The organism is Marinicella meishanensis (genome assembly GCF_019931145.1).
Lineage (GTDB): Bacteria > Pseudomonadota > Gammaproteobacteria > Xanthomonadales > Marinicellaceae > Marinicella > Marinicella meishanensis.
The window spans coordinates 171,660-286,139 of sequence record NZ_JAIOUV010000004.1 but is presented as its reverse complement, the minus strand read 5'-3'; the positions used below and the strand labels follow the sequence as shown (position 1 = coordinate 286,139).

Below are 114,480 nucleotides of genomic sequence, written 5' to 3'. Positions count from 1 at the left end.
CAGCCACCCAACCTTAAACCACAGGCCCAATCCCATGAGCAAACCACCCAACCCAACCCAGTCCTCAGGCACACCATGGCGCATCAGACAATGGGCGGTGTTGTTGATCTGTCAGTGGCTGGCTGGTTCTGCCGCTGCCCAATGGCTGGAATCCGAGCCGTCCAACCAACAGCACCCCCAACAGGATCCGACATTCAACTTGGCGTCTTTGTTGGTTGATGGAGCACAGCTGCACCCAACATTGATCAACCACCCACCTGACACCATCAAGAACTTACCTGCCGGCATTGATTTTTCGATCAACCCGCAGTTGTCGAGTGATCCCAAAGTTGTCAACGCCACGGCCCGCGGCGGCTCGCAAGGGCGCTTGGCTGGGACCGACATGCAAGCGGCTTTGTACGCGCGGTACACCGACGGGGTCAGCGACATTGGCTTTTATGGCTTGACGGCTGCCAATGCATCGGTGGCCGATCAACGGGAACAGGCTCTGCGGGAGATTTGGGCCCACAACAACCGGCTGGACCGCACCCATGTGTACCGCCGGGGCTTGGTGTTGTTGGTGGTGTGGATTTGGAGCCCAGGTGAATTGCCACCGGCGTGGCAGGCGGTGAATGATTGGGTGGCACAACAGATGTCTGTGGGGCATTGACCATGGCGTCAAACCCAACTTGGCACACCGAAGCCTTGGCGCAGGGCATTGATTTCATCGTGGTGTTGTATGGCAAAGCCGAAGGCCTGGTGTTTTGTCCCAGCAACCTCGAAAAACCCTTTCGCATCTGCGGTGACTACGACGGCAGTTGGCCGACCGACGCCGCCGGTGCATTGCAGCATTACCACGGGTATTTCAACCCAGCTTTCCGTGAACAAGTGGCCTGGTTCATCCCATTCATTGAAAAAGTTAACAACAAGAAGGATTTTTCCTTGGCTGCATTATCAATCGACACGCGGCAGTTGCGGGTGATTCAAGGTCGCTGGCCCTGGTGATCGCCATGCAAATGATGGATTGTTTATAATCGAATCACACACAGCAATAACCAGAGGAGCTCATCATGTATTATGTGGATGGTTTTGTGGCCGCCGTGCCCAATAAAAACAAAGACCGGTATCTCAAACATGCGACCATCGCGGCCGAGGTGTTCAAAGACCACGGGGCGCTGCAGATCGTTGAAACCTGGGGCGACGACGTGCCCGATGGTGAAGTGACTTCGCTGCCGATGGCGGTGAAATGCCAAGCCGATGAAACGGTGGTGTTTTCCTGGGTCACCTGGCCATCCAAACAAGCGCGGCAAGCCGGTTGGGAAAAGATCATGGCCGATCCGCGCATGCAAGGTGAGGAAAACCCCATGCCATTTGATGGCAAGCGGTTGATTTATGGTGGTTTTCAAGCCATTTTGGAATGTTGATGAGCAAATGCCATCAGCGTAAGGAGGTATGAATCAGGTGAGAATATTGAGGCGAAAAACATTCGGTTGGACCTATCCATGGGTGATTTTGGCGGTCTTGGTAAGTGGGGTCTTGGCTTCGGCATCTGAGACTGAAATAAACTCCCAAAAAATTGATGCATTATTCAGCCACCTTAGCACATCGGTCTCACCCGGTTATTCCATTGGCTGGATGATCGGTGATCAAGTGGTGCATGCCGAGGGTTACGGTATGGCGGATTTGTCCAACGGCACACCAATCACACCCGATTCGGCCTTTAATTTGGCTTCTTTGTCAAAACAATTCACCGCGGCCACTGTGGCTATTTTAATACAGCGGGGGGTGATTGAATTGGATGATCCGCTCAGCAAGCATTGGCCGGGACTGCCAGAATTCATGCACCCCATTAAAATCTCTCATTTGGTCTACATGACGAGTGGTTTACCAGAGTACTACACATTGGAATCACCTAAGGGTGGTTGGTCTGCCAGTGATGGGTTCACGGTTGATGATGCCATCCAGACCGTGATTCAAGCGGGTGAATTGGAGTTTTTGCCAGGCACTCGATGGTCTTATTCCAACATCAATTATCAATTTTTGGCTCAGCTGGTGGCACTCAAGTCAGGCCAGTCTTTTTCCGAGTTCAGTCAGCGGAACATTTTCCAACCCCTGGCAATGAACAGCAGTTGGATCGACGCGCCGATAGATACAAGTCGTGCAAATCGGGTGACATCATATGTGCGTAACGACACCGATTCGGCTTGGCAGGAGGCTCTTCGTTTGTCACCGCATTATGGGGGCAGTGGCATGTATTCCAGCCTCAATGATTTGATTCGATGGCACAATGCATTGTTTATAGATCATGCCTTGGGTACGGAATTCAGCACCATCATGTTGGCGACCCAATCGTTTAATCACCCGAAAAACAATGATGCATTTGGCTTGGTGCACGGCACATTTCAAGGTGAGCCAACAATCTGGTATGAAGGAGGAGATTACGGTGTTTCCACTTACCTGATCAGATTGCCTGATCGAAATCAGGCATTTGTGTGCTTGTCTAATTTTGGATCTGGCGCTTGCCAGAGCAAAACCAAGGCCATCATGAAAATTGTACTCGATGGCAAGTGAGCGGCACCCCTGCATGTTGAATATGAAATGTGATGATACACGCAAATTCTAACAGTAACCCAAAATTCATCTGGAGGCGTATTCAATTGTGAATCATGAGCAAAAAACCACTGCCCATTATCGGCATGGCCACCTTTTGGCGGCCATAGAGCAAGCGCTGGCTGAAATGGGTCTGACCCCGGCAACCGTTGCCATTGAAGATTTGGCCCCGGTGGATGAGTTCCACATCGGTGGTCGAGAGGCCACCCAGCATTTGTTCAATAATTTGCGCATGACCGCAGAGCAAAGGATTCTGGATGTGGGCTGTGGTTTGGGTGGCGCCGCCCGCTTTGCCGCTCAGCAGTTCAATGTCCAAGTCACCGGCATCGATCTGTGCGAGGAATATGTCCAGGTCGGTTCGGCCTTGAACCACTGGGTGGGTTTGAACCAACAGGTTGATTTGATTCAAGGCAGTGCCACCGACATGCCTTTTGAGGATGCCACTTATTCAGGGGCCTATCAGTTACATGTGGGGATGAACATTGAGCATAAAGTTGCCTTGTTCCAAGAAGTGAGTCGGGTGCTCAAATCAGGTGCTAGTTTTGGGGTCTATGACATCATGCGTTGTGATGCCGGCGAGTTGACTTATCCCGTGCCCTGGGCCTCGACGGCAGAGACCAGTCATTTGGCTTCAGCAGAAACATACAAACAAGCCTTGGAAGCGGCCGGGTTGCGGGTCATCCGAGAAGAAAATCGCCGGGCATTTGCACTGGACTTTTTCGCCCGGGTACAAGCCCAGCATGACACTCAGGGTGGGCCGCCACCATTGGGTTTGCATGTATTGATGCAACAAACCACGCCGATAAAAATTGGCAACATGGTGAACAACCTCAAAGCCGGATTCATCGCCCCGGTGCAACTGGTGGCCATCAAACAATGAGCCATTGAGTGCCAAGTAAACGCTTGGTCAGGCTTGGTTGTTTGCTTTGGATCGCCTGTCCAGCAACACCGCCCCCGTTTGGGCCTGACCCAATTCATCCTCTGGGTTGTATAAAGGGCAAGCTTTCAGTGACAAGCAGCCGCAGCCGATGCAGTGGGTCAAGTTATCCCGCAAAGCCGTCAGTGCACGGATTTTTTGTTCCAGGGCCTGGTGCCATTGTTTCGACAACTTTTCCCAATCTTGTTTTCTGGGGGCGTGACTGATCGGCAAAAAGGCCATGGCTTGCTGAACTTCCTTGAGGCTGATGCCGACTTTCTGGGCGGCTTTGATCACTGAGATGCGGCGCAGCACATCCCGGTGGTAGCGGCGCTGGTTGCCGGCGTTGCGCACCGAGTGAATCAGGTTTTTGCTTTCATAAAAATGCAAGGTAGAAACCTTGACCCCGCTTCTGTTGGCCACTTCGCCAACCGCCATGTTGGCCGGTCTGATTTTGCTGCGCCCTGGATTTTTTGGGTTGTTTTTGTGCATCGTACTTGACCTCAAGTTAACTTGAGGTTTTATCATAGCGGCCATCATCACAACCGTCAAACAGGAGACCGCCATGATACGCATTGAACACATCAACATCGTCGGTAAAGACATCGACCAGAGTTTGCATTTTTACCGCGCCGCTTTTCCCCATTGGTCCATACGGGCTGAAGGCACGGGTGAATGGTATGGCAAACCCCGTCGCTGGATCCATTTTGGCGATGATTACCAATATTTGGCAATCAGTGATTTTGGTGAAGGTGAGAACCGCGATCTGACCGGGCACCAGGTGGGTTTGGCCCATTTTGCTTTTGCGGTGGACAACCTCGATGCCATGATCAAGCGCTTGACTGCAGCCGGCTATCCGGTGTTCAAACCCGGCGCCGATTCACCGTTCCGGAAAAACATTTACTTTGAGGATCCCGATGGTTTTGAAGTGGAGTTCACCGAATACCTGACCGACATCCCAGCCGAACGCAATGCCTAGGAGGGTACCCGCATGAATTTGAATCAAATCACCATCCTGTCGCCCGATGTCAACCGGGCCATGGCTTTCTACCAAATGTTGGGTTTGCAGTTAATTGTGGATGCCAGCCCCCGCTATGTGCGCTTGGCCTGCCCCAGCGGCGACAGCACCTTTTCCATCAGCCACAGCGAAGCGGCCCAAGCCGGGTGTGAGGCTGCCGGCACGGTGTTGTACTTTGAGGTGGCCGATGTGGACCGCACCCATCGGCGGCTGGTGGATCACGGCATCCCCTTTTTGATCCAGCCCCAAGACCAACCCTGGCTGTGGCGTGAATCGTTGTTGCAGGATCCCGATGGTCATCCGATCAAAATCTACAGCGCTGGCCACCACCGCAAGAATCCGCCATGGCGGGTGTCCCAAAATCATAACCAGGCCAAAGGACCCGATAAAAAGTGGTATCATCACATCAGCGACAGTCCTTATAACTTGATGAAATGAGATCCCGATGAAAAAATGTTTGGTATGGCTTGGTTTGCTGCTGAGCCATTTGAGCCTGGCCGAGTCTTTTGATTTGTTGCAACATGTCAATGCGGCCCGGGCCAGTGGTGATGCCGTGAAGTTCAAATGCATCGAAGCCGATGGTTCCTATGATTTCTTCCAATTTTATGGCCACGATGAAATGCGTTGGGCGCGGTATGAAAAAAACGCAGTGGTGATGTCCACTTGGGCCAAGCCACGCATCACATCGACCGGTTTTACCTTGCACTTGGAAGAAGCGTTCGCCGGTGCCCAGCAGCGGTCGTATCAATGGGTGGCCACCGAGGGCAACGCCATGACCTGGCAAATGGGTGGTGAGAAAACTTGTCAAACCACGGCCTTTTGATCACAATGATTGGCATTGATTGAAGCTGGCGTGCCATGTCCCCGATGATGATTCTATTTCTTGCCCTGTTGTTGGGTGGTTCAGACCCCTTGGACGAATCCACCGAAGTGGCTTATCACCCATACAGTGTGGCCATTGACTTGACCGGCAAAGACACCTTGACCCTCACCGGCAGCAACAAGACGCAGGTGGGTGAATTGTTCATGCCATTGCTTGATCAAGCGCAAATGGCCCGCCAGAAAATCAGCAACCAACAACTGAGGGCGATGACCGGGGAAATGGCCGATGAGGTGCACCATTTTCCCCATGCCCAACTGGGCACTAAATTCCATGATGCCACTTTGTTGTTCAAGGACGGGCGTTTGCTGCAATTAAAGTGGTCCTTCCGCAAGAAAAAGCAATGACCAAGATCGGGCCATGAAAATCATGGTTACAGGTACAGCCGGTCGGGTCGGGCGGGCCATCCACATCAAGTTGATGCAACAACATGAGGTGGTGGGGGTGGATCGCACGCCGTGTTCCACAGCCCAATACGTGGGAGACATCCGTGATCAAAGCATGATGCAACAGGCATTGGCCGGGGTCGATGTGATCATCCACACCGCCGCCTTGCATGCCCCGCATGTGGGATTGGTGCCAGATGCTGAATTTGACTCGATCAATGTGCAAGCCACCGAACAGCTGGCCCAAATGGGCTTGGCCATGGGGGTGAAACATTTTATTTTCACCAGCACCACGGCTTTGTATGGCCATGCGTCAACACCCGATGGGATCGCCGGTTGGGTTGATGAGTCGGTGTTACCACAACCGAAAACGATCTATCACCGCAGTAAAATTCAAGCCGAGCAGCTGCTGGAAGCACTGGCGCTGGCCCACCAGTGGCCAGTGACGGTGTTGCAAATGTCGCGCTGTTTTCCCGAACCGGCAGACTTGATGGCGGTGTACCGTTTGCATCGAGGGGTCGATGCGCGGGATGTGGCCAGTGCCCATACCGCAGCGGTACATGTGCGGCCGCCTGGATTCAAGCGCTGCATCGTCTCGGGTGCCAGCCCATTCACCCCATCCATGTGCCAAGGTTTGTGGGATGATGCCCCGACGGTGTTGGCAGCGGTGGCGCCTGATTTGGTGCAGGCTTTTGCTCAACGCGGTTGGTCATTGCCCGCAAGCCTGGATCGGGTGTATGACTCAAGCCAAGCCCAAGCGGTGTTGCATTGGCAGCCGCAACATGGGTTTCACAGCGTCCTGGACATGCTCGATGCCGAGGTGGCCGAAGTGTTGCCAGTCAAATCTTCAGCCATGGGGTGAGTTTGGCCGGATTTTGTTGTAGAATGCTGGCTGAACCAATTGGGCCATGCAGCCCAAGGCCAAGCCTGAGGCCCAACCAAAACCCAGGCCATGATAAAAAGGAGTGTCATCATGAAATCCAAATACGCAGACCCAGCGAGCTTTCGAAGTCACCAGCAAACGGCGCCGGGGATATCCCTCTGAAACTCAGGTCAAAAAAGGACACCGGGTGGTCCATGGTGACAAAGAGCTGCTGGAAAAACTGGGCCGCCAAGACCCGTGCCCTTGTGGTTCAGGTCGACGGTTCAAGAATTGCTGCCTGCAATCTGGCTGCTTTTGACGGCAGCAACCGACACCATTACAGCCGATGATGGAAGCACCCCAGCCCCAAACAACCGACCAAGTCCTGTTGGGGCATTGGGCACACCCGAGGCGTGAATCATGAAAGTCTTGTGGTTTGTTCTGATTGTGGCGGCAATACTGTGGTTGTTAAAATGGCAAGGCTCGCCTGCTTATCAACGGGTGCCATTTGAGCCGCCTGGCCCGGTGGTGAACAATGCAGGTCAATGGTATGAGCGCACCCAGATCCGCGATGTGATCGAACAGCATGTCGTGGTGCGGAATTTCAGCCGCTTGCAAGCGATGGTGGCTGAAGTGCGGATTGACAAACCCCAGTTCACCACCACCGTGCCGGTGTTGCAAGATCTGTACAACGGCATGGCCTTCGCTTTACCGGACTTTCCCGCCATCCATGCCTTCATCAATGAATGGCGGGCTCATGATCCGGCCAGCAACGTCCCAGACATTTTGGCCGCCCGCGCACACCTGGCCCAGGCCTGGGAAATCCGCGGCCATGGCTACCGTTCCTATGTCAGTGATGAACAGTTCGAAGGTTTTGAGGAATACTTGCAAAAAGCCTGGGAAGCGGCCGAACAGGCCACCAACAAAGGCCCACTGGATGCCGAATTGTGCACGGTAAGAACCGAATTGATGTTTGTTTTGTTCAAGAGCAAATCCAGGGCCAAAGCCCAGTTCCACCAGTGTCAGACCATTGATCCCGGCTACATCCCTTTGTATGCCAAAATGCGGGTTTATTTGCAGCGCATTTGGTTGGGATCTGATTTCGAGTTGAAACGCTTCATTGAACAGGCGGGTGCAGACACCCAAGCGATTTATGGTGACGGCATGTATGCCATGTTGGTCTCAAACCACACCTTTTTCACCGGGCAGGTGTTCAAGCCGGCCGGTGGCTCATACTCTTGGCCAAGGGTCAAAGCCGGGTTCGAAGATTTGTTCAAAATATTTGGACATTCCAGGCATGTCTTGCACCTGTATGGGTATTGTGCCATGCTGGCCGAGGATTACCCGACCTTTGCCTGGATTTTGCAACAACTGGGCACCGCATGGGATGAGGAAAAAGAAATTTACTTCAAGAAAAAATCTTGGTATCAATACCATTTAAAACGCACCCGGGAGTACTTATGAGTATGACCACCAGCCAACGAGTCACGCCATGAAATGTTCTGTGTTCATCGCCAGCAGTTTGGACGGCTTCATTGCCACCGAAGATGGGGCGGTCGACTGGTTGTACCAAGTGGGTCAACAAGACGCCGATTTGGGGGCTGAAGCCGACATGGGCTTTGAGGACTACATCCAATCGGTGGACTGCATGATCATGGGACGCGGTTGTATGGAGGTGTTGGCCGGCATGCAACTGAGCGCCGAACAATGGCCCTATGGACATTTGAAGGTGGTGGTGTTGAGTCAATCGGTCACCACCCCACCAGCGACCTTGCCTGGACCGGTCACGATCCATGCCGGTGACATCAGCAATTTGCTTGAGTCGTTGGCCCAGGCGGGACATCGGCATGCTTACATCGATGGTGGTGCCACCATCACTTCTTTCTTGCGCTTGGGCATGATTGATGAAATGACCATCACCCGTGCCCCGGTGTTGTTGGGCCGTGGCATCCGCTTATTCGGCGAGTTGACCGAGCCCATCGAATTGCAGCAGACCCAGGCCAAAGTGTTTGCCAATGACTTTTTGCAGGAACGATACCGGGTGAAAGCCAAATAGGCGTTTGGCAACAGTAAGCAAATGATTCAGTTTAAAATGTCTTGCTTGGCGGTGCACAAGATAAGTCAGTCGCCACAACCTGTACCGCGGTCATCATGGCAGCTGGGACCCAGCAAGCTTTCAATTCCCTGTCTTGATCTCTTATACTTGACCGCATGATTTGGTCGTGGCCTTTGTTGATGGTGCTGTTATTGGTTTTGCCCCTGTTGGGTTGGGCCAGTTGGCGCCAAAGTCTAAAACCCACATCGCAAGCCGCTGTCTTGCCGAGTCCATCGGCAATGATGGGGCAAATCTGGGTGCTGCAAAGTGTGGTGGCGCTGTTGGGCTTGCTTGCTTGGCTGGGTACGAATTTCACTTTGTCCTGGGGCAGTCATTTTGGCCTGAACGCTTGGTTGCTTGCCGCACTGGCAGTTGGGGTGTTTTTGTTGTTGGCATGGTGGGAAGCCAGCAGACCAGTGCCTGCAGACCAACAATGGCGCTTGGCACTCAGAAAAATCACCGCCAAGAATCCATGGTGGGTTGGCACCACATTGTATGCGGGTTTGGTTGAAGAGTTCGTTTATCGGGGATTGCTCACCGGCTTGTTGATGATTCATCTGGAATGGTGGGCCGCGGCATTGATCAGTGCCATGGCATTTGGCTTGGCGCACCTCAGTGGAGGTCGACGAGCGGCCGCTTCGGGCGTTTTGTTTGCCCTTTCGATGCAAGGGCTGGTTTGGTTCAGTGGGGGCTTGGCCATGGCGATGATGGCCCATGTGGTTTATGACCTGATGGCGGCTTGGTTGGGTCACCGCCAGTCGCAAAGGGCTTGAGTCGTGTCACTGGCCCTGTTCAATCAGTTGGAGTCTTTGTTGTGGTTTGCTTTGGCCCTCATCTTGAGCGTGCAAGCTTGGCGCCAGGGTCGAAACAACCGATTCTTTAAAGTCACCGTGGTGACGGCCTTGGCATTTTTGTTGTTTGGTGTGTCGGATCTGATTGAAGCACAAACCGGTGCCTGGTGGCATCCGGTCGAATTGTTGCTGCTGAAAGTTGCTTGTGTGCTGACCTTGGTGGCTTGTTATGTGTGGTATCGGCTGTTGCTCAAATCGCAGCAGTCTAAATAGATGACTTCAGTCGACGACATGGCCAGGCATGAGCCGCAGCCATCATGATAAACAAGCCACGTCATTCCCGACCCCGATCGGTAATCCAAGTTGATCATCTACACCTATACATTGTGAATTTTCTTTAGAGATTTAAACCAACCCCACGCCGACTGAAGTCGGCGCCACTGATTGTGATCTTAATAAACAAGATGGCTGAGCCTGTCGAAGCATCTCCAAGTATTTATGTCACTTCGATAAGCTCAGTGAGCTTTATGTATTAATTGATTACACAGGTTGCATTGGAGCATCGACTTCAGTCGATGGCATGGCCAGGCATGAGCCGCAGCCATCTCACGCTGGTATGGTGTTCAGGTGATGGTTTGGAACGCTGAATGGCTGTCATCTTATCTGTATTTATACCAACCCCACGCCGACTGAAGTCGGCGCCACTGATTGTGATCTTAATAAACAAGATGGCTGAGCCTGTCGAAGCATCTCCAAGTATTTAAGTCACTTCGACAAGCTCAGTGAGCTTAATGTATTAATTGATCACACAGATTGCATTGGAGCATCGACTTCAGTCGATGGCATGGCCAGGCATGAGCCGCAGCCATCATATACCGGCGGGTGTTCAGTGGGTGAATGCGGCCAATCGGTGCTGCGGGAAAGTAAACACCCAAGAAAGTTCGAACTTTGTTGGGTCAGCGGGTTCTGAATTTGAACAATCACAATCACTACCAAGGAGACAAAGTATGGAAAAATTCAAAATGATGTTAGCGGCCACCACCCTGATGATGGGTGCATCGGCCATGGCCGGTACGGTTAAACTGGAATCACCCAAATTGGAGCACATCTGTCAAGTTCAGGTCACCACCGGGCAAAATCGCCCCAATCAATTGGTGCACACGTACACCAATGTGAGCAAAGGCTTTACCGTCAGTGGTGAAGACCGCTTGTGCTACCGTCGATCAGCCAAACCGGCTCAGTGTGACGCCAATTACACCGAATGGACCTGCATGCAGCGGAAAGGTTCAGGCACTTCGGTGTTGAAACTCAGCTGAAATCACCAACCCCATTTCCGAGGCGGCTCAGGCCGCCTTATTTGTGCCTCACTGTCCGCGGGCTTCGGCTTCCACTAGATCCAGAAACGCCGGTTTGATGCCGGTCATTTCCCAGGTGCCCAAAGCAATGGGTATGGCGCCGATGGCATTGAGCTGATCAAAAAAGTCTTTGAGTTTGAATTCGCGCCCCGGCGCTTCGTCTTGTTTGGCTTTGAGCGCCATGGCGTGATCCAGCAGGGCTTTGCCAGTCACATAGCTGGTGCCGTATCCGGGTTGGCGCAGGTACAGGTGTTGTTCAAAAATTAGCAGCTCTTCCTCGGTTTTCATCCAACCACGTGGGGTGTAGTCCATGTGGATTTCACCGGCTTTTTCCATGGTCATTTCATTGGCATGGGCATACAGGGAACCCAGGCCCCTGGCCGCCCGTTGGGCCAACATGATGTAAACAATTTCCCGGCCCCTGGGATTGTGGTCATACAGGCCGGCGTGCATGAACGTTTCTTCCACTGCTGTGGCGGTGCCTTCATTGCGGCTGTCAAAGATGTTGTACAACAAGGCGTCTTGGCGGATCAGTCGGGGGTTGGGATCGTGTTCCATGATGGCCAACTCAAACCAATGGTAAAAGTGGGAGAACAGCGGAGTGGGGTCCAGGTGTGAACCGATGTAAAAGAAATGGCGGGTGGCCTCAGGCACAAACTGGCCCTTGTGCCGTTCCAAAGCGGGCTTGAAGTAATCGGCCACGGTGACCACCTCTTGTTCATCCAACCAGCCCAAGAAATGCGCCGCTGAACGGTTGGCCAATGCCTCGTATTCGGCCTGGTTTTTAACCGCGACCAATTCGGGTAAACCGCGGTTGCGGTGTTCTTCCAATTTCAAGGCCGCCCAGGCGCGGTCCAACTCCCGCCGCAACAAGCGCTCTTCATCGGCCCAGTCCAGCGGCACCAGGTGAACGTGTTGTTGGTACCAGCTGTACGGGTCTTTACCGAGGCCGGAAGGTCCGGTTTTGTTCGCGCTTTGCTCGGTCAGCCAGTCGGCAAATGCGGCGGTTGATGTGGTGGCCTGGGCCAAAGTTTCGATCAATGCTGGGTGCCTGGTTGCAGCCACGGCATCCTGCAAACCCAGCAAAACCTGGTGCTGGCGTTTGATGTCGCGGATGCCGGCCACCCACAGCTCTTTGGCATTGCCGGTGAGGTTTTCGCGGGCTTGTTGTTGGAATGGGGCAATGCGTGACAAATCACTGTTCAGCCGATCTTGCTCGGATTCACTCAATGGAAACTCATAGGTCCACAGTTCGGTCACAAAATGGGGTGTGGGTCCTTCATGGTCCGGCACATCGCTTTGGTAGGTCCAGACCTGTTTGTAAAACGCCGGATCGCGCTGCCAGGGCTGCAATACCCGCTCGTTGAAATCATAGCCATTGAGCTCGGCCAACACCACAAACCAGTCAATCTGCTCCGGGATGCTCCAGTCGCTGCGGTCAAAGGCCAACAATCGACTCTTGAATTCAGCCCATTGGGGTCGGCGTTGTTTGAAAGTCGCCGCCCGGTAATCCGGCGCGCCTTGGTGCAGGGGCGGCACCTCAAAGGCCCGCCATTCCTGGAACAGTTGTTCCAATTGGGCAAAATCGGTGTTGGCTTTGACGCCGGTAGAGAGCAGCAGGGTAAAGAGGAGGGCTTTTGGTGACATGTTGGGTCCCATAATGAGGTGCACATAATATAGCAGATTTGGTGGGCTCGGGCAGCTCAGGCGGTGGTTCAGAAGATCCTTTGGCGCGTCGACTGCAGTTGACGGCATGGCCAGGCGAAAAGCCGCAGCCTTCATGTGCAGGATCACTTTGACAGGCTCAGTGAGCTTTTAATAATAGGTTGGAGCGTCGACTTCAGTCGACGACATGGCCAGGCTTGAAGCCGCAGCCATCATGGGCTGGTTGGGTGCTCAGGTGATGGATGGTGACCGTTGGTGTTTTTGATTCGTAAAGCCAAAGATCACCACCAGCGCCGACTGAAGTCGGCGCTCCAAGGGATGGGTGTGGACTTCGGTCCAAGTTGGGTGCAGAATCATTTATAATGCCTCCATTCCAACAAACACATGAACCATGGCGATCCAATCCATCACCATCACCCAACCCGATGACTGGCATGTGCACCTGCGCGACGGTGCCATGTTGCAACAAGTGGCTGGGTACACCGCCCGTCAGTTTGGCCGGGCCATCATCATGCCGAATTTGACCCCACCAGTGACCACTGCCGCCATGGCCGCGGCTTATCGCGACCGGATCAAGGCAGCGACGGCTGATTACCCGGACTTTGAGCCGCTGATGACGGCTTATTTGACCGATGACATGGATCCCGAAGAAATCGTGCGGGGCCATGCTGATGGCGTGTTCACCGCGGCCAAATTGTATCCGGCCAATGCCACCACCAATTCGGCGGCCGGGGTCACCGATGTGAAGAAAATCTATGCGGTGCTGGAAGCCATGCAGCGCATGGGCATGCCCTTGTTGGTGCATGGCGAGGTGGTCAATGATGCCATCGATGTGTTTGACCGCGAAGCGGCTTTCATTGATCAAGTGATGCAGCCCTTGCTCAAAGACTTGCCGGAATTGAAAGTGGTGTTTGAACACATCACCACCCAAGACGCGGCCGATTTCGTGACCGCCGGTGATGAGCACTTGGCCGCCACCATCACCGTGCACCACCTGCAAATCAACCGCAATGACATGCTGGTCGGTGGCATCAAACCCCACCTGTATTGCTTGCCCATTGCCAAGCGTGAGCTGCACCGCCAAGCACTCAGACGCGCCGCCACTTCAGGCTCCGGCAAATTCTTCCTCGGCACCGACACCGCGCCGCATGCCATCGGCGACAAAGAAAGCGCCTGTGGCTGTGCCGGCATTTTCAGTGCCCCACAAGCCTTGGAAAACTACCTGCAGGTGTTTGAAGAAGAGGGGGCGTTGGACCGCTTCGAAGGGTTTGCCTCTTTATACGGCCCTGCCTTCTATGGCTTACCGGTGAATGACAAAAAAGTCACTTTGAGCAAAGCCAAGCAGGTGGTGCCCGAACGCATGGGCCAAGGGCCATTGACGGTGGTGCCGTACCGATCAGGTCAAACGCTGGTCTGGCAACTGCAAGGAGAGTGAATCCCATGCACGCCGGAGTGGCCAATCTCATTGACGGCTATCCCACAGCAGCCCGGCAACGGTTTTTGCAGCTGCGGGAAATGCTCCACCAAACCGCCTGCGACATCACAGAAATCCAGGAATCCTTGAAGTGGGGCGAACCCAGTTACCAAAGCCCCAAAGGCAGCCCCATCAGATTCGCTTGGAAAGCCGCCAATCCAGATGAGCTGGGCGTTTACTTCAATTGCAACACCCGCCTGGTCAGCACTTTTCGTGAGCTGTTGCCCGAATTGTCTTACCACGGCAATCGTGCCATCAAGCTGTCGCTGACGGGAGCATTGCCTGTGGCAGACTTGCGTTTGTGTTTTGACTTGGCCTTGCTTTACCACCAACTCAAACACCTGCCGCTGTTGGGGGTCAATTTTTCAGAGACACAACGGGTGAACTGATCATGGGCATCCAATCAAATAATCATTCAGTTCTTTTGATCGGTGGAGCAACAAATCGTCATGCTTGACCACCGCTCACGTTTGATTAATGAGCTGATTCGGTTACCAGATGTGGATGTTGAAGCACCTCCCACCGTGCCTTTGGATTGGTTTTTTCAAGGCAATGCTGAAGAGCAGTCCATCGCCCCCAACCTATGGGGTTATGGCCGCCCATCGTTAAAAACCATGTATCAACAACTCAAAGCCATTGAAAACCGACCTGAAGTGAATTGTGTGTTGGTGGGGATGCATACCTGTTGGGATGAGGCTTTGGATCAACCCACTTGGTGGCCAGGAGGAGAGAACATTCACATCATCACATCAGCCAGCCAGTCAGAAGTTGAGCAGTGGAGCGCAGGCTTACAAGTTGACGCGGTGTTGTTGGGTTGGCCGTATGGAGAACACCCCATGTCACCAAAACCGCCGGCTAACTGTGTGGTATATTCATTGTCTTGGGATTGAGTCATGAGTCGAAATAAGCGCCCACATACGGTTTTTTTCTACGGTTTGTTTATGGACCCTGATTTGTTGCGCCAACAGGGTTTACACCCGAGCAACCCACGCCTGGCCAGTTTACCCGGCCACCAATTGGTGATCGGCCAACGGGCCAGTTTGCGACCGCAAGCGGAGGCCGAGGTCTGGGGCTTGGTGATGGAGCTGCCCGCAACCGAGTTGAAACAACTGTACAGCGAGCCCAGCGTCCGCGAATATGTACCGCAATGGTCGGTGGTCAACTTGGCAGCCGGTGGCCAAACTGATGCTGTGGTTTATGTGTTGCCGGAACAACTGATGGCTGGCAGCAACCCCGCTTATGCCAAGCAACTGACCCAAGTGGCGACCCGTCTGGGCTTGCCTGCAGTCTACGTGAAGTCAATCATGCCATGAGGTGCCCATTGATTCACTTGATCTTGGCAGCACAACCACAGGTTTGCGGTTGAAACAAGGTGTTCACAATCACCTCTGCCGCCTTTTCACTGCCAGCGCGGGAGGGATGAAAACCATCTGAGCCATAATAAGAGTAATCGCCGGTTGCTTCAATGTGGTCTTTCCACACCTGACCCACCGGGATCAAAATGGCGTTGTTGGCCTCAGCCCCGGCGGTGTAATTGCGGATCACCCCGGGGAAGGTGTGAAACCAGGCGATGGACGGCCACACCATGAAATAGGCCAGGCGGCAGCCGTTCTCTTGGCACAAGCGGGCGTAGTCGGCCCCGCCATTGACCAACATCTGATAACCATCCAGTTGTGATGACGGGCCTTGTTGGATCACCACAAAATCAAAGCGGGTGGAACGCACCAGTTGCTGCACCCGTCCCTCTGCCCAATGGTCGACAATGGCATAGCCACCCTTGGCCACCACCGCGGTGTTGACGGTGATGCCGCGGCGCGCCGCATCCTGTTTCACCAGCTTGGGCAGGTCGTTGCCCTGGGTCAGGCTGTTGCCGACAAACAGCACGTTGTAAGCTTGCTGTACTTTCGTATGGGGCTTGGTTGCCACGGCGGTGCCCAGCCAAGTCAAACAACAGGCCAGTACCCATAATCGCAGATTCATGTTCGGTTCTCCGGTTCATCAGTGTTCACCAAGATACCGAGGCCCATGAAAAAAAACCTTCGGTAAAGTTCTTTTTGTTCAATGGGGTGAATGGACGGTGGTTACGAAAATGGACTGAATTCGACGCGGAGAATTTACCTGGATTCACAGAACAAAGTTACGGATCGCCAGCGGCCCGCTGGCATTCTTTTTAAATAAATTCACAGTGGTGTGCCGGCGAGCCGCCAGCAGTCCGGACAATTCATTGGAGCGTCGACCTCAGTCGATGACATGGCCAGGCTTTGGCCGCAGCCATCATGGGCTGGTTGGGTGCTCAAGTGATGGATGGTGACCGTCAGTGTTAATGATACTTCATGCTATTAATCACGCCCAATGCCGACTGAAGTCGGCGCTCCAAGGGTGTGTGTAATTAGTGGTTGAAGATAGCGAAGTCCTTGGCAACTGTTGGGATCACTTCGACGGGCTCAGTGGGCTTTGAATTAAAGCTTGGAGCGTCGACCTCAGTCGACGACATGGCCAGGCTTTGGCCACATCCATCATGGGCTGGTTGGGTGCTCAAGTGATGGATGGTGACTGTCGGTGTTATTGATTCTTCATGCTGATAATCGCCTCAACGCCGACTGAAGCCGGCACTCCAAGGGTGTGTGTAATTAGTGGTTGAAGATTGCGAAGTCCTTGGCAACTGTTGGGATCACTTCGACGGGCTCAGTGGGCTTTGAATTAAAGCTTGGAGCGTCGACCTCAGTCGACGACATGGCCAGGCTTTGGCCGCAGCCATCACCCAACCCAAGGTGGCTGAGCCTGTCGAAGCCGGTCTTGAGATCGGACACACTTCGACGGGCTCAGTGGTCTATACCGTTTGCTTTGTCGCGGTATGACTGCCCACAAAAAAGGCCTGCCGAATGGCAAGCCTTGTGACTGTGCTTGATTGGATCAATCAGTGCGCGTGTTTGTGGGCTTTTTCTTCTTCGGTGGCTTGGCGCACGTCTTCGATGGATACCGAGAAATGCAGGCGTTGGCCAGCCAGGGCGTGGTTGCCGTCAACGGTGACCACGTCATCAACCACTTCGGTGATGGTCACAGGCACAGGACCTTGTTCGGTTTCGGCTTGGAATTGCATGCCGACTTTGATTGCATCAACGCCTTGAAAAGCCGAGCGGGGCACTTTTTGGATCATTTGTTCGTGGCGCACGCCATAGGCTTCTTCGGGTTCAATGGAAACTTCAAAAGAGTCGCCTTTGGCTTTGCCTTCCATCGCTTTTTCCAATCCGATGATGATGTTGTGCGCACCTTGCAAGAATTTCAGTGGATCACGGCCTTCCGATGAGTCCAAAACATTGCCTTCGTCGTCTTTCAGGGTGTAGTGCATGGCCACCACACAATCGTTTTTAATTTGCATGTTGATTCCTGTTTTGTTTGGGTTGTGCCGATCCGATCGAACCGATTTCATCGGCATGAAAATCGTATATGGGGACAAACCCAACGATTTAAACCGATTGCGCTGGACTTTTGTGCCACCTCAGACCCGTTGCATGGCATTTTCCATCAGCACGGTCTGCAGCCGCTGCAACAATTCATCGGCATGCGGCGTTTGAAAAGTGATCGGCGGTTTGATTTTGATCACATTGTGGTCGGGTCCATCGGTGCTGATCAAAATTCCCATGTCGCGCAGTCGATTGGCCAAATAGGTGGCCTGTTCGGGCAGTGGGTTCAAGGCGTCGTCACCCAATTCAAAACCCAAAAATAAGCCCTGGCCGCGGACATCTTTGATGATGGGATGGTCGGCCATTAAGGCCTGCAAATGTTGCTTCAGATGGGTGCCGGTGGTCAGTGCATTGTGTTGTAATTGGCGGTCTTTGATTTCACGCAACACCGCCAAGCCCACCGTGGCTGAAACGGGGTTGCCGCCAAAGGTGTTGAAATACTCCATGCCATTGGCGAAGCGGTCGGCCACTTCGCGGGTACAAACCACCACCGCCAAGGGGTGGCCATTGCCGATGGGTTTGCCAATGGTCAGGATATCGGGCACCACGCCGTGGGGTTCAAAAGCCCAAAAATGACTGCCAATGCGACCACAACCGACCTGCACTTCATCGGCGATGCACACACCGCCGGCGGCGCGGACCGCGGCATAGGCTTGGGCCAAATAGCCTGCAGGCAACTCGATTTGGCCACCACATGACACGATACTTTCGGCGATGAATGCCGAAATTTGTTGGCCAGCAGCTTGCAGTCGATCAAGCTGTTGTTGCACATAGGCCGCATAGACTGGCCCTGTGTCAGCCCCCCGGTGGCGACCGCGAAAGGCGTCTGGCAAAGGCACGATGTGGGTGTGCTTGGGCGCACCCTGACCACCTGAACCATCGAATTTGTAGGAACTGATGTCAATGGTGGCCTGGCTGTTGCCGTGGTAACCGGATTCCAAGGCAATCACATCGACCCCACCTGAATAAGCCCGGGCCATGCGCAGCGCCAATTCATTGGCTTCGGAACCGGAGTTGACCAAATGCACCACCGACAGTTCATCCGGCAAGGTGGCCAGCAAGGCAGCGGTGAACTCGTTGATCGCCGGGTGCAAGTAGCGGCTGTTGGTGTTGAGCACCGCCATTTGGGCTTGGCCAGCTGCCACCACCCGGGGGTTTTCGTGCCCCACATGGGCCACGTTGTTGCAGGTATCCAGGTATTTTTGACCCCATTGGTCGATCAGGTAAACGTCGTCACCGCGCAACATTTGGATGGGTTCAGAATAGGACAGGCTCAAAGATTTGCCCAAATGCTGGTGTCGGAACTGGATCAGGTCTTGGTTGTTGGCCGGTGGTTGTGGTTGGGCATCATCGGTTTGAAACAATGTCATGGGATCCGGACACAGATCGGCCATCACTGCTTGTTGCTTGGGCCGGCAAGCGCCTGGAAAATCGTGTTCATGGCCCAACATGTCGAGCATCAGCTGAAAATGCAGGTGGGGACTCCAGCCACCATTTTCATGGGGCTCACCGACCCAAGCCAACAAAGCCCCGGCCGCCACCTCATCACCCAATTGCAGGTGGTCCAAGGTGCACCGACTCAGGTGGCCATACAAGGAATAAAACACCCCGCCAGGAAAGTCGTGTTGCAGGATCACAGTGGGCCCGTAGTCTCGGCGTTGGTGGTTGTCGCGCAAACCGACCACCCGACCGGCCAAGGGCGCATGCACCGCGGTCATGGCCGGTAACCAAACGTCCAAACCCAAGTGTATGGTGCGGTATTCTTTGCCTTGATTGCCGGCAAAGCTGAAGGCATCGGCGGCATAAAAAGAGCGGGCTTCCAGATAGCCACCGGCCAAAAATGCCTCGGGATCGGCGGCTTGTGCTTGAGTCATTTTGAAGTGTTGCAAGGGGTGGTTTTCATAGTCACCGGCGCCGCCCAGCAGGGTGCTGGCCACCCCCAAGTCGACCACTTGTATGCGGGTTTTATTTGCATGCTCGGGAAACACTTGGGACAAAGGCATGCGCTGTGCTTGCAGGTGTAGTTTGAGTGCCTTGGATTGAGGGTGCGCGCTGTGGCCACACACCTGGCGAAAGGTGCTGTGGGCCAATTGTGCCGGCACCGCTTGCCAGGCATGTAACAAGGCCCAAGCCGGTTGTTCGCTGATGGTTTTGTAGGCATTGTCCGGGTCGGTCTGCCGGGCCAGGGCGGCCTGGGTGACACTGACCACCAGGCGCATGCCGATCAAATGATACAAATGAGCCAACTCTTGTTCGAGCAGCGGCAGGACTTGGTGGTAGCCACGCACGATGTGCGCGGCGGCGGTCAATGGGTCGGGTTTGTGCATCAAGGCGTAGGCACAAACAATCGCCAGCTCATGAATCAATTGGCTGAGGATGGCATCACCAAAATCAATGATGCCGGTGACTTGATCCTGGGCCACCAGCACGTTGTTGTCATTCAAGTCGTTGTGAATGATTTGTTGTCGCAATTGGGCATGGCTGGATTGGTTTTGTTCGAACAGTTCGATGAAATGTTGCCAGCAAGCGCGTTGTTCACCGCTGAACAACGCGCGGTGTTGTTTGACCCACAGGCACTGGGCCAAGTCCCAGCTGAATGTCCGTTGTGCTTGGGGGTGTTGCAAGTCTTGTAAGGCCTGGTTCAAGTGCGCGGCTTGTTGTCCCAAATGGTGCAGCATGGCCGGGCTGTGTGGCTGAAAGCCGGACATCAAATCACCGTGCACCCAAGTCAACAGCCGCATCACCAAGGCCCCCTCAGAACCTGGCTCCAACACCGTCAACCACTGGCCTTGTTGATCCAACACCGGTTGCGGCCAGGCCAGGTCGGTTTGTTGGTGGCTGGCCAGGTGGTGCATCAAGTCCGCTTCAAAGGCCAGATCATCCAGCGCTGCAAGCCGGCTGATTTTGACCGTGAAGGCCTGTTGTGGTGTGGTCAGTTTGAAGTTGGCATCGACATCGCCAACCAGGGTGGTCAGTTCACCACTGAGCTGGTGGTGTTGCTGCAGCCAGTGGGCCACTTGTGTGCTGCTGATGGGGGCGGCTTGTTTCATGCAATCTGTCCGGCAAAGCGGTGGATTTTTTGGTATTGTAGAGCAAGTCCAGAATCAGGCGGGAGCTTATATGAAAAAGTTATGTGTATTGATGATTTTTTGCGGAGGATTGGCCATGGCTACAGAACACAACATCGGCATCGTGATTCATGGGGGTGCCGGGACCATCAAACGGGATCAACTCAGTGCCGCACAGGAACAAAGCATCCGCACTGATTTACAAGCCGCCTTGGATGCCGGATATGCGGTGCTGGCAGCCGGCGGGGATTCCACCCAAGCGATCATCGCCGCCATCCAATTGATGGAAGATTCGCCGCACTTCAACGCCGGCAAAGGGGCGGTGTACACCAAACCCGGCAAACATGAGTTGGATGCCTCGATCATGCGCGGCAGTGACCTCGAGGCCGGTGCCGTGGCCGGGGTCTCGTTCACCAAGAACCCGATACTGGCGGCCGAACAAGTGATGTTGCATTCGCCCCATGTGATGCTGGCCGGGACCGGTGCCGACACCTTTTCCAAGGCCAAGGGACTGGCACAAGTGACCAATGATTATTTTGACACCGAAGCCCGGTTCAAAGCATGGCAAGAAGTGGATGCCAAGACCAAAGCCAAACAACAAGAACAAGCCGCTGCCAAAGACGTGTTGGATGCCGAATTCAAATTCGGCACGGTGGGCGCGGTGGCGGTCGATCAAAACGGCGATTTGGCGGCTGGCACTTCAACCGGGGGCATGACCTACAAGGCTTGGGGCCGCATTGGCGATTCGCCGGTGATTGGCGCCGGCACTTATGCCGACAACCGCAGTTGTGGCATCTCAGCCACCGGCCATGGGGAGTTTTTCATCCGCTATGCCGTGGCCCACGACATCTGTGCCCGGGTGCGGTATCAAAATGTATCACTGCAACAAGCGGCCGATGCGGTGATCATGGGTGAACTGAAAAAAGTCGGTGGCTCCGGTGGCATCATCGGCATGGACCCGGCCGGGCAACCGGTGATGGTGTTCAACACCCCGGGAATGTATCGTGGCTACAAAACCCCACAACAATCGGTGGTGGCGATCTACGACGACGAGGATTGAGGCACGGCTTAATGACTGATGCGGCCCACCAAAAAGGCTGCGTGTGAATCTCACAGCACAGCCTTCAACGAGGTAAAAAGGCGGGTTGGCTTACTTGACTTTGTAAACCACCGGTTGCCAATCATCGGTGTTGTTGCTGGAGGCATCATAAGCCACGTAATATGACTTTTCGGCTTCGACATTGATTTTCAGCGTGTTTTTGAGGCTTTCCAGGCCGCGTCGCTGTTTCAAGCCCATGATTTGTTTGGTGTAATTGCTGTTGATCTGGGTGCTGAAGCGCAGTTCATATTCACCCGGCTGCAACCACACAGCATCGCCGCGAACCGGCACGTTTTCACCGTTGACCATCAACAGTTTCACCGGAAACAGTTGTTTGGCGCTGTTGGAGTGGTTCATCACCACCTTGGCCGAGGGGTCGCTGGGCGAAGCAAATTTAAAAGCCAGCGCGCTGCCAGAGATGAGGATGCCAGTAAAGAGGATAATTAAGGGGATGGTGATTTTTTTCATGTGCTGCTCCTGATGGTTCAATTGTACAGTATTCATAGCCAGTCTTTGATATGTTACATCTACGAAACTGAATGTAGTGTGAACCAGACCCCAACAATTGATCTGACCCGCTGAAGTGTGACCGGCTTGTGACTGCTGGCTGGCTGGGTATACAATGGGGGCTTCTTCACATTAAAAGGATTTACCATGTCAGAACCCATTTCCATCGGTCGCATTTTCGAATTGACCAACAACACCTTCAAAGACCACTTTGGTTATTTGGCGGGACTGGCCGCGCTGTTCATTGGCTTGGCCTTTGTGGTGGGCTTGTTGGGGGGTTATTTGGCCTTGCTGTTTGGCCCCGCCCTGTTCTTTGTGATCATGGTGTTGATGCTGATCGTTTATGCCAAGTTGGCGATCATGGTGCATCGCTTGGTGTTGTTGGATGAAAAGGGCCTGGAGCACCTATTGCAATGGCGCCTGGTGGAGGTCCAATTCATTGGCTGGATTGTGGCGGTGTTGCTGTCATTGGCGGCGGTGATCTTTGTGTTGTTCAAAATCGCGCCGCCCATGGCGCCAGCAGCCGGCGTTGGGGGCGGCTCTGCGGTGTGGTTGTTTTTACTGGCACTGATCATCATGGGCATTGTGTTTTCACGACTGGCCATGGTGTTTCCGGCCACCGCAGCGGGTCACCGCCTGTCTTTGAGTGAGTCTTTCGAGATGACCCGCCACCACAAGTTTTTTGTGTTTTTCTTGGTGGTTTTGGTGCCATACATCACCAACCGCATCTTCCAACAAATCAACACCGAGTCGTTGGCCTTGATGCTGCTGGTGGAGTTGATCTCGGTGCTGGTGATCATTTTCGAAGTGGCCTTGTTGTCGCATGCCTATGAAGCATTGCGCGGCGGTGCCGATGATGAACCCCCAGGTGATCAGGCGGAAGCCGATGAGCCCAATGAATTGGTTGGCTGACTGGGGCCTGTTAACACCCACTGCAAGACCACTGTGCAGGCTGCAAAGGTCACAATCAAGGCGCGAATCGCGTGGTTTGGTCACTCCAATCGAGCGGTAAGCAACGCCGGGTGTGGCCTTTGCAGTCTGAACCCATGGGGCTGGGTCGTATTTTTCATCCCTCAGCGTTATTCACTCGCTCATGTGGAGTGGGCACACCTCACGACTGATGCCTTAATGGCTGAAAAATACGATCCAGCAGTCGCCTTTCAGTGGGTGTTAAGGCCGGGGCCTGTTAACACCCACTGAATGACCACTGTTCAGGTTACAAAGGTCACAATCAAGGCGCGAAAAGCGTGGTTTGGTCACTCCAATCGAGCGATGAGCAACGCCGGGTGTGGCCTTTGTAGGCTGAACCCATGGGGCTGGGTCGTATTTTTCATCCCTCAGCGTTATTCACTCGCTCATGTGGAGTGACCACACCTCACGACTGATGCCTTAATGGCTGAAAAATACGATCCAGCAGTCGCCTTTCAGTGGGTGTTAACAGGCCCTAAAATTCACTTGAACCAGGGCACGGGGTTGGTGGGGTCGGCGGCCTGACGGATCTCAAAATACACCCCGGCCGGATCGATGTTGCCGGAATTGCCGGCGGTGGCGATCACCTGGTCGGCTTGCACCCAGTCACCGACTTCGGCCAACAGGCTTTCGTTGTGCCCATACAAGGTCATGTAATCATCACCGTGGTCAATCACGATCAACAAGCCATAGCCGCGCAGCCAATCGGCAAAGGCCACCCGACCATAGGCGGTGGCGGTGACTTCGGTGCCTGCCTCATTGCCAATCACCACGCCATCCCAGCGGCTGTAGCCTGCCCGCAAGGAGCGGTATGAGCGGATGATGTTGCCGTCCAGTGGTTGTTGCAGCTGTCCTTTCAAACGCGCAAATGAGGTGTTTTCGCCGAGGTTTTCCGGCAGGTCGTCGAGGTATTGGGTGATTTGTAACAACAACTGATTGAGGCGCTGGCTGTCGGCCTCCAGGATTTGGTTTTCATCCTGATAGGCTTGGATGGTGTCGCGCAAGGAGGCCAGCACCAAAGCGCGTTGTTGTTTCTGGGCCACCATGGCGTCTTGTTCGGCATTGAGTTTTTGTTGCTCTTGTTCCAGAGCGGTTTTTTGGTCGGTGATTTGTTGTTGGTATTGTTCCAGCTGTTTGATTTGTACCGCGATGTTTTCGATCAACTCATACAGTTTGTGTTGCAGGTATTTGATTTGGTGTTGGGTGACCTCGGCGTGGCGCGTGCTGGGATTGAGCAGCATCATTTTTAAGATGCGGTCGTGGTTGATGAAGATGTGCAAGCGCAACAATTCGGCCATCTGCTGCTTTTGCTCACTGATGCTGTCGTTTTTCAATTGAATTTCTCGGCCCAACACCTCGATTTGTTGTTCGGCGGTGGTGATCTTGGCTTGGGTGTCTCTGATCTGGCGTCCTTGCTGGTTGATCATTTGATCCTGCGCTTCCAGCTCTTGCAGCAGCTTGGCTTCTTCGCCGGTGGCCTGGTTGAGTTGGTCTTTGAGGGTTTCCAGGCGTGTTTTGATGTCTTCCAGTTGAGCCGCAATGGCGGCTTCATCGGTGTCTTCTTGTGCCAGCAGTGGGGCGGTGCATGACACCAGCAGCAACAACAAGAACAGCAAACGCATGGGCAAACGGCAAATCATCGCAAGACAACAGCGGCTCATGTTATCAAACTCATTGCGCAGAAAAAACTGTTTTGCCGAAGATTCTGTTTGAAAGCTTGGCATATGCTGAGTTTTTGCGGGATTTGACTTGATTTTTTGTGGTGATACCTTATATTGTCCCTTTTCCATTTTTAGGCGGTCACGCAATGTCTCAATTGGTCGAATTTGTCGGCAACCATCCGTTCATGTCGTCACTTTTCATCATCGTGCTGATTCTGTATTTGCGCGCCCTGTATCAGGACAAAAGCAAAGCTTACCAGAGCGTTAATGTCGATCAACTGACCCGTTTGGTCAACCAGCAAAATGCCCAGGTGATTGATGTCAGACCGAAAGACGCGTTCGCCCAGGGACACATCGTGAATGCCATCAATGTGCCGTTGGAAGACATCAGTGCCGGCAAAATCAAGTTGGATAAATTAAAGAAAAAGCCCGTGGTGGTGTGTTGCCAAATGGGCCGCACTTCCATGACCGCCAGCCAGAAGTTGAGCGAAGCCGGTTTCGAACAGGTCTTCAACTTACAAGGCGGCATCAACGCCTGGATCTCGGACAAATTGCCTTTGAGCAAAGCCTGACCCCTCATTTTTTTAGACGAATCACTGGATTCGTGAAATTTTTAGGAAGCTATCATGACAGAAGAAAAACAAGCCGCAGCGAATGCTGAAAACCAAGGACCAACCATGTCTTTGCAAAAAATTTACACCAAAGACGTCTCATTCGAAGCACCCAATGCGCCCCACATTTTCAATGAGCAGGGTCAGCCTGAAATCAAATTGAACATGAACCAAAAAGTCACCAAGTTGGATGACAACACCTATGAAGTGGCTTTGACCGCCACCGTGACTTGTACCGTGGTGGAAAAAACCGCCTACTTGGTTGAAGTGTGCACCGCCGGCATTTTCAGCATGAGCAACTTCAGCGAACAAGCCTTGCACCAAACTTTGGGTGTGTACTGCCCGAACGTGTTGTTCCCGTATGTCAGACAACAAGTCAGTGACATGGTGATGGCCGGTGGCTTCCAGCCGCTGATGCTGCAACCGGTTAATTTTGAGCAAATGTATGCCCAACAAATGCAACAAGCTCAAGAGCAAGCAGCCTCCAGCACCAAGCAATAATGACCACGCCTGGCAGCACCGCTGACACCCAACTGCTGAAGTTTGCGGTATTGGGCGCCGGATCCTGGGGCACCGCCCTGGCCATGCAATTGGCACGCACCGGTGACACCATCCTCTGGGGTCGCAACCGCACCGCCATGCAAGCCATGCAGCAAAGCCGCAGCAATGAACAGTATTTGCCAGGCATCCAGTTTCCCGAGAAACTGATCATCGAACCCGATTTGGCCACTGCCATCGCCCAATGCGAGGCGGTGTTGGTGGTCTGTCCGTCACACGCCTTCAGTGACATCTTGCAACAAATCAAACCGTTGTTGGGTGAACGGCCATTGGCTTGGGCCAGCAAAGGCTTTGAACCCGGCACCGGCCGGTTTTTGCATCAGGTGGCCGAGGAAATCATTGGCACCCAGGTGCCCATGGCCCTGGTCACCGGTCCGTCATTTGCCAAAGACGTGGCCATGAATAAACCCACTTTGGTGACCGTGGCTTCCAACCACGCCGACTTTGCGATGCAGGTCAGCAAAGCCCTGCACACCGACAAATTCCGCGCCTACATTTCCACCGATGTGATCGGGGCCGAATTGGGTGGGGCGGTGAAAAACGTGCTGGCCCTGGCCACCGGTATTGCCGATGGCATGGCCTTGGGTGACAACACCCGGGCCGCCTTGATGACCCGGGGCATGGCCGAGATGATGCGTTTGGGCGAAGCCTTGGGCTGCAAACCCGAAACTTTGATGGGTTTGTCAGGTCTGGGCGATTTGGTGTTGACCTCCACCGGCGATTTGTCACGCAACCGCCGCATGGGTCTGGCGTTGGGCAAAGGCATTTCCATCGAACAAGCACAACAAACCATCGGCCAAGTGGTCGAAGGCATCGGCACCACCGATGAAGTGATGCGCTTGGCCCAAAAACACGGCGTCGACATGCCGATCACCGAGCATGTGTGGAAAGTGGTGCACGGCCAAATGACCACCATTGAGGCCTTGTCGGCCCTGATGGACCGAGACATTCGGCCCGAATTCAGTGATTGATCAGCGACCATCAATCACTCGCCAATAAAAAAAGGAAGACCGCGGTCTTCCTTTTTTTATGCCTGGTGAAGGTGGCTTATTTGATCGGTTGGTAGATGTGGGTTTCGATCTCTGATTCGGCCACCAAGGTGGGGTCATTGGCATACACGTCCCATTGCGCACCATTGGTTTCCAGTTCATGCTCGGCCAGGTAGGCATTCATCAACACCATCGAGGCATCACCTTGGTCATAAGGGCCTTTTTGGATGTATTTGACCACCTTGCCGCCATAGGTTTGTCCCAGCATGATGGTTTCCACTTCACCTTCCAAACTGTCGACGTTGACCGGAATGGCAGCGTCCATTTCCCACACACTGTTTTCATAATTGCGGGTGATGGCCAATGGCATGCCGGCCATTTCCAACCCATTGGCCTGCATGAATACCATGATCTGACCATACGCTTCGGCCAAAGCCGCCGCCACCGCACCGTCCTCATCGGTGTTGGCTGAGGTGGGGATGTACAAAACATTCTGAGGTGCCACATTTTCTATGCTGAAACCAGAGAAATCGTACACCGGTTGGGCTTCAACCAAGGCTTTGAGTTTGCTCAAGCCGGTTTCGTAATTGGGACCGAGCATGTCATCCATCATCAAGCCAAAGTAGCGGCCCAAGACATTGCCTTTGAAGTCGGCATCAAAAGTCCAAGACAATTCCGAGGAATCACCGAGGTCCTTGATTGCCAAGGTGGCCCATGCCGGGTCGTCGCCTTGGCCATCAAAATACAATTCGGTTTTGACCCTCGAATAAGGCTCTGATTCGATGATGGTTTGGCGCCCAGAACCGACTTCGTCATTGCCTTGCCAAGCCATCTTGGAACCCACGCCGGTGGCCGGTCCAGTGAATTGATACTGGGCATTGGGATCGGTGTCAGCCCAGGGTGACCAATCGTTGAATGTGTGCATGGAGTTGACCGCTTTGAACACCATTTTCGCCGGCCGATCGATGGTGATGGAACGGCTGACCTGCACTTTGTCTGGCAAAAAGAAAAAGCCATAAACAAAAAAGGCAATGATCAGAAACAACAACGCAAAAAACAGATACTTGAAAACTCTCATGTTAAATTCCCTGGGTTTTGTTGGGCTTAAATGATAGCATATTAATGCCTGGACACAGGGCATCGGTTGCAGAAAATTTTACCATCGCAACTGGGCTTTGAAGGCCACTGTATTCTGCTGAAAGAACACCCAAGGAGCCAAGTCATTTGATGAATAACCTGTTGCACACCGTCAGCCAAAACCCGCTGCCAAGCCTGTTGATCAGCGGCTTGCTGGGGGTGTTGTTGAGCGCCTTGGTGGCCTGGTTGTTGTGGCGTCGTGCCCAGCAAAAACTGTCGCTTGCTGCGGCCGAAAAACACCGCGGCATGGAACAACTGTTGCAACAGCAAGTGGACCAATTGAAAACCACCAATGCCGAGTTGTTGGCCGAACTGGAGCAACACGAAGCCGAGCTTTTGCGCTTGAATAAATTGGCGGTGCAATTGGATGAACAACTCAAACACAGCCGCCAGCAGGCCCATTTGGCCGAACAGTTGCGCAGTGAACTGGGTGAGGCCGAAATCAAATTGACCAAAATGCGCTCGGAAGTCGAGCACCAGCAACAACGCTTTCAACAACAACACGAATTCCTGGAGCAATCCAAGGCCTTGTTGGCCGATCATTTCAACACCCTGGGACAAAAGATTTTGGAAGAAAAGTCGGCCAAATTCAGTTCGCAAAACAAAGAACAAATGGACCAGGTGATCAAACCGTTGAACCAACAGTTGAAGGATTTCCAGGCCTTGGTGCACAACACCAGCACCCAAGGCCTGGCGCAGCAAAAATCCTTGAAAATGGAAATCGAGCGGGTCTATCAGTTGAACCAAGAGCTCAGCAAAAAAGCCGAAGACCTGACCAAAGCCCTGACCGCCGAGAGCAAAACCCAGGGCAACTGGGGCGAAATGGTGCTGCACCGCTTGCTGGAGGTGGCCGGTTTGGAACAGGGCCGGGAATATGACACCGAAGTCAGTTTCACCAATGCCGACCACAAACGCTTCCGCCCCGATGTGCTGATTCATTTGCCGCAACAAAAAGCCTTGATCGTGGACGCCAAGGTGTCCTTGAAAGCCTTTGAACAATACGTCAATGCCGAACAGGACAGTGAACGCCAGGCCCACCTGAAACAGCATGTGCAGTCGATGCAAACCCACATCAAGAATTTATCAGACAAGGCTTATCAAAACATCGAACAACTTGATTCGGTGGATTTTGTGTTGATGTTCGTGCCGGTGGAAGCGGCCTTTGTGGCCGCCATCAATGCCCAACCCGGCTTGTTGGAAGAAGCTTATAAGAAGAACGTATTGATTCTATCGGCCAGCAACCTGTTGGCCACCTTGCGCACGGTGATGATGCTGTGGCAGAACGAGAACCAAAACAAAAATGCCCAAGTCATAGCCGACAAGGCCGGCAAAATGTATGACAAGTTCGTCGGTTTTGTGGACAACCTGAATGACATCAAAATGCGCCTGGATCAGGCCGATGATGCCTGGCACGCGGCCGAGAACAAACTCAAAAGTGGTCGCGGCAACCTGGTGCGACAAGCGGACACCCTGAAACAACTGGGTGCCCGCAACAGCAAGAACTTATCGTCTGATTGATCCAATCAGGTGCGCAATTCACCTTGATCTCCTGGTTGTGGCACTGGGGCGGTGGTGCCGCCTTTGCGTTGGTAACCATCCAAGCGGATGAATTTATATTTGAGGTTTTCCAACATGGCGTACAAGGCCGGGATCAGGATCAGCGTGATCACCGTGGCGAACAAGATGCCAAAGGCCAGCGACACCGCCATGGGGATGATCACCTTGGCTTGTAATGACTGTTCAAACATGATCGGCAACAAACCAAAAAAGGTGGTCAGTGAGGTCAACAAAATGGCCCTGAAGCGCTTGCTGCCGGCGTGTTTCACCGCCGTGATGATGTCGACGCCCTGGCGCCGTTCTTTGTTGATGTAATCAACCATCACCAGCGAATCATTGACCACCACCCCGGTCAGGGCGATGACCCCAAAAATCGACATCATGCTGAAGGTCATGCCGAGCAACAAATGCCCGACGATGGCGCCGGTGATGCCAAAGGGAATCACCAACATGATGATGATCGGCTGCGCGTAAGATTTCAGCGGGATGGCCAACAACACATAAATCAACAAAATGGCCGACAACATGCCGATGCCCAAGTTTTTCAAGAGTTCGGTCATCTCTTTGCTGGTGCCATCCAAGTCGTAAGTGATCTCGGGGTATTCCGGCACGATGGGTTGACCGGGTGCTGGCATCAATTGACCCACAATGGCCTGCGGATCGCCAATGGCTTTGTCGACCATGGCGGTGATGCGGGCGGCCCGCTTGCGGTTGACCCGTTCGATGGCATTGGCCGCTTTGCCCAGGTTCACTTCGGCCACCGTGCTCAACGGCAACTCATCGCCGGCGGCGGTGCGGATGCGCAATTCATCCAAGGACTTCAATGATTCCCGGGTGGCGCGGTCGTAGCGCAGCATGACCTTGATTTCGTCGTTGCCGCGTTGCAGGCGTTGCACCTCTTCGCCGTAGTAGGCCTGGCGGATTTGACGGCCGAGGTCGGCTTGGTTCAAGCCCAGGTTGCGGCCGATGGGTTTGATCGACAATTCAATTTCGTCTTTGCCCGCTTCGATGGAGTTCCTGACATCAGACACGCCTTCGAAGGCCTTCAGGCGTTCGGCCAGGATGTCGGCCGCCAGGCGCAATTCTTCGGTGTCGCTGCCGACCAATTTGAGGCTCACGTCCGGGCCTTGTCCAGGACCGGTCAAGGACATGGTGCCGATGTGCGTGGCGCCGGGGATCTCACCGATGTATTCAGTCCAACGATTGAGCATTTCTTTGCCGTCGATCACCGCGTCCTCGTCTTTGACCAATTCGACGATGACCCGACCCGAAATTTGTGAATCCAGGAACGACAACTGGTGGGTGAACACGGCACCGCTGTCCTGACCCACTTCGCGGCTGACGTCGGCATCCAAGCGTTCCAGTGAATCCTGGATGTGCTTGAGCACCTCGCTGCTGCGTTCTTGTGGGGTGCCTTGGGCCATGGCGAAATCGGCCTGCACGAAATCGGCCACAAAATCCGGCATCATCACAAAACGCACCAAACCGTTGTTGATCAAGCCAGTGCTCAATAAGAACACGCCAATGAATACCGACAGCGTCAAACCGGGGCGGCGGATGGCTTTGTCAATGGTCGGCTGGTATTGGTTCTTGATCACGTGTTCCAGGCCATGGTTGACCTTGCGCTGCAAGCGCAGCAGGGGACCGGGGTTTTTGGTGCCAATGTCATCTGAACGCATGTGGGCCAAATGCGCTGGCAGGATCAATTTGGATTCGACCAAAGAGAACAACAAACACAGGATCACCACCCATCCGATGGCCTCGAAAAACGAGCCAAACAAAGTGCCGACAAACAACATCGGTGCAAACGCCGCGATGGTGGTCAACACCCCAAAGGTTGCTGGGGTGGCCACCCGTTGGGCGCCCACCACCACGTTCTTCAAGGAATGGCCTTTGTGTTGGATTTCATAGTAGGAACTCTCACCGATCACAATGGCGTCATCCACCACGATGCCCAGCACCAAGATGAAGCCAAACATGCTGAGCATGTTGATGCTGATGCCGGTCAGCGGCAAAAACATGAAGGCGCCGAGGAAAGCCACGGGCAAGCCCAACATCACCCAGAAAGCCACCTTCAAGCGCAAGAACAGGGTCAGGGTCAACAACACCAACACCGCCCCTTGCAGCATGTTGCGTTCCATCATGTCCAAACGACCGCGCACGTAATGCGAGGTGTCGGACCAAGTGGCCACCGACATGTTTGGCGGCATCTTGTCTTGCATGCGGGCCACGTAGGCATTGACTTCATCAGAAATCACCAACACCGATTCATTTTCCACCGCATTGACCTGGATGCTGATCGCCGGCTTGCCATCGAAGGTGCCGATCTCACCGGTCTCTTCAAAACCGTCTTTGATGGTGGCGACATCGGACAACAACAAGCGGGAGCCATCGGGGTTGGTGCGGATCACGGTTTGCGCGAATTCAGCGCCGGTGTAGGATTGACCCACCGAGCGGAGCAACACGTCGCCGCGATCGGTTTTGATCGAGCCACCGGGTAAATCAATCGAGGCCGCGCGCAACACCGCGGCGATTTCATCGAAGGTGATTTGGTATTGGCGCAGGGTGTCTTCTTTGATTTCAATGGCGATCTCATAATCGCGTTCGCCAACCAAAGAGGCCATCGACACATTAGGCAAGTCAATCAAGTCATCGCGCACGTCGCGGGTGGCTTGCAGCAGGTCGTCTTCGGGCACGTTGCCATAGACCGACAGGAACAGCACCGGCTGCTGTATCAGGATTTCACTGATGATTGGTTTTTCTGCTTCACCGGGGAAGGAGTTGATGCCATCAACCCGGTTCTTGATTTCGGCCATGACGTTTTTGACGTCGTAGTCACTGCCGATCTCGATGTTGGTGCGGGCCGCCCCTTCATTGGCCAGACAGGTGGTTTTGTCGATGCCTTCCAGGCCGGTGACCGCATCTTCGATTTTCACACAAATGCCTTTTTCCACCTCATCCGGAGCCGCGCCCGGATAGGCCATGGTCACCAACACCTGGTTCACCGAAGTGGCCGGAAACATCTCTTTTTTCAGGGTGTAGGCCGCTCGCAAGCCACCGATGATCAACACCACCATCAACAAATTGGCCGCCACCGGATTGCTGGCAAACCAATGGATGATGCCTTGGTCCCATTGTTTCTTCATTGTTCGGCTCCGGCCGTTTGCACCGCCGTGTCGGTCGCCTCGGCTGGCTCAGTGGCCGCGGCTTGCAGGCGCAATTTCATGCCCACAGTTGGGGCCTGGATGGGGGTGGTGATGATCACATCCTGGGTGCTCAAACCTTGGTCCACATAGAAGTGCTCGTTGGTTTTGTGCACCACGTTGACTGCTTTGATGGCCAGGGTGTCATCGGCTTGATACACCGGCAGTTGGTCATTGGGCATCATCCATGAAGACGGGATGGCAAACACGTTGGCATAGGTGCCGCCGGTGATTTCGGCTTTGAGGAAGGTGTTGAACAACAGGTCATGGGCAAACGGCTGGGTGATTTCGGCCACCGCATAGTTCATCAAGGTGCGGGCATCTTTGCTGGCCTCCAGGCGTTTGATCAGGCCTGAAGTGACGGTTTGGTCCTGGTCATCGGCAAAGCGCACCGCCAAGGGTTGGTTCGATAAATCGCGGTCTTTGAGGTTGAGTTTGTTGAGGTCCTGATTGGTCAGCGGCAAGCGCACTTCACCGACCTCGGTACCGGCGATGCTGCCCAGCTGCCCTGACATGCCAACGAATTGACCCAGGTCCACCGATTTGCTCAACACGGTGCCAGCAAACGGTGCCACGATGGTGGTTTTTTCCAAGTCCCGGCGGGCTTTTTGCAGGTCGGCTTGGGCTGCCTTGAGGCTGGCCTTGGCGCCATCCAATTGGGGGATGTTCAGCAACAAGGCGCTGGGTTCGCCGGACTTGCCGAATGAATTCCAGTCCTTGCGCGCCTGGTCCGAGCGGGCTTGTTCCAAATCCAGCGTGGCCTGGGCGCTGGCCAAGTTGGCCTCGGCACGGGCCACCGCCACCCGGTAATCGGCCGGATCGATTTGCACCAACACATCACCCGCGGCAAAGCTGCCGCCAGCGACGAAAGTCGGGGACAGGGATTGGACTTTGCCACTGACTTCGGTCAACAAGGCAATTTGCCGTTTCGGCTGTAACACGCCTTGGGAGTTGATGGTCAAGGTCAATTCGGTGGGGCTGACGGTGGTGGTTTCCACCAAAAAGCCCTTGGGTTTTTCCGGGATTTTGGCCGGCTCTTCTTTCATGCCGGACATGATAAACAAGATCACAAACACCACCAAGAATACGGCCAGGATCGGCAACAGGCGCTTGATGAATGGGATGGGTTTGGCTTGGTGGCTGATTTGTTCCATGGTGTTTACGCTCTCATAATGGGTTCTTGGTTGGTCATCAGGCCCCCAACTGTTTGACCACCAATGGCTCGAATCTGGATGTGCTCTTCACAGTCTATTTTATCGGATGGGTCGACCATCGGAAATAGACCATTAGGCCCGATTTTAACCAGCCTGTGATTAAACAGACGTGAACCAGCGCTGATTGGTTGAAGAATTAATTCGTTATTCATGTGCTGAGGCCAGACAGCAGGCCATGCAGTTGTTCGGCATCGGCGGTATCAAGGTGTTGAAACACACCGGCCGACAGTTGATTCAAGCTGTTGTTGGCTTGTTGGTAACTGCGCAAGCCGGCGGCGGTCAGCTTGACCAGACTGACCCGGGCATCGCGCGGGTTGACTTGTTTGCTGACCAAGCCCACTTTTTCCATGGGGTTCAGCATTTTGGTGACGCCCGAGGCCGAACGACACAAGACCCGGGCCAAATCGATGCGACGCAGCATCAATTGGGGGGCGGCATTGAGGTGATGTAAGGCCATGTATTCGGCAAAGCCGAGGCCATGCACGGCGCCCAGGTGGGCGTCCAGTTGACGAACCAAGGCGTTGGTTTGGGTCCACAATTGGATCAGGGTTTGGGTGTTGGCATTGGGTTGGTTCATGATGTTTCACTTATGTTTTACCAGTGCAGTATATGTAAAATGAATCGCTTGTCAAGCAAAACCTCACCACCGATGTGGACACATGGTGGTGAGGCCTTTCATGGGGCGAGTTCAATCTGTTGGTCAGCCGGCTTCGGCTTGCTGGGCATAGTGGGCGATGGCCTGGCTCAAAAACTCAGCAAATCCAGCACCATAATGGTTCAGGTGGGCCGTGAACTTGGGGTCAGTGACATACATCTGTCCCAGGGCCGCAAATTGGGCCACCCCACAATCATACCAATGGTCATGGATCAGCATGCGGGCGGCATGGACCTGTTGTTGCACTTGGGGGTCGGCCACCCCCTGTGGCATCAAAGCGGCCAGTTGCTGGTAGATGGCTTGCTGTTGTTGGTTGATGGCTTGCACGTCGGCATCGCTGTATTTGGCCAAGCGTTGTTGTGATTGTTGGAAGGACTGGGTTTGTCCCCAGCGTTGTTTGGCTTCGGCCAAGTGGGCCGCTTTGTCCTGCTCAAAGGCCTGCTGGTTGGTGGCGTTTAAAAATTGTTCACTCATGTCGGTGGCTCCGTGTTGGTTTGAACTCAACAGTTCGTCTATGAAATCAACCATCTTGCCCAAGCGCTGTTGTTTCATGGCCAACAGGTTGCGTTGAAAGCGCAAGGCCTGCTGTTGGTTGGCCGGGTCGGCTTGCAACAGGGTTTTGATCTCTGCCAAGGCAAAGCCCAACTCCTTATAAAATACAATGAGTTGCAAAGTCAGCCGGTTTTCCTCGCCATAATAACGGTAGCCGTTGTGGCGGTTGACGTGTGCTGGGATCAACAGGCCCAACTGGTCGTAATGGCGCAAGGTGCGCACACTGACACCATGCATGGCGGCAAATTCTTTGATTTTGAATGAAGCCATTAAGGGTCTCTTGGATCACAGTGGGGCGCACTGTAAAGGGTAACACAACGTCAGGGTCAAGCAGGAATTTGACTTTTGTGGTGCTGATTCAGAAGACCGCCGTCAGCTCAGCGGTATTGGTTGATGGTGTTTTTCAATGTCAGGCAGGCGTCTTGAGCCGCTGCCGCGTAGTTTTCCGCCCGGTCGCCGGCGTAAATGATGCCGCGTGATGAGGAAATGATCAGCCCCAGGCCGTCCGTTCGCAAACCGGCTTTGAGGGTGGCAGCCACGTCGCCACCTTGGGCACCGATGCCGGGGATCAACAGCGGCATGTCGCCAACGATGCCACGGATTTGGGCCAGTTCTTCGGGGTAGGTGGCGCCCACCACCAGCAACACATTGTGGTGCTGATTCCAGCGTTCGCTGGCCTGTTTCGCCACCCGCTGGAACAGGGTTTCACCGGAGTCCAACGTCAGGTTCTGCAATTCTCCAGAACCGGCATTCGACGTTTTGCACAGCACCACCACACCTTTGTCTGCAAATTGGGTGTAGGGCTCGATGGTGTCGCCGCCCATGTAAGGGTTGACCGTGACTGCATCGGCTTGGTAGCGGATGAAGGCTTCATTGGCATACTGTTCGGCGGTGCTGCCGATGTCACCGCGTTTGGCATCCAGGATCACCGGAATGGTGGGGTGCTGTTGGTGGATGTATTGGATGATTTGTTGCAATTCAGTCTCGGCCCCCATGGCGGCAAAATAGGCAATCTGCGGTTTGAAGGCACAAACGTGTGCGGCGGTGGCATCGACGATGCCTTGCAGCCAGCTCAACAAGTCCACACCCATGGCGTTGATTTTGGCCGGGTTGGGGTCCAAACCGACGCAGACCAGTGAGTTGTTTTGACGTTGTGCTTGGGCTAACTGTTGGATAAACATGGTCGATTTGAAGGGACTTGAAATTTGAAACAATGCGGCTATTTTACAGGAACGGAACTTTGATTGAACCCAAGAATCAGAACAGACCATGAAAAAGTTAGCTTTGTTGTTTTTATTGTCATGCGCCGTTGCAGCCCAAGCCACCTTACCCGCGGCGGTCAATGGCCAGCCGGTACCGTCCTTGGCGCCCATTTTGGAGCGCGTGACCCCAGCGGTGGTTAACATCAACACCAAATCGGTGCAGTATGTGCGCTCGCGCAACAGTGATTTTTACAATTGGTTTTATGGCTTGCCCAACACCCCACGTGAACGGGTTACCCAATCCTTGGGTTCCGGGGTGATTGTCGATGCCATCCAAGGCTACATCCTGACCAACCACCACGTGGTGAATGATGCCGATGACATTTCGGTGGTGTTGCACGACGGCCGCACCTTCAGCGCCACCTTGATCGGTTCGGATGACGGCACCGATGTGGCGGTGATCCAAATCGAAGCCGATAACCTCACCGCCTTGCCTTTGGCCGATTCGGAGCAACTGCGGGTTGGCGATTTTGTGGTGGCGGTGGGCAACCCCTTTGGTTTGGGTCAGACCGTGACTTCGGGCATTGTCAGCGCCTTGGGCCGCACCTCTTTGAGTGGCCTGGGTTATCAAAATTTCATCCAAACCGATGCTTCGATCAACCCCGGCAACTCGGGTGGCGCCCTGATCGACCTCAATGGTTCCTTGGTCGGCATCAACACCGCCATTTTTTCGCCCTCCGGTGGCAACGTGGGCATCGGATTTGCCATCCCGTCTTCCCTGGCCCAACGCATGATGCGCCAATTGGTGGAGTTCGGCACCGTGCGCCGGGGCTCTTTGGGCATGGGGGTGCAAGACATCACCGAACGCTTGGCCAGGGCCTTTGATGTGGGTCAGCGGCAAGGCGTGTTGGTCACTTCTGTGGACCCTGAATCACCGGCCGATCGCGCCGGCTTACAAGTGGGTGACATCATCACCCGCCTCAACGGCGACCGCATCGCCAGCCAAAAGCAATTCCAAAACTACGAAGGGCTGATTGAATTGGACAGCCAGGTGACCATCGACTTTTTGCGCAATGAGCGCGAACGACAGGTGTTGACCCTGATCACCGAGGCCGATCGCAATGAGCTCAAAGGCCAAGAATTGCACCCCTTGCTCAAAGGCACTTTATTGAGCAATTTGCCGGTGCAGTATCGCGATCGCTTCCAAGGCGTGTTGTTGGAAGAAATTGAACGCGGTTCGGTGGCTTGGGATCTGGGGCTGAGGGCCGGTGATTTGATCACGGCAGTGAACAAGGCCGAGATTGCCAGCCTCAAACAACTGACCCAGCGCATCGAACAATCCAGCAAGACCCCGTTGTTGAACATTTACCGCAACGGCCGCAATTATTTGTTGTTGTTGGAAGATTAATCAGGGGCATGGTGGTAAAGTGGAACGGTTTCATATGACCGGGCACCCCAACATGCGAATATTGCTGATTGTTCTTTGGGCGTTGCTGCTGTTGGCTTGCGCCCAACCGCAGAAACCTGAGACCGATGCCGAACACTGCGCCAGTCGCTCATGGAGTGGTTGGGCTGTGGTCGATGGGGTGGGGGATTTTCCCTTCCGCATCCGCGAAACCGCCGCTGGTGGCAGCCTGGATGTGGGCTTTGCCAATCTATATGCCGTGGCCTTGGAAAATTTCAGCTATGCCGATCAAAGCCTGCAGTTCACCTGGTTGGCCAAAAGTGGCGACCCACGGGTGTTCACCGGTGAGGAAGCCTGGGATCGAATTGCAGGCCGCATCGACTGGACCGGCAATGCCGGCACCTTCACGCTGCATTGTGCCGCTCGCCCAATCACCGCACAAGACAGCGAAGCCGCTGGCATGAACCTGGGCTGGTACCTGTTTCAAGACCCCGAGGATCCGGCCCGCTCGGCGGTGTGGGATGTGCGCCGCGCTGGCTATGGTGAGGTTTACTTCAGGGATGTGCGCAGCGGTCAGCAACGGATCGTTTTTCCCACCGAAGGGGGCGCCTTCTTCACTGGTCAACGTTTGAATGACCCCAGTGTCATCGGCCATGAATTGCACATCGAGCAGCCAAACATTGTCTTCCAAGCCACCGCCCAACAAGCCGCCCAAGTCGGCCGTCCCTTCACCTTACAACAACAGGAACACTTGATCGATTCAGCCGCCGGTCCGATCCGTGTGCTGGTCACCCAACGGGACTTGAATCCTTTGGGTGTCGGTTTGGTGGTGGTGCCTGGTTCGGGTTGGCAAGTGGCCGAAGATGAAAAATTTCGCACCGAGAATTTGGCGGCCTTGGGCTTGACCGTGGTCACCTTTGACAAACGGGGCCATGGCCAAACACCGGGGCCAACCATCCGTCCCTTTCAGGACACCGCAGATGATGTGCTGGCGGTGACCCAGTGGGCGCAACAAAGCCAGCAAACGGTAGGCAGTTGGGGTGTGTTGGGCATCAGTCGGGGCGGTTGGATGGTGCCGAAAATTGATGGCTTGAATGAGCTGTATGACTATGTGGTGCTGGCAGTGACCCCGGCGGTGACGCCATTTCAACAAGAAATGCAGGCGCGTTTGACCGAGTTGGCTGAAATGGGGCTGGATGCCGCGCAATTACAAGCCGCTGACCATTACTATCGGGCCTTGGTGACCCATGCCAGAACGCCCAACGACGAACATTGGCAAGCCTACCTGGAGGCCCATCGGCAAGTGGTTGACTTTGTGCCCGAAACTTACCGTGGCGCGGCGTCCAGAGATGCCGAGGATTGGGCCTGGTGGGGATTGAATGGCGACGATGACCCCAGGCCACAATTGTGCCAGATCGAAACGCCTACACGGGTGATCTTGGGCCTGGAAGACCGCAAGATTGACTTTGATGACACCACCAACAAACTGTTGTCCTGCAACCACCAGCGCGACATTCCCTACTTGCACATCCACCCCATGGTCGGCGTCGGTCACAACCTGGCCTTGACTTATGATGGACCCATGTGGGCCTTCGATGGCCTGGGTTCTGAGGGGCTGGAAGCCATATGGCAATGGGCGCTGATGCACCGCAACACCGAACACGAATCAACCACACAGCCTTGAACATGAAAGAAGACCTGAAAGCCAAACTCAAAGACGAACTCGATCCGGTCAGTTATGAAGTGATCGTCAACAAAGCCACCGAACGCCCCCACACCGGGCAATACAACCTGCATTTCCAAGACGGCCAATATGCCTGCAAAGCCTGTGGCGAAAAGCTCTTCGACAGCACCTCGAAATTCGATGCCGGCTGTGGCTGGCCCAGTTTTGACCGCGAGATCGAAGCCGGAAAAATCAAGGAGGTGTTCGATGATTCACATGGCATGCGCCGCACCGAAATTATTTGTGCCAATTGTGGTGGCCATTTGGGTCATGTGTTCAACGACGGTCCCACCGACACCGGCTTGCGCTACTGTGTGAATTCGGTGTCCATCGAATTTAATGACGCCAATGAATGAGCTTGGTTTGTTACTGGTCCGTTTGTTGATCGTCATTTTGGCTTTGGCTTTGACCGGCTCGGCCAGGGCCTTGACGGGCATTGATTCAGTTGGTGGATTTTGGGCAGCCATTTTGGTCTTGTTCCTGTTCATCCTGATTCCTTGGTGGGTATTTCGTTTCTTGCGTCGTGTGCGGCGAGATTGTGATGCCCATTCCAGCGAAGACGGCCCGGATTGAGTGTGGCTTAAAAATTTCCCTGTTTATGTGAGGACATGCCGTTATGAAGCCTGCCAGAGTTTTGATTTTCCAAGGCATAAAATTGGTTTTGCTTATATTCTTGTTGATCGTGGTTTTTAATTTTTTCTTTGATCAAGCCAAGCAAAATCAACAAGCCGAATCCATTGAAACCATGTTGACGGACTTGGAAGACCAGGTACGGGATCTGCAACACAGCAAACAAACGATCATGCTGCCCTTAATCCGCAGACCAGCGGCTGAGTATCAAGTGGTGGTGCAAAACACAGAGGTGGCCGGTGATGAGTCTTATGCTTTCCTCTGTGCCGTGTCACAGGCCGTGGGACAAGCGCAGCGTGCACAAACCATGGTGAATGTGGTTGAAGACCACAAAGACATGTTGTCTGATGGGGTGGGAAAAATGGTGGTTTATCTGGCGGCAGCAAAGTCACTGTGTGAAGAGACATTGGCGCTTGGCGTGGGCTACCATGTATTGGATGGACAGGGCTGGCCAGGCATCTCTGCCGGTCAATGGCATTGGTTGTTGCGCACCTCAAACGTCCAAGTCACGGCGGCCCAAATAGAGGCTTCTGAACTGTTCCAAAAACACCGAGAAGAATTCATCCAAGAACATGGTGTGTATGATTACTTCGATCATCTGGATGCCCATGTGAGTCAACTGTTGAACAGAAAAGCCGATTATGTGAAAACCGGTATGTGGAATGATGACTTTGTGAAACATTGAGTCATTTGATTAGGATTTAACACTTTTTACACCCACCATCTGGTATAACTATTAATTATTTCGTACAGCGAGTGCATCATGAAAACAATGCTCATCGGGCTGTTGGTCCTGTTACTGGCCGCCTGCCAAGAAAACACCCGCAAGCGGATTGACTATGCGGCCTTTGTCGAAGCCCAAGAACTGGTGGCGCAGCCACGGGTCACCCAATTTCGGTTTCAAGGCTGGCAGCCGTTGGATGAACGGTTCTTGATCCTGCGCAGCAACCAACGCCAGAGTTACTTGATCGAGTTGAATTCCTTTTGCAGTGAATTGCCCTTTGCCCAAGCCATCACCATGGACCAAAGCAGCTCATTGTCGCTGGTGGCCAAATTCGACGCCATCAGGGTGCCAGGTCAAATTTCTCAGCGCTGTCCCATCAAACACATCTATGTGCTGGACGAGGTCCAGAAACAGGCCTTGATGAACCTGAAAAACCCCAATGAAAAAATGTTGGAATGAGCCCCCAATGACTTGATTCAAACGTTTGATTCGTTCATGACTTGTTAATCTGCCACCGCTGGCATAAAATCATTGTTCAAAAGCGTTACCAAGCTTGCATTGCTTCAGCGGTTTTGACGCGCCATGGTTGATTCCGCATTGCACACACCAATCAATTGGGAGGAATCAAACATGAAAACTGCATCAAAAACAGTGCCGGTCCGGGGCTGTCAAATCATTTTACTCTTGGGGCTGATGCTGTTGGGCAACAGCAGCCTGTTGGCCCAGACCGACGATGGCAACGAAGACAATGTGGAATTGGATTCGGTGATCGTCACGGCGCAAAAAAGGCCAGAAGATGCGCAAAAGGTGTCCAAGGCCATCTCCACCCTGTCGGGAGAAAAGCTCGATGTCTACACCTCCGGTGGCATGGACATCCGGTTTTTGAACGCCCGCTTACCCAGTTTGCAAATTGAGTCTTCCTTTGGTCGCGCCTTTCCCCGATTTTATATCCGTGGCTATGGCAACACCGACTTTGACGTCAATGCTTCACAACCGGTGTCACTGGTCTATGATGAAGTGGTGCAAGAAAACCCCATTTTGAAAGGTTTTCCGGCGTTTGATTTGGAACGGGTGGAAATGCTGCGCGGCCCCCAAGGCACCTTGTTTGGTCGCAACACGCCAGCGGGCATCGTTAAATTTGATTCGGTCAAACCCTCACAATCGCAAGAAAGTTATGCACAAGTGGCCTTCGGCACGTTCAACCGAACCTTGTTTGAAGGTGCGGTGGGTGGTGCTTTCACCGATGCCATGTCAGGGCGGTTTTCTTTGCAATACCAAAGACGCGATGACTGGGTCGACAACGCGGGATTTGTCGATGAACGCAATGTGCTGGAAGGCTATGATGAACTGGCTTGGCGGGGACAGATCCGCCACGAAGCCGATGGCTTGGATGTGTTGTTCAATGTGCATGGGCGCGACAACGAAGGGTCGGCGCGCTTGTTCCGCGCCAACATCATTCAACCGGGTACCAACAACCTGGTGCCAGGCTTCGATGTCGATGACGTCTTCACTGACGGCATCAATGAACAAGATTTGGAACAAATCGGTTTCAACCTGCGGGTGACCTATGACATGGGTGATTACACCTTCACTTCGGTCACCGGTTATGAAGACGTTGAAGTGTTTTCACGCGGTGACATCGACGGTGGCTACGGCGCCAGTTTCATTGGGGTGTTTGGTCCAGGGTTCATTCCGTTCCCATCAGAATCAGCGGTCAGTGTGCCCGATCACCAACAAATCACCCAGGAATTCAGAATCGCTTCCAATGATTTGGGCGCCTTTGATTGGCAGGGGGGCTTGTTCTATTTCAGTGAAGACATCACCATTGACAACTTTGGCTACGATTCATTGTCACCGGGTAACCCCAGAAACATCGTCGCTCAACAACGGCAAGACACCACCGCTTGGGGCGTGTTCATTTCCGGTGATTATGACGTCACCGATCAATTTCGCATCCAAGCCGGTTTGCGTTATTCCAACGACGAAAAAGATTTTGTGGCCATCCGCACCGAATCACCCTTTGCCGATCCCATTGGCCCCTTGCGTGAACGGCCTGAAGACGATGAAATTTCATGGGATTTGAGTGCCACTTATGACTTCAGCGATGACGTCAATGTGTACACCCGGGTGTCCAAAGGTTTTCGCGCCCCCAGTGTGCAAGGCCGCATCTCTTTTGGTGACACCACTTCGGTGGCCGATTCAGAAACCATCCTGTCGTGGGAAGCGGGGGTCAAGTCCACCTTGCTGGATCGCCGGCTGCGGTTAAATGCCTCGATTTACACCTACACCGTGGATGATTTGCAATTGACAGCCGTGGGCGGGGTCAGCAATGTGACCGAATTGTTGAATGCCGATAAAGCCAAGGGCAACGGCTTGGAAATCGAGTTGGAGGCCTTGCTGACGGCTGATTTGTTGTTAACCGCCGGCTATTCCTATAATGACACCGAAATCGATGACCCCAACTTGTATGTGGCCGGCTGTGGTTCGGGTTGTACGGTATTGGATCCGGAAAACCCCAACAACCCCGGACAATTCCTGATTGATGGCAACCGCTTGCCGCAAGCCCCGGAAAACGTCTTCAACTTGACCTTACAATACGCCCGCAATTGGGGCCCAGGTGAATTCTTTGTGTTTGCCGATTACGCATACCGCGATGAAGTGTCTTTCTTCTTGTATGACTCCATTGAGTACACCGGCAAAAGCCTGGGTGAGTTGGGTTTGCGCACCGGTTACCGCTGGGGCCAATGGCAAGAGTTGGCGGTCTTTGTGCGCAACCTGACCGATGAAGTGGTGATCGTTGGCGGCATTGATTTCAACAACCTCACCGGTTTCGTCAATGAACCCAGAACCTTTGGTATTGAATACAAATATGAGTTCTGATGATTGATCACTGCAGCCACAACCGCATAGAGAGGTCATGGCCATGATGTGGTTGGTCTCCGGCTTGCTGTTGTGGACTGTGGTGCACTGGGTGCCGGCGTTGTGGCCGGCACTCAAAACCCGCTGGTGCAATCGCTTGGGTGCCGGTGGCTACCAAGGCAGTTTTGCCTTGTTGGTGTTCGCCGGTTTGCTGCTGATCGTGCTGGGTTGGCGACAAACGCCGGCCTCCCATGTTTACCTGCCGATGCCTGAATTGAAACACCCGGCCATGGCTATGGTGGTGTTGGGTTTTGTGTTGATGGGGGCGGCCAACTACGGCAGCCGCATCAAACGCCTGATCAGGCACCCGCAACTGACCGGATTTGCCCTGTGGGCGGTGGCCCATTTGTTGCTCAATGGCGACAGCAAGTCGGTGCTGGTGTTCACTTGGTTGTTGCTCTGGGCGATCAGTGAAATCATTTTGATCAATCGCCGTGATCGCGCATTCACCCCACCGCCGGTGGTGTCCTGGCCCCAAGAATTGGCCGGCGTCTTGGTCAGTTTGGGGGTGGTGGCGTTGGTGGTTTGGGTCCACCCCTACCTGTCTGGTCGCGCCATCGTGCTGTGAAGGGCCTTGTCTGATCCAATAATTTTGCCAATCGGTTAACTTTTTATTCAACTTCACTGTGTTAGCATGCGATTTTTGCTTGCACAATTGACCATGAAAAATATCCTGATGCTGCTGTTGTTGTGTGGTTATGTGACCACCGCAACCGCCAAATCCAAACAAGAAATCAACATCACCGCCGATGCCACCCTGGAGCGCTTCAAAAAAGAAGTGGTGGGTGGTCAACAGTTCCTGGACCAGGCCGCTGCGGTGTTGGTGTTTCCCCAAGTGCTGAAAGCTGGTTTGGGCATTGGCGGTGAATACGGCGAAGGGGTGTTGCGCCAAGGCGGCCAGAACCTCGCCTATTACAGCACGGCTGCGGCATCCATCGGCTTCCAGGCCGGGGCTCAGTCCAAATCCGTGGTGGTGGTGTTCATGACCCAAGACGCCTTGAACCATTTCCGCAGCAAAAAAGGCTGGAAAGCCGGGGTCGATGGTTCGGTGGCGGTGATCAAATGGGGCGTGGGCGAAGACATCAACACCCTGGACATCAAAGACCCGGTGGTGGGCTTCATCTTCAGCAACAAAGGCCTGATGTTCAACCTGACCCTGGAAGGTTCCAAGTTCACCGAAATCAAGCGCTGAGCAGGCAAGCTCACCGCCCATTCTGTCAAATGCTCATTGGCTTGGAGGTCAGCCGAAGTCGGCTCAGACACCATGAGAGTTGCCGGCTGTGCCGCCGGCATGTCATCGGCTGAAGCCGATGCTCCTAAGAAAGGCACCACCCTTGGAGCGTCGACTGCAGTCGACGTTGGATTAAATCCAGCACCCAGGACACTGTGACTAGCTTGGTGAGCAGCAATGAACTTTCAGTTGCAGGTGGCTGAGCCTGTCGAAGCCTGCTTCAAGACAAGTGGGCTGGGCTTGGCCCCATCATCAGGCTTAACCAGATCAATTAAAATCAGCCAATGCCAGGTGATGCCGGCTGTGTCGCCGGCATGTCATCGGCTGAAGCCGATGCTCCAGAATCAGAAACCACTTCTCGGCGCGTCGACTGCAGTCGACGTTGGATTAAATCCAGCACCCAGGACACTGCGACAAGCTTGGTGAGCAGCAATGAACTTTCAGTTGCAGGTGGCTGAGCCCGTCGAAGCCTGCTTCAAGCCAAGTGGGCTGGGCTTGGCCCATCATCAGGCTTAAACAGATCAATCTCAATCAGCCAATGCCAGGTGATGCCGGTTGTGTCGCCGGCATGTCATCGGCTGAAGCCGATGCTCCAGAATCAGAAACCACTTCTCGGCGCGTCGACTGCAGTCGACGTTGGATTAAATCCAGCACCCAGGACACTGCGACAGGTTCAGTGAGCAGCAATGAACTTACAGTTGCAGGTGGCTGAGCCCGTCGAATCCTGCTTCAAGCCAAGTGGGCTGGGCTTGGCCCATCATCAGGCTTAACCAGATCAATTAAAATCAGCCAAAGCCAGTTGATGCCGGCTGTGTCGCCAGTATGTCATCGGCTGAAGCCGATGCTCCAAATTAAGAAACCACCTCCCCGTAGCGTCGAATTCAGTCGACGTTGGGTTTATTGGCCCTGGGTCTGATTTTTATACACCTGGCCACCCTTCATCACGAAGCTCACGTTTTCCAGGGTTTTGATGTCCTGCAGGGGATCGCCGTTGACCGCGATCAAGTCGGCCAACAAGCCGGTTTTGATCTGGCCCCGATCGGTCACGCCGAGCAATTCAGCGGGGTGGATGGTGGCCGATTGGATGGCTTGTAAGGCACTCATGCCCACCGCCATCATGGCCGACAATTCATGGGCATTTTGGCCGTGGGGGATCAGCGGTGAATCGGTGCCCAGGGCAATTTTCACCCCTTGTTGGATGGCCTGGGCCAAGTTCTCCTTGGCCAGTGGCAGCACGTATTTGGCTTTTTCCGCAATTTTGGGGTTCTGTTGATCGATGCCGTCCATCACGAAATCCACCAGACCGGTGGTGGGCACCAACATGACGTTGTGCTTTTTCATCATTTTGATGCCTTCGGCGTCCAACAAGGAACCGTGTTCAATCGATGAGACCCCGGCCCGGATGGCGGCTTTGATGCCTTCGGTGCCGTGCGCGTGGGCCGCAACTTTCAGGTGGTGGCGCTGGGCTTCTGCCACAATGGTGCGCATTTCTTCATCACTCAACTGCTGCGCACCGACGCTGTCTTCCAAGGACATGACCCCGGCGGTGGCATGGATTTTGATCACTTTGGCACCGTGTTTGATTTGGTAACGCACCGCTTCGATGGCATCGGCTGGGCCATTGACGATGCCGTGCTTGGGCTGGGGTTCGAACAAGGTTTCGTGCAGCCCCAAAGTCAAGTCGCCATGACCGCCGCTGATGCTGACCATGTGACCGGCCGGCACGATGCGTGGGGCCTCGATCCAACCGGCTTGTTCCGCTTCTGACAGAGCCGCGCCAATCAGCTCATCGGTCAGGTGCACCTGGCCCACATTGCGCACCGTGGTGAAACCGGCCAACAAGGTCAGGCGGGCGTTTTTGGTGGCGCGAATGGCCCCTTTGCTGGCGCTTTCGTTGGTGATGATGCCACCAAAGCCATTGTTGTAATCCAAATCCAGGTGGGTGTGCATGTCCATCAAGCCAGGCAACAACCAGCGGTCACCCAGATCGATGAGGTGGTGTTCGGCTGGCCGTTGTTCCGGGTTGATGGCTTGAATGACCCCGTCAGCCACCACCAACACTGCCGGTGATATCCAATCACCTGATTCGACATCCAAATAGGCTTTGGCTTGGATCACGGTGGTTTCAGCCTGGCAGTTGAGGCTGAAAAACAGCATTAATAAAAATCGTTGCATGTGAGCTCCCCTGTGGTTTTGTCGCAACAATTGTATCAGAGGCTGACTTTTGCTGGGCTTTACTGGATAATGAAGAGAACCAAACTTCAGTCATGACCATGAAAACACGCACCCTGTTGCTGCTGCTGATCAGCGGCCCAAGCCTCGCTGCCGATACCGCAGTCAAAGCCCCCAACCCCTTTGCCGGATTGCTGCCACTGGTGGGCCATTGTTGGCAAGCCACTTTTCCCGATGGCAAAAAGATCGACACCCATTGTTTCACCTCGGTGTACGATGGCGCCTTCATCAATGACCAGCACGTGGTGTGTGGTGAGGGTGAACCGTACGCCGGGGAAACGTGGTATGCCCACGATGCCGACAACAACACCGTGAATTACCGCTATTACAATTCCATTGGCGGGGTCAGTGATGGCACCGTGGTGACCAACGGTGAGCAGTTGTTGTTCCCTGATGAGACCTATGAAAACAAGGGTCAATCGATCACCTACCGCACCACATGGGATCTGTCCGAGGGTCAATATGTCTCCAACATGTGGCGCCAGGACGCCACAGTCGAAGGCGGTTGGGTGCCGGTCTGGCAAATGGTCTTCAAACAAGTGGCTTTGGCGGACCAATCGACCGCAGTTTACAACGAACAACGGCAATTGATTTGTCAGTGAGTTGATGCGCTGGTTGCTTGGCTTGGGGGTCTTGATCGCCTATGACCAGCTGGGCCAATGGTTGATGCGCACCGTGCAGTGGCCGATCCCTGGCTCGGTGGTTGGCATGATGCTGATGTTCCTCACCTTGTTGCTGATCAAGCAGCCGCCAACGGCCGTGGTGCAAGCGTCGATGAGCTTGCTCAAACACCTGGCGTTCTTCTTTGTGCCAGCTGGGGTTGGCATCTTGTTGCTGTTCGATTTGCTGGCCAATGAATGGTTGGCGATGCTGGTCAGCATGGTGCTGAGTACGGTCATTTCTTTGTTGTTCACCGCCCAGTTGATGCAGTGGTTGTTGCCTGCCACCGTGGACCGGACTGCAGATGACGGTTGATTGGTCCAGCTGGTTTCCGGCCAACCCCTTGTGGGGCGTGTTGCTCACCGTGGGGGTGTATTTTTTGGCCAATCGCTTGTTTCAAAAGGCCCGCCAAACGCCCCTGCTGCATCCGGTGTTGGTCAGTGTGCTGGTGATCATCGGCCTTTTGTGGTGGTGGGAACTGGACTATGCCGCTTACATGTCGGGCGGTCAGCTGATCCATTTTTTATTGGGCCCGGCCACCGTGGCTTTGGCCTGGCCTTTGTATCAAAGCTGGCCCACCTTCAAGCGGTGCTTGTGGCCGGTATTGGTGGCGGTGACCTGCGGCATTTTGGTGGGGGCCACCTCAGCCATTTATCTGGCGGCTTGGCTGGGCGCCTCTGAACTGACCCAACTGTCCCTGGCCCCCAAATCGGTGACCACCCCAGTGGCCATTGTGGTGTCTGAACAATTGGGTGGCTTGCCGGCTTTGACCGCCGGTTTTGTGATCATCACCGGTGTGGTGGGGGCCATGTTTGGGGCGCAGATATTCCGCTGGATGGGGGTTGATGATCCTCGGGTCAGTGGTCTGGCGATGGGCGTTTCGGCCCATGGTGTGGGCACTGCGCGGGCATGGCAACTGGATCACACCATGGGGGCTTATTCAGGCTTGGGCATGGGTGTGGCAGCGGTGATGGTGGCTTTTGTGTTGCCCCCGTGGCTGTGGTTGTTGGGCTGGTTATAGGGTCATTTTCGTAGTTTGGCTTTACAGTCTGCCACAGCGACTGCTACAATTTTTGCATTGAATTCGCGGTGTGGCGCATGAATGACAACAACCCCAGACAGCGCATCGAGTCTTTGGACGTGTTGCGTGGCCTGGTCATCGTCTTGATGGCCATTGATCATGTGCGCGATTTCTGGTCGGTTGAACCGTTCCAACCGGAAGACCTGAGCCAAACCACTCCAGAATATTTTTTCACCCGCTGGATCACCCACTTTTGTGCGCCGGTGTTTGTCTTTCTGGCCGGAACTTCGGCCTTTTTGTACCAGGCCAAAATCAATGACAAAAAACAACTCAGCCGCTTCCTGTTGAGCCGCGGCTTGTGGTTGGTGTTGATCGAATTGGTGGTGGTCAACTCCAGTTGGACCTTGGGGTTTTTCCTCACGGGCTGGGGCTTTTTCTTGCAAGTGATTTGGGCCCTGGGGGTGTCGATGATCGCCTTGGCACTGTTGGTGTGGTTGTCCGATGGGATGATTTTGCTGATTTCATTGTTGATGATCGTGGGGCACAATGCCTTCAATTTCGTGGTGCCAGCCGACTTGGGCGCATGGGCCTGGCTGTGGCAAGTGTTGCATGAAGGCGGCTGGATTGCCTTGAATGCCCAAGGCAGCTACGGTGCATTTATTGCCTACCCATTGATTCCTTGGATTGGGGTGATGGGTGCCGGCTATGTATTCGGGCGACTGATGTTGATGGCGCCAGCCGACCGCTTCCGGTGGTTGTGGGGCTTGGCTGGGGCCTGTGTGATGCTGTTTGTGGTGCTGCGTTACAGCAACCTGTATGGCGACACCGCACCATGGACCACCCAGAAAGATGCGATGTTTACCTTCATGTCTTTCATCAACACGCAAAAATACCCGCCCTCACTGCTGTTTTTGCTGATGACCCTGGGGCCGGGTTTTGTGTTGTTGTGGTTGTTCGAGAAAAAGCCCTGGCGCTGGCTGGGTATATTAAAAACAATCGGCCGGGTACCGTTGTTTTTTTACGTTTTGCACTTCATCGTCATCCACCTGACATCGATGCTGTATTTCAAAGTGGTACACGGTCAATGGTTCGATTTGGCCAACACCCAAAATCCACAACGTTGGCCTGACTTTTATGAGCCGTCGCTGTGGCGTTTGTATCTGGCTTGGGCCCTGACCGTGTGGGGCTTTTTTTACCTGTGTCGCTGGTACGACCGTTACAAATCCACCCACCGCCACTGGTGGCTTAAATTCCTGTGATTCTCAGTGAATGGACTCGACCAATGGTGCGGCCAGATGGCTTGCGCCATGTCGTCGGCTGCAGCCGACGCTCCAAGACATAACTCCCCTGGAGCGCCGACTTCAGTCGGCGTTGGGTTGAGGATTGCACCAATGTTCAGTTAACCGACTGATGGGTGATGGGGGTGGCCAGGGACAGGCCGTGTTCGGCTTGCAGGTCGAAAGCGGCGCGGTTGATGGCGAAGCGGGCTTGGACAATGCGGTAGACCGATTCGACCCGGTAGTTCATGCGCCACTGGTTGGCGTGATCGCCGGGGTTGACCAGCACCAGGCGTGGGGTCTTTTCGGGGTCCAGTTGTTTTTCCGCGGTGCAGGCTTGTTGCCACACGGCCTGGATGAATTCTTCGACTTGCGTTGAAGGGGTGTCGTAGCCGATGTTGAACTCCACATAGTCGTTCCAAAAATTGGCATCGGTTTTGTTGAGGATTTCAATCGGCACCGCACGAAGTTTGGAGTTGGCCACAATGATGCTGTGTTTTTGGATCAGGTGGTGAAAAGTGGTTTCGGTCAAGGACATGCGCTTGATCACCGCCAGGATGTCCATCGAGGGGATGCGACACACCACGCCGGGGGCGATTTGTCCTTGGTGCAACATGATCAGGCCACTGACCGCATCGTGGGCCCAGGCTTCTTTGGTGCCGAACAAGATCACCAGGATGCCACCGATCACACCGGTGGCTTGTAACCATGAGGTCACCTGCCAAATGTTGATGATCAACAACAAGGACAGGGCGATGGTGATCAGGGAAATGATGATGAAGCCCATTTCCGATTGGTAGGTGCGGGTTTTCGATTTGTTGCCATCAATGGTGCGTTCTTTGCCGTACTTTTTGATGGTCCAGGTGTGGCCGAATTGAATCAGTAAGTATGCCACCAAGAACACCAAACCGGTTTGTGACACCTGTTTGAGGAATTCGCGGTAGCCATAATCATGCAGCACGTAATTCCACACCCAGTCGAACAGATAAATCGACAGCAACAACACGTTCATCAGGCGCAGCTTGCGCGAACGCCGCTTGTTCAGTTCGTCCGAGCCGGATGGCACCACTTTGCCAAACAAGAACCCGGCGATGATGAACAAACTGATGTTCAACACCACCGCCACCTTGCCGAACACCGACAAGCCGAGGAAGTATTGCACCAGTAAATCAATCATACCGCTGTCAACCGAATGTCGTGGGTGGCCAATTCAGCCATGATTTGTTGGAACCAGCGGTGATTCTGGCCAATGATTTCTGGTGGCAGGACACCCGCTGGCAAGTCATCATATTGGAGCAACAAGCGCACCCCAGCGGCACAGGTGTAACCGGTGGTGCGGGCCATGGAGGAGACGTGGTTGGCCTGGTCGTAGTGGTCAATCAACTGCCAGGTTTGGGCGATGGGATGGCCGTCTTTTTGTCCCGCGGCACTGATCTCCATCACCGTCAAATCCGGCTCATGTTCAGCAAATTGCCATTGTTCCAACAACACCTTGGCGGTGGCATTGCGGTGTTCTGGTTTGAAAAAGCCGCCGTCGATCAATTGTTGAATCAAATGCGCGTGGCCGTTGTAGCGCACGGTCTTTTCTGCCATGGTGGGGATGTCGACGGTTTGCAGCAAAGACCGCAAGCCATCGGTGTTGAAGGCTTCCATGTGGCCCACGCCCGGGAAATACAGGGTTTCGATTTCACTCATGGCCGGCAGCACCAAGTCCTTGCCATCGCGTCGCATGCGGGCCGGGCGGGTGTATTCCTCGATCACGTCCAGCGGCGCGAAGGGCGCTTTGTATTCAAAGGGTTTCAGCCGTTCGACCGGCACCCCGCCAACCTTGCAAGCGAATTCTTCGACCACATCATATTGGTCCACCACATGCCCGGCATAGAGGTTGGAAATGCCAGGCGCCAGGCCAAAATCAACCAGCGCCGTGACCCCGTTTTCTTGGGCCAGTTCATTCAAGGCCAAGGCATCTTCGGCGAAGAAAGAAATGTCAACGATGTTTTTTTGCAACTTGATCAGCTGCTGCAACCGGTCAAAACCCAACAAACTGGGCAAGGCACCCACCACCACATCAAACGGCGCAACCAACTCGGCCAGGACCGCATCATCGCAGGCATTGGCCGCCAACAATTGGCAGTGTCCTTGTAAATGCTGCAGGTGATCGATGCTCAAATCGGCCAGGGTGACCGCATGGTCTGTGCTTAAATTCTTGGCGATGGCCGCACCGATGCGACCACCACCCAATACCAAAACTTTTTTCATGAAATCCAACTCACTGTGATCATTAATACGGCCCAGGCAAAGACCCCGGCGATGAGGTCATCAACCATGATGCCAAAGCCACCTTTGACCCGTTTATCCAGCCATTTTATCGGAAATGGCTTGACGATATCAAAGAACCGGAACAAGACAAAGCCCAACAACAGCCAGTGCCATTCAAGGGGGATCCAGGTCATGGTCACCCAGAAGCCAACAAATTCATCCCACACGATGCCACCGTGGTCATGCACGCCCAGTTGGTCACTGGCCCGCTGACACAGGTAAATGCCCAGCACAAAGGCCAGAACCCAGGCCGCGACATACCACGGCCAGGGCAGTTCTGCCAACAACAGGTAAGGCGGAATGGCCGCCAGCGTGCCAACGGTGCCCGGTGCTTTGGGGGCCAAGCCACTGCCAAAGCCAAAAGCCAAGAATCCGCTGGGGGTTTTCAGGGCCACGTGATGGATGTCAGATCGGCTTGGGCTCAAGGGGCCTCCGTGAAATGTTGGTAACCACCAGCACGGGTGTCGATGGCTTGTTGTTGGTGCATCACCCGCACCCGGCCCTGGTCGGCATCGCCGTCTGCCAGGATCACACCAATGACCTGGCAGTCAGCCGGCAGGCGCGCTTGGTCTGATGGGTTGATGGTGAAACACAATTGATAATCATCGCCGCCACTGAGCATGAATTCCTGCCATCGCGGATCTTGCCGGATCACCGGCGGGTGGGGAATTTGGCTCAATTCCAATTCGGCAACAACGCCACTGGCCTGACACAAATGACCCAAATCCTGCAACAAGCCATCGGACAGATCAATCATGGCCGTGGCCAAGCCTTGCACTTGCGTGGCAATGTCCAGGCGTGGGGTGGGCTGTTGCAGTTGTTGGTCACAACTGGGGTCACTGCCCGGGTGCTGCAGGGCAAAAGCGGCACCACCCAGTTCGCCACTGACCACCACACAATCACCCACCTGGGCGCCGTTCCGGGTGATGGCACGGGGGGTTTGACCCAACACCGTCACGCCGATCGACAGCGGTCCTTGGGTGGTGTCGCCACCGACCAACTGGACGTTGTGTTGGACCAGCAATTGGGCGAAGCCCTTGATGAAGGGATCGAGCCAGGCGACATCAATGGTCGGCAAGGTCAGGTTCAACAACACCCATTGGGGTTTGGCGCCCATGGCAGCCATGTCGCTGAAATTGACCGCCAGGGCTTTGTGGCCCACTGTGGCTGGCGGATCGCTGGCGCGAAAATGCACCTCGGCAACCAAGGTGTCGGTGGATATGACCAGCTGTTGTTGCGGATCGGGTTGCAGCACGGCGGCGTCATCACCAATGCCCAACAGCGTGCCCGGAACTTCATGGCCACACAGCCGTGTGATGTGTTGGATCAGGTCGAACTCTTTGATGCGATCACCTCGTGAACAGGCTGCTTATTCGCATTCACCCGAATCGGCGGCCATTTCAATTTTGCGGGTCGCCGCTGCCACATGGGTCAACACCCCATTGACAAAGATGTGACCGCCTTCGCCACCGAATTCTGTGGCCATCAAAATGGCTTCATTGATCACCACTTTGAACGGGGTTTCAGGGTGTTGTAACAACTCATAAGTGGCCATGGTCAACACCGCGTATTCCACCGCACCCAAAGACGATTTGTCGCGGCCCAAATGGGGGTCAATCTGGGCTTCAATTTCGGCCTTGTTGGCCTCAATGTAGCGCAACGCCGATTTGAAAAATTCGGTGTCAACTTTGTTGAAATCTTGTTCTTCCAGAAATTGTTCGATCACCACCCGGGCAGTCATGTCGTTGTAGTGCATCTGATACAACGCCTGCACCAGTCTTTTCCTGGCCCGGTGTTTTCTGGCCAGGTGCTCTGGCAAGCGTTTGTTCTTTTTGTTGGCGTTCATGGTTTGGCTCGCTGTGGTGTGTAACCGCGATTCAACGGTAAACAGGGAATCGGTGACACAAGTCGGTGACTTTGGCCTGCACTTGCTTGACCACCTCATCATTACTCATGTCATCAAGGATATCACACATCCAATGGGTCATGGCGGTGAATTCTTCCACCCCAAAGCCACGGGTGGTGCCAGCCGGTGTGCCGAGTCGCAAGCCCGAAGTCACAAACGGCGATTTCGGATCATTGGGCACAGAATTCTTGTTCACTGTGATGTGGGCTTCTCCCAACCGCGCTTCGGCGTCTTTTCCGGTGATCTCTTGGTCCACCAAGTCCAACAAAAACAAATGGTTCTCGGTGCCACCGGAAACCACTTTGTAACCGCGGTCAATGAACACCTGGGCCATGGCTTGGGCGTTGTTCACCACGGCTTGTTGATAGGTTTTGAACGACGGCTCCAAAGCTTCTTTGAAAGCCACCGCTTTGGCCGCGATGACGTGCATCAAAGGTCCGCCTTGGATGCCGGGGAACACCAAAGAATTCAGTTTCTTTTCGATCTCTGGATTGGCTTTGGCCAGGATGATGCCACCGCGTGGACCGCGCAGGGTTTTGTGGGTGGTTGAAGTGGTCACATCCGCGATGTTCACCGGTGATGGGTAGACCCCGGCCGCGATCAAGCCTGCCACGTGGGCCATGTCGACCATGAAATAGGCACAGACTTCATCGGCAATGTCGCGAAACTGCTGCCAATCAATGCGTTTGGAATAGGCAGAAAAACCACCGATGATCATTTTTGGTTGGTGTTCCTGGGCCAATCGACGCACTTCGGCAAAGTCAATTTCACCGGTGGCATCGTCGATGCCGTATTGGATGGCGTTGTACAGTTTGCCCGAGGCGTTGACTTTGGCACCGTGGGTCAAATGACCGCCGTGGGCCAGTGACATGCCCAAAATCGTGTCGCCTGGTTGTAACAAGGCCATGTACACCGCTTGGTTGGCTTGTGAGCCCGAATGCGGTTGCACATTGGCATAATCGGCATTGAACAATTGTTTGACCCGTTGAATGGCCAATTCCTCGGCCACATCGACGTGCTCACAACCCCCATAGTAACGCTTGCCCGGGTAGCCTTCGGCGTATTTGTTGGTCATTTGCGAGCCTTGCGCTTCCATGACCGCCGGTGAGGTGTAATTTTCCGATGCGATCAATTCAATGTGATCTTCCTGGCGTTGATTTTCGGCGGCAATGGCGGCATGCAACTCGGGATCGACTTGGGCAATGGTTTTGGATTTATCAAACATGGTCTTGAAACATGGGTGGTGGCGAAAAAAGCGGTATTTTACCTTAGCTGGCGGGGCATGGAAGCCCAGCGGTCATAAAAAAAGGGTCTAAGTGCTGGATTCATGGTCAAAACGGCTTGGCCAGCACCAAATAAATGACCACCAACAGCACCACCGCCGGCACTTCATTGAACACCCGGAACCACACATGGGATCGTTGCTTGTCACCGGCGTCGAATTGGCGGTGGATGCGGATGCACCAAAAGTGGTAGGCCATCAAGCCGGCCACCAAGATCATTTTGGCCACAAACCAGCCTTGTTGGATGTACAGGGTCCATTGGGCTTGGGCGATGGCATACACCAGCAACACCGCAGAGATCAGGGTGCCCCACAAAGTGAAGCGCATCATTTTAATCAAGCGGTGGCCCATGCCGAGCAACAAGGCCCGTTCAGCGGGTTCATTGACCATCGCCAGGTTGACGAAAATCCGCGGTAAATAGAACAAGCAGGCGAACCAGCTGACCACAAAAAAGACATGGAATGTTTTGATCCAAAGCACAGTGACTCCTGATTGATTCAATGGCCAGTCCGAGGCGCCGGACAACTGCCACAACATGACTTAACTTAAACCTACAAAGCCAGTGGTATAATGCCGCTTTTTTTCTCTGGCGACAAGCGTTGTGAGTAACAATTCTCCCAAATACGTCATCCAACGACTGCAAGACGAGCCCTCGTTCATTCGCCGGCACTGGTTGATCGCTTCTTTGTTGGGTTTGGCGGTGGTGGCATTTCTGATGGGTCGTTATGGCAACTGGGATGTGTTGCAAGCCTTCAAAGGGCAAAAGCAAACCTGGACTGAAGTCAATCAACAACTGAGTGAAGAGAATGAACGGCACCTCAGGGCCATCAGCCTGCTGAACACCGAAGCCAAAATCAAACAACAGGCGATTCTGGAGTTGCAACAAAACCTGCAAGATCAGGCCCAGGAGAATGCCCGCTTGAAGGCCGAGTTGGCTTTTTATGAAAACCTGTTGAGCCACAAGGACGGCATCAGAAAGCTCCGGGTGTTTGAAATTGCGGCCAGCCAACAAGGGGATTTGATCGATTTGAAGCTGGTCTTGGCGCAAAAGTTGGAAAAAGCACAAATGGTTTCCGGTACCTTGGACATGCAGCTCACCGGCATCCAGGACGAAGTGGGTCAAAGCATTGATTTGGTTGAACAATTTCAGCTGGACGAGGCCTTTGAATTCAAGTATTTCCAAATCAAAAAATACACAATCAGTTTACCCAAAGGTTTTAATCCCACCACGCTCTTGGTAGAATTAAAACCCAAACAAAAGAAGCAAGACGTGGTCTCTGAATTGTTTCAGTGGTCTGAGATTTTTCAAGATCAAGTGACGGTCAATGGTGCCAATTCGGTGTCAACTGGCCCTTGAAACGGGGCCTTAACTGCCCCATGTTTCTGACAACATGCATGGCCTGACAGTGACCATCCTATGGCAATCACCCCTCTGACTGGGAGTATTTATGTTCGGTTCAAACGACAACAAAGACAAGACTAAAATTATGGCTAACAACAACCAATCATCCCATTTTTCAACCTTGATCGGCGAAGGCACCACCATCAAAGGCGACTTAAGCTTTCAAGGAGAAATGATCGTACAAGGGAAAATCGAAGGTTCGATCACCTCGAAATCCGACAAAGACAACTTAATCATCTCCGAATCCGGTAGTGTCATCGGCACCGTCAAAGCTGGCAACCTGAACATCAGCGGGTCCATCGAAGGTGACACTTCGTCATCGGGCAAGATTGAAGTGACGTCACAAGCCCGCATCAACGGCAACATCAACTACGTCAACATCGAGATGGAAGCCGGCTCGCAAGTCAATGGCAAGTTGATCTACCAAGGTGGCGATGTGACGCCGATGATCAACAAAAAAGTCGAGAAAGATGGCAAGTAATGCCATCCATTTGTCACCATCGGCGGCGGGTAAGATCCAACAGCTGGTGTTGGAAGAGATGAACCCTGATTTGAAATTCAGGGTCTACATCATCGGTGGTGGCTGCTCGGGTTTTCAATACGGTTTTGCCTTTGAAGAAGAGCAGACCGAAGGCGACATGGTGATCGAAGACCAAGGGGTATCGATGATGATAGACCCCATGAGTTTTCCTTATTTGATGGGGTCGACCGTGGATTTCCTGGAGGATTTACAAGGCTCACGTTTTGTGGTCAGCAACCCCAATGCCAAGTCCACCTGTGGTTGTGGCAGTTCGTTTGCCATATGAGCCCCGATCAAATTTATTTCATCCGCACCGAGTTGGATCGCTGTGCCAACATGCGCGAACAAAAACAGCGCATCAAACAGCTGAAAAAATTCAAAACCTGTCATTACGTGCCGGTGTATCGCGGCAACCACATTTACCCCGATTCTGACGATGCATTTTTCATTTCGGACATCCCTTTGGGAGCGGAGAAAATGCAAAGCTTTCTGGGCATCCTCAATGATGAACTGTGGTTCAGTTGTGGGCTGACCGAAAAAGAAGCGATTGCGTTGGAAACCCAATTGGATTGTCAATTTGAATCCATTCGCCAATACGCCATGGCCTTGGCCGATGATTTGGCCCACATTGCCTTGTACTCTCGGGGATTGGACCTGTGGCAGCGTAAAAACAAATTCTGTTCGATTTGTGGCACCTTGAATGAGTTGGAAAGCTCCGGTCACAAAATGGTTTGCGAGAATGGCCATGAGCACTTTCCGCACATCGAACCGGCCGTCATCGTGCTGGTGTCCAAAGGCGACCAATGCCTGTTGGGTCGCAAACATTCCTGGCCACCGAATGTGTATTCCACCCTGGCAGGTTTCGTCGAAGCTGGCGAATCGATCGAAGATGCGGTGCACCGTGAAGTCTATGAAGAATCCAATGTGCGAATCAAAGACGTGACCTATTTCGGTTCACAACCCTGGCCGTTTCCTTCCTCACTGATGTTGGCCTTCAATGCCGAAGCGGTGTCTGATGACATTCGCCTGGACGATGAAATGGAAGATGTCAGGTGGTTCAAAAAACAAGATTTGATTAAATGGGCCAAAGCCGGCTCAATCATCCTGTCACCCCGGTTCACCGTGGCCAACAATCTGATCAGCAACTTCCTGGGCAAACGCATTTGATGCCCCTCGTAACCCCCGGTGCCTGAATTACCTGAAGTCGAAACCACCCTGCGCGGCATCCAGCCACATGTGCAGGATCAAGAAATCACCGCAGTGAATGTTTACAACCCGGCCATGCGTTGGCCGATTCCACCCGAAGTGCATGAATTGGTTGGTCTGGAGGTGGTGGCGACCAGGCGGCGGGCCAAATACCTGTTGTTGCAACTGTCTGACCAACAACACCTGTTGCTGCATTTGGGCATGTCCGGCGTGATCCGGGTGCTGGATGCCAACACCGATTTGGCCAAGCACGACCATTTTGAACTGGTCATGGCCAATGGCTTGGCCCTGCGGTTGAATGACCCCCGGCGGTTTGGTTGTGTGTTGTTGGTGGGTGAGCAACCCGAACAACACGAATTGTTGCGGCAACTGGGCCCTGAGCCGTTGACCGATGACTTTGATGGCCTGCGTTTAAAACGATTGTCAGCCGGCAAAACAGCGGCGGTAAAAAATTTCATCATGGACAACCGCACGGTGGTGGGGGTGGGCAACATCTACGCCGCCGAGTCGCTGTTTTTGGCTGGCATTCACCCGGCCAGGTCGGCCCAGCGGATTGCCCAACACCGCTATGACCGACTGGCCACGCAAATCAAAACGGTGCTGCACCACGCCATCCAGGCCGGTGGCACCACGCTGAATGATTTTCGCCAAAGCGATGGTCAACCCGGTTACTTCAAACAAAAGCTGTACGTCTATGGCCGCGAAGGTCAGCCATGTTTGGTCTGCGGCACAGCCATCCAAAATCGGGTGATCGGACAGCGTGCCAGTTGTTTTTGTCCGCAATGCCAAACATAGGGCTTGCAAACACCCTCTGAACGACCACTGCTGGGTCGTATATTCCAGCCCTCCGCGTTATTCAGTCGCTCATGTGGGGTGACCACACCTCGCGACTGATGCCTTGATGGCCACAAAATACGACCCAGCAGCAGCCATACAGAAGGTGTTTGCAAGCCCAAGGGGAAAATACCACCCATCTGCGGCCATTCATTGGGACCTGGTCTGTCATAATTACGCCTTTCATTGACCCACTTGGTCACTTTGACCGTTGCCCGCAGCTGTGCCAGCAAATCTTTAAGCAGCTGCCAAGCTGCCACCGGTGACGGCCCATAAGCGCTTGAATTAACAGGTGGTTTTGGTTATCATCATTAAGATGTACGGGTGTGTATTTTATTCAGCTTCAAGCGTGCCTTTGGGGTGGTCATCGGGTGGCCGCCATTGGCCTCAACCCGTGCCATTTTTCCCAGTCAACAGGATTTTTGGATGAACGCCAAACTCAAATGGGTGTTGCTCAACTTGGCGGTGGCAGCGGTGCTGTCTCTGTGTTGCATCCTGGCCCACAAGTACATGGTCAAGCCGACCTTGTCGGTGACCATTTGGCCGGCAGCGGGTTTGGGCGTGGCGTTCATCATGGTGTGGGGTGCCCGCATCATTCCAGGCATTGCCTTGGGTGAGTTGATCAACAGCATCGTGTTGTACCAAGTCCATTTGGATTTTGGTTGGAATCAAATGGCCTTGTATGACCTGCTGTTGTACCTGACCAACATCTTTCGGGCGGTGTTTGCTGGCTTCCTGGTACGTCAAGCCGTCGGTCATATGCCGCAATTGATCCATTTCAAAACCATTGGCAAGTTTTTCTTGTTTGGGGCGGTGATCCCCTGTTTGTTGACCACCGTCATCTTTGTCATGTTGTTGGCCGGTGCCGGGCATTACACCACCGACGATTATTTCACCAAAGGCTTATTGTGGTATTTGGGTGATTTGATGAGTGTGCTGGTTTATACCCCGGTGGTGATGACCTTGATCGCCCAACCGCGCAGCATCTGGCGACCGCGCATAGTCAGTGTCGGCTTGCCGGTGATGGCGGGGTTTTTGATGGTGTTTGTGCTGTTCAATTCGTTCAAAAATTATGAAGAACGGCGCATCAATGAAATCATCGTCACCAACTTGGCCTTCATTGAATCGATCGCTGAACAACGAGAATTTGATGCCGACGGGTTGATTGGCTTTTTGCAAAATCATCAAACGGATTTAAAACTGGACCGCTACAAAATCGAGTTGGCCCGGATCACCGATGCGCCTGAGGAGCCGCTGTATGTCAGCACCGACACCTTGACCACCCGTTATCAAAACCACATCCACCGGTCCAAGTTGCCCTTGGCCGGGATGACGCACCAATTGACCATCACACCCACCAATCGCTACTTTTCGCAAGAATCGTCGTTTGGCTTGTGGCTGACCCTGTTCATTGCCCTCAGTTTCACCGGGTTTGTCGGCATTGGCATGTTGGTGTTGACCGGTCGCCATGCCTTGACCGCCAATGAAGTGGAGCGGCGCACGCTGCAATTGAAGTTGCTCAACCAGCGGCTGCATGAAAGCAACCAAAACTACCAGCGCATCATCGAAAAACAACCGGTGATTTTTTGGAAAGTGGACCTGGGTTTGGACAAAGTCACCTACGTCAGTCAAGAAGCCGAACACATATTGGGTTATGCGGTGGAACAGTGGCTGACCGAACCGCACTTTTTTTCCAAGCGCATTCACCCCGATGACCTGTCGATGGTCAAAGACAACATGCTGCAGGAACACCTGCAGGAAAAACACGTGGAAATGGAATACCGCATTCGCCATGCCGATGGCGATTATCGTTGGTTCAGGGATGTGCTGTACATTCCTGAGGATTTTGAACGTTCCAATGAAGTGATGGGCATGTTGATCGACATCACCGACAAGAAAAATGACGCCGAAAAAATTCACCATCTGGCCTTCCACGATGCCTTGACTGAACTGCCCAACCGGCAGAATTTTCAAAATGAATTGCATGGGTTGATTGAGCAGGCCCAAAGCAGCGGTCAATTCGGTGCGGTGTTGTTCTTGGACATGGACCGTTTCAAAGTGCTCAACGACGCCTTGGGGCATCATTTTGGCGACCAACTGTTGCTGAAAATTGCCGAACGCTTGCGTGACTTTGACGATGAATTCATGGTCATGGCCCGTTTCGGCGGTGATGAATTCGTGTTGGCCACCGACTGTGAGTACGACAACGCCAACGATGCCGCGGTACAAATCATCATGTTGGCCGAACGCATCACCCAGCACCTGGCGGAGCCATATCTCATCAACGACAGCCAACACATTTGTACCGTCAGCATGGGCATCACCATCTACCCCAACAAAAACGCCACGGTCAATGACATCATTCGCCAAGCCGACGTGGCCATGTACCGCTCCAAAGAGCAGGGCCGCAACAAAGTCACCATGTACCACGACAGCATGAAAAAAGAAAACGACAAGATGTTGTATGTGGAACAGGTGCTGCGCAATGCGGTCAGTCATGACAGTTTCATCCTCAAGTACCAACCGATCGTCAATGCCGAGCGGCAAGTGGTGGCGTTTGAGTCACTGATCCGAATTTACAATGAACAACAGACCATTTTCCCCGATGAATTCATCCCGGTGGCCGAAGACACCGATTTGATCCAACCGGTGGGGCGTTGGGTGATTTCCCATGCCTGTTTGAAGATCAATGACTGCGACCACAGCATCTCGGTCAATGTCAGCTCCAAACAATTCCACCAACAAGGCTTCATCATGTACATCGATCAAATCTTGCAACGCTTTGAGGTGGGACCCGGCAAATTGACCATCGAGCTGACCGAAGGTGTGGTGGTGGGTAATTTGAATGAAATCAAATACAAGTTCCAACGACTCAAGGACATGGGTGTGTTGATCGCCATTGATGATTTTGGCACCGGCTATTCTTCCTTGGAGTACCTGCGCCAGTTGCCCATCGATTACCTGAAAATCGACAAGAGCTTCGTGATTGATTTGACCGCCAGTGAAAACTCGAAAGTGATCATTGAAACCATCATTTCCATGGCCAAGCACTTGGGTTTGCAGACGGTGGCAGAAGGGGTGGAGACCGAGGCGCAATTCACCATCCTCAAAGCCGCGGGCTGTGATTATTTCCAAGGCTATTTGTTCGGCAAACCCGGCGATTTGATGGCCATCGAATGACTGGGGGCTTGTGTCGGATGGCGGATGCCGATATCATGTCCAACCTTTGCCCTGCAGCCCTATAAGTGCTCAATACACCCCAACGACAAGCCGTTCAATTGGTCAGCCACCCTTTGCTGGTGTTGGCCGGTGCTGGCTGTGGCAAAACCCGGGTAATCACCGAGAAGATGGCGCACCTGGTCAACCAAGGCTTGTGTCGACCAGAAGGCATCTACGCCATCACCTTCACCAACAAAGCGGCCAAAGAAATGAAAAGCCGGGCCAGGCAATTGATCAGCGGTGGCGAAGCCTTGGCCATTTCCACCTTCCATGCTTTGGGTTTGCGTTTGCTGCAACAAGAAATCAAACACACCGCCTACCAGCGAGGATTCAGCATCCTGGATACCTCAGAGTGTCAGAAAGTGATTCAGGGCCTGTTGCCCAAAGGTTTGAAAAAAGACGTCAGTCAACAACTGCAATGGCAAATTTCCGGTTGGAAAAACGCCGCCTTAAAACCCGATGAAGTAGAGACCACGGTGCCGATGGCGATTGAGGTCTATCAACAATACCTGGATTACATGGTCAGCATCAATGCCATGGACTTTGATGATTTGATTCTGCAACCGTTGTGGCTGCTGGGGTCTGATGCCGTGGTGCGGGCGCGCTGGCAAGCGCAAATCAAATACCTGCTGGTGGATGAATACCAAGACACCAATGGCAGCCAATACGCCCTGTTGAAGCTGCTGATGGGTGGCGGCACCCACTTGACCTGTGTGGGTGATGACGATCAATCCATTTATGGCTGGCGTGGGGCGCAAGCGGAGAACTTACAACTTTTGCAACGCGATTTCCCGGCGCTGAAAGTGATCAAACTGGAACAAAATTACCGCTCCAGCAGCACCATTTTGGATGCCGCCAATGCCGTCATCCAACACAACCCACATCCGTTTGAGAAAAAGATTTGGAGTGACTTGGGCACCGGTGAGCCGATTCAAATCTTGTCTTATCCGAATGCCGAAACCGAAGCCCAACAGGTGGTGGCGGACATCAATTTCAATCGCCAGGTCAACCACAAGAATTTTGCCGATTTTGCCATTCTGTATCGCTCCAACCACCAGGCCAAGTTGATCGAACAAGAATTGCGCATCAGCAACTTGCCGTATCACTTGTCCGGTGGCCGGTCATTTTTTGATTACAGTGAAATCAAAGACCTGATGGCTTACATTCGCTTGTTGGTCAACCCCAAAGACAACGCGGCCTTTTTGCGGGTCATCAACACGCCCAAACGCGGCATTGGCATGCAAACCGTGCAACAACTGTCGCAAATTGCCAAGCAATCGGGTCAGGGCTTGTTCGCCACCGCCAGTCAACCGGCGTTGTTGACCGCACTGAATGACACCGCGCAGCGCCGCATGGGTGAATTTGTGCAGTTGATGAAACAGCATCAGGGCATGAAGCAGTCGGCTGATCGGGTGTTGGCCTCTTTGGTCAAGCAGATTGATTACCGCAACCACGTCAGCTTGTCGGCCAACAACAAGTTGGCCAAAGTCAACAAAACCAAACTGGTCCTTGATTTCATGAAATGGGTCGATGCCTTGTGCCAGAATCAGGCCCTACCGATGGATGAGTTGTTGAATTATTTGTCCTTGCAAACCAGCCAAGATGAAGATGCCAGCGAGGACGCCATCCGCATGATGACCTTGCATGCGGCCAAAGGCTTGGAATTCGAGCAGGTGTATTTGATTGGGGTGGAAGAGGGGATTTTGCCCCATGCCAATGCCTTGGCCGATGCCGAGGAAGAAAACGCGGCGGTCGAAGAGGAGCGGCGCTTGATGTATGTGGGCATGACCCGTGCCATGCAACTGCTGAAAATCTCCTACGTGAAAAAGCGCAAAAAACGTTTCCCCGAGGAAGCCACACCAGCGGCCTCGGGTCCCAGCCGGTTTTTGGACGAGATCCCCCCTGATTTAACCAGTGGTCATCCCAAGGCCCAACGTTCCGAGGCCGAAGAAAAAGCCCACAACAAGAAAAACTTCGCCGCCCTTAAGGCCCTGTTGGGGGATTGACCTGCAACTTCCAGCTGGCAGCCAGTTTCAGTGGTCTTAATTCAGCCGCCTGGGTTCAACATGGCCTGCCATTGGGCCGACAAATAGCGTGGTTTACTCAACAAGTTGATTTTCAAATCGCCTTTGCGGCTGGCCAAACACAGGTTGCCCAAATCACCCCCCACATTCTCATCAGTCAGGTTGATGCAAGGGTCGTTGTTGGCCATTTCCGTTAAGATTTCAGTCAGTTCCACCGGTGCCGCGATGTCGGCCATTTGTTGCCGCAGGGTGTTGGAACAGCCTTTGTTGTTGCTTTCGCAAAGCTTGAAATCAATTTCACTGGGCGCCACCAGCAAGGTCTCGCGTTGCAACAGGCGCACTTGTTTGGCGGTTTCCTGGCGGTAGATGGGGTGGGCATAAGCCCACAGCAGCATGGGTTTGAGGATGTTTTTTTGCGCCGCGTTGTATTGGTGATACTGGCGCACCAATTGTTGGCTGTGGCTGAGCAGTTGGTAAGGTTGGTCAGCAAGGGCCAATAGATACAAATTGATGACTTGGTTGTCTTTGGGGCCCAGCTGCAGGCGTTCACGGGCGACTTCGATTTGTTGTTGATTTTGTGCCACCAAAGCGGAAACCAGCAATTGTTGTGGGTTTTGGCGAACGTTTTGTGGGCTGCCACAAGCCGTTAACAGGCTGGTCAAGGTCAGGAATGTCAGAATTTTACGCATGTTTTTCTATATAATGAGTGAGCAAATAAACCGTCAACTCACAGCATAATCCATAAATGGGTGTTATTTTTTTGATTTTTGTAACAAAATCGAGATCAGACCGTCTCAATGATTGAAAAGTGAACATCTGAACTGCATGAGTATTTGGTATCGCCTACAAGTGAGCAAAAACCAGCACGGTCTGTATGCCTTGGCGTATCAGATGCTGGGCAATCAGCTGGAAGCGGAAGACGTGGTGCAAGACACCTTCATCAAGCTCTGGCAGCGCAAAGAAGACGGTGGTAAATATGAAAAAGCCTGGTTGTATAAAGTGACCAGAAACCATTGTCTGGATATCCTCAGGCGGCGCAAGCATGCCTATGAATATCAGATGGCACAAGCGGTCGGCAGTGATGTCGCCCCTTCAGCCAGCGATGCGGTTTTGAATGATGAGCTGTCTGGTGAAATTGGCAAAGCCATCAACCAACTGGATGAACCCTATCAATCTTTGTTGGTGATGCGCGAGATCAACGGCCTCAGTTACCAGGTGTTGGCCGATGCATTGGACTTGAGTTTGTCCCAAACCAAGGTCTATTTGCACCGAGCCAGAAAACAATTGAAAGAAAGTTTGGAAAAAACATATGCGTAAGCAAAGTATCGAACAACAGGTGTCAGATGAACTGACCACTTATTTTGAACAAGCCAGGCAGGTCAAGTGTCCGCCCGGCATGAAGCAAGGTTTGTACCAAAAAATTGGCTTGGGTGCAGGTCAACAATGGTTCAAGCCAGCGATGGCCTTTTCCATGGTGGCGGTGTTGTCACTGGGATTGGTTTGGCACAACCGCCAGCAGGCCCAACTGGAACAGTTGGCGGCGGCTGAACGGGACATGCAAATTGCCATGCACTACATGCAAAAAGTCAGTGCCAAAGCGTTGGAAGAAACCAACACCCATGGCATCAAACCGGCCATCATCGTTCCCGTTTCTAAATCCATGGCACAGATTTAGTGGAGTCAATCATGAAAAAAATAACCCTATACTTAAGTCTTCTGTTGCTGTCCTGTCAGCTCAAAGCCCAGGACGTGATATCAGAATTGCAAGCCGTGATGGGCGTCGAACCTTCGGTTGAGATCAACCTGGGAGCGGCCATGTTGGGCCTGCTCAGCGGCATGACCAGCGAGGAAAAACAGGTTTCAGACATCATGAAAAACCTGACCGAAATATCCGTCCGGGTCTACAACCTGGATGACGGTGAATTCAAAGGCGACATGCAGCAGATCAAATCCTTCATCAACAACACCGCCGGGGCCATGAAATCATTGGGCATGCAACAATTGGCAGCCATCCGTGAAGAGGACTCAACGGTCTACATCATGGCCGAGATGGGCGATGACGCGATGCGCGGGCTGTCGGTGATGGCCTTGGACGATGAGTCAGAACTGGTGGTGATCAAAATTGGAGGCCAGATCATGCTCAAAGACTTGGCCGGTTTGATGAGCCGCTTTGATGTGGACATCGGCGACCTGGATTTGTGAGTCGAAACGGCCCGAAAAAAAGTGTCAAGGGTGCTTTACATTCCACCGGCATGACATTAAAATACGCCGTCTTGTTTGATACAGAACACCGGAAACAACTATGAGAAAAGATATTCATCCAGAATACAGAGAAGTGGTATTTCAAGATGCTGGCGCCGATTTCGCCTTTTTGACCCGCTCTTGTATTCACAGCAAAGAGACCATCAAGTGGGAAGATGGCAATGAGTATCCGTTGGTGAAAATTGAGATTTCATCCAAATCACACCCTTACTACACCGGCCAACAAAAAGTGGCCGATTCAGGTGGACGGGTGGATCGCTTCAAGCGCAGATACCAAAGAAAATAATATTTTCTGTGACCCGATTAAAAAGCCCGACACCGTTCGGGCTTTTTTGTGCCTGTGGGCTTTGATCCCGAGCAAGAACGCCGGGGGCGAATGCCTAAACTCCTTTAATAAGTGGACCCCAAAGTGTAAAATAAACGCTTGTTTGAAACCGGTGCCGAGTCGGTATTGGTGACCCACGATAATAAAAAACCTATTTGGAGCGTATAGATGAGTGAAGATGTCGTAAAAGTCATGACCCCGGAAGGACAAACCGCTGAATTACCGGTGATTCGGGCGGAAATGGGTCCACCCACCTTTGATATCAAAACCCTGCACAAACAAACCGGCTATTTCACTTATGATTCGGGTTTTGCCGCCACCGGTGCGTGCAAAAGCGACATCACTTTCATCGACGGTGGCAAGGGCATTTTGTTGTACCGTGGCTACCCCATTGAACAACTGGCGGAAAGCAGCAACTTCATGGAAGTGACCTATTTGTTGATGAATGGTGAGCTGCCCAACCAACAACAATACGATGAATTCAATCACTTAATCACCCGCCACACCATGGTGCATGAGAAGATCCGTTCGTTCATGAAAGGCTTTCAATACGACGCCCACCCGATGGCCATGATGATGAGTGTGATCGGTTCGTTTTCGGCCTTCTATCATGACAGCACCAATGTCAACAACCCGACCGACCGCAAAATGGCGGCCATCCGCTTGATCGCCAAAATGCCCACCGTGGCTGCGGCGGTGTATAAAAATTACGTCGGTCAACCGTTCATGTATCCGAAAAACAAACTGGGCTTCACCGAGCGTTTGTTGCACATGATGTACGGTGTACCGGCAGAACCCTATGAAATCAATCCGGTGGCGGCCAAAGCCTTGGATTTGTTGTTCATCTTGCATGCCGACCACGAACAGAATGCCAGCACCTCGACCGTGCGTTTGGTCGGCTCGACCGGGGCCAACCCGTTTGCGTGTATTTCAGCCGGCATCGCCTCCTTGTGGGGCCCCGCCCATGGCGGCGCCAATGAGGCGGTGTTGAAGATGCTGGATGAAATTGGCGATGTCAGCCAAATCGATAAATACGTGGCCAAAGCCAAAGACAAAGACGATCCATTCAGATTGATGGGTTTCGGGCACCGGGTGTACAAGAACTTTGATCCACGGGCCACCATCATCCGCCAGGCATGTCATGAAGTGCTGGATGACTTGGGCATCACCGATCCCCAGTTGGAGTTGGCCATGCGCTTGGAGGAAATCGCCCTCAAAGACGAGTATTTTGTGGCCCGCAAGCTGTACCCGAATGTGGATTTCTATTCCGGCATCATCTACAAAGCCCTGGGCATTCCGGTGCAGATGTTCACCGTGATGTTCGCCATTGCCCGCACCGTGGGTTGGACTTCGCAATGGTTGGAGCAACATGAAACACCTGACACCCGCATTGGTCGACCCCGTCAAGTTTATGGTGGGGCCAAAACCCGGGATTACGTGGGCATCAAGCAACGCTGATCCCATGTTCGATGGGGCCTTGCAACGGCACCTCAAAACCTTGGGCCTGGACCCAGCTACAGTCAGTGAAAGCCTGCCAGAAACCTTAACCCTGTCATGGCATGACGGGGTTTTGTCCTTGTGTGACCGGCAGCAACCCGCAGTCACCCTGGCGGTTGATTTCCTCAGCGGGGCCATGCGTCATCGCACCAGACAACCGGTCGGTGGTGAGTATTTGGTCAAAGCCTGCCGCATCAAAGGGCAAACCGATCACACGGTGCTGGATGCCACATGCGGCATGGGTACTGACAGTTTCTTGTTACACCAGGCGGGGTTTGCGGTGTCGGCCACCGAAAGCCACCCCGTGATTCAAGCGCTGTTGACCGATGGGTTGTCACGCCACCAACAGCAAACGGGCGTGGTGCCCTTTGCCCTGCACATGGCCGATGCCAGACAATTGCTGGATTCCCAATCATTTGATGTGGTTTACCTGGATCCCATGTTTCCTGACAGTGGCAAAAGCGCAAAAAACAAAAAGGCCATGCAATGGTTCCAAGCCCTGCATCAGGGCCAAGCTGATGAGGCCCTGGAGTTGTTGCTGGCGGCGCGGGCATCAGCAGCCAGTCGGGTGGTGATCAAGCGACCACCCAAAGCCCCCACCTTGACTGCACACAAGCCCACTTTTCAAATTGGCGGTAAATCTTGTCGCTTCGATGTGTACCAAAATTAGCACTTTTCGGTTTTCCGGCGCCGCAAGTGCCCTCCATGGCATAAATTCATAGATTTTTTGTTAAATTTGGCACGAATATTTACATTTGTTGCTGCGTATTGTTCTGAAAGTTGCATATAATGTATGTGTGTGTAATAAAAAATGTGTGTAAAATGAAAAACAGCAGCAATCGCTCTGCCATGAGCGAATCCGTGTCTTCGATCGCCAAAATCATGGCCCAAGCCACCCTAGAGAACGACTTTCCTTACAAGGAGTTCATGGAGTATTACAAGATGCACATGGTGCGCTTGGCCAAAACGGAAAAGAAAAAATCCACGGTGGTGGAAATTTCGGCCCGCACCGGCATCGACCGCCGTTTCATCGCGCCTTATATCAACAGCGATGAGATCAACATCAAACCATCCAAAGTGGCCAAAGTGTATGCCGATGTGTTGGCCTTTTGTGAAAAGAACAACACCAAGAAGATCCTCAAAAACGATGACAAAAAGTCGTTTGAGGCCTTGTGCCAAAAGCATGCCAATGGCAGTTTAACGCCCAAAGCCATCTACACCGAGTTGTGGCGTTTGGGCTTGATGAAAGATGTCGGCACCCATTACAAGTTGAAAAAACCCACCTCTTCTGAAAAGAAAATTGCCAAGGCCACTAAACGCATGAAGGCCTTGAGTGATGACATTGAAAAAGTGGCCAAAAACCACCTCTGATCAGGGCCAATAAACCAAGGGGGCAAGGTGGCAGCCAGGCGATCTTCGGGTCGCTTGGTTGTGCTTTCAATCCAACCAAGTATCAATCCGTTTTGCTCAAGTAACGGCTCAGGTGCCGATCCATTTTGTTGTCTTGGTAACCCAGGATGTGGGGTTGTACCAGGTGCCTGGACACGTAGTGATACAGGGGAATCACCGGTACCTGTGTGGCCAATAGGTGTTCCGCTTGTTGGCGCAAAGGGGCAGACGGACCAGCCTGTTGACGCAACCGCTCAATCAGCCGGTCGTATGCCGGCTCGTTGAAACCATAAAAGTTGAAATGTGATTGGCTGTGGAACAGGTCCAAAAAATTCAAAGGATCGTCGTAATCAGCAATCCACCCTGAGCGGAACACCTGTTTGTTGGGCCCTTTGCGGGTGATGATGAAGGTTTTCCATTCTTGGTTGCGCAATTGGCTGCGGATGCCCAAATTTTGTCGCCACATGGCAGCCACCGCCAAAGCCACCTTCTGTTGATTCTCGCTGTTGTTGTATAGGATTTCCAGCCGGTCAGTGGCGGGATTGAAGGCGCTGTCTTGTAACCACTGACGGGCTTGGTTGAGATCAAACAAGGGGTCATGGGTCGCGGCAGCCGCTGCGGTGTTGGGCTCAGGTGGGATGATCTTGACCGCCGGTAATTGTCCGCTCTTCAACACCTTTTCCACCAATATTTGGCGGTCAATCGATAATCGCAGGGCCTGTCGCAAAGCCAGGTCATTGAGTTTGGGGTGTGTGGTGTTCAGCCCCAAGAAGAAAGTGCCGTAATAAGGCGCGATGTGCAAGGCGTTTGGCAGGTGGTTGCGTATCCAGTCTATTTGGCTGTCTGGAATGGCCTCGGTGAGGTCCAGTTCACCGGCCCGAAAGCGCAACAATTCGCTGTGCTGATTTTCTGTGACCCAATAATGCACGGCATCGAGCCGGACCGAGTTGGCGGCATGGAAGTGGGGGTTTTTGTGCAAGATGATCCGCTCATTGATGTCACGCTGCAGCAAATAAAAAGCGCCATTGCTGATGGGCAAATCGGTGGTTGTGGTGGCCGGCAGTGGGTAGAACACGGGCAGCACCAATTTTTGTAACAAGCCGGCATCGGCTTGTTGCAGGGTGATGCTCAAATGCTGTGGATGATCACTGACCACTTGCAATTGGCCGCCGTCCATCAGGTTGTCGAACAGGTGGCGATACGGTGCCGCCGTGCTGGGGTCGATGGCGCGCTGCCAGGCGCGGATAAAGTCGGCGGCGGTGACCGAACTGCCGTCGCTCCAGCGGGCATCATTTCTGAGGGTGAAGTCCCACTGCGTGTGTGCGGCATTCACCCGGTGGCTGATGGCCACGCCCGGCACGGTTTGTCCCTGTGCATCAAAAGTCAACAAGCCTTCATACAGGTCAAACAAAATGTTGTGGCTGTTCAATCCTTGGGCCAGGTGGATGTTGAGCGAATCCGGTTCACCGCCGTTGCCGCGATGCAGAACTCCACCCGTCGTCTCTGCCGCCAGTGCCAGGGTGGTAACGACGGCCATTAAGGTTGCGTATAACAGAATCAACATGCCTTTTTTCATGCCCTGATTAAAGCACAAAGGGCCGCCTGCTGAAAAGGCCAAGTCGTGATTTAAACTGTCTGGGGTGAAACATTTTTTGGTAAGATAAAACCCCCCACCATTCTCAGGGTATTCATGGCCAACAACAAGCAAATACCGATCGAAAACAAACAACAACTCATCGATTACATTGCCGCTGGATGCAAACCCAGGTCGGCTTGGAAAGTGGGCACAGAACACGAGAAATTTGGTTTTCATCGGGCCAACCACCAACCCCTGCATTACCATGAACCCGGTGGCATCAAGGACATCCTCAACGGTCTGGCCGCACAATTTGATTGGCAGCCCGAATACGAAGGCGAACATGTGGTGGCTTTAAAACGGGATGGTTGTTCGATCACTTTGGAGCCAGGTGGCCAGCTGGAATTGTCCGGGGCGCCATTGGCAGATGTGCACCAAACTTGCAGTGAAACCGGCCAGCATTTGAAAGAAGTCAAAGCGGTGGCCGAACCCATGGGCAGTGCCTTTTTGGGCATGGGATTCCACCCCCAAGCGACCCGCGAAGACATTGAGTTCATGCCCAAAGGGCGTTATGCCATCATGAGTGAATACATGCCCAAAGTCGGTTCATTGGGGTTGGACATGATGAAACGAACCTGCACCATCCAGGCCAATTTGGACTTTGATTCAGAGGCCGATATGGTGAAAAAATTCCGCGTTTCGCTGGCCTTGCAACCCATCGCCACGGCCTTGTTTGCCAATTCCCCATTCACCGATGGCCAAGGCAATGGCTTTGTCAGTTACCGCTCGCACATTTGGACCGACACCGATGCGGACCGCTGTGGCATCATTCCATTTGTGTTTGAATCGAACATGGGCTTTGAGCGCTATGTCGATTACATGTTGGATGTGCCGATGTACTTCGTTTATCGCGAGGGTCGGTACATCAATGCGGCGGGCTTGTCATTCCGCGATTTCATGCGCGGCCAACTGTCGGTGCTGCCGGGAGAGCTGCCCACCATGAAGGATTGGGAAGACCACCTGACCACCGCCTTTCCGGAAGTGCGCTTGAAAAAATTCCTGGAAATGCGCGGTGCCGATGGCGGTCCTTGGCGCCGCATCTGTGCGCTACCGGCCTTGTGGATTGGCTTGTTGTATGACCAAACCCAATTGGATTTGGCCAGCGACTGGGTCAGTGATTGGACCACTGCCGAACATGAGCACCTGCGCAACCACGTTCCCCGCCTGGGCCTGGACACCCCATTTCGGGGCGCCACCGTGCGCGAATTGGCTTTGCAAATGTTGGCCCAAGCCCGCGCGGGTTTGGAACAACGGGCCATCCGCTCTCCCTGTGGTAAAGATGAGAGCATTTATCTGGAGCCCTTACAAATCATCGCCGACACCGATGTCACCCCGGCCGAACGCAAGCTCGGAAAATACCATGGGGTGTGGAACAAAAACATCGAGCAGTTGTTTGACACCTATGCTTTTTGAACAGCGGTCCTGATGCCGAGAATAAAAAGCCTGGTCACGATGTCCAGGCTTTTTTGTTGGTTGTTGGTGGTGTTTATTGGAACCAGTAGCCCACTATGGTCAGGACCACGGTGTAGGGCAGGGCCATCCACACCATTTGCATGTAACCCAAACGGATGGCTGGGGCCAGGGCCGAGGTCAGCAAGAACAAGAAGGCCGCTTGACCATTGGGGGTGGCGACACTGGGCAGGTTGGTACCGGTGTTGATGGCCACGGCCAGGGTGTCAAAATGTTCGCGGCTGATGTTGCCGGCATCAAATTGGGCTTTCACTTCGTTGATGTATACCGTGGCCACGAACACGTTGTCACTGATGGCGGACAAAATGCCATTGGCCAGGAAGAAGGCTTTCGGTTGGGCGTCGATCGGTAAAGTCAAGACCCAATCAATCACCGGCTTGAACAGGTGCAGGTCATGGATCATGCCGACAATCACGAAGAAGATGCACAACAAGGACACAAAGGGCAGCGATTCTTCAAAGGCGTGACCGATGCGGTGCTCTTCATTGATGCCGGTCAGGGCGGTGGTCAACACCAGCAAAAACAAACCAATCAGCCCCGGTTGCATGATGTGTAAGGCCAAGGCGGCAATCAGCAATAAGCCACTGATGCCCTGGATGATCAAAGCATAGGTTTCGCGCTTGGTGCGTTTCTCATTTTCTTCGTTGAGGTAGTTTTCCAGGATTTTGCGCACCCCAGCATCCAGGTGGCCCCCAAAGCCAAACTTTTTGGTCACTTCCAACACGATCACGGTCAACAGACCAGCGATCACAGCCGGGAAAGTCACGTGTGCCATTTCGGCGGCAAACTGAATGAAGTTCCAGCCCATTTTTTCACTGATCAACAGGTTTTGTGGTTCACCCACTTGGGTACAAACGCCACCCAAAGCGGTGCCCACAGCGCCGTGCATCACCAATGAGCGCAAAAAGGCGCGGAATTCTTCCAGTGTGTCACCGCCCAATTGTTGGCGGTCCTTTTCCTCATTGTCATCATAATCGACGTTGATGCTGGAATGGACCTTTTCATAAACCCCATACAAGGCCACGAATACCGTGATCAACACCGCCATCACCGTCAGCGCATCCAGGAAGGCTGACAACACCGCAGCAGAAATGGAGAACATCAAAGACAGCACAATCTTGTTCCTGACTTTGAGCAAGATTTTACCGAAGATGAAAATCAACAGTGGTTTCATGAAATAGATGAAGCTGACCATGAACACCAACAGCATGATCACCCCGAGGTTTTGTTGGATTTCGTACCACACCGTTTCGGCACTGGTTAAACCCAAAGCCAACACCGCAATGGCCAAAAGGCCGCCGGACTGCAAAGGATAGCATTTCAATGCCAAGGCCAAGGTCATGATGAACATCAAGATGAATGCCCAGCCCATGACGGTTTCTCCCAACAACAGGGTCAGTGGGTAACAAGCCAATAAAAAGGCGATGATGACGTTTTTAAACCACTGCGGGCTGTTGCCCAGAAATTCGTTGTAAAAGGAATTCAACATGATTGCTCCATTAGGTCTTTTGATCAAAAACGTTTCCCACCTGTTTGTTGTGTCAATCAAGACACGCCCCCAGCAGGTGATCGGAAAACGAAAGGCCAAATTTTAACATGAGAATCCATCCTTGATGCGCTAATCGAATCCAAAAAAATGGCCAAATCATTGAATATTATGGGCTTTGGGCCTGAATGCCATGGGTTACAATGCAGCCATGCGAAGATTGACCTCACTTTTGCCTGGCTGGATCTGGGTTGGCCTGTTGGCCCTGGCTGCCTGGTGGCTGTCTGATCACTTCTCCATGGGGGTGACCTTGTTGGCCTTGTTGATGGGCTTTGTGCTGGGCAATGTGTGGCCGGTCCCAAGACGATGTGTGGCGGGCGTCGATTGGTTGGAGTGTCATGCTTTGTCGGTGGCCGTGGCCTTGATGGGGTTGCAAATGAATGCCTGGGTGTTGTGGCAAATCAACGGTGCGGTGTTGGTTTTTGTGGTGTTGGCCTTGGTCATGACCTTTGCCATCACCGCATTGTTGGCCCGGTTGTTGGCCATACCGGCCAGCACGGCCTGTTTGCTGGCCAGTGGCCAAGGCATCTGTGGTTCGGCTGCCGTGATGGCGGTGCAAAAGGTGCTGCAGGGTCCGGTTGGGCCCGCTGCCATGACGGTGGCGGTGGTCAATTTTTTGGGTTTTTTGGGGGTGTTTGTGCTGGCCTGGTTGGCCCCGGTTTGGGTCGGTGATGGACCGGGCGAAATGGGCCTGCTGTTGGGCAACACCTTGCAATCCATGGGCCATGTGGTGGCCGCAGGTTTTGCCGTCAGTGATCCAGTTGGACAAACCGCTGTGCTGATCAAAATGTGCCGCATCCTGTTGTTGGTGCCGTTGTTGTTGGTGTTGATTGTGCTGTGGCGCCAGACCCCCGCAACCGAGCCAGCATCTGATCCAGCCACCCGCACGCCAGGCCCTTGGTCCTGGCTGGCTTTGGTGCCCTGGTTCATTTGGGTGTTTTTGTTGTGCGCGGTGTTGGCCAGCATGGCGTGGTTGCCACAGCCGGTCCTGGCTTGGGGTGAACGGCTCAGCGATGGCTTGTTTGTGTTGGCCATGGTGGCCATCGGCCTCAAAGTGCGGGTGCGGGAGTTGGGTGCCACCGGTGGGCGCTTGGTGTTACTGGGCGCTTTGGTGTTCGCCAGTCAAATCGGCTTAACCGGCTTGTTTGTGCACTATCTGCAGTGATTGACCCACCTGCAAGGGCAACTGGTCCTGCGGACTGTGGGCGATGCCATTGATGCCAAACACCGCTTGGTCCTGGTGGGCGAATTGTTGGCGCAAAGTTTTCAACACCTCACTGCCGGTTTGTTCGCCGGTTTGTTGGTTGATGCCGGTCATCACACAGCGGGCACAAGGTTTGACCAAGTCAAGGTGTCCGGCTTCGCTGTTTGCCGGATCATTTTGCAGCCGTTGCCAGCCCAGCTCGGACCAGGCATCCGCAGCAGACTGCACAACGATGTTGGGTCGAAAACGACTCATGTCCACCGCGGCAGACAAGCGGCCATTCAAGTCCGCCAAACTGGCTTCGTGGGTGACCAGCAGCGGGTACCCATCGGCGAAGGCCACGGCTTGGCCCGGGGCGGCGAAGGCCGGATCAATCTGTCGAAAACTGTCGCTGCCATAATGCACCAAGCGCACCGGTGAACCCAAATAAGATGACAGCCATTGGTTGACCGCATCGAGGGTGGTGTGGGCCTGTACGGTGTCTTTCCAGACCGTGACTTCGAGGGTGGTGGGTTCACTGGTTTGGGGGATTTCAATCTCGGCCATGCCCGGTGCCGACAAGCGCAAAGTCCCGGCTGTCATTCGTGGCTGAATCAAGGCCATGGTCGGGTGTTGGCGTTGGCTCAGGAAGCGGCCGTTGGCATCCACCACCATCCATTGGCGGTCATGGGGCAGCCCCAAGGCATTGGCGGTGATGGTTTGGTGCGACAAACCGGCACATGACTTGATCGGGTAACTGATCAGTTGGGTGATGGTTGCGGTGTCAGTGGTCAACATAGCGGGTGGGATCGGCAATGCCGGCCTGGGTAAAACCCTGGCGGCGGTAATGGCAAGAATCACAAGTGCCACAGGCCTCACCGGCCTCATTGGCATTGTAACAACTGACGGTTTGGCTGTAGTCAAAACCCAGGGCGTGCCCCATTTGAATGATTTGTGCCTTGTCGGCATCAATCAGCGGGGTGATGATTTCTAAGCGCTGGCCTTCGACCCCGGCTTTGGTGGCCAGGTTGGCCATGGTGGTGAAGGCTTCGATGTATTCGGCGCGGCAATCCGGATAACCCGAATAATCCACTGCAGTGACCCCGATGAAAATGGCCTCGGCGCCCACCACTTCGGCATAAGCCAAAGCGGTGGACAAAAATATGGTGTTGCGGGCTGGCACATAGGTGACCGGTATGGCCTCATCGCTGCAGCCATAATCGGGCACCTCGATGGCCTCGTCGGTCAGGGCTGAACCACCGATGGCGTCGAGGTTGATCTGCACCACTTGGTGCGGGTGGTCGGTCAGCATCGCGGCAATGCGGGCCGAGGCGTTCAATTCGGCCACATGGCGTTGGCCATAATCAATCGACAAGGTGTAACAATCGTAGCCTTGGTCTTTGGCCACCGCCAGACAGGTGGAAGAATCCAAGCCGCCTGACAACAACACCACACATTTCTTGTTCATGCTCGCATTCCTTAAGTGCCGGGCTGATCGCCCCACAGGTGTTTGTGTAATTGAATCTGAAAGCGCACCAGCAATTGATCTTGCAAGATCCATTCGGCCAAGGTGGTGGGGTTCAACACATCAGCCACCGGTGACAACAAAACTTGACAGCGCTCGGTCAACTGGTGTTCGACGATCAGGTCTTTGCTCCATTGGTAATCGGCGGCATCGGCGATAACGAATTTCACCTGATCTTGGGCGCTGAGCAGGGATAAGTTTTCATAGTGGTTTTTGCCCACCTCTCCGGAACCGGGGGCTTTCATGTCAACCACCTTGATCACCGCGGGATTCACCTCGGCCACCGAAATGGAACCGGCGGTTTCCAAACTGACAGTGAAGCCTTCATCGACCAAGGCATCGAGCAAACCCAACACCCGTTTCTGTGCCAATGGCTCACCGCCGGTGACACAGACATAAGGGGTATTGTGTTGTTTCACTTCGGCGATGATGGCATCAAAGTGCACCCAGCTGCCGCCGTGAAAAGCGTATTCGGTGTCACACCAGGTGCAGCGCAAGGGGCAGCCGGTCAGCCGCACAAATACCGTGGGCAGGCCAGACAGGTTGCTTTCACCCTGCAAGGAGTGAAAGATTTCAAAAATTTTGAGTTGCTTGTCACGCGACCCGTTCAATTGATTTTGCCTTCTCTTCGCAGCAGGTTGAGGCGGTTTTGTGCCAGGCGCCCCACCGATTGGTTGGGGAATGAATCGACCACCTTGTTCAAGGCTTGTTGGGCCTGCTGGTAATCTTCCAGTTCATGGTAGGTGTAGCCAATTTTCAACAAGGCGTCAGACAGTTTGCTGCTCAAAGGGAAGTTCTGTTCCAGTGACTGAAAGGCCGACAAGGCCAAGGGGTAATTGCGGGTCACGTAATACGACTCACCCAGCCAGTAATAGGAGTTGTCGGTCAGCTCGTGGTTGGGGTGCTGTTGGATGAAGTCCTCGAACAAGCGCGCCGATTCATTGAAACGACCGGCTTTCAATTGGGCAAAAGCCGCTTGGTACATTTGCTCAACGGCCGGATCGCTGGCCACGGTGGTGGCGCTGAGGCTGCCTTGGTTCATGGTGTTGGTGGACAATTGGGCGTCCACCGATTCGCGGACCACCGGTTTGCCCAATTGCACCGATTGGGTGGTGGCCGCTGGGTTGTTGCCGTCTTGGATGGCGCTGTCGACCACCAATTCGTTTTTCACTTCACCGGCTTGTGACAAGTTGTTGGCTTCCAGTTGAGCCAGGCGTGAATCCATGTCCACATACAGCACTTTTTGGCGTTCTTTGAGCTCGTTGATTTGGAAGTTTTGTTCTTCGATTTTGCCTTGCAATTGGGCCACCAGGGTTTGCAGCTCCTGCAGTTGGATCACCAGGTCCGCCGTGTTGTTGTTGTTTTGCACGCCGGCCTGTTGTTCCAGTCGTTTCAAGCGATCCTGGATCGACATTTTCTGGGCTGTGGCCAGGTGACTGACCAGCAGCAAACAAATGATGGTGATGTGTTTCATATGCAACCTCGTTTGGTTTGTTTCAGATGTAAAAAACCCGACCTAAGCCGGGTTTTAGACCAACCGCAAGGGTTAAAGTTTATTCGGCGGTGTAAACGATCACGGCGCGGCGGTTTTGTGACCAGCACGACTCGTCGCTGCACATCGCTTCTGGACGCTCTTCACCGTAACTGACCACGGTGATTTGATCGGCACTGGCGCCACCAGCGCGCAGCAAGTTGGCCACGGCGTTGCCACGTTTTTCACCCAAAGCCAGGTTGTACTCACGCGAACCGCGCTCATCGGCATGGCCTTCCAAAGTCATGCGGGCCGAAGGATTCTCAGACAGGTATTGACCGTGCAGGGCCAGCATTTCGCGGAATTCTGAACGGATGGTGGCCATGTCGTAATCGAAGTAAACCACACGCTTGGACAACAAGCTGTTGGGATCGGTCAAGTCCGCAGGATTACAGCAGATCAAGCCGTCGGTGCGCACTGGGTTGGTGTCAACCACAGGGGTATTGTCGGTGCTGCTGCCATCGTCAGGATTACTTGGCTTGACCTCATCTTTTTTACAAGCCGTCAGGGCCAGGGCGAAAATCAACAGTGTTGCGATTTTTGTTATTTTGTTCATAGTTACTCCAAGACTAAAGTAAGAAATATCATTCAACGATGTAGTTTACAACAAATACCCCGCAAGTGAATGATATTTTTCTGGATTTATCGGTGCGCCAAACATTTGATACCAAGATGCTTGAAATTACTGTGAAAGCGTCGTGGTTTTGCCGCTTGCAGATCCGTTGAAAGTCGGTTTTGAGGGGGCTTGGGGTCGAATTTTGGGAAAACTTCAAACAAACGTTTGAAAATTATTGAAAAATCGGTTTACAATAAAAAGAAGAAGATGTAAATCAACGACTTAGATTGGTGCACTTCTGAATTATTAATCAACACAAGAAGAGGTGAGTAATGAACAGCAAGTACTTGGTGCTGGCGTGTCTGATCCTGGGATCAAGCGCCGCACTGTCCAACACCGGTGTGGCCTTTGTCCACGGCACCGGATCACAAACCAACGCCGCCAGTGACTACTGGCAATGGGACAACATCAATTCCATCCGCCAAGGGTTGCCCAACCAGAGCAACTACACGGTGATCAATTGCAACTTTGAAAAATACATGTGGGACAGCGCCGCCGCTGGCTGTCTCGCTGGGCAATTGAGCAGTTTCATCAACAGCAAAAACATCACCGATTTGGTGGTGATCACGCACTCCAATGGCGGCAATGTGATGCGCTGGATCATGTCCAACCCGACCTATGACAGCCGCTATCCCAACATCATCAACCGCATCCGCTGGGTCAACGCTTTGGCGCCGTCTTCCAAAGGCACGCCACTGGCCAATGCGGTGATGCAGGGCAATGTGTTTGAAGCTGCTTTGGGTTGGCTGCTGGGCTACCAAAGTGATGCGGTGCGCATGCAACAAACGTCCTGGATGGACTACTACAACAACAATTGGCTGTTGGGCACAGCGGGCCGCCCCAGCTTGCCCAAAGGCTTTTGGAATGTGGTCGGTACCGACGTGGAAACCTCCATTTTTGATGGCGATTCTTACTGTGGTGGCTACCATTTGAACCTGGGTTTGGAGATCACCCAAGCCTGGTTGAATTCATGTTCGGATGGTTTCTTGGAATGTTCTTCGCAAGCCGGGGCCGGCACGGTGTGGTTCTATGACACCGCGCGCATGCGCGGTGGCGAACCCTTGAGTCACAACCAAAGCCGCCGCAAGTGTTTTGGCTTGGACACCATTTTACGCAACGACCTGTGAGCCGGAGAAACATCATGAAAAAACACATTTTAATCACGGCTTGCTTGACCACCATGGCCAGCGTGAGCCCAGCTGACATTCAGTGGAACGAAACGCCCCAAGCGCAAACCTTGGCGGTGTTTGCTTTGAAATCCACCCCCATCAAGGGTGAGCAACAACGCGTGGCCTTCAACCAAAATTTGCTTGGTCAGGCCTTCACCCCAGCGGCGAACGCCGGTTACCTCAGCCAGTCCAAGCAGTACTGGTTGGATGCCAGCGGCGCCCAATTGGCCCAGGGTTTGGCCCTGCCATTGACCTCGGACATCGCCGTCATTCGCCTGAATCCCTTGCAAGTGAGCGACAAAAGTTTGGCCATCGAGCCTGCCCAGGTGCAACTGTCGATGGGTGACCAACCGGTATCGGCCACCACTTTTGTTGGGGCCCGCGAATTGAAGGCCGCTGGCATGCCGGTGGGTGACCACAGCGTGGCGCTGAAAGTGCAAGCCCAAGCCGGTGAGCTGACCTTAAAAGTCAATGGCATCGGCAGCGACGCTTACGTGGTGCATGTGCTGGAACCCAACAGTACGCAGGTGTTGTCTTTACAAACCACCCAACAAAGCCATCAGGTGGGCCAGGACGTGGTGGTCAAAGTCGCCATGTCCAGTGATCCTGAAAGCATGCAAATCCAAGGTTATGTGACCGCGCCCAACGGTGAAAAAATCAGCGATCTGACATTCCAACCCGCGGCCGATGGCAGCCAACAAGCGGTGCTGTCGGGCTTGTTGGGTCAAGCGATGACCGCTGGCCTGTGGGAAATCCACACCGTCACCGAATCGGTGGTCAATGGCCAAAAGGTGTTGCGCGATGCCTCCACCGCTTTTGCCGTGAACTTGCCCAGTGCCCAATTCGATGGTCAATTGCAAGCCAATGGCCAACAGCTTGAATTGGGCATCGACAATGCCTTGGCCGGGCGCTATGAAATCAGGGGCACCTTGCTGGGTACCGACGCCCAAGGCCAAGCGCAGCCAATCGCTTTGCTGATGACCGCCCAATGGTTGTCAGCCGGCAGCCACCGCATGGCCTTTGATTGGCCGACTGAACTGGTTGCTCAATCCGGCTTACAAGCCCCTTTCACGGTGCTTGACGTTGAATTGAAAAACCAAAGTCTGATGGCCCCGGTGCAGCAAGTCCAAGCGGGTTTTACCTTGGGTGAAGCCCCTGTGGCGTTGTTTGACCCACGCTGATTTTAAGCCCATAGGACATTCCAAAAAATTCACCATGTGACCGTCAGGTCACATGGTGTGATTCTTTTCCATTCGTTCGGTTTCCTGTTGCAGACCCGTTTTATCGGTTAAATCAGTCAGTTTATCAGGAGACCCCATGTTAACAATTCATCGTTTTGGCTTTTGGCCCATTGCCCTGTTGTGGGCGGGCATTGCCACATTTTCAGTATCTGCCCAAACCAGTCCCGGTTCAGCGGTCTATCTTGATCAACTGATCGGTGTTCGGGAAGGACAGAATTTAGGTAGCAGTGCCGCCATCAATCCAGCCCAAACACACATGGTCATTGGTTCGCCCAATGAGCACACCATGGGTTTCCTTTCGGGTGCTGCCTATTTATTTGAACACGTCAATGGCTCGTGGACCGAAGTCATGCGGCTGCTGCCACCCACACAGAATATGCAGGGATCTAATGGATTCAAAGTGGCCATCAATGACCAATGGTTGGTGATCTCCAGGCCTAATTTTGCTGAACCAGGCAATGGTCAGGTCTTCATCCATGATTTGTCGGGTCAATTGCTGTACACCTTGTCGGAACCCAGTGCCACGAATGGTTTTGGTGGTGAACTGGCCATGCACGGTAATTCAATCTGGGTGGCCGATGCTTTGGCCAGCAGTACCTCGCCAGGGGGCTTGGTGTGGCGCTATGATTTCCAGCCAAACACCCAATCATGGTTGGCCACATCGATCAGCAACCCCATGCCTCAGTTTGGTGCCCGCTTCGGTCTTAATATCAAAGTCAGTCCCAATGGAGAGCAATTGTTGATCAGTGCCGATTCCCAGGATTTGCCAGGCATCAACAATGCCGGGGTGGTCCACCATTATCAAAAATCCGGCAATCAATGGAACCTGGTCAACACCCTCCAGGCCACGGTACCGCAGGTCAGTGGACACTTTGGCTACACCGCCGCCCTGGGAGATGAACTGATGGCGATGAGTCATGGTTTGATCACCAACCAAGACTTCACCGATGATGCCATTGTGGTGTTTGAAGAAAATCCCAACGGACAATGGGTTCAGACCCAAACATTTGTAGACAATGAGCTGGATGAGCGAATTGGACACGCCATTGCAGTGAATCAAACCCAACTGGTGTTCACCAAACAGCAGGGGACTGCCGACCTGCATCAGCGCCATGGCTTTGATGATTGGTTTCATCAAGAAACCATTGACCCCAACGACTTTGAAACCGGCTTGTCCAACGGCTTTGGACAAGGCGGTTTGCATTTCACGGCTGATGCTTTGGCGGTCAACTATGTCGGTAAAGGTCTGGCCTTGTTGAAACAGCAACAGACGGTTCGTGCTGCAAGCGGTAATGACTGTGCAGGGGCCAACCCAGTTTTGTGTGAGTGGGTGTTGGAAGATTGGGTGAATGGCGATCACATCCAAGACAGTTCGGTGGGTGATCAGTTTGGGGTCAGTGTTGACATCGATGGTGATTGGGCGGTGATTGGAGTCTTTGCCGATGATGACCAAGGGCAAGACGCCGGTGCAGTGTATGTGTATCAGAAGACAGCGGCTTTGTTCCAGGTGCCGCAATGGTTTCCCAAGGTGAAATTGGTCGCCTCAGATGGTGACGCTGGCGATCAATTTGGTCGTTCTGTGGCGATTCACAACCAGCGAATTGTGGTGGGTGCCTACTTGGATGATGTGCCAGGCGAGGGAACAGATGCGGGCAGTGTCTATGTGTTTGAAAACCTCAATGGTCAATGGACCGAAACACAAAAATTGACCAGTGGTGAGGGCTTGGCTGGGGCTGGTGACCGCTTTGGGTTTGCTTTGGATCTGGATGGCAACAGCATGATGGTGGGTGCCTACCGAGATGATGAGAACGGCTTGGATGCCGGCGCGGTCTATGCCCACCAATGGACCGGCACAGAATATCAGTTCATTGAGAAAATCATCGCCAATGATGGCCAGCCTGGCGATGGTTTTGGTTATGCCTTGAGTTTGTCAGGAAACCAGGCTTTGATTGGTGCTTATTTGGCCGATGACATCACCATCGATGCTGGAGCTGCTTACGTGTATGAATGGTTTGTGCCCCCCATCGGTGCCTGGATCGAAACGGATAAGTTATTGCCCTATGGGGTTTTTGTCAATCAAGGGGATGTGTTCGGTGCGGCGGTCAGTTTGGAACAAAACATGGCGGTCATCGGTGCCCCCAAACACGAAGACGCCCCTTTTGCAGATGATGACCGTGGGGCGGTGTTTGTGTATCGGCAAGATGCCATGGGCGATTGGTTGCCGTTACAAAAAATATTCCCCACTGAACAGCCAGCAGGCGCTCAGTTTGGTCGTTCTCTGGACCTGTCTGAAAATGGCTTGTTGGTGGGTGCTTGGTTACAAGATGTGCTCACCAGCAGTGCGCAAATCCTGGCAGAGGCTGGTTCTGCACACCACTATCGATGGGATCAGACTGGCGGGGTGTTGGCCATGGGAGCCTGGGAATTGTCGGCATCCTTGCAGGCTCAATTTCCTGGGTTCCAGGATGCGTTTGGACATGCGGTGGCCCTGGCTGGAGATCAGTTGTTGGTGGGTGAGTATCGGGCAGACATCTTGGCCGAAGACAACCGGGGTCGGGTGTGGGTGTTTGTGGATGACTTGATATTTGCCCATTCATTTTGATGACAATGGGTGCAATTTTTCTTTGGTTGTTCGTTTTTAGGGTGGTGTCCCGTTTTCATGAATATGTTAATCACAGGAGTTATCCATGAAAAATTTCATTGTATTGTTGTTCGTATGGAGCCTCATTATGGGCCAAGCCCAAGCCGGAGCCGATGTGTTGGTGAACCAAGGGGTGGTGTTGGACCTGAACACCATACAAATGCAGGAAGGCAGGTATTTAGGCAACAGTGCGGCCATCAACCCGGCCCAAACCCACATGGTGATCGGTTCTTCAAGAGAGGACACCCAAGGCCATGATTCTGGGGCTGCTTATTTGTTGGAAAACATCAATGGCCAATGGGTCGAAGTGACCCGTTTGCTGCCTCCCTTGCAAGGGCAATTTCAATTCTATGGTCATGATGTGGCGATCAGTGACCAGTGGGTTGCGGTGAGCATGCACCCCAGTTTCAACAGCAGCATCGCAATCAGCCAGGTGTTGATTTATGACTTGAATGGACAATGGCAAGCGACTTTGGAATCCGGGTCTGGTGGTGGCGACAATTTTGGTTCTGACATTGATTTGAAAAACAACACCTTATTGGTTGGTGCGTATGGCAATGATGACATTGAGATCAACAGTGGAGCGGTGCACGTATTTCAATTCAATCCAGCCACCCAACAATGGGACATGACTTTCATTCCACACCCATTCCCCCAACAGTCGGCCTCTTTTGGGCTTGCAGTGGCGTTGAATGAATCAGGCAATTTGGCCTTGGCATCGGCAAGCAGTCACAATGTCAATGGGATCAGCAATGCCGGATCGGCATACCTGTTTGCAGAGAATCAGGGAAGTTGGGATTTGGTCCACTCATTTCAGGCTCCGATGCCTACAGGCAATAAATACTTTGGCTATCGTTTGGCATTGCATGATGAGCTGGCGGCATTCAGTACCGGACGATTGGATTCAGATCCATCCAATGACACGGTTGAAGTTTTTGAGTGGAGTCAATCACCCGGGTGGCAGCACACCCAAACATTACAAGATGTGGGCTTGGACAACTTGTTTGGTTTACAAATGGCGATCAAACCAGGACAACTGGCCGTGAAGCAAAGTGATGGCGTGCAATTATTTTATCAGGATGGTCCTGGTAATTGGTTGACAGGAGAACACATCACACCCTTGGATGTGGGAATCAGTGGTGTCAGTGCCAATGTGGGCCTTTCTGGTATGACTTACATCGGAGATCAACTGATGATGAATCATGTGCAAGATGGGGTCTTGTTGATCAGTCAACAACCCACAACACGCGTAGAAGGTGGCGGCATTTGCCAGTTGCCTGGAGAATGTGATTGGGGTTTTGATGATCTGATCAATCGGTTGGAAATCTCTGACAGCAGTGTGGGTGATCAACTGGGTGTCAGTGTCGATATGTCAGGAAATTTAGCGGTCATTGGTGCCTATTTGGATGACGACAAGGGAGAAAATGCCGGTGCTGTTTATGTGATGGAGTACAAAGCGATAAACCCTTCTCCAAAACAATGGTATGCCAAGGCCAAACTGTATGCCAATGATGGCGCCAGCGGCGATTGGTTTGGCCGTGAAGTGGCCATCGAAGGCAACCGTTTGGTGGTGGGCGCGCCTTTGGCAGACACTTTTGTTGCTGGCGTCAACATCAACGCCCCAGATACAGGTCGTGTTTATGTGTTTGAGGAGGTGGATGGACAATGGGTCGAAATTCAAGCCATCAACAGTAACGAGGAGATAGAAGCCACTGGAGACCGGTTTGGCTTTGCAGTCGATTTGACCGATACCCGCTTGGCCATTGGTGCTTATTTGGATGATGAATCCGATCAAAATGCCGGTGCTGTTTACACCTATGACTGGACTGGTTCTGGCTTTCAAATTGAGGACAAATTGATGCCGGGTGATGCGGTCGCAGGCGATGGCTTTGGTTATGACCTGAGCTTGGATGGCAACCGATTGTTGGTGGGGGCATATTTGCATGACCAATTGGGACAAGACGTGGGTGCCGCCTATGTGTTTGAGCATGTGATCCCTCCGATTGATGGCTGGATAGAACAGCAAAAGTTGCTGCCTGGTGGTCCCACTGTCCATGCCAACGATGTGTTCGGTGCCGCAGTCAGTCTGTCTGGTGACATGGCGGTGGTTGGGGCGCCGAAAAGTGAAAACACGGCGGTGACGGACGATGACCTGGGTGCGGTGTTTGTGTATCGATTTGATGGCGGCGCCGGCCAATGGAATGCGTCGCAAACCCTGCATGCCCGCAATGGTCAACTGGGCGCCCAATTTGGTCGTGCACTCAAAGTGAATGCCGGACGGTTGTTGGTTGGGGCCTGGTTGATGGATTATGAACCACCCAATTCAATCAATACTCCCGATGCTGGCATGGCTCACTTTTATCGCTGGAACCCGGTTGGTGGATTGTTGCAACAAGGGTCTTGGGAATTGGGGGCCGAATTGGTGGCACGCATTTTCAACAATGATGATAACTTTGGGCAATCAGTGGCTATAGATGGCGATTTGTTGTTGGTGGGCGCCCACCGAGACAATGGATTTGATGATTCAGGTTCAGTCACCTCATTCACTGATGACCTGATTTTTTTCAGCGCTTTTGATTGAACCATACCCCGTTTGGCTGATGGCCGAACTTTGGTGGTCAATGTTTGATTGGCCACCCTTTTTTGGGGTTCAGTTGATCGTTAGGGTTGAGGCAGATTCAGCCTGCCGCTTCAATTTAATCATGTATTGGGCCAATTCACTGTCTGCCCCAAAGGCATTGGTCACCGCCGGAATCATCTCGCCTAACATGTTGTTGGCCCGTTTGGGTTGATTGGTTTTGATGTATAACTCACTCAAATTGGTTTGATTGATGTACCACAAAGGGTGTTGTTCGCCCAATGTGTTGGCCAGCGTATCAATCAGCTTCAAATACCGGGCTTCGGCTGCATCATAGCGTTCCAGGGCAGTGAGGTTGTTGGCAATCAAACCCTCAAAATAAAATTGGTTCATGCTGTTTTCACCCAAATGCTCAATCAGGCCAGGCAAATGTTGTCGCAACAATTGCAATGATTCAGTGGCTTGGTTGTTGTCAGCCAAGGACGCCGCGAGGTTGCCTACTTGGCTGAAAAACCGGGGGTGGTTTTCACCAAAAAATTCCCGGGTCTCTTTGACCAGAATGGTCATTTGTTCATGGGCCTCACTGAACAATCCCAACTTGGCATAGGTGATGGCCAGATTGTTGCGCACCACCATGGTGTTGCCATTGGGTCGGTTGTTGGCCTTTTGGAAATAGTCGAGGGCTTTTTTATGGGACTGTTCGGCGGTCGGGTGATTGCCTTGTATGCCTTGTATTTGGCCGAACATGTCATACAATATTCCCAAGTGTTGCCATTGGGTTTTGTTGCTGGGTTCCAGTTGCCACAGTTCGATGGCAAGACGCCCTTCTTGCAAGGCTTGGGCATAGCGATTTTCGGTTTTGGCCACATGCATATTGGCTTGATGTAATTCGGCCCTGATTGCCGGTGGCATGTCTGTCAACAATGGGCTCTGATTGATGGCCGTCAGTAATTGCGTCGCTTGGCTTAATTTGTCTTGATTTAATTGTGGGTCATGCAGTAAAAATTTGACCTGATTGATGTCAATTTGTAACGCCAACATGGGTGACAAGTTGGGTAAATCTTTGGCTGCCATCAGGGTGTTCATGCCAGCGGCAAATTGGCCCAAACTGATTTGACTGTTGGCCAGGGTGGTCATGGCTTTGGCTTTGATGTCGTTGGTGATGACTTGGCTGTGGTGAATGCCATCCATGAATTGATCAATGGCATCGGTCATCAATAAATCTTTGCCATGATTGATGTTAGATGCCGAGGCCAACATGTCCTGCAGCAATTGATTCAATTGATTGGACTCATTCAATGCCAGTTGGGTTCTTTGATTGGCTGCGGACAATTGCTGGTTGCTGAATTGCAAATAGGCAATGAAACTCAATAAGGTCACAGCCAAAGCCCCCATCAACAGGCGTTTTTTCCGCTTCAAGGGGGCTTCTGCAAGTTGGTTTAATTGGGCCCTGATTTGGCCCATGCTGGGCCTTTTCTGTGGCTCCTGGTGCAACATTTGTTGCATCAGTTTCAACCATTTTCTGGGGCCCACAGTGGCCTGATACCGAATGGGTGTGTTGACCTTTTGTTGTAATGACATCAAATCTTTGGCCATGTGGGGGTATGTTCTGTGGTGGCTCAAGAAATAAAAAACCACGCCCAGCGCATAGACATCGCTTTGGATTGACTTTTGGGGTTGTATGAACAGTTCAGGCGCCATGATCAAAGGGGTCGAAGATTGCCATTGGGGGAGTTCAGAGTCGGTATCCAGAACCGAACCAAAATCCATCAAGACCACCCCTTTGTCGGGTTCCAGAATGACATTTTGTGGTTTGATGTCACCATGAATCAAACCTTGGTCATGGATGGATTGCACCGCATCAGCCAGTTGTGTGGCCATGGTCAGTACCCGTGGCCACGTCAGGTCTTTGTCTGGCATTTGATCGATGGTTTGACCGGTCAACAACTCGCTCCAAAAACCGGTGATTTGTGCAAAAGTATTGGCCCCATAAACCGCCATCACGTGGGGGTGCCTGACTTTGGCGATGTGCCTGGCTTCTGCAATGAATTCATTGGCCGACAGCAAACCGCTGTTGTGCGCATTCAAGAATTTAACCGCGACCGATCGGTTTAACAAGGTGTCGTGGGCTTCATAAACCACACCCATGCCACCTTGACCTATGGGCTTATTGATTTGTAAATGCCCCCATTGTTCGCCCGTTTGAATCAACGCGGTTGGGGTGACTTGCTGAAAGGATTTTTTCAATTGGTTGATGATTTGGAAGGGTCGATCGTATGGTGACGCGGTGCCCGCATCAACCAGCTGGCCTGCGGCTGCCAACTCGGCTTTGTTTAATAAGTCATCTTGCATATGGGTCATTCACATCATATGTTCCGCCAGTATCACCAATGCCCTTTTGACCTGCATGCGGGCGGCATCGGCAGACGACTTGTCAGTGGCAGCGGCAATTTCATGGTAGGACATGCCAAACTCAATGCGTAATATGACCGCTTCTTGATTGGCTGGTGGCAGTTTGCTTAAGGCTTTTTCGTAAGCGATGAATTCGTCCAGGTTGATGGCGTCTTGAAACAGGGTTTGTGAATTGTGATAACCATTGTTGCGTTCAGAGTTTTTTGATTTGCGGGCCACATCGCGCACACAATTGATGAAAATGGTCCGTAAATAGGCCAAAAAGGCACCGGGTTTTTTGGCTTGTATTTGATCGACTTTTTGCATGCCTCGAATGAAGGTTTCTTGAACCAAATCTCGGGTTTCCAGCAAGCTCAAATCGGTGTAGGGAATGCGTCCATGAGCCCACTTCAATAACAACGGATAACAATGGGCTGCCAGTTCGTTTTTGGCCGCATCATCGCCCGCATTGATTCTCGATAACAGCACCGCTGTTTCACTCATGGAAGGGGTATTTGAGTTCGGTATGGTGTCTTGCATGAACATATCATAAGCATGGATATCGATCTCTTGCAATCAAATAAAACTAAATTTCATTGTTCGTTTCTGGCTGTTTCAGTCGTTTAAAAATATACCATTAAGCAGAAATATTGTCTGCGAGTTTGCAGCCAATAATTGACCTTTATTTGAACCCGAAACCTGGATACTTTTTATGTCAGAAACCAGCAACCAAAATTCCATTATTGAGCAAATCATACGTCACATCAGTCGGATCAATGGCACCACTGAGCCAGGGTTGGAACCCATGAGCACGATGGCAGATGTTTGTCAGCAAGTTTTACAAGACAACAGCAGGACAATGATAATGGATGTTTTCTGTGATGTGGCTGCGTTGATCAAAGCGCCTCAATTGAGCCATTACCAGATGTTGATGCAGCAGTTAAAAGAGCCGGCCTTGAGGCACATCAAGCACTTGGCCAAAAAGTCACATTTTGCCTGTTTCCGCAATCAGTCTTTGGTGTTCGTCAAATCGATGGTGGATTTAGGCCAATTGAACTGTTTGTCCATCCCCAGTCAGCGATTTGGCAGACACCTGCATCAGTTGCAGGCCCAACTCGGTTTACAGCATTTTGAGTTGATGCAATACCTGAATTTTTTGGATCAGTTGCCCGGTCACGACGCCTTGTGTCAACAAGTCATCACTGTAACCGGATCCGGGCAGGTTCATACCGCTCCTTTGGCCAGGGTGCAAATGGCTTTGGGTGAATTGTTGAGCGAAGCCATGACCGACCATGCCATTGATTTGAGCATCACCCAAATGACACAAGTTTGAATCAGGACTTGACTTGAATGGGACCTTGGTTTTGTGGTTTCTTGCCTTTGACGCCTTCGAAAAAGGCACGGATGATTTGCATGTCGGCTTGGATGTCGCCTGAGGGCATGAACGTGTTGCCCAGACGCACCAGCTTGTTGCCAAAGTCCAAGGTGGCCATGGCGATGGGGACTTTGGCTTTGTGGGCGATGTGGTAAAAGCCGGATTTCCAGTATTCCAGATAGGAGCGGGTGCCCTCTGGTGACATGGCCAGGATCATGTGTTCCCGTTGATTGAACTGATCGACCATTTGATCCACCATGTTCAGGCGTTTTTTGCGGTACACCGGGATGCCGCCCAGGGCCCGGAAAAACCAGCCAAACGGGGAGTCGAACAAGGCCCCTTTGCCGAGGTAATTCAATTTGACTTTTTCGGCAAACTTGACCAGTAAGCCCAGGGGAAAGTCCCAGTTACTGGTGTGCGGAGCCGCAATCAGCATGTATTTTTTCTCGTTGGGCAGATCATTGATGACTTTCCAACCGAGTATTTTAAGGATGAATTTTGAGATCCAGGACATGATCACTCTGCAAATGGTTCGGTGTTGGAGGCCACCATGGTCAGGATGTCATAACCGGCCACCACTTCGCCGTCTTGGTTGCTGGCTTGCAGGTCCCAGCGCACCTCACCATAACCTTTACCGCGGCGGTAAGACTTTTGTTTACAAGTCAGCTGGATGGTGATCAAATCACCGGGATATACCGGTTCAGTGAAGCGCAGGTCATCCAAGCCATAATTGGCCAACACCGGCCCTTCATCGGGGTATACGAACAAACCGGCTGCCATCGACACCAGGAAGTAACCATGGGCCACGCGACCATCAAAAAATGGATTGCGGGCCGCGGCTGCTTCATCCATGTGGGCATAGAAGTGGTCACCAGACAAATCGGCAAATTGTTCGATGTCGGCCAAAGTGATCTCACGGCTGGCGGTGGTGATGGCCTGACCCACTTGCAGCTCTTCGTAATGCAATTTGAAGGGGTGCTGGGGCGGTTCGGTGGTTTGGGCCTTGGGCATGTACTTGTCGGTCAATTTCATCAAGGTAGTGGGTGAACCTTGGATGGCGCTGCGTTGCATGTAATGTTTGACCCCACGGATGCCACCCATTTCTTCGCCACCTCCGGCACGCCCCGGCCCACCATGGATCAGGTGTGGTAAAGGAGATCCATGGCCGGTTGACTCCGCCGCTGAATCGCGGTTGATCAACATCATACGGCCATGGTAACAGGCGGTTTGGTTGACCAGCTCACAGACCGCTTCGTCATCGGCACCGAAGATGGAACCGACCAATGAGCCTTGACCCAAATTGGCCAAGCGCGCGGCGTCTGTCAGGTGTTCATAAGGCATCAGGGTCGACACCGGACCAAAGGCCTCGATGTCATGGGCGGCGTGGTTGTCCAAGGGTTTTTCATTGAGCAACAGCAGTGGGGATATGAAGGCGCCCTGGCGGTCATCGCCGCCAACCACCGCCACCTGGTCAGGATTGCCATACAGCAATTCGCAGGATTGGCGCAATTCGGCGACCCGCTCGCGCACTTCGCGTTGTTGTGCCAGGCTGGCCAATGAGCCCATTTTGACCGCTTCCTGGGCTGGGTCACCGACCACAATCTGTTGCAGTTCTTGGCTGATGGCTGCGGCCACCGCTTCAGTCAGGTTGGCCGGCACAATGGCACGGCGAATGGCGGTACACTTTTGCCCGGATTTGACGGTCATTTCTTTCACCACCTCTTGCACAAAGAAACCAAACTCAGGGGTGTCTGGGTTCGATTCGGGGGTCAGGATGGAGCAGTTCAAGGAATCGGCTTCCATGGTGAAGCGCACCGAGTTGGCGGTGATGTTGGGCTGCGATTTCAAGTATTGACCGGTGCTGGCGGAGCCGGTGAAAGCCACCACATCCTGACAGGTCAACAGATCCAACAGGTTGCCGGTGGAACCACAAATCAACTGCACTGACCCTGCTGGCAAGACCCCCGATTCGATCATGGCTTGAAACATCAACTCGGTCAAATAAGCGGTGTCAGAGGCGGGTTTGACGATGGCCGGGACCCCAGCCAACAAACTGGGTGCCAGTTTTTCCAACATGCCCCAACAAGGGAAGTTGAAGGCATTGATGTGCACCGCCACACCTTGCAAAGTGGTGCAAATGTGTTGGGCCAAAAAGCTGCCATTTTTGGAGATGTGTTCCGGTGGCCCATCCAACAGAATGTGGTGGTCTGGCATTTCCCTGCGGCCCTTGCCTGAATACACAAATAAGGTGCCGATGCCGCCATCTATGTCGATCCATGAATCCAGTTTGGTGGCGCCGGTGGCAGCCGACAACTGATAGAATTCTTTTTTGCGCGAGGTCAGATACAAGGCCAGTTCTTTGAGCATCAAGGCCCGTTCATGAAAGGTCATTTTGGCCAAGTTGGGCAAGCCGGTGGTTTTGGCATAATCCAACATGCCGGCAAAATCCAAACCGGCACTGGAAATTTGCGCGATGGTTTGGCCGGTGAGGGCATGTTGGCAGTCTTTGAAACCGTCGGTGGCGGTGTGCCACTGTCCTTTGGCGTAACTTTTCAGTTGATTCATGGTGTTGTGTTTGGTGATCATGACCACCGGTGGGTGGTGTGGGAAAACCCCTGTGGGTCCAGCCAAACCCAGGCCAGTCATGCGACCGACTCGGTGTCTGTTAGTCACGCAGGATTATACCATGATGGCTTGATTCTGGGTTATGATAGTTGGCGCTTGATCTGTCCGCGCAACGCGGCTTTGACCAACCCATGGGAGTGACATGAAACTGGAAACAGCTGACCAAACCACGCCACTGCACCGCTTCGGGTGCCACCATTGCTGGTGGTGGCTGCTTGTTGTTTTGGTATGGTTGGTGGGTCATGCCCAGGCCCAATCCCCGGATCAAAAGTACGTCAACATCACCCGCTATGATGTGTATGACGGCCTGGCCGGCAACATGGTCACCCACATCGAACAAGATGCCGAGGGCTACATGTGGTTTGCCACCCACAGCGGCTTGAGTCGCTTTGACAGCCAAGCCTTTTTGAATTTCAAACAGGACACCCTGGCCGCTGATGTGTTGCCGGCCAATGAAATATCCCTGATGCATGGCACTGAAACGGACATTTGGTTGAGCCTGAATGAAGTGGGTTTGGCGCGCTATCGCCGGGCCGAGAATCGTTTTGAACTGGTGCCGGTGGGTGAGGGCATCACCAACGGCATTGAGCACCCGGTGGTGTTCGCCATCCATTCTGATCCAGCCGGCAAAGTGTGGATCTTTCAATTTGACCACGGCATTTCGGTGTATGACCCGGCCACCGATCAATTCACCCATTGGCGTCCTGACAACGCCGACTGGTTGACCTCGGTGCGGTTTTTTGATGCGCGCTTGGACCACAATGGCATGCTGTGGGTGGCGACCTTGGAAGGACAAGTGCTGCGCATAGACACCGCCCAGCAAACCGCCATCAGTCACGCCATTGCCTATCCGCTCGAGGATCAGCGCATGGCCCGCATGTATGCCATTGCAGTGGCCCCAGACAACACCGTTTATGCCGCTGGCTACCAAGGCGTTTATCGCTTCAACACCGAACAGCAACAATTCGACTTGTTGATCAGTGCCGAGCACATCGTGGCGTTGATGGGTGAGCGGTTGACGGTGCGCAGCATGACCGCGGATTCGATGGATAACCTGTGGCTGGCCACCCGCCAGGGCTTGATTTTGTTCCGTGACAACCAAATCATCCCATTGAAATTTCTGCTGCGTGGCCAACCGCAGAATCAGCATTTTCACATCCGTTCCATTTTTGAAGACCAACAACAAAACATATGGGTGGCCACCGACACACGGGGGGTGATCAAGCTGAACAATGATTGGGATCAATTTGACATCTACTTGCCATTCACAGACCTGACCCAAATCGACAATTCCATCGACGAGGTGCTCAGTGACCACGCCCTGTTGGAAGATTCTTTTTGGATTCACAACGAAGGGGCCGACAGCCTGAATGTGATCCGTTATCAAAAAGGTCAACTGAAATTGAGCCAGGTTCACACCCAGGAACAACAGCTGCCGACCGCTGTGCTGGATCTGTACCAAGACCAGGATTACCGCCTGTGGGTCAGTGCGGTTTCGGGATTGTTTTACTTTGATCAAGCAGAAAAAATCTTCAAGCAGATCGACAGCGACTTGATTCGCGGTGGGGTGCGGGCCATCCTGGAGCACAGCAGCGCTTTGTACATCACCATCTTTGGCGAGTCGCAGTTGTACCGCTTGAACAAGTTTGACATGGCGGTGACGCAGCCGGCCAGCCAACTGTTGAACGATGTGCTCAATGCTGTGGAACAAGCTGCTGATGGGCGCTATTGGTTGGTCGGCAACCGGGGCTTGGAAGTGTTTGACCCTGCCACCGAAGCCAGTCAGGTGTTGATTGAATCCAATGAAGGGTTTGATGACTTGGCTATGGACCCATCAGGCCCCACCATTTGGCTGTTGGCCAGTGGGCAATTGTTGCGGTATGAGCAACAAGAAGGTTCGCTGTTGGTGCAAGACACCCATCAGATCAACACCCAAATCTCAACCGACTTTGCCGAACACGTGCAGTTGATCGGGCAGCGCTTGTGGCTGACCTCGCAAAATGGGGTGATTGTGATCGACCTGACCAGCGAACAAGTCATTGGCCGCTTGCATGTGGGCAACGGTTTACCCAGCAATGAGGTGGTGGCCATCGAACCTTTGCACGACCAATCGATCATGATCTTCACCAAAGCCGGCATGGTGCAGATCAATGACTTGAATGCCCAAGCGACGCAGGCGCCGGCCAAGCTGGCACCGTTGCAAGTGCGGTTGAATGACCAGCCGCACCCAAGTCAGCAATCCCTGGCTTACAACTACGGCAGTTTGTCCTTTTCATTTCAGTTGCTGTCCTTCACCAACCCCGACAGCCACCAGTACCAATACCGCTTACAAGCCGATGCCCCGTGGGAAGGGGTCAGTGGACAAAACAACCTCACTTTCCACCAACTGCCCACCGGCGAATATCAATTTGCTTTGCGCGCCCGCGATGCCCACAGTGGTTGGACCGAACCCATCAGCCATGACTTCACGGTGGCCGCGGCGCCGTGGAAAACCCGCCAAGCCTATGTGCTGTATGCCTTATCTGGTTTCCTGTTGTTGATAACGGTGTTTTACGTGTTCCGCAAACGCTGGCAGTACAACGCCCGCATTTCCCATGCCACCGAAAAATTGGCCTTTGCCGAAAACCAATTGTCCCTGACCACTTCATTGGTCACGGCCTTGGACACAGAACAGCTGCTGGAAAAAATCAAGCAACAAATCAGCCGCAAAATCAACGTCGATGCGGTTGAAGTGTGCTACTGGAACAGCCAAAACAATTACCAAATTTTCAGTGAACAGGGTTTGTCTACTGCCGATCAAAACAGTTTGGGGGCCCGGGCCATGCGGCTGTATGAATCGGGCACCAACCATGAAATCGACAAAGCACCACCGGGTGAAACCTTGTGGGTGATGTTCAGCCATTCTGATGAACGCTTGGGTTTGGTGAAACTGCACCGCCAACAAGCCAGTTTCAAACGCAGTGACATCTCCTTGGCCCAAGCCTATGCCACCCAATCGTCCCTGGCCCTGGAAAATGCCCGCCTGTTTGAAGCGGTGAATCATTTGGCCGAACAAGCCAATGCGTCGAGCCAAGCCAAAAGCGACTTCTTGGCTCAGGTGTCGCATGAAATCAGGACCCCCATGAATGGCATTTTGGGCATGAACGAATTGTTATTAGACACCGAGCTGAGTGATGAGCAGCGCTTGTATGCCTTGGCCGTGGCCGAGTCGGGGGAACACCTGTTACACATCATCAATGACATCTTGGATTTGTCCAAAATTGAGTCGGGTGAATTGACCCTGGAAATCAGGCCAATCAACTTACTCAAGCTGATGGACCAAATCAGCCAATCCTTTGTGTCCGCCAGCAGCAACAAAAAATTGGTGTTTTGGGTTGATGTGGATCCTCAATTGACGGTGCATCGCCAGGCCGATTCGGTGCGCTTGAAACAGATCATCATGAACCTGTTGAGCAATGCCTTCAAATTCACCCACCGCGGTCAAGTGTCGATCCAGCTCGAAGCCGGCGAGGGAGATGAGGTGGTGCTCAAAGTCAATGACAGTGGCATTGGCATAGAACCAGAAATCCTCAACCGCCTGTTCGACCCATTCACCCAGGCGGACAGTTCAATCACCCGCAAATATGGCGGCACTGGACTGGGTTTGAGCATCGTCAAAAAACTGGTGGAAAAAATGGCTGGGGCGATCGAAGTCATCAGTGAACCCGGCATCGGCACCACCGTGGTGTGCAGCATTCCCATGGCATTGGATGAACCCCATGAGCCCTTGCCCAAATTGCGCAAAACCGTGCAGGTGATCGGTCAAGCCAATCCCCTCAATCAAAGCATGCAACAAGGCTTGATCCACAATTTGGCCTTGTTTGGCATCGATGCATTGACTGCCGATGCCGAGTTCTCGGCACAAGTGAATGCCTTGTTGGTGGTGGTTGATGAGGCCCAGGCATTGCCTGAAAGCGTGGTTGAAGCCGTTAGGGTGGCCAACCGTGAGTTGGTGCCGGTTTATCTGTTCAAGCCCAACCACCTGAAACTGGAGCGGTTGGCTGGGGCCCACAAAGTGATCGATTTGCCCTGTGGCTTGGATGCCTTGCGGCAATTGTTTGCCAGCAAAGTTGAGCCGCTGTATTGTGCGGTGGATGGGGAGTCCGGACCCGCCCGGTCATTGCATTTGTTGGTGGTGGAAGACAACCCGATCAACCAGCAGCTGTTGCTGGAACTGTTGGAAAAAGAAGGGCATGTGGTGGACATTTTTGATGACGCCCACCAGGCTTTGGCCGGCATCAGCAACATCCGCTATGATTTGCTGTTGGTGGATTATCATTTGCCGGACTTAACCGGCATTGAATTCATCAAAGCCTGTCGCGATGCCGGGGTCACCAGCAAATCGGTGATCATGAGTGCCGACATTTCCAAAGAGTTGCACGAACTGTGCCAAGCCCATGGCATCGATCAATTGATCACCAAGCCATTTAAATTGTCCGACTTGGTGGCTGTGATAAATCAGTCTTGAAACGGCTGCAGGGGTTTGGTTTTAGGCGGTTTTGTTGGATTTGTTCAATTTGCCATTGATGTCATTCAAGGCGTCATTCAATTTTTTCACCAACAGGTCCTTCTTCTCAGGGTCAACATACTTGGACTCAAAGGCGGTTTGGGTTTTGACGATCAAGTCATCGAAATTTTTGCCTTCCCACTCCAGCGGTTTCATGCTGTCCTTTTTGGCGTCGTCAAACAAGCCAATCCACTTTTCAGACAAGCGGCCGTAACTGAGGATGCGGTACATGTAGCGACCGGGTTGTTCGCGGTGGGCCAACAAACCAATCAAAGCGGCGAAGAAGCACAACGGCATCAAAGCCAAATCACGCAAGCCGTCAACAATCAGTTTGAGTTGTAAGACGATGGTGTCTCGCACCACTTCGGTTCTTGAATTGGGATTTTCGGTTGGTTCCATGCGCTTATCCGGCTGAATTTGACTTAATTATTTTAGCGCACAAGGGGCCCTGAAATGAATAGGTCTTTGGTCATTCAAAGTCATGCCTTGGTTTGAACTGCTTAATTTGATGAAAGCAAAATCTCAAGTTGGCAGCGCACTTCGACAAGCTCAGTGACCTTTCTTTGAATGTCATTCCGAGCGCAACGCAGTGAAGCCGAGGAATCTCCAGTGGCAAGAGCAAGGCTTGTGTTCATTCGATCGCGCAAGTTGATTACAGTTGAATATCAAACGGCTTCAGGCGGTCAGTGGTCAGGTCATAGGTGCTGTATGTGGTTTGTCCGTTGTTGTGATGTTTGATCAGCAACAAGTTGTCGTTGATGACTTCAAATGAATGGATGTTGTCGGTGATTGGTTTGAGGTTGCGGCCATCCAGGTTTGAAATGAACAAGTCTTTTTGATCAGCATCCGACAAAAAACCATCTTGGTTGGTGTCCGCTTTGACGATCTGGTAAACGTGTTTGCTGAGCAAAAACCCGTACGCCGAACGATGCCCATGTCGGCTGGCCAAGAATTGCTGTTTCTCATCTTGAGTGACCAATAAATATTCGTCAATAAAGACATCTTGTTCAAACAGCTTCCTGGATTGATTTTCCGGTGCAACGAACAACAAATTGACCGTGGCAGGCGAGGAGCCTGATGCGCCAGAAAACATGTTCAAATGATTGATGTGATCGTCTTGATCTTGTCGCACAATCTGAGTGGCATTCAAGGCAAACACATGCAGGTCTTGAATCATGGCCACATGGGTCAACTGATATTCAATGTCGGTGGGTTGTTTGGGGTCATCATGTGTTTGCGTGATTTCCACTTTGGGCGCTTCATAGGAGTCCCAAAAAAGTTCTTTTTTAAGTTGGAAGCCAAGCATGACCAGCAGCACACACGATGCCAGAAAGAACATGATGTGGTTGGCTTTGATGATTTTATCGATCATAGGACACTCCTGTCACTGAGTTGTCGTTGCAGTCAACTGGCAGACTGGGGTTGTAAGGATTGCACAAAAATTTCTGCCACTGCCTCAAAAAAATCTTTTTCAGCTTGACCAAAGCGGTTTTTCACCGGGCTGTCGACATCCAGCACGCCGCTAATTTTTGGGGTGTAGAACGGCACCACGATTTCTGATTCTGAGGCGGCATCACAGGCCACATGGCCGGCGAATTGGTGCACGTCAGCCACCACTTCGGTGGCGCGGTTGGCAAAGGCGGTGCCACACACCCCTTGGCCAATGGTCAGGCGGGTGCAGGCCGGTTGGCCGTGGAACGGTCCCAACACCAATTCATCGCCTTGTTGGTAGTAAAAGCCCAGCCAATTGACTTGCTCCAGGTTGTGGTACAAAAAGGCCGACAGGTTGGCGGCATTGGCCTGCAAGTCATGTTCGCCCGACAACAGGGCATCGAGCTGTTTCAACAGCAACGGATAGGCTTCGCTCATGGTGAAATCCCAACAAAAAAAAACAACATGGGGCTGCCCAGGCCCATATCAAGCCTGGGCGCCCCTGGTTTTGTGGTTTGGCGTTACTTTTCTTTCAGCAGATCGCGGATTTCTGCCAACAAGACTTCTTCGTTGGAAGGCTTGGGTGGTTCAGCGGGTGCTTCTTCTTCCTTCTTCTTCAGATTGTTCATGAATTTAACCATCATGAACACGGCAAAGGCGATGATCAGAAAATCAATGGTGGTTTGTAAAAACGCCCCCCATTGCAAGGTCACCGCTTCGGCCCCATCGGTGGCCTCTTTCAGGGTGTAGGCCAAGTCGGAAAAGTCCACCCCGCCGATCAACAGGCCCAATGGTGGCATCATCACGCCGTTGACAAAAGCCGAAACGATTTTACCGAAAGCGGCACCGATGATGATGCCCACGGCCATGTCCATGACATTGCCTTTGACGGCAAATTTTTTGAATTCAGTCATCATACCCATGTTGTACTCCTCTTTAATTGAATGAAAGTTCAATGATTGTAAACAAAATCAGGTACTTATGGCAAAAACAATGTGAACAAACGCAAACAGGCCGGTCAATGACCGGCCTGTTGCTTACTTGGTGGCGACTGTTTACAAGGAGTAATACATGTCGAACTCAGCGGGGTGGGTGCTCATGCGGATGCGATCCACCTCGGCTTGTTTCAACTCCAGGAAGCCATCGATCACGTCATCGGTGAACACGCCGCCGGCTTTCAAGAAGTCGCGGTCTTGGTCCAAAGCTTCCAAGGCTTGATCCAGAGAATGACACACAGTTGGGATGCTCTTGGCTTCCTCAGGTGGCAAGTCATACAAGTCTTTGTCCATGGCCGAACCTGGGTCGATCTTGTTCTTGATGCCGTCCAAGCCGGCCATCATCATGGCGGCAAACATCAAATAGGGGTTGGCCATGGGGTCACCAAAACGCACCTCAATGCGGCGGGCTTTCGGGTTGTTGACAAACGGAATGCGGATTGAGGCCGAACGGTTGCGGGCTGAGTAAGCCAACATCACCGGGGCTTCGAATCCAGGTACCAAGCGCTTGTAAGAGTTGGTTGACGCGTTGGCAAAGGCATTCAAGGCACGGGCGTGTTTGAAGATGCCACCGATGTAGTGCAGGGCGGTTTCTGACAAACCGCCGTAACCGTCACCCATGAACAGGTTGGTGCCGCCTTTGGCCAGGGATTGGTGCACATGCATGCCACTGCCGTTGTCGCCAACGATGGGCTTGGGCATGAAAGTGGCGGTGTAGCCATAGTCATGGGCCACGTTGTGCACGGCGTATTTCATTTTCAACACTTCGTCGGCTTTGGCCACCAAGGTGTTGAATTTGGCGCCGATCTCACATTGGCCGGCGGTGCCCACTTCGTGGTGGTGAACTTCAATTTCCAGGCCCATGTCTTGCATCACTTTGCACATGGCAGAGCGCAAATCATTCAGTGAATCAACCGGTGGCACGGGGAAATAACCGCCTTTGACGCGGGGTCGGTGTCCGGGGTTTTCTTTGGCGTCGGCACCCGATTCCCAGGCCCCCTCGCGTGAATAGATCTCATAGCGACAATCGTTGGCATCGGTTTTCCAGCTGACACCGTCGAACACGAAGAACTCTGGCTCCGGGCCAAAGAAAGCGGTGTCGGCAATGCCGGATTGTTGCAGGTAAGCCTCGGCACGTTTGGCGATCGAACGGGGATCGCGCTCGTAACCTTGCATGGTGTTGGGTTCCAAAATATCGCAACGGATCACCAAGGTGGGGTACTGGCTGAAGGGGTCGATGAACGCGGTGTCGGGCTCGGGCATCAGCACCATGTCTGATTCATTGATGCCTTTCCAGCCGTTGATCGATGAGCCGTCAAACATTTTGCCGTCTTCAAACAAGTCTTCATTCACTTGTGAAACAGGCAGGGTCACGTGGTGTTCTTTGCCGGCGGTGTCACAAAAACGCAGATCGACAAAATCGATGTTTTCGTCTTCTATGATTTGAAAAATTTTATTGCTCATCGGTATTCCTGGGTGTTTTGGATTAAGCGCGTATTTTATGTAGGTCTGGGGGCAAAAAACATACGCAATTCTGCGTGGATGTGGGGCGCAATACGGGTTATGATGGTTGCTTTTCAGACCCTTGTTGTCATGCGCACAAAATTCATCCTTTGGGGCCTGTTGTTGAGCGGGTTGTCACCGTTGTTGTGGGCCCAAGCCAGTGACGAGACCGAAGTCATTGAGGCCAACGAGTCGGCCGCGACCACCTGGGTCGACACCGAACAGGCCATCAGTGTCGAACAAACCGTCTCAGACCAAGCCATCGAACAGCGCTTCACCCGGATTTTGCAGGTCAGTCAACGGGTCGATGAAGCCCAAGTTGAGGTCACCGAAGGGGTGTTGGTGCTGCGTGGGAAAGTGGCCAGTGAGGCCGATCGCAAATGGGTGGAAGCGGCTGCCAACCGCACCGAAGGGGTGATCGCCGTGGTCAACAACATCAGCGTGCGGGCGCAGGACCAATGGGATTTGGAGCCGGCCGTGACCGAAGCGGTTTCCTTGTATCAGCGCCTGCTGCAGGCCATGCCCAAAATCACCATCGCCCTGATCATTTTGTTGCTCACTTGGTTGGTGGCCAAACTGGCTTTTTCGCTGGGCAACAAGGTCTTGAGCAAGCGGGTCAACAACGTCTTCGTGCGGCGCCTCAGTGCCCGTTTGTTTGCCTTGCCGGTGGTGGTCATTGGTATCTACTTGGTGCTGAAAATGACTGGCCTGACCAACTTGGCCATGACCGTGATTGGCGGTACCGGCTTGTTGGGTTTGGTCATTGGCATCGCGTTCAAGGACATCGCAGAAAACTTTTTGGCCAGCATTTTGATCAGCATCCAGCGACCATTCAAAATCGGTGATTACATCCGCGTCGATGGGCACCAGGGCGTGGTGCAAAGTGTGACCACCCGCGGCACGGTGATCATGACTTTGGAAGGCAATCACATCCACATTCCCAACGCCATCATCTACAAAAACACCATCGTCAATGTCACGGCCAACCCCAACATCCGCAAGCAATTCATGGTCGGCATTGGCTATGACGACCCCATCACCCAAGCCCAAGAAATTGCCTTGCAGGTGTTGAGTCAACACCCGGCGGTGTTGAACGATCCAGAACCCCAGGTGTTGGTGGATAATTTGGGCGCGGCCACGGTCAATTTGAAGGTGTTGTTTTGGGTCAATGGCGAAGAAAACAGCGCCTCAAAAGTCAAATCAGCGGTCATTCGTTTGATCAAAAGGGCCTATGATGAAGCGGCCATTTCGATGCCGGATGAGGCCCGAGAAGTGGTGTTTCCAGAAGGCATTCACATCACCCAAGAGCCACCCAAAGAGGCGGTCAAAGCGGTGCCAGCAAAGCCGGCTGAACCCAGCACCAGTCAAGTGGAGGCCGACCTGTCCAATGACGTGGATGAGATCCGCAAGCAGTCAGCCGAAAACCAGCTTCAAGACGATGCCAACAACCTGATTAAGGACGGCTAGGCGGCGGTGGTGCGGCGGCTGCTCGGTGTTTGCTTGTTGGGTTGGGCCATGGTCTCAGCGGCTGAACCACTGCGCCTGGCGGTGGCCAGCAATTTCGTCACCACCGTGCAAGAGCTGACCCAAGCTTTCAGCGAAACCACCGGTCATGCGGTGTTGATCAGCAGCGGTTCCACCGGCCAGCTGTATGCCCAAATCAAACAAGGGGCGCCGCATGATGTGTTCCTGGCCGCTGACCTAAAGCGGCCGCAATGGTTGGTGGATGAAGGGCTGGCGGTTGGGCTGGAAGTCTATGCCATCGGCACCTTACAGCTGTATGTGCGAGAAGCCCCCGAGGGTGGCTGTGAAACCTGGCTGAGCAGCCAGTCCGAAGGGTTTTTGGCCGTGGCCAACCCAGCGCTGGCGCCTTATGGTCATGCGGCCCAAGCCTTCTTGCAAAACCAAGGCCATTGGTCGCGATGGCAAGAGCGCCTGGTGATGGGCGAAAACATCGCGCAAGCCAGTCATTTTGTGGCCTCAGGCGCTGCCGCTGCGGGCTTGTTGGCCGCCGCCACGGTGCGTTTGATGCCTCCGGTTCAAGGCAGTTGCCAGTGGACTTTGCCGCCCCAGTCACACCCGCCCATCGAACAAGCGGTGGTCACCCTCAAACGCAGTCAAAACCCCGAGGCTGTGGCGGCGTTTCGTCGATTTCTGCGCTCAAAGCCGGCCTTGGAAATCATCCGGGCGCACGGTTATCGCAGCGGAGCGCTTGATGCTTGACTGGCCGGATATGACCGCCTTGTGGTTGTCGTTGAAATTGGCTGGCGTCACCACGCTGTTGTTGCTGTTGGTTTCGATTCCATTGGCCTGGTGGTTGTCGCAAACCCGCAGCCGCCTGAAACCAGTCATCGAAGCTTTGGTGGCTTTGCCGATTGTGTTGCCACCGACGGTGATTGGCTTTTATTTGCTCTTGTTCCTGGGCCCAGAAGGTTGGTTGGGGGCGTTTTGGGTCAAACTGACCGGTCAGGCTTTGACCTTCACTTTTTCCGGCTTGGTGTTGGCTTCCATGGTTTACAGCCTGCCCTTTGTGGTGCAGCCGTTGCAAAATGCGTTTGAGGCGACCCACCCGCGATTTCGTGAGGTGGCCCTGACCTTGGGTGCCAAACCCATGGACGCGTTTTTTACCGTTGTCATGCCATTGGCCAAACGGGGCTTGTTGACCGCGGCGGTGTTGGGCTTTGCCCACACCCTGGGTGAATTTGGTGTGGTGTTGATGGTTGGTGGCAACATCCCGGGCGAAACCAAGGTCATCGCCATTGAGATTTACAACCAAGTGGAGATGTTGAATTACAGCCAAGCCCATGTGCTCTCAGCCTTGTTGTTGGTCTTGGCCTTCCTCATGATCTTTGCTTTGTACTTCATCAACCACCAAGGCCAGCATCGGAGATCGGCCCATGACTGAATCCCAGCCATCACACATCCGCATGCAACGCGGTGCCTTCAACCTGGATGTGAAATGCCCGCTGCCAAGCACGGGGGTGATGGGCATTTGGGGGCCATCCGGCTCCGGCAAAACCACCGTGTTGCGGGCGCTGGCGGGTCTGGACCGGCACCCCGGTTCGCGGGTGCAAATCCACCAACAGCTGATGCAAGATGACCGCTTGTTTGTGCCACCCCACCGGCGTGAACTGGCCTGTGTGTTTCAAGATCAACAACTGTTTCCGCACCTGAACATCCGCCAAAACCTGCAATATGCGCAGCAACGGCGGGTGTCGCGAACCGTGGCGATCAGTTGGCAGCAGGTGGTGGCGGTGTTTGATCTGCAGCCCTTGTTGGCGCGTCAGCCCAGGCAATTGTCTGGTGGCGAGCAACAACGGGTGGCCCTGGCCCGCGCGGTGTTGCGCCAACCGCGCTTGTTGTTGCTGGATGAACCGATGGCGTCCTTGGATCATGACAACAAACAAAAACTGCTGCCCTATTTGCGTCAATTGAACACTGAATTTGGCTTGCCCATGGTCTACGTCAGCCACCAATTGGAGGAGTTGTTGGCCTTGGCCGATGAGCTGTTGGTGCTGCACCAGGGTCAAGTGGTCTTCCAAGGGCCGATCAACCCAGCGATGTTGGTCGCGGCCACCGGTTTGCCGGATCACCCCCAAGCGGCAGCCGTGTTACAGGGCTCGGTGACCGGTACCGATGATGAACATGGTTTGTTGCAATTGACCACCCCCGGCGGCCTGGTGTTTTGGGTCAAGGGCCAACAAGCACTGGGCACACAGCACCGATTGATCATTGCGGCCAATGATGTGGTCTTGTCCTTACAGGGCCCCGTGCAGAGCAGTGTGTTGAATGTATTGTGCCTGACAGTGACGGCGGTGCTGCCAACCACAGGGCATGATTGTCTGGTGCGCCTGGGTACGGGCTCCGAACAAATCCTGTCACGCATCTCAGAGCGCTCCCAACACGCCTTGGGTCTGACCCCAGGACAAAGCGTTTACGCCCAGATCAAAGCCCAGGCGGTGCGGTCACTGCAATGAGCCCGCTGCCTGAGCAGCCAGCGTCAAAGGATGTTCAACAAATCAAAAGCCGATTTGCCTGCGTATTTCGCTTGGGTACCTAATTGCTCTTCGATGCGCAACAATTGGTTGTACTTGGCGATGCGGTCTGAACGACACAATGAGCCGGTTTTGATTTGGGTGGCGGAGGTGGCCACCGACAAGTCGGCAATGGTGTGGTCTTCGGTTTCGCCTGAACGGTGAGAAATCACCGCGGTGTAACCGGAACGGTGAGCCAGGTCGATGGCTTCCAGGGTTTCGGTCAGGGTGCCGATTTGGTTGAATTTAATCAGGATGGAGTTGGCGATCTGGCGCTCGATGCCCTCTTTGAAAATGGACGTGTTGGTCACGAACAGGTCATCACCCACCAGCTGCACTTTATTGCCGAGCCGGGCGGTCAGGTGCTGCCAGCCGTCCCAATCGGCTTCATCCAGGCCATCCTCGATGCTGATGATCGGGTATTGGTCCACCCAAGAGGCCAAAAACTCGGTGAATTGGGCCGAATCCAGTTGTTTGTTTTCACCGGTCAAATGGTACAGGCCATCGCGGTGGAATTCGGAGGAGGCCACATCCAAACCCAAATAGACCTGATCACCGATGCGGTAGCCGGCTTGGTGCACGGCTTCCAAGATGGTGTCCACCGCCTCCACATTGGAGCGCAGGTTGGGGGCAAAGCCGCCTTCATCGCCGACGGCCGTCGACAGGCCTTTGCTTTTCAATACTTTGGCCAGGGCGTGGAACACCTCGGTGCCACAGCGGAGCGCTTCGGAAAAAGAATCAAAGCCGGTGGGCAGCACCATGAATTCTTGCACGTCGACGTTGTTGTCGGCATGGGCGCCGCCATTGATGATGTTCATCATTGGCACTGGCAACACGAATTGATCGACCGTGGCAATGCTTTGGTACAAGGGCACCCGCTGTTCGTTGGCCACCGCATGGGCATTGGCCAGGGAAATGCCGAGTAAGGCGTTGGCGCCCAGTTGGCCTTTGTTGTCGCTGCCATCCAAGTCAATCATTTTGCGGTCCAAACCGGCTTGGTCGCCCGCATCAAAACCGCGTAAAGCATCGGCCAGGGTGGTGTTGACGTTGGCCACGGCTTGTTGCACGCCTTTGCCCAGGTAGCGGCTGGTATCACCGTCACGCAACTCAATGGCTTCACGGGCGCCGGTGGAAGCGCCTGAGGGCACCATGGCCCGGCCAAAGGCGCCGGACTCCAGGGTCACCTCGGCCTCCAATGTGGGGTTACCGCGAGAATCCAGGACTTCCCTGGCGTGGATGTGCTTAATTCCAGTCATTGCTTTGTTCCTGTAGGGGTTTGGATTTGATGGTTTGGTCAATGATTTTCAGGGTTTCCAACAAGCCGGCCATTTGGCTCAGTTTGACCGCATTGGGGCCGTCGCTTTTGGCGTTGGCTGGATCGGGGTGGGTTTCCATGAACAGGCCTGAAATACCCACCGCGGTGGCGGCGCGGGCCAACACCGGCACGTGTTCTCTTTGGCCTCCGGAAGTACCGCCTTGGCCACCAGGCAGTTGCACCGAATGGGTGGCATCAAACACCACCGGACAGCCGGTTTCACGCATCACGGCCAGTGAACGCATGTCAGAGACCAGGTTGTTGTAACCAAAACTGGCGCCGCGTTCGCAGACCATGATTTGTTGGTTGCCAGTGGACAGGGCTTTTTCCACCACATTTTTCATGTCCCACGGGGCCATGAACTGCCCTTTTTTGATGTTCACCGGTTTACCCGCACGACACACGCGCAGGATGAAGTTGGTTTGGCGGGCCAAAAATGCCGGTGTTTGTAACACATCCACCACCTCGGCCACTTCTTCAATCGGTGAGTCGTCATGCACGTCGGTGATCACCGGCACGCCGACTTGTTTTTGCACTTCAGCCAAAATGTTCAGACCGGCTTCCATGCCCAAGCCGCGGAATGATTTCAGTGAGGTGCGGTTGGCTTTGTCGAACGATGATTTGAAGATGAACGGGATGCCCAAACCGTCGGTGATTTCTTTCAAGTGCCCAGCGGTGTCGACGGCCAGTTGTTCTGACTCAATCACGCAGGGACCAGCGATCAGAAAAAAGGGTTGGTCCAGACCGGCTTCAAAATGACATATTTTCATGGTTGTCTCGGTTGTTCATGTGGATGTGACCATTGTACCTGCTCAAGCCGCATTTTGCTGTTGACGCTGGTGCGCCAAAGCCGCGGCGATGTATTGGGCAAACAAGGGGTGACCATCACGGGGGGTCGAGTTGAATTCCGGGTGGAATTGGCAGGCCAAAAACCATGGATGACCGGGCAGTTCCACCACTTCCACCAATTGACCGTCTTCTGAATAACCTGAAATCACCAAGCCGGCATCGGTCAGTTGTTGTTGGTAATTGTTGTTGAATTCATAGCGGTGGCGGTGGCGTTCGGAAATCAGGTCTTTGCCGTAGACGCGGTGGGCCAGGGTACCGGCTTTGAGTTGTGAATTTTGCGCCCCCAAACGCATGGTGCCACCCAGGTCCGAATCGGTATCACGGATCTCTTTTTGGCCTTCACGGTCCATCCATTCGGTGATCAGACCGATCACCGGATGTGGGGTTTGTTCGTTGTTTTCGGTGGTGTTGGCTTGGGCCAGGCCACACACGTTGCGCGCATAATCGATCACCGCGGCATGCATGCCATAACAAATGCCCAAATACGGAATTTGTTGTTCACGGGCGTGTTGCACGGCCTTGATCTTGCCTTCAAAACCCCGATTGCCAAAGCCACCAGGCACCAAAATGGCGTCCACGTCGTTGAACACCGAGGTGTCACCGGTTTCGCCCAATTCCTCGGAGTCGACGTGTTTGATGTTGACCTGAGCTTGATTCGGAATGCCAGCATGGCGCAGGGCTTCATTCAGCGATTTGTAGGCGTCTGAATGGTCCAGGTATTTGCCGACCATGCCCACGGTGACTGCATGCTGGGTGTTGGCTTCGGCCGCCACCACGCGTTGCCATTCTGACAAATCGGTGGGACCGCAGTCCAAACCGAATTGTTCCACCACCAAATCATCGAAGCCTTCTTTGTTCAGTTCTTCAGGGATTTGGTAAATGTTGCCACAGTCCAACACCGGAATCACCGCGCGGGCTTCGACATTGGTGAACAAGGCAATTTTTTGAATTTCTGATTCCGGAATGGGGTGCTCAGCGCGACACAACAAGATGTCTGGTTGGATGCCGATGGAGCGCAATTCTTTCACCGAGTGCTGGGTTGGTTTGGTCTTCAACTCTCCAGCGGCATTGATGTATGGCACCAGTGTCAGGTGCACGAACAAGGCGTTGCGTCGCCCTTCTTCCACCCCCATCTGCCGAATGGCTTCCATGAAAGGCAAGGATTCGATGTCACCCACGGTGCCACCGATTTCGACCATGATCACGTCATAGCCTTGGGCGGCTTTGCGGACCTTGTTTTTGATTTCATCGGTGATGTGTGGGATCACTTGCACGGTGCCACCCAGGTAATCGCCGCGGCGTTCTTTGCGAATCACGCTCTCGTAAATTTGCCCTGAGGTGTAGTTGTTGCCACGCGACATTTTGGTGCGCACGAAGCGTTCGTAGTGACCCAAATCCAGGTCGGTTTCGGCACCGTCTTCGGTGACAAATACCTCGCCGTGTTGAAAGGGACTCATGGTGCCTGGATCGACATTGATGTATGGGTCTAATTTCATCATGGTGACACGCAGTCCACGTGCTTCAAGCAGCGAGGCCAGGGAAGCCGCCGCGATGCCCTTTCCAAGAGATGAAACCACACCACCCGTGACAAAAACAAATTTGGTCATGATCGGTGAAATAGTTGTGCTCAGAAAGGACGTGTATTATAGCCGATCCGAGAATTGCTTGACAACTATTCGGTCTGATTGACCGCTGAATCATGGAACTTCATTTTCCAGAATTTGATGGTCAACGGCACCGACACATTGAGCAAAAAGGCGGTGATCATCAAGGTATAAAACACCTCCATGGTGAATATTTGGTACTGCACAAAAGCGATGTTCATCACCACAAAGGCCAGTTCGGCGCGGCCCAACATACCAAAGCCGATCATCCAACTGTCCGGCCAGGAAAATTTGCCGGTGTAGTGCGCCGCCAGGCCGGCAGACAAGATTTGTCCGATGAACAAGCCGACAAACAACATCACCGCCTCGGGCAACACATCCAACAACATTTGCGCATCGAAGATCAGGTGGGTGCCCATGGTGACGAAGAATACGGGCCCAATCCAGGTGAAGGCGACGTTGTCGATGATCTTGCGGGCTTCGTTGTAGTGGTCCTTTTCCTGTTCTTGGTGGAAGTCGAAGTATTCACCGCGTATCACCAGACCGGCCATGTAGGCACCAATTGCTGGGTGGAAGCCAAATTCGTGGGCCAGCAAGCCCACTGATACCGCGATCAGCAATAAGGACAAGATGGTGTATTCACCTTTGCCCATGGACAGCATTTTGCGCAGGTTGATGTGACCGATGATGGGAATCAGCCGCACCCAACCCGTGCTGGTTGGAAACAACCACTTACCGATGATGATGACGGTGAGGAAAAAGGCCACGGCTTTGCCCAGAATCAGGGCGATGCCGCTGACACTCATGGTCGCTTCTCCGGCCGCAATCGGCACCAGGATGGCGACCAGGGCCAGGGAAGCGATGTCATCGAGCACCGCCGAAGTCATGATGCCGGTGGCCGCTGGGGTGGTGCTCAAACCTTCGGATTTCAATGACACCATGGTCAAGGACACGGCGGTGGCGGTCATCGCCAAACCCACCAACAAGGCGATGTTGGGGTCTTGCCAGTAAATCCAGGCCGCGGCATAAGCGATGCAAAAGGGAGCCAGTGCGCCAAAAAAGGCAATGCCCCAGGAGCGTTTGATGCTTTTGACGAATTTGTTGACGTTTTCCTCAAAACCCAGGGCAAACATGATGATGATGATCCCCAGTTCGGACAGGTCCATGATGAACGAGGGCAAGGTTTTGGGCAAAATCCCCACATTGACCAACAGGGTGCCAAAAAATAAATACCACAGGACCGGCGTCAGGCGGGTGAGGTGGGCCATCCAAGCGGCGATGAACACGCTGACCCAAATGATGACCAACAACAACAAATCATGGTGCATGGACAAATCCTCCCAATGGTTCAGTTGGTGGTTACAGTCCTCAAATTGTAACCCCTTCAGGTCTAAGCTCAATTGGTTTGAGCATGAAATCAGCGATTAATGGCCAAGGATTTGATTTGGATCAATCATTGGTGTTTTTTTCCTTGGTTTGATTTCATTTTGTATGCTGGTATGCGCGATAAATTTTGATGCGATCATACATGATGGCACCGGCGATGTTGCGCCACAAGCTGGCATCAAAATCCACTTTCATCGCATAGGTTGAACCTTCAAAGCCGATCCATGATCACCGAAATGGCTGGCTGTGGTTTGGGGCTGATGGTGAAGGCCCGGCGCAGGCTTTTCTTGCCTTGGGCCAGGGCTTCTTGGGAGTTGGCATGGACCATGGCAATCGGGGTTTGTGGGTCCACTTCGGCCCCCACTTTGAGGATTTGTGAATAACCCACCGCCGGATCAATCTGGGCCTCGCTGTGGGTGCGGCCGCCACCCAATTCAATGATACCCAAGCCCACTTGGCGGCAATCAATGGCGGCGATGTGGCCCGTTTGCGACACGAACACCGGTTCCACCAGGTCAGCCTGGGGCAGGTGTTTGTCAGGGCGCTCCAACAAATCGTTCGGGCCGCCATGGGCTGCCACCATTTGGGCTAATTTATCCGCCGCATCGCCGCTGGAAATGGCATGGAACACCTGCATTTTGGCGTCGTTGCTGTCGCCAGCCAAATTGCCGATCAGCAGCATGTCAGCCGCCAGGTTGACCACCAATTCATTCAGCGCCAAATCCTTGGGGGGTTGTTTCAAATAGTCAATCGCTTCTTGCACTTCCAAGGCGTTGCCGGCGGCATGGCCGATCACCTGGTTCATGTCGGTGATCAAGGCGGTGGTTGGAATCGGTGACACCTTGATGAGGTTGCGGGCCAAATCCTGGGCCATGATGAAATCTTGGGCAAAAGCCCCGCTGCCACATTTGATGTCCATCACCAAGCCTTGCAGACCGGCGGCCAATTTTTTCGATAAAATCGAAGCGGTGATCAAGGGGATGGAATCCACCGTGGCGGAAATGTCACGGGCGGCGTAAATGCGTTTGTCGGCTGGGGCCAGTTGACTGGTTTGGCCGATGATGGAACAGCCCACCTCGGCCACCAGTTGTTGAAAGCGGTCGGTGTCAATTTGGGTTTGGTAGCCTGGAATCGATTCCAATTTGTCCAAAGTGCCGCCGGTGTGACCCAAACCGCGGCCGGAAATCATCGGCACGTGGCCACCACAAGCGGCGATGATGGGGGCCAGCATCAAAGAAATCTTATCGCCCACACCACCGGTGGAATGTTTGTCAATAACCGGGCCATCGAGATTCATTCCTTGCCAATCGAGCGTGTCGCCGGAATCCTTCATCAATTGGGTCAACGTGCGGCACTCAGGCACACTCATGTGACGGAAATACACCGCCATGGTCAAGGCCGTGATTTGGGCTTCGCTGATCGAGCCATCGGTGATGCCGTCAACGAAAAAAGTCAGTTCCTCGGTGCTCAATTCAAAGCCGTCGCGCTTTTTGCGGATGATTTCTTGGGGCAAAAATGTCATGGGTCTTTGGGCTCAATCCAATGATGCAAGCAAAACCATCATTATAAAGCCATTCGATTCGGGTTTTTTGAATTTTGTCGCAATCCAGGGGTTGAAAGGCTGATCGCCGGAAGATCGCAGTAGGTATCTGGGATACTGCCAGCATTGACACACCCAAACTTGTTGGGTCATCCCAACAATACTGAGTGGTGGGATCTGATGATTGATATGAGATCCCTCGCCTACATGGATGTAGGTGCTTGAGTCGAGACGGGATCAGATACCGGGGCCTACATGGTTGTAGGTCTGCCGCGTTAGCAGGACGCGGAAGCGGCCGACTCCGCTCGGGATGACACCCTTCATTATTTTGCGCCTACAGGGGGAGCTGTGCCACCAAAGCAGGTTGCAGTAACGGACAAACACAAGCCTGTGGCGGGGCTTTGCTGACTTGTGGCTGTCAATTGGAACACCGACTTCAGTCGGTGACATGGCAAGGCCCCAGGCCGCGCCATCGCTCATTGTGCGTTTGCCTGTTTTACCGAAATGAAACACGTCAGACAGCCTTTCGCCGACTGAAGTCGGCGCTCCAAAGGCGGGAATTTTTGATATCAAATGACCAATGGGGCATCATTTGCCATAAGGAGTGGGTGAACATGTGCACTCAAGCCTCACTGCAGTTCACGGTCCAAAAGAGCGAATGCGGCCATGAATCGGATTTGGCCAAAGCCTGAGATTATTTAAGACCGACTGGGCCGGAATTTTTTGCGTTTGGGTACCTCGATGGCCAAGCGCGGCAGCAGCCACACCCGGTTGAGGACGATCAGGGCCACCAAGGGCACCACCGGCCAGATGGACGCCATGATCCAAGTTTGGAAGCCCACAGCGAAGATCATCGCCACTTCAATGATCAGGTTAACCACGGCCAGGATTTTGTCTTGGGCAAACAGTCGGTAACACCGCTGGCACTGCATCCGGCCAAACACCGAATTGGCCAAGCCATCGATGAATTTGATGCCGTTGTGCTGGCAGTGGGGGCATTGCATGGTGGTGGACTCGATTGAATTGGTATCCATGTTACGCCTCGGCACTGAATCCAGGGTGAACCTTGGGTGCGGGAAAATGTGAACTGGGTTGTGGGTAGACCTGTTGGGCGTTGCGAGGCCCCTCGACTGCGCTCGGGATGACATCCATGATTTTAGTTACATGAGGGGCTTAAGCGCTTGAGGCGTTAAAGATCATGAACAATAGGGTGTGTCATGCCTGCTGATATCCAGCCAGGATAAGCGTCAATTAAGTTCACCCAT

General features: G+C 53.3%; 111 protein-coding genes (2 of these 111 running past the window's edge). 66 read left to right on the top strand and 45 right to left on the bottom strand.

All coding sequences use genetic code 11. From position 1 onward, the window contains the following. From K7G70_RS08495 to K7G70_RS08470, 6 genes are all read left to right on the top strand, one after another. Window positions 1-17, top strand: the end of a protein-coding gene (locus K7G70_RS08495) for a hypothetical protein (protein WP_223788193.1). 934 nt of this gene lie to the left of the window's left edge; the window shows 17 of its 951 coding nt (coding positions 935-951); its start codon lies beyond the left edge, outside the window; it ends in the stop codon at window positions 15-17. A 17-nt stretch (window positions 18-34) separates the two neighbouring features. After that, a complete protein-coding gene (locus K7G70_RS08490; RefSeq protein WP_223788192.1) occupies window positions 35-649 on the top strand; it encodes a hypothetical protein in 615 nt (204 codons plus the stop codon). Between the two features lie 2 nt (window positions 650-651). Next, complete coding sequence (locus K7G70_RS08485; RefSeq protein WP_223788191.1) at window positions 652-984, top strand: hypothetical protein; 333 nt, start codon at window positions 652-654, stop codon at window positions 982-984. A gap of 65 nt (window positions 985-1,049) precedes the next feature. Further along, window positions 1,050-1,403, top strand: a complete 354-nt coding sequence (locus K7G70_RS08480) for a DUF1428 domain-containing protein (protein WP_223788190.1) — start codon at window positions 1,050-1,052, stop codon at window positions 1,401-1,403. A gap of 28 nt (window positions 1,404-1,431) precedes the next feature. Further along, window positions 1,432-2,550, top strand: a complete 1,119-nt coding sequence (locus K7G70_RS08475) for a serine hydrolase domain-containing protein (protein ID WP_223788189.1) — start codon at window positions 1,432-1,434, stop codon at window positions 2,548-2,550. A gap of 88 nt (window positions 2,551-2,638) precedes the next feature. Further along, a complete protein-coding gene (locus K7G70_RS08470; protein ID WP_223788188.1) occupies window positions 2,639-3,469 on the top strand; it encodes a class I SAM-dependent methyltransferase in 831 nt (276 codons plus the stop codon). A 27-nt stretch (window positions 3,470-3,496) separates the two neighbouring features. Here K7G70_RS08470 and soxR read toward each other — a convergent pair whose 3' ends face one another. Then, window positions 3,497-3,997, bottom strand: a complete 501-nt coding sequence (gene soxR / locus K7G70_RS08465) for a redox-sensitive transcriptional activator SoxR (RefSeq protein WP_305067292.1) — start codon at window positions 3,995-3,997, stop codon at window positions 3,497-3,499. Between the two features lie 73 nt (window positions 3,998-4,070). On the opposite strand from soxR, the gene K7G70_RS08460 reads away from it, so the two are divergent. The 11 genes from K7G70_RS08460 (at window position 4,071) to K7G70_RS08410 (ending at window position 10,853) form a co-directional block, all read left to right on the top strand. After that, window positions 4,071-4,484 (top strand): VOC family protein, encoded by a 414-nt coding sequence (locus tag K7G70_RS08460; RefSeq protein WP_223788187.1) that lies wholly within the window; start codon window positions 4,071-4,073, stop codon window positions 4,482-4,484. 12 nt (window positions 4,485-4,496) lie between these two features. Further along, the gene (locus tag K7G70_RS08455; RefSeq protein ID WP_223788186.1) at window positions 4,497-4,961 is read left to right on the top strand and encodes a VOC family protein; all 465 of its coding nucleotides are present in this window, start codon (window positions 4,497-4,499) and stop codon (window positions 4,959-4,961) included. Window positions 4,962-4,968: 7 nt separating this feature from the next. After that, the gene (locus K7G70_RS08450) at window positions 4,969-5,346 is read left to right on the top strand and encodes a hypothetical protein (protein ID WP_223788185.1); all 378 of its coding nucleotides are present in this window, start codon (window positions 4,969-4,971) and stop codon (window positions 5,344-5,346) included. 47 nt (window positions 5,347-5,393) lie between these two features. Beyond that, window positions 5,394-5,750 (top strand): hypothetical protein, encoded by a 357-nt coding sequence (locus K7G70_RS08445; protein ID WP_223788184.1) that lies wholly within the window; start codon window positions 5,394-5,396, stop codon window positions 5,748-5,750. A 13-nt stretch (window positions 5,751-5,763) separates the two neighbouring features. Then, complete coding sequence (locus K7G70_RS08440) at window positions 5,764-6,651, top strand: NAD-dependent epimerase/dehydratase family protein (RefSeq protein WP_223788183.1); 888 nt, start codon at window positions 5,764-5,766, stop codon at window positions 6,649-6,651. Window positions 6,652-6,859: 208 nt separating this feature from the next. Then, entirely contained in the window at window positions 6,860-6,970 is a 111-nt protein-coding gene (locus K7G70_RS08435) for an SEC-C metal-binding domain-containing protein (RefSeq protein WP_223788182.1), read from the top strand. Between the two features lie 101 nt (window positions 6,971-7,071). Beyond that, on the top strand, window positions 7,072-8,115 hold the full coding sequence (locus tag K7G70_RS08430) for a hypothetical protein (protein ID WP_223788181.1): 1,044 nt from the start codon (window positions 7,072-7,074) through the stop codon (window positions 8,113-8,115). A gap of 28 nt (window positions 8,116-8,143) precedes the next feature. Further along, window positions 8,144-8,707, top strand: coding sequence for a dihydrofolate reductase family protein (locus K7G70_RS08425; RefSeq protein WP_223788180.1), 564 nt, complete (start codon window positions 8,144-8,146; stop codon window positions 8,705-8,707). A 155-nt stretch (window positions 8,708-8,862) separates the two neighbouring features. Continuing rightward, window positions 8,863-9,519: a CPBP family intramembrane glutamic endopeptidase gene (locus K7G70_RS08420; RefSeq protein WP_223788179.1), complete on the top strand. Its 657-nt coding sequence runs from the start codon at window positions 8,863-8,865 to the stop codon at window positions 9,517-9,519. A 3-nt stretch (window positions 9,520-9,522) separates the two neighbouring features. Next, on the top strand, window positions 9,523-9,810 hold the full coding sequence (locus tag K7G70_RS08415) for a hypothetical protein (RefSeq protein ID WP_223788178.1): 288 nt from the start codon (window positions 9,523-9,525) through the stop codon (window positions 9,808-9,810). A gap of 734 nt (window positions 9,811-10,544) precedes the next feature. Further along, window positions 10,545-10,853 carry a hypothetical protein gene (locus K7G70_RS08410; protein WP_223788177.1) on the top strand — a complete coding sequence of 103 codons (309 nt, stop codon included), beginning with the start codon at window positions 10,545-10,547 and terminating at the stop codon, window positions 10,851-10,853. 48 nt (window positions 10,854-10,901) lie between these two features. Here K7G70_RS08410 and K7G70_RS08405 read toward each other — a convergent pair whose 3' ends face one another. Further along, window positions 10,902-12,539: a DUF885 domain-containing protein gene (locus K7G70_RS08405; protein ID WP_223788176.1), complete on the bottom strand. Its 1,638-nt coding sequence runs from the start codon at window positions 12,537-12,539 to the stop codon at window positions 10,902-10,904. Between the two features lie 409 nt (window positions 12,540-12,948). Between K7G70_RS08405 and pyrC the strand changes: the two genes are divergently transcribed. The 4 genes from pyrC to K7G70_RS08385 are packed head-to-tail and all read left to right on the top strand — an operon-like array spanning window position 12,949 to window position 15,344. Then, complete coding sequence (gene pyrC, locus K7G70_RS08400; RefSeq protein WP_255589924.1) at window positions 12,949-13,992, top strand: dihydroorotase; 1,044 nt, start codon at window positions 12,949-12,951, stop codon at window positions 13,990-13,992. 5 nt (window positions 13,993-13,997) lie between these two features. Beyond that, window positions 13,998-14,420, top strand: a complete 423-nt coding sequence (locus tag K7G70_RS08395; protein ID WP_223788175.1) for a DUF1801 domain-containing protein — start codon at window positions 13,998-14,000, stop codon at window positions 14,418-14,420. A gap of 60 nt (window positions 14,421-14,480) precedes the next feature. Beyond that, on the top strand, window positions 14,481-14,921 hold the full coding sequence (locus tag K7G70_RS08390) for a hypothetical protein (RefSeq protein WP_223788174.1): 441 nt from the start codon (window positions 14,481-14,483) through the stop codon (window positions 14,919-14,921). Between the two features lie 3 nt (window positions 14,922-14,924). Then, window positions 14,925-15,344, top strand: coding sequence for a gamma-glutamylcyclotransferase family protein (locus tag K7G70_RS08385; RefSeq protein WP_223788173.1), 420 nt, complete (start codon window positions 14,925-14,927; stop codon window positions 15,342-15,344). 13 nt (window positions 15,345-15,357) lie between these two features. On the opposite strand, the gene K7G70_RS08380 is transcribed toward K7G70_RS08385, so the two are convergent. The 3 genes from K7G70_RS08380 to K7G70_RS08370 all read right to left on the bottom strand — a co-directional run bounded on the left by K7G70_RS08380 (window position 15,358) and on the right by K7G70_RS08370 (window position 20,545). After that, window positions 15,358-16,011: an SGNH/GDSL hydrolase family protein gene (locus K7G70_RS08380; protein ID WP_223788172.1), complete on the bottom strand. Its 654-nt coding sequence runs from the start codon at window positions 16,009-16,011 to the stop codon at window positions 15,358-15,360. A 937-nt stretch (window positions 16,012-16,948) separates the two neighbouring features. Continuing rightward, a complete protein-coding gene (locus K7G70_RS08375) occupies window positions 16,949-17,410 on the bottom strand; it encodes an FKBP-type peptidyl-prolyl cis-trans isomerase (RefSeq protein WP_223788171.1) in 462 nt (153 codons plus the stop codon). 120 nt (window positions 17,411-17,530) lie between these two features. Continuing rightward, a complete protein-coding gene (locus K7G70_RS08370) occupies window positions 17,531-20,545 on the bottom strand; it encodes an aminotransferase class III-fold pyridoxal phosphate-dependent enzyme (protein ID WP_223788170.1) in 3,015 nt (1,004 codons plus the stop codon). Between the two features lie 115 nt (window positions 20,546-20,660). Between K7G70_RS08370 and K7G70_RS08365 the strand changes: the two genes are divergently transcribed. Further along, on the top strand, window positions 20,661-21,623 hold the full coding sequence (locus K7G70_RS08365; protein WP_223788169.1) for an isoaspartyl peptidase/L-asparaginase family protein: 963 nt from the start codon (window positions 20,661-20,663) through the stop codon (window positions 21,621-21,623). A gap of 90 nt (window positions 21,624-21,713) precedes the next feature. On the opposite strand, the gene K7G70_RS08360 is transcribed toward K7G70_RS08365, so the two are convergent. Then, window positions 21,714-22,130, bottom strand: a complete 417-nt coding sequence (locus K7G70_RS08360) for a hypothetical protein (RefSeq protein WP_223788168.1) — start codon at window positions 22,128-22,130, stop codon at window positions 21,714-21,716. A 186-nt stretch (window positions 22,131-22,316) separates the two neighbouring features. Here K7G70_RS08360 and K7G70_RS08355 point away from each other — a divergent pair, with 186 nt between their 5' ends. Continuing rightward, complete coding sequence (locus K7G70_RS08355; protein ID WP_223788167.1) at window positions 22,317-23,081, top strand: hypothetical protein; 765 nt, start codon at window positions 22,317-22,319, stop codon at window positions 23,079-23,081. Between the two features lie 539 nt (window positions 23,082-23,620). On the opposite strand, the gene K7G70_RS08350 is transcribed toward K7G70_RS08355, so the two are convergent. Further along, a complete protein-coding gene (locus tag K7G70_RS08350) occupies window positions 23,621-24,799 on the bottom strand; it encodes a murein hydrolase activator EnvC family protein (RefSeq protein ID WP_223788166.1) in 1,179 nt (392 codons plus the stop codon). Window positions 24,800-24,945: 146 nt separating this feature from the next. Here K7G70_RS08350 and K7G70_RS08345 point away from each other — a divergent pair, with 146 nt between their 5' ends. From K7G70_RS08345 to K7G70_RS08335, 3 genes are read left to right on the top strand one after another with little or no spacing between them, the layout of a single operon-like run. Further along, window positions 24,946-25,371 (top strand): rhodanese-like domain-containing protein, encoded by a 426-nt coding sequence (locus tag K7G70_RS08345; RefSeq protein ID WP_223788165.1) that lies wholly within the window; start codon window positions 24,946-24,948, stop codon window positions 25,369-25,371. A 54-nt stretch (window positions 25,372-25,425) separates the two neighbouring features. Next, complete coding sequence (gene secB / locus K7G70_RS08340; protein WP_223788164.1) at window positions 25,426-25,911, top strand: protein-export chaperone SecB; 486 nt, start codon at window positions 25,426-25,428, stop codon at window positions 25,909-25,911. Next, complete coding sequence (locus K7G70_RS08335; protein WP_223788163.1) at window positions 25,911-26,939, top strand: NAD(P)H-dependent glycerol-3-phosphate dehydrogenase; 1,029 nt, start codon at window positions 25,911-25,913, stop codon at window positions 26,937-26,939. The genes secB and K7G70_RS08335 overlap by 1 nt, the downstream gene beginning before the upstream one ends. A gap of 76 nt (window positions 26,940-27,015) precedes the next feature. On the opposite strand, the gene K7G70_RS08330 is transcribed toward K7G70_RS08335, so the two are convergent. Then, window positions 27,016-28,035, bottom strand: coding sequence for an SRPBCC family protein (locus tag K7G70_RS08330; RefSeq protein ID WP_223788162.1), 1,020 nt, complete (start codon window positions 28,033-28,035; stop codon window positions 27,016-27,018). Between the two features lie 149 nt (window positions 28,036-28,184). Here K7G70_RS08330 and K7G70_RS08325 point away from each other — a divergent pair, with 149 nt between their 5' ends. Then, on the top strand, window positions 28,185-29,612 hold the full coding sequence (locus tag K7G70_RS08325) for a DNA recombination protein RmuC (protein WP_223788161.1): 1,428 nt from the start codon (window positions 28,185-28,187) through the stop codon (window positions 29,610-29,612). A gap of 5 nt (window positions 29,613-29,617) precedes the next feature. Here K7G70_RS08325 and K7G70_RS08320 read toward each other — a convergent pair whose 3' ends face one another. From K7G70_RS08320 to pyrF, 5 genes are all read right to left on the bottom strand, one after another. Then, window positions 29,618-32,797 carry an efflux RND transporter permease subunit gene (locus K7G70_RS08320; protein WP_223788160.1) on the bottom strand — a complete coding sequence of 1,060 codons (3,180 nt, stop codon included), beginning with the start codon at window positions 32,795-32,797 and terminating at the stop codon, window positions 29,618-29,620. Next, window positions 32,794-34,008 carry an efflux RND transporter periplasmic adaptor subunit gene (locus K7G70_RS08315; RefSeq protein ID WP_223788159.1) on the bottom strand — a complete coding sequence of 405 codons (1,215 nt, stop codon included), beginning with the start codon at window positions 34,006-34,008 and terminating at the stop codon, window positions 32,794-32,796. Before K7G70_RS08315 ends, K7G70_RS08320 begins: the two co-directional genes overlap by 4 nt. A gap of 208 nt (window positions 34,009-34,216) precedes the next feature. After that, window positions 34,217-34,645: a MarR family winged helix-turn-helix transcriptional regulator gene (locus tag K7G70_RS08310; RefSeq protein ID WP_223788158.1), complete on the bottom strand. Its 429-nt coding sequence runs from the start codon at window positions 34,643-34,645 to the stop codon at window positions 34,217-34,219. A 123-nt stretch (window positions 34,646-34,768) separates the two neighbouring features. Further along, window positions 34,769-35,545, bottom strand: coding sequence for a MerR family transcriptional regulator (locus tag K7G70_RS08305; protein ID WP_223788157.1), 777 nt, complete (start codon window positions 35,543-35,545; stop codon window positions 34,769-34,771). A gap of 107 nt (window positions 35,546-35,652) precedes the next feature. Then, complete coding sequence (pyrF, locus tag K7G70_RS08300; protein WP_223788156.1) at window positions 35,653-36,456, bottom strand: orotidine-5'-phosphate decarboxylase; 804 nt, start codon at window positions 36,454-36,456, stop codon at window positions 35,653-35,655. 88 nt (window positions 36,457-36,544) lie between these two features. Here pyrF and K7G70_RS08295 point away from each other — a divergent pair, with 88 nt between their 5' ends. The 9 genes from K7G70_RS08295 to K7G70_RS08255 all read left to right on the top strand — a co-directional run bounded on the left by K7G70_RS08295 (window position 36,545) and on the right by K7G70_RS08255 (window position 45,070). Beyond that, window positions 36,545-37,885: a Do family serine endopeptidase gene (locus K7G70_RS08295; protein WP_223788155.1), complete on the top strand. Its 1,341-nt coding sequence runs from the start codon at window positions 36,545-36,547 to the stop codon at window positions 37,883-37,885. Window positions 37,886-37,937: 52 nt separating this feature from the next. After that, the gene (locus K7G70_RS08290; RefSeq protein WP_223788154.1) at window positions 37,938-39,566 is read left to right on the top strand and encodes an alpha/beta hydrolase; all 1,629 of its coding nucleotides are present in this window, start codon (window positions 37,938-37,940) and stop codon (window positions 39,564-39,566) included. Between the two features lie 2 nt (window positions 39,567-39,568). Continuing rightward, a complete protein-coding gene (msrB, locus tag K7G70_RS08285; RefSeq protein WP_223788153.1) occupies window positions 39,569-39,961 on the top strand; it encodes a peptide-methionine (R)-S-oxide reductase MsrB in 393 nt (130 codons plus the stop codon). Beyond that, the gene (locus K7G70_RS08280) at window positions 39,954-40,178 is read left to right on the top strand and encodes a hypothetical protein (RefSeq protein ID WP_223788152.1); all 225 of its coding nucleotides are present in this window, start codon (window positions 39,954-39,956) and stop codon (window positions 40,176-40,178) included. The genes msrB and K7G70_RS08280 overlap by 8 nt, the downstream gene beginning before the upstream one ends. 43 nt (window positions 40,179-40,221) lie before the next feature. Further along, a complete protein-coding gene (locus K7G70_RS08275; RefSeq protein ID WP_223788151.1) occupies window positions 40,222-40,920 on the top strand; it encodes a DUF4875 domain-containing protein in 699 nt (232 codons plus the stop codon). A 78-nt stretch (window positions 40,921-40,998) separates the two neighbouring features. Further along, the gene (locus K7G70_RS08270; RefSeq protein WP_223788150.1) at window positions 40,999-41,418 is read left to right on the top strand and encodes a DUF6491 family protein; all 420 of its coding nucleotides are present in this window, start codon (window positions 40,999-41,001) and stop codon (window positions 41,416-41,418) included. A gap of 171 nt (window positions 41,419-41,589) precedes the next feature. Further along, window positions 41,590-43,839: a TonB-dependent receptor gene (locus tag K7G70_RS08265; protein ID WP_223788149.1), complete on the top strand. Its 2,250-nt coding sequence runs from the start codon at window positions 41,590-41,592 to the stop codon at window positions 43,837-43,839. A 37-nt stretch (window positions 43,840-43,876) separates the two neighbouring features. Then, entirely contained in the window at window positions 43,877-44,446 is a 570-nt protein-coding gene (locus K7G70_RS08260; protein WP_223788148.1) for an NnrU family protein, read from the top strand. Window positions 44,447-44,539: 93 nt separating this feature from the next. Then, window positions 44,540-45,070 carry a BPSL1445 family SYLF domain-containing lipoprotein gene (locus K7G70_RS08255; RefSeq protein ID WP_223788147.1) on the top strand — a complete coding sequence of 177 codons (531 nt, stop codon included), beginning with the start codon at window positions 44,540-44,542 and terminating at the stop codon, window positions 45,068-45,070. 936 nt (window positions 45,071-46,006) lie between these two features. On the opposite strand, the gene K7G70_RS08250 is transcribed toward K7G70_RS08255, so the two are convergent. Then, window positions 46,007-47,284, bottom strand: coding sequence for a metal-dependent hydrolase family protein (locus tag K7G70_RS08250; RefSeq protein ID WP_223788146.1), 1,278 nt, complete (start codon window positions 47,282-47,284; stop codon window positions 46,007-46,009). A 98-nt stretch (window positions 47,285-47,382) separates the two neighbouring features. On the opposite strand from K7G70_RS08250, the gene K7G70_RS08245 reads away from it, so the two are divergent. The 4 genes from K7G70_RS08245 to K7G70_RS08230 all read left to right on the top strand — a co-directional run bounded on the left by K7G70_RS08245 (window position 47,383) and on the right by K7G70_RS08230 (window position 50,281). Beyond that, the gene (locus tag K7G70_RS08245) at window positions 47,383-47,943 is read left to right on the top strand and encodes a hypothetical protein (RefSeq protein WP_223788145.1); all 561 of its coding nucleotides are present in this window, start codon (window positions 47,383-47,385) and stop codon (window positions 47,941-47,943) included. A 4-nt stretch (window positions 47,944-47,947) separates the two neighbouring features. Beyond that, a complete protein-coding gene (locus K7G70_RS08240; RefSeq protein ID WP_223788144.1) occupies window positions 47,948-48,316 on the top strand; it encodes a CidA/LrgA family protein in 369 nt (122 codons plus the stop codon). Next, on the top strand, window positions 48,306-49,022 hold the full coding sequence (locus K7G70_RS08235; RefSeq protein ID WP_223788143.1) for an LrgB family protein: 717 nt from the start codon (window positions 48,306-48,308) through the stop codon (window positions 49,020-49,022). The genes K7G70_RS08240 and K7G70_RS08235 overlap by 11 nt, the downstream gene beginning before the upstream one ends. 77 nt (window positions 49,023-49,099) lie before the next feature. Further along, window positions 49,100-50,281 (top strand): acetyltransferase domain-containing protein, encoded by a 1,182-nt coding sequence (locus K7G70_RS08230; RefSeq protein ID WP_223788142.1) that lies wholly within the window; start codon window positions 49,100-49,102, stop codon window positions 50,279-50,281. A 136-nt stretch (window positions 50,282-50,417) separates the two neighbouring features. Here the strand turns inward: K7G70_RS08230 and K7G70_RS08225 are convergent, their stop codons facing one another. From K7G70_RS08225 to K7G70_RS08195, 7 genes are all read right to left on the bottom strand, one after another. Further along, window positions 50,418-51,476, bottom strand: a complete 1,059-nt coding sequence (locus K7G70_RS08225; protein WP_223788141.1) for a mechanosensitive ion channel family protein — start codon at window positions 51,474-51,476, stop codon at window positions 50,418-50,420. Continuing rightward, window positions 51,473-52,558, bottom strand: a complete 1,086-nt coding sequence (locus K7G70_RS08220) for a saccharopine dehydrogenase family protein (RefSeq protein WP_223788140.1) — start codon at window positions 52,556-52,558, stop codon at window positions 51,473-51,475. Before K7G70_RS08220 ends, K7G70_RS08225 begins: the two co-directional genes overlap by 4 nt. Beyond that, on the bottom strand, window positions 52,555-53,043 hold the full coding sequence (locus K7G70_RS08215) for a phosphatidylglycerophosphatase A family protein (RefSeq protein WP_223788139.1): 489 nt from the start codon (window positions 53,041-53,043) through the stop codon (window positions 52,555-52,557). Before K7G70_RS08215 ends, K7G70_RS08220 begins: the two co-directional genes overlap by 4 nt. Then, on the bottom strand, window positions 53,040-53,948 hold the full coding sequence (gene thiL / locus K7G70_RS08210) for a thiamine-phosphate kinase (RefSeq protein WP_255589938.1): 909 nt from the start codon (window positions 53,946-53,948) through the stop codon (window positions 53,040-53,042). Before thiL ends, K7G70_RS08215 begins: the two co-directional genes overlap by 4 nt. A 39-nt stretch (window positions 53,949-53,987) precedes the next feature. Then, window positions 53,988-54,464, bottom strand: a complete 477-nt coding sequence (nusB, locus tag K7G70_RS08205; RefSeq protein ID WP_223788138.1) for a transcription antitermination factor NusB — start codon at window positions 54,462-54,464, stop codon at window positions 53,988-53,990. 31 nt (window positions 54,465-54,495) lie between these two features. Further along, a complete protein-coding gene (gene glyA, locus K7G70_RS08200) occupies window positions 54,496-55,749 on the bottom strand; it encodes a serine hydroxymethyltransferase (protein ID WP_223788137.1) in 1,254 nt (417 codons plus the stop codon). A gap of 106 nt (window positions 55,750-55,855) precedes the next feature. Further along, window positions 55,856-56,344, bottom strand: coding sequence for a CopD family protein (locus K7G70_RS08195; protein ID WP_223788136.1), 489 nt, complete (start codon window positions 56,342-56,344; stop codon window positions 55,856-55,858). A gap of 64 nt (window positions 56,345-56,408) precedes the next feature. On the opposite strand from K7G70_RS08195, the gene K7G70_RS08190 reads away from it, so the two are divergent. The 7 genes from K7G70_RS08190 (at window position 56,409) to K7G70_RS18050 (ending at window position 64,994) form a co-directional block, all read left to right on the top strand. After that, window positions 56,409-57,164: a DUF6776 family protein gene (locus K7G70_RS08190; RefSeq protein WP_223788135.1), complete on the top strand. Its 756-nt coding sequence runs from the start codon at window positions 56,409-56,411 to the stop codon at window positions 57,162-57,164. Window positions 57,165-57,294: 130 nt separating this feature from the next. Beyond that, the gene (locus K7G70_RS08185; RefSeq protein ID WP_223788134.1) at window positions 57,295-57,690 is read left to right on the top strand and encodes a bactofilin family protein; all 396 of its coding nucleotides are present in this window, start codon (window positions 57,295-57,297) and stop codon (window positions 57,688-57,690) included. Further along, a complete protein-coding gene (erpA, locus tag K7G70_RS08180) occupies window positions 57,680-58,015 on the top strand; it encodes an iron-sulfur cluster insertion protein ErpA (protein WP_223788133.1) in 336 nt (111 codons plus the stop codon). Before K7G70_RS08185 ends, erpA begins: the two co-directional genes overlap by 11 nt. After that, a complete protein-coding gene (gene nudC, locus K7G70_RS08175; RefSeq protein WP_223788132.1) occupies window positions 58,012-58,896 on the top strand; it encodes an NAD(+) diphosphatase in 885 nt (294 codons plus the stop codon). The genes erpA and nudC overlap by 4 nt, the downstream gene beginning before the upstream one ends. 18 nt (window positions 58,897-58,914) lie before the next feature. Continuing rightward, a complete protein-coding gene (gene mutM, locus K7G70_RS08170) occupies window positions 58,915-59,730 on the top strand; it encodes a bifunctional DNA-formamidopyrimidine glycosylase/DNA-(apurinic or apyrimidinic site) lyase (protein ID WP_223788131.1) in 816 nt (271 codons plus the stop codon). Between the two features lie 465 nt (window positions 59,731-60,195). Further along, window positions 60,196-62,949 carry a bifunctional diguanylate cyclase/phosphodiesterase gene (locus K7G70_RS08165; protein ID WP_223788130.1) on the top strand — a complete coding sequence of 918 codons (2,754 nt, stop codon included), beginning with the start codon at window positions 60,196-60,198 and terminating at the stop codon, window positions 62,947-62,949. A gap of 65 nt (window positions 62,950-63,014) precedes the next feature. Continuing rightward, on the top strand, window positions 63,015-64,994 hold the full coding sequence (locus tag K7G70_RS18050) for an ATP-dependent helicase (RefSeq protein WP_223788129.1): 1,980 nt from the start codon (window positions 63,015-63,017) through the stop codon (window positions 64,992-64,994). 41 nt (window positions 64,995-65,035) lie between these two features. Here the strand turns inward: K7G70_RS18050 and K7G70_RS08155 are convergent, their stop codons facing one another. Beyond that, window positions 65,036-65,701, bottom strand: a complete 666-nt coding sequence (locus K7G70_RS08155; protein ID WP_223788128.1) for a hypothetical protein — start codon at window positions 65,699-65,701, stop codon at window positions 65,036-65,038. Window positions 65,702-65,837: 136 nt separating this feature from the next. Between K7G70_RS08155 and K7G70_RS08150 the strand changes: the two genes are divergently transcribed. The 7 genes from K7G70_RS08150 (at window position 65,838) to K7G70_RS08120 (ending at window position 70,467) form a co-directional block, all read left to right on the top strand. After that, window positions 65,838-66,329: an RNA polymerase sigma factor gene (locus K7G70_RS08150; RefSeq protein WP_223788127.1), complete on the top strand. Its 492-nt coding sequence runs from the start codon at window positions 65,838-65,840 to the stop codon at window positions 66,327-66,329. Next, on the top strand, window positions 66,322-66,687 hold the full coding sequence (locus K7G70_RS08145; RefSeq protein ID WP_223788126.1) for a hypothetical protein: 366 nt from the start codon (window positions 66,322-66,324) through the stop codon (window positions 66,685-66,687). The genes K7G70_RS08150 and K7G70_RS08145 overlap by 8 nt, the downstream gene beginning before the upstream one ends. An 11-nt stretch (window positions 66,688-66,698) precedes the next feature. Continuing rightward, window positions 66,699-67,214 carry a DUF4252 domain-containing protein gene (locus tag K7G70_RS08140; protein ID WP_223788125.1) on the top strand — a complete coding sequence of 172 codons (516 nt, stop codon included), beginning with the start codon at window positions 66,699-66,701 and terminating at the stop codon, window positions 67,212-67,214. A gap of 100 nt (window positions 67,215-67,314) precedes the next feature. Continuing rightward, on the top strand, window positions 67,315-67,560 hold the full coding sequence (locus K7G70_RS08135; RefSeq protein WP_223788124.1) for a type B 50S ribosomal protein L31: 246 nt from the start codon (window positions 67,315-67,317) through the stop codon (window positions 67,558-67,560). 207 nt (window positions 67,561-67,767) lie between these two features. Continuing rightward, entirely contained in the window at window positions 67,768-69,057 is a 1,290-nt protein-coding gene (locus tag K7G70_RS08130) for a citrate synthase (RefSeq protein ID WP_223788123.1), read from the top strand. Beyond that, a complete protein-coding gene (locus tag K7G70_RS08125) occupies window positions 68,969-69,766 on the top strand; it encodes a class I SAM-dependent methyltransferase (RefSeq protein ID WP_223788122.1) in 798 nt (265 codons plus the stop codon). Before K7G70_RS08130 ends, K7G70_RS08125 begins: the two co-directional genes overlap by 89 nt. 179 nt (window positions 69,767-69,945) lie before the next feature. Beyond that, a complete protein-coding gene (locus K7G70_RS08120; RefSeq protein ID WP_223788121.1) occupies window positions 69,946-70,467 on the top strand; it encodes a hypothetical protein in 522 nt (173 codons plus the stop codon). Between the two features lie 82 nt (window positions 70,468-70,549). Here K7G70_RS08120 and K7G70_RS08115 read toward each other — a convergent pair whose 3' ends face one another. Then, window positions 70,550-72,061 carry a peptide ABC transporter substrate-binding protein gene (locus tag K7G70_RS08115; RefSeq protein ID WP_223788120.1) on the bottom strand — a complete coding sequence of 504 codons (1,512 nt, stop codon included), beginning with the start codon at window positions 72,059-72,061 and terminating at the stop codon, window positions 70,550-70,552. 114 nt (window positions 72,062-72,175) lie between these two features. Here K7G70_RS08115 and K7G70_RS08110 point away from each other — a divergent pair, with 114 nt between their 5' ends. Further along, window positions 72,176-73,534 carry a glutamate--cysteine ligase gene (locus tag K7G70_RS08110; RefSeq protein WP_223788119.1) on the top strand — a complete coding sequence of 453 codons (1,359 nt, stop codon included), beginning with the start codon at window positions 72,176-72,178 and terminating at the stop codon, window positions 73,532-73,534. Window positions 73,535-73,607: 73 nt separating this feature from the next. Here the strand turns inward: K7G70_RS08110 and nhaB are convergent, their stop codons facing one another. Next, window positions 73,608-75,080: a sodium/proton antiporter NhaB gene (nhaB, locus tag K7G70_RS08105; protein ID WP_223788118.1), complete on the bottom strand. Its 1,473-nt coding sequence runs from the start codon at window positions 75,078-75,080 to the stop codon at window positions 73,608-73,610. A 208-nt stretch (window positions 75,081-75,288) separates the two neighbouring features. Here nhaB and K7G70_RS08100 point away from each other — a divergent pair, with 208 nt between their 5' ends. Further along, complete coding sequence (locus K7G70_RS08100; protein ID WP_223788117.1) at window positions 75,289-76,302, top strand: YeiH family protein; 1,014 nt, start codon at window positions 75,289-75,291, stop codon at window positions 76,300-76,302. On the opposite strand, the gene K7G70_RS08095 is transcribed toward K7G70_RS08100, so the two are convergent. The 5 genes from K7G70_RS08095 to pal all read right to left on the bottom strand — a co-directional run bounded on the left by K7G70_RS08095 (window position 76,270) and on the right by pal (window position 79,932). Beyond that, entirely contained in the window at window positions 76,270-77,181 is a 912-nt protein-coding gene (locus K7G70_RS08095; protein ID WP_223788116.1) for an MOSC domain-containing protein, read from the bottom strand. The two genes, K7G70_RS08100 and K7G70_RS08095, sit on opposite strands and share 33 nt — an antisense overlap. Continuing rightward, window positions 77,105-77,788, bottom strand: a complete 684-nt coding sequence (gene queC, locus K7G70_RS08090; protein WP_223788115.1) for a 7-cyano-7-deazaguanine synthase QueC — start codon at window positions 77,786-77,788, stop codon at window positions 77,105-77,107. Before queC ends, K7G70_RS08095 begins: the two co-directional genes overlap by 77 nt. Window positions 77,789-77,799: 11 nt before the next feature. Continuing rightward, window positions 77,800-78,456, bottom strand: coding sequence for a 7-carboxy-7-deazaguanine synthase QueE (gene queE / locus K7G70_RS08085; RefSeq protein ID WP_223788114.1), 657 nt, complete (start codon window positions 78,454-78,456; stop codon window positions 77,800-77,802). Then, the gene (ybgF, locus tag K7G70_RS08080) at window positions 78,453-79,319 is read right to left on the bottom strand and encodes a tol-pal system protein YbgF (protein ID WP_223788113.1); all 867 of its coding nucleotides are present in this window, start codon (window positions 79,317-79,319) and stop codon (window positions 78,453-78,455) included. The genes queE and ybgF overlap by 4 nt, the downstream gene beginning before the upstream one ends. Window positions 79,320-79,398: 79 nt before the next feature. After that, on the bottom strand, window positions 79,399-79,932 hold the full coding sequence (pal, locus tag K7G70_RS08075; RefSeq protein WP_223788112.1) for a peptidoglycan-associated lipoprotein Pal: 534 nt from the start codon (window positions 79,930-79,932) through the stop codon (window positions 79,399-79,401). A 332-nt stretch (window positions 79,933-80,264) separates the two neighbouring features. On the opposite strand from pal, the gene K7G70_RS08070 reads away from it, so the two are divergent. The 4 genes from K7G70_RS08070 (at window position 80,265) to K7G70_RS08055 (ending at window position 87,624) form a co-directional block, all read left to right on the top strand. Beyond that, window positions 80,265-81,119, top strand: a complete 855-nt coding sequence (locus K7G70_RS08070; protein ID WP_223788111.1) for a hypothetical protein — start codon at window positions 80,265-80,267, stop codon at window positions 81,117-81,119. A gap of 14 nt (window positions 81,120-81,133) precedes the next feature. Continuing rightward, window positions 81,134-82,342, top strand: coding sequence for a DUF4785 domain-containing protein (locus tag K7G70_RS08065; RefSeq protein WP_223788110.1), 1,209 nt, complete (start codon window positions 81,134-81,136; stop codon window positions 82,340-82,342). A gap of 136 nt (window positions 82,343-82,478) precedes the next feature. Continuing rightward, window positions 82,479-85,004, top strand: coding sequence for an FG-GAP repeat protein (locus tag K7G70_RS08060; RefSeq protein WP_223788109.1), 2,526 nt, complete (start codon window positions 82,479-82,481; stop codon window positions 85,002-85,004). 85 nt (window positions 85,005-85,089) lie between these two features. Next, window positions 85,090-87,624, top strand: coding sequence for an FG-GAP repeat protein (locus tag K7G70_RS08055; RefSeq protein WP_223788108.1), 2,535 nt, complete (start codon window positions 85,090-85,092; stop codon window positions 87,622-87,624). A 69-nt stretch (window positions 87,625-87,693) separates the two neighbouring features. Here the strand turns inward: K7G70_RS08055 and K7G70_RS08050 are convergent, their stop codons facing one another. Together K7G70_RS08050 and K7G70_RS08045 are read right to left on the bottom strand one after the other, a co-directional pair. Then, window positions 87,694-89,973, bottom strand: coding sequence for a serine/threonine-protein kinase (locus K7G70_RS08050; protein ID WP_223788107.1), 2,280 nt, complete (start codon window positions 89,971-89,973; stop codon window positions 87,694-87,696). Window positions 89,974-89,982: 9 nt separating this feature from the next. Then, window positions 89,983-90,552 carry an RNA polymerase sigma factor gene (locus tag K7G70_RS08045; RefSeq protein WP_223788106.1) on the bottom strand — a complete coding sequence of 190 codons (570 nt, stop codon included), beginning with the start codon at window positions 90,550-90,552 and terminating at the stop codon, window positions 89,983-89,985. Between the two features lie 325 nt (window positions 90,553-90,877). Here K7G70_RS08045 and K7G70_RS08040 point away from each other — a divergent pair, with 325 nt between their 5' ends. Beyond that, complete coding sequence (locus tag K7G70_RS08040) at window positions 90,878-91,345, top strand: hypothetical protein (protein WP_223788105.1); 468 nt, start codon at window positions 90,878-90,880, stop codon at window positions 91,343-91,345. A 1-nt stretch (window position 91,346) separates the two neighbouring features. On the opposite strand, the gene K7G70_RS08035 is transcribed toward K7G70_RS08040, so the two are convergent. Both K7G70_RS08035 and paaZ read right to left on the bottom strand, forming a co-directional pair. Continuing rightward, the gene (locus K7G70_RS08035; RefSeq protein ID WP_223788104.1) at window positions 91,347-91,901 is read right to left on the bottom strand and encodes a lysophospholipid acyltransferase family protein; all 555 of its coding nucleotides are present in this window, start codon (window positions 91,899-91,901) and stop codon (window positions 91,347-91,349) included. 2 nt (window positions 91,902-91,903) lie between these two features. Then, window positions 91,904-94,033 (bottom strand): phenylacetic acid degradation bifunctional protein PaaZ, encoded by a 2,130-nt coding sequence (paaZ, locus tag K7G70_RS08030; RefSeq protein ID WP_348525072.1) that lies wholly within the window; start codon window positions 94,031-94,033, stop codon window positions 91,904-91,906. Between the two features lie 121 nt (window positions 94,034-94,154). Here paaZ and K7G70_RS08025 point away from each other — a divergent pair, with 121 nt between their 5' ends. Beyond that, entirely contained in the window at window positions 94,155-98,519 is a 4,365-nt protein-coding gene (locus K7G70_RS08025) for an ATP-binding protein (RefSeq protein WP_223788103.1), read from the top strand. A 21-nt stretch (window positions 98,520-98,540) separates the two neighbouring features. Here K7G70_RS08025 and K7G70_RS08020 read toward each other — a convergent pair whose 3' ends face one another. From K7G70_RS08020 to glnA, 5 genes are all read right to left on the bottom strand, one after another. Continuing rightward, on the bottom strand, window positions 98,541-98,957 hold the full coding sequence (locus K7G70_RS08020) for a hypothetical protein (protein WP_223788102.1): 417 nt from the start codon (window positions 98,955-98,957) through the stop codon (window positions 98,541-98,543). A 253-nt stretch (window positions 98,958-99,210) separates the two neighbouring features. Next, a complete protein-coding gene (locus tag K7G70_RS08015; protein WP_223788101.1) occupies window positions 99,211-99,930 on the bottom strand; it encodes a hypothetical protein in 720 nt (239 codons plus the stop codon). A gap of 32 nt (window positions 99,931-99,962) precedes the next feature. Further along, window positions 99,963-100,427, bottom strand: a complete 465-nt coding sequence (locus K7G70_RS08010; RefSeq protein ID WP_223788100.1) for a GAF domain-containing protein — start codon at window positions 100,425-100,427, stop codon at window positions 99,963-99,965. A gap of 83 nt (window positions 100,428-100,510) precedes the next feature. Further along, window positions 100,511-100,912 (bottom strand): large-conductance mechanosensitive channel protein MscL, encoded by a 402-nt coding sequence (gene mscL, locus K7G70_RS08005; protein WP_223788099.1) that lies wholly within the window; start codon window positions 100,910-100,912, stop codon window positions 100,511-100,513. A gap of 132 nt (window positions 100,913-101,044) precedes the next feature. Beyond that, window positions 101,045-102,448: a type I glutamate--ammonia ligase gene (gene glnA, locus K7G70_RS08000; protein ID WP_223788098.1), complete on the bottom strand. Its 1,404-nt coding sequence runs from the start codon at window positions 102,446-102,448 to the stop codon at window positions 101,045-101,047. A 129-nt stretch (window positions 102,449-102,577) separates the two neighbouring features. Between glnA and K7G70_RS07995 the strand changes: the two genes are divergently transcribed. From K7G70_RS07995 to modC, 4 genes are read left to right on the top strand one after another with little or no spacing between them, the layout of a single operon-like run. After that, the gene (locus K7G70_RS07995; protein WP_223788097.1) at window positions 102,578-103,954 is read left to right on the top strand and encodes a mechanosensitive ion channel family protein; all 1,377 of its coding nucleotides are present in this window, start codon (window positions 102,578-102,580) and stop codon (window positions 103,952-103,954) included. Window positions 103,955-103,963: 9 nt separating this feature from the next. Next, the gene (modA, locus tag K7G70_RS07990) at window positions 103,964-104,710 is read left to right on the top strand and encodes a molybdate ABC transporter substrate-binding protein (protein WP_223788096.1); all 747 of its coding nucleotides are present in this window, start codon (window positions 103,964-103,966) and stop codon (window positions 104,708-104,710) included. Further along, window positions 104,703-105,392, top strand: a complete 690-nt coding sequence (gene modB / locus K7G70_RS07985) for a molybdate ABC transporter permease subunit (RefSeq protein WP_223788095.1) — start codon at window positions 104,703-104,705, stop codon at window positions 105,390-105,392. The genes modA and modB overlap by 8 nt, the downstream gene beginning before the upstream one ends. Continuing rightward, a complete protein-coding gene (gene modC, locus K7G70_RS07980) occupies window positions 105,385-106,464 on the top strand; it encodes a molybdenum ABC transporter ATP-binding protein (RefSeq protein ID WP_223788094.1) in 1,080 nt (359 codons plus the stop codon). Before modB ends, modC begins: the two co-directional genes overlap by 8 nt. Before the next feature lie 23 nt (window positions 106,465-106,487). Here the strand turns inward: modC and eno are convergent, their stop codons facing one another. The 7 genes from eno to K7G70_RS07945 all read right to left on the bottom strand — a co-directional run. Continuing rightward, a complete protein-coding gene (gene eno / locus K7G70_RS07975) occupies window positions 106,488-107,777 on the bottom strand; it encodes a phosphopyruvate hydratase (protein ID WP_223788093.1) in 1,290 nt (429 codons plus the stop codon). Beyond that, window positions 107,764-108,606 (bottom strand): 3-deoxy-8-phosphooctulonate synthase, encoded by an 843-nt coding sequence (gene kdsA, locus K7G70_RS07970; RefSeq protein WP_223788092.1) that lies wholly within the window; start codon window positions 108,604-108,606, stop codon window positions 107,764-107,766. Before kdsA ends, eno begins: the two co-directional genes overlap by 14 nt. A 42-nt stretch (window positions 108,607-108,648) precedes the next feature. Continuing rightward, a complete protein-coding gene (gene pyrG, locus K7G70_RS07965; RefSeq protein WP_223788091.1) occupies window positions 108,649-110,292 on the bottom strand; it encodes a CTP synthase in 1,644 nt (547 codons plus the stop codon). Window positions 110,293-110,357: 65 nt separating this feature from the next. Continuing rightward, on the bottom strand, window positions 110,358-111,617 hold the full coding sequence (locus K7G70_RS07960) for a cation:proton antiporter (RefSeq protein WP_223788090.1): 1,260 nt from the start codon (window positions 111,615-111,617) through the stop codon (window positions 110,358-110,360). 269 nt (window positions 111,618-111,886) lie between these two features. Then, complete coding sequence (gene deoA / locus K7G70_RS07955) at window positions 111,887-113,197, bottom strand: thymidine phosphorylase (protein ID WP_223788089.1); 1,311 nt, start codon at window positions 113,195-113,197, stop codon at window positions 111,887-111,889. Between the two features lie 716 nt (window positions 113,198-113,913). Beyond that, window positions 113,914-114,249, bottom strand: coding sequence for a hypothetical protein (locus K7G70_RS07950; protein ID WP_223788088.1), 336 nt, complete (start codon window positions 114,247-114,249; stop codon window positions 113,914-113,916). A 223-nt stretch (window positions 114,250-114,472) separates the two neighbouring features. Continuing rightward, window positions 114,473-114,480, bottom strand: partial view of a purine-nucleoside phosphorylase gene (locus K7G70_RS07945; protein ID WP_223788087.1) — the final stretch only. Its footprint extends 850 nt past the window's final position; 8 of the gene's 858 nt are visible here — the last part of the coding sequence; the start codon falls outside the window, past its right edge; the stop codon is at window positions 114,473-114,475.

Excerpts from the sequence above, each read along its gene's own strand:
- K7G70_RS08345 (WP_223788165.1), top strand. The coding sequence starts at position 24,946 with ATGTCTCAATTGGTCGAATTTGTCGGCAACCATCCGTTCATGTCGTCA.
- K7G70_RS08365 (WP_223788169.1), top strand. The coding sequence starts at position 20,661 with ATGGCTACAGAACACAACATCGGCATCGTGATTCATGGGGGTGCCGGG.
- K7G70_RS08485 (WP_223788191.1), top strand. The coding sequence starts at position 652 with ATGGCGTCAAACCCAACTTGGCACACCGAAGCCTTGGCGCAGGGCATT.
- K7G70_RS08430 (WP_223788181.1), top strand. The coding sequence starts at position 7,072 with ATGAAAGTCTTGTGGTTTGTTCTGATTGTGGCGGCAATACTGTGGTTG.
- K7G70_RS08050 (WP_223788107.1), bottom strand. The coding sequence starts at position 89,973 with ATGCAAGATGACTTATTAAACAAAGCCGAGTTGGCAGCCGCAGGCCAG.
- paaZ (WP_348525072.1), bottom strand. The coding sequence starts at position 94,033 with ATGACTGGCCTGGGTTTGGCTGGACCCACAGGGGTTTTCCCACACCAC.
- pal (WP_223788112.1), bottom strand. The coding sequence starts at position 79,932 with ATGAACAAAATAACAAAAATCGCAACACTGTTGATTTTCGCCCTGGCC.
- modC (WP_223788094.1), top strand. The coding sequence starts at position 105,385 with ATGACTGAATCCCAGCCATCACACATCCGCATGCAACGCGGTGCCTTC.
- K7G70_RS08325 (WP_223788161.1), top strand. The coding sequence starts at position 28,185 with ATGAATAACCTGTTGCACACCGTCAGCCAAAACCCGCTGCCAAGCCTG.
- K7G70_RS08100 (WP_223788117.1), top strand. The coding sequence starts at position 75,289 with ATGCGAAGATTGACCTCACTTTTGCCTGGCTGGATCTGGGTTGGCCTG.
- K7G70_RS08255 (WP_223788147.1), top strand. The coding sequence starts at position 44,540 with ATGAAAAATATCCTGATGCTGCTGTTGTTGTGTGGTTATGTGACCACC.
- K7G70_RS08130 (WP_223788123.1), top strand. The coding sequence starts at position 67,768 with ATGAGTGAAGATGTCGTAAAAGTCATGACCCCGGAAGGACAAACCGCT.
- K7G70_RS08015 (WP_223788101.1), bottom strand. The coding sequence starts at position 99,930 with ATGATCGATAAAATCATCAAAGCCAACCACATCATGTTCTTTCTGGCA.
- K7G70_RS08425 (WP_223788180.1), top strand. The coding sequence starts at position 8,144 with ATGAAATGTTCTGTGTTCATCGCCAGCAGTTTGGACGGCTTCATTGCC.
- pyrG (WP_223788091.1), bottom strand. The coding sequence starts at position 110,292 with ATGACCAAATTTGTTTTTGTCACGGGTGGTGTGGTTTCATCTCTTGGA.
- K7G70_RS08110 (WP_223788119.1), top strand. The coding sequence starts at position 72,176 with ATGGCCAACAACAAGCAAATACCGATCGAAAACAAACAACAACTCATC.
- K7G70_RS08295 (WP_223788155.1), top strand. The coding sequence starts at position 36,545 with ATGAAAAAGTTAGCTTTGTTGTTTTTATTGTCATGCGCCGTTGCAGCC.
- K7G70_RS08020 (WP_223788102.1), bottom strand. The coding sequence starts at position 98,957 with ATGGAACCAACCGAAAATCCCAATTCAAGAACCGAAGTGGTGCGAGAC.
- K7G70_RS08450 (WP_223788185.1), top strand. The coding sequence starts at position 4,969 with ATGAAAAAATGTTTGGTATGGCTTGGTTTGCTGCTGAGCCATTTGAGC.
- K7G70_RS08355 (WP_223788167.1), top strand. The coding sequence starts at position 22,317 with ATGTCAGAACCCATTTCCATCGGTCGCATTTTCGAATTGACCAACAAC.
- ybgF (WP_223788113.1), bottom strand. The coding sequence starts at position 79,319 with ATGAAACACATCACCATCATTTGTTTGCTGCTGGTCAGTCACCTGGCC.
- K7G70_RS08145 (WP_223788126.1), top strand. The coding sequence starts at position 66,322 with ATGCGTAAGCAAAGTATCGAACAACAGGTGTCAGATGAACTGACCACT.
- modB (WP_223788095.1), top strand. The coding sequence starts at position 104,703 with ATGCTTGACTGGCCGGATATGACCGCCTTGTGGTTGTCGTTGAAATTG.
- K7G70_RS08310 (WP_223788158.1), bottom strand. The coding sequence starts at position 34,645 with ATGAACCAACCCAATGCCAACACCCAAACCCTGATCCAATTGTGGACC.
- K7G70_RS08165 (WP_223788130.1), top strand. The coding sequence starts at position 60,196 with ATGAACGCCAAACTCAAATGGGTGTTGCTCAACTTGGCGGTGGCAGCG.
- K7G70_RS08420 (WP_223788179.1), top strand. The coding sequence starts at position 8,863 with ATGATTTGGTCGTGGCCTTTGTTGATGGTGCTGTTATTGGTTTTGCCC.
- K7G70_RS08380 (WP_223788172.1), bottom strand. The coding sequence starts at position 16,011 with ATGAATCTGCGATTATGGGTACTGGCCTGTTGTTTGACTTGGCTGGGC.
- K7G70_RS08385 (WP_223788173.1), top strand. The coding sequence starts at position 14,925 with ATGAGTCGAAATAAGCGCCCACATACGGTTTTTTTCTACGGTTTGTTT.
- K7G70_RS08390 (WP_223788174.1), top strand. The coding sequence starts at position 14,481 with ATGCTTGACCACCGCTCACGTTTGATTAATGAGCTGATTCGGTTACCA.
- K7G70_RS08275 (WP_223788151.1), top strand. The coding sequence starts at position 40,222 with ATGAAGCCTGCCAGAGTTTTGATTTTCCAAGGCATAAAATTGGTTTTG.
- K7G70_RS08410 (WP_223788177.1), top strand. The coding sequence starts at position 10,545 with ATGGAAAAATTCAAAATGATGTTAGCGGCCACCACCCTGATGATGGGT.
- K7G70_RS08010 (WP_223788100.1), bottom strand. The coding sequence starts at position 100,427 with ATGAGCGAAGCCTATCCGTTGCTGTTGAAACAGCTCGATGCCCTGTTG.
- K7G70_RS08185 (WP_223788134.1), top strand. The coding sequence starts at position 57,295 with ATGGCTAACAACAACCAATCATCCCATTTTTCAACCTTGATCGGCGAA.
- K7G70_RS08265 (WP_223788149.1), top strand. The coding sequence starts at position 41,590 with ATGAAAACTGCATCAAAAACAGTGCCGGTCCGGGGCTGTCAAATCATT.
- K7G70_RS08370 (WP_223788170.1), bottom strand. The coding sequence starts at position 20,545 with ATGAAACAAGCCGCCCCCATCAGCAGCACACAAGTGGCCCACTGGCTG.
- K7G70_RS08240 (WP_223788144.1), top strand. The coding sequence starts at position 47,948 with ATGCGCTGGTTGCTTGGCTTGGGGGTCTTGATCGCCTATGACCAGCTG.
- K7G70_RS08475 (WP_223788189.1), top strand. The coding sequence starts at position 1,432 with ATGAATCAGGTGAGAATATTGAGGCGAAAAACATTCGGTTGGACCTAT.
- K7G70_RS08375 (WP_223788171.1), bottom strand. The coding sequence starts at position 17,410 with ATGCAAATTAAAAACGATTGTGTGGTGGCCATGCACTACACCCTGAAA.
- K7G70_RS08320 (WP_223788160.1), bottom strand. The coding sequence starts at position 32,797 with ATGAAGAAACAATGGGACCAAGGCATCATCCATTGGTTTGCCAGCAAT.
- glnA (WP_223788098.1), bottom strand. The coding sequence starts at position 102,448 with ATGAGCAATAAAATTTTTCAAATCATAGAAGACGAAAACATCGATTTT.
- K7G70_RS08455 (WP_223788186.1), top strand. The coding sequence starts at position 4,497 with ATGAATTTGAATCAAATCACCATCCTGTCGCCCGATGTCAACCGGGCC.
- K7G70_RS08195 (WP_223788136.1), bottom strand. The coding sequence starts at position 56,344 with ATGTTGTGGCAGTTGTCCGGCGCCTCGGACTGGCCATTGAATCAATCA.
- K7G70_RS07950 (WP_223788088.1), bottom strand. The coding sequence starts at position 114,249 with ATGGATACCAATTCAATCGAGTCCACCACCATGCAATGCCCCCACTGC.
- K7G70_RS08460 (WP_223788187.1), top strand. The coding sequence starts at position 4,071 with ATGATACGCATTGAACACATCAACATCGTCGGTAAAGACATCGACCAG.
- K7G70_RS08360 (WP_223788168.1), bottom strand. The coding sequence starts at position 22,130 with ATGAAAAAAATCACCATCCCCTTAATTATCCTCTTTACTGGCATCCTC.
- soxR (WP_305067292.1), bottom strand. The coding sequence starts at position 3,997 with ATGCACAAAAACAACCCAAAAAATCCAGGGCGCAGCAAAATCAGACCG.
- K7G70_RS08220 (WP_223788140.1), bottom strand. The coding sequence starts at position 52,558 with ATGAAAAAAGTTTTGGTATTGGGTGGTGGTCGCATCGGTGCGGCCATC.
- K7G70_RS07995 (WP_223788097.1), top strand. The coding sequence starts at position 102,578 with ATGCGCACAAAATTCATCCTTTGGGGCCTGTTGTTGAGCGGGTTGTCA.
- K7G70_RS08290 (WP_223788154.1), top strand. The coding sequence starts at position 37,938 with ATGCGAATATTGCTGATTGTTCTTTGGGCGTTGCTGCTGTTGGCTTGC.
- K7G70_RS08070 (WP_223788111.1), top strand. The coding sequence starts at position 80,265 with ATGAACAGCAAGTACTTGGTGCTGGCGTGTCTGATCCTGGGATCAAGC.
- nhaB (WP_223788118.1), bottom strand. The coding sequence starts at position 75,080 with ATGTTGAATTCCTTTTACAACGAATTTCTGGGCAACAGCCCGCAGTGG.
- K7G70_RS08120 (WP_223788121.1), top strand. The coding sequence starts at position 69,946 with ATGAGCGAATCCGTGTCTTCGATCGCCAAAATCATGGCCCAAGCCACC.
- deoA (WP_223788089.1), bottom strand. The coding sequence starts at position 113,197 with ATGACATTTTTGCCCCAAGAAATCATCCGCAAAAAGCGCGACGGCTTT.
- K7G70_RS08060 (WP_223788109.1), top strand. The coding sequence starts at position 82,479 with ATGTTAACAATTCATCGTTTTGGCTTTTGGCCCATTGCCCTGTTGTGG.
- K7G70_RS08445 (WP_223788184.1), top strand. The coding sequence starts at position 5,394 with ATGATTCTATTTCTTGCCCTGTTGTTGGGTGGTTCAGACCCCTTGGAC.
- K7G70_RS08260 (WP_223788148.1), top strand. The coding sequence starts at position 43,877 with ATGGCCATGATGTGGTTGGTCTCCGGCTTGCTGTTGTGGACTGTGGTG.
- pyrF (WP_223788156.1), bottom strand. The coding sequence starts at position 36,456 with ATGTTTATCCAACAGTTAGCCCAAGCACAACGTCAAAACAACTCACTG.
- K7G70_RS08035 (WP_223788104.1), bottom strand. The coding sequence starts at position 91,901 with ATGTCCTGGATCTCAAAATTCATCCTTAAAATACTCGGTTGGAAAGTC.
- K7G70_RS08040 (WP_223788105.1), top strand. The coding sequence starts at position 90,878 with ATGGATGTTTTCTGTGATGTGGCTGCGTTGATCAAAGCGCCTCAATTG.
- K7G70_RS08155 (WP_223788128.1), bottom strand. The coding sequence starts at position 65,701 with ATGCGTAAAATTCTGACATTCCTGACCTTGACCAGCCTGTTAACGGCT.
- K7G70_RS08025 (WP_223788103.1), top strand. The coding sequence starts at position 94,155 with ATGAAACTGGAAACAGCTGACCAAACCACGCCACTGCACCGCTTCGGG.
- K7G70_RS08270 (WP_223788150.1), top strand. The coding sequence starts at position 40,999 with ATGAAAACAATGCTCATCGGGCTGTTGGTCCTGTTACTGGCCGCCTGC.
- nudC (WP_223788132.1), top strand. The coding sequence starts at position 58,012 with ATGAGCCCCGATCAAATTTATTTCATCCGCACCGAGTTGGATCGCTGT.
- K7G70_RS08330 (WP_223788162.1), bottom strand. The coding sequence starts at position 28,035 with ATGAGAGTTTTCAAGTATCTGTTTTTTGCGTTGTTGTTTCTGATCATT.
- K7G70_RS08230 (WP_223788142.1), top strand. The coding sequence starts at position 49,100 with ATGAATGACAACAACCCCAGACAGCGCATCGAGTCTTTGGACGTGTTG.
- pyrC (WP_255589924.1), top strand. The coding sequence starts at position 12,949 with ATGGCGATCCAATCCATCACCATCACCCAACCCGATGACTGGCATGTG.
- K7G70_RS08135 (WP_223788124.1), top strand. The coding sequence starts at position 67,315 with ATGAGAAAAGATATTCATCCAGAATACAGAGAAGTGGTATTTCAAGAT.
- K7G70_RS08055 (WP_223788108.1), top strand. The coding sequence starts at position 85,090 with ATGAAAAATTTCATTGTATTGTTGTTCGTATGGAGCCTCATTATGGGC.
- erpA (WP_223788133.1), top strand. The coding sequence starts at position 57,680 with ATGGCAAGTAATGCCATCCATTTGTCACCATCGGCGGCGGGTAAGATC.
- secB (WP_223788164.1), top strand. The coding sequence starts at position 25,426 with ATGACAGAAGAAAAACAAGCCGCAGCGAATGCTGAAAACCAAGGACCA.
- mscL (WP_223788099.1), bottom strand. The coding sequence starts at position 100,912 with ATGGGTATGATGACTGAATTCAAAAAATTTGCCGTCAAAGGCAATGTC.
- K7G70_RS08065 (WP_223788110.1), top strand. The coding sequence starts at position 81,134 with ATGAAAAAACACATTTTAATCACGGCTTGCTTGACCACCATGGCCAGC.
- K7G70_RS08335 (WP_223788163.1), top strand. The coding sequence starts at position 25,911 with ATGACCACGCCTGGCAGCACCGCTGACACCCAACTGCTGAAGTTTGCG.
- nusB (WP_223788138.1), bottom strand. The coding sequence starts at position 54,464 with ATGAACGCCAACAAAAAGAACAAACGCTTGCCAGAGCACCTGGCCAGA.
- K7G70_RS08150 (WP_223788127.1), top strand. The coding sequence starts at position 65,838 with ATGAGTATTTGGTATCGCCTACAAGTGAGCAAAAACCAGCACGGTCTG.
- K7G70_RS08405 (WP_223788176.1), bottom strand. The coding sequence starts at position 12,539 with ATGTCACCAAAAGCCCTCCTCTTTACCCTGCTGCTCTCTACCGGCGTC.
- K7G70_RS08490 (WP_223788192.1), top strand. The coding sequence starts at position 35 with ATGAGCAAACCACCCAACCCAACCCAGTCCTCAGGCACACCATGGCGC.
- K7G70_RS08115 (WP_223788120.1), bottom strand. The coding sequence starts at position 72,061 with ATGAAAAAAGGCATGTTGATTCTGTTATACGCAACCTTAATGGCCGTC.
- K7G70_RS08315 (WP_223788159.1), bottom strand. The coding sequence starts at position 34,008 with ATGGAACAAATCAGCCACCAAGCCAAACCCATCCCATTCATCAAGCGC.
- kdsA (WP_223788092.1), bottom strand. The coding sequence starts at position 108,606 with ATGAAAATATGTCATTTTGAAGCCGGTCTGGACCAACCCTTTTTTCTG.
- K7G70_RS08440 (WP_223788183.1), top strand. The coding sequence starts at position 5,764 with ATGAAAATCATGGTTACAGGTACAGCCGGTCGGGTCGGGCGGGCCATC.
- K7G70_RS08350 (WP_223788166.1), bottom strand. The coding sequence starts at position 24,799 with ATGAGCCGCTGTTGTCTTGCGATGATTTGCCGTTTGCCCATGCGTTTG.
- K7G70_RS08250 (WP_223788146.1), bottom strand. The coding sequence starts at position 47,284 with ATGCAACGATTTTTATTAATGCTGTTTTTCAGCCTCAACTGCCAGGCT.
- K7G70_RS08140 (WP_223788125.1), top strand. The coding sequence starts at position 66,699 with ATGAAAAAAATAACCCTATACTTAAGTCTTCTGTTGCTGTCCTGTCAG.
- K7G70_RS08395 (WP_223788175.1), top strand. The coding sequence starts at position 13,998 with ATGCACGCCGGAGTGGCCAATCTCATTGACGGCTATCCCACAGCAGCC.
- K7G70_RS08480 (WP_223788190.1), top strand. The coding sequence starts at position 1,050 with ATGTATTATGTGGATGGTTTTGTGGCCGCCGTGCCCAATAAAAACAAA.
- glyA (WP_223788137.1), bottom strand. The coding sequence starts at position 55,749 with ATGTTTGATAAATCCAAAACCATTGCCCAAGTCGATCCCGAGTTGCAT.
- K7G70_RS08225 (WP_223788141.1), bottom strand. The coding sequence starts at position 51,476 with ATGATTGATTTACTGGTGCAATACTTCCTCGGCTTGTCGGTGTTCGGC.
- K7G70_RS08245 (WP_223788145.1), top strand. The coding sequence starts at position 47,383 with ATGAAAACACGCACCCTGTTGCTGCTGCTGATCAGCGGCCCAAGCCTC.
- K7G70_RS08280 (WP_223788152.1), top strand. The coding sequence starts at position 39,954 with ATGAATGAGCTTGGTTTGTTACTGGTCCGTTTGTTGATCGTCATTTTG.
- msrB (WP_223788153.1), top strand. The coding sequence starts at position 39,569 with ATGAAAGAAGACCTGAAAGCCAAACTCAAAGACGAACTCGATCCGGTC.
- K7G70_RS08235 (WP_223788143.1), top strand. The coding sequence starts at position 48,306 with ATGACGGTTGATTGGTCCAGCTGGTTTCCGGCCAACCCCTTGTGGGGC.
- queC (WP_223788115.1), bottom strand. The coding sequence starts at position 77,788 with ATGAACAAGAAATGTGTGGTGTTGTTGTCAGGCGGCTTGGATTCTTCC.
- K7G70_RS07960 (WP_223788090.1), bottom strand. The coding sequence starts at position 111,617 with ATGCACCATGATTTGTTGTTGTTGGTCATCATTTGGGTCAGCGTGTTC.
- K7G70_RS08125 (WP_223788122.1), top strand. The coding sequence starts at position 68,969 with ATGAAACACCTGACACCCGCATTGGTCGACCCCGTCAAGTTTATGGTG.
- eno (WP_223788093.1), bottom strand. The coding sequence starts at position 107,777 with ATGACTGGAATTAAGCACATCCACGCCAGGGAAGTCCTGGATTCTCGC.
- K7G70_RS08305 (WP_223788157.1), bottom strand. The coding sequence starts at position 35,545 with ATGGCTTCATTCAAAATCAAAGAATTTGCCGCCATGCATGGTGTCAGT.
- K7G70_RS08045 (WP_223788106.1), bottom strand. The coding sequence starts at position 90,552 with ATGCAAGACACCATACCGAACTCAAATACCCCTTCCATGAGTGAAACA.